Here is a 115,343-nt window from a genome sequence, read left to right on the forward strand (position 1 = left end):
TGGTAACGCCACATCCGCAGGTGTGCGAGCAAGAGTAATAGTATCGCCCACAGGTGCACCGTGAATTTCTTTAATACCCGCGACGATAAAACCTACTTCACCTGCACGTAAAATGCCAGTGTCTGTGGCTTTAGGCGTAAAAATACCGACTTTATCAGCTTGATGTACCACACCCGTCGACATAATTTTAATCTTGTCATTCTTGCGTAACTCGCCCTGTACGATACGTACCAACGACACTACACCTTGGTAGTTATCGAACCACGAATCTACGATAAGGGCTTTTAGTGGGGCGTCAATATCACCTTCTGGTGGCGGAATTTGGCGCACAATCACTTCAAGTACATCTTCAATACCAATGCCGGTTTTAGCCGAGCAACGTACGGCATCGATTGCATCAATACCCACAATGTCTTCAATCTCTTCAGCTACGCGATCAGGTTCCGCTTGAGGTAAATCGATTTTATTTAGAATCGGTACCACTTCCATATTCAAGTCAATCGCCGTGTAACAGTTAGCGAGTGTTTGCGCTTCAACTCCTTGACCTGCATCTACGACCAAAAGCGCGCCTTCACAGGCAGCTAAAGAACGCGATACCTCATAGGAGAAATCCACGTGCCCCGGCGTATCAATGAAGTTAAGTTGGTAAGTTTCACCATCTCTCGCTTTGTAGTTGAGCGTGACACTCTGTGCCTTGATCGTAATACCGCGTTCGCGCTCAATATCCATTGAGTCAAGAACCTGCGCTGACATTTCGCGTTCGGATAGACCACCACAATGCTGGATTAAACGATCCGAAAGTGTGGATTTACCATGGTCAATATGGGCGATGATCGAGAAGTTACGTATGTGCTTGTGTTGCATAGACTTTTGAAATGTACCTAGTACGTTTTGCCTGCCCTAAGCGTAATTTTGCAAGCAGCAGATATGTGCTCAAGGAAATTAGGGGAACAAATTAAATTAAATAGACGCGGATTTTACAATTTTATCAGCCAATTTGCGATAAAGAACTCAACTGATATGCATAATTAATGCTCGAAATAGCGTTTAAGGCTCAATGATGTTTACATCAATACAGTCTACTCGGGTTTTCAAGCTTGGTAACACTGCTAAAAGATGGGGTTCGAACTGCGTTCTAGTGCTGCCTGAGATATAGCGTTTCACGCCTAAGAAACTGACAACGGCAGCGACCATGGAAGACAAAATCACCCAACCTTCACCCTCAATTGAGTAGCTTGATAGCAATAAAGTACTTGTGGTCGCCACGACAATCATGGCCAGAAGCGGCAGCATATAAACAAGCAATGAAGCACTTAGCAGCATAGATTCAGGAATACCTAGTTTAACATCTTGCCCTATCGCGACGGGTTCTTCGCATGGTAACCATAGCGCGTCGCGTTTATTGGCTAGCGCTCGAGCAATCACACCCGTGCCGCAATTGTCTTTTGCATGACAACTGCCACAAGTAGATTTTATCTGAGTAGCGATTTTAATAAATTGATGCTCATGACGCATTTGGACGTCAATGACAGTGCCAACTTCTTCAATCATGTCAATTTGTGGCTAAGTGGATGGAACTGGCAATATGATTAGCCGTTTCAGGGGGAAGCTTACCCACAACAGTCACATTCAGCCTGCCTTGATTTAGGGTGAGTAAGGTATCTGATTCGTGGCGCAGTAATATATCTTGGTTTATTCCATCGTTTTGGCTTTCACGCATGTATATGGATACATCTACTAGGCCATCGCTCAACATAACATATTCGACAGATTGCCCTGTGATTGGCAAACGATGAATATCACGTTTAACCTCAACCATGCCGACAGGCATATAGGCAATATCCCAAATCGCTTTAGTGTGCGTTTGCGGCCTTAACTTTAATACCTCTGGCAACATAGCTGGCTCAATTTTTTCAAAAAAATCATCAGGCTGCTCAGTAACGTGACATGCTGTCACTTGTATTTGCTCAAGTAACTGGCCGTTTAAATCCACTAAATTCATTTTGAGCATCAAGCCGGTTTCTTGGTCAAGCCAGACATTCATACCAAATCTAGATTTATCTTTACTGACAATGCGAATTTGCTGCGCGGCTCGCCCAGATACTCTGCTACGGCCCACCATAACAAAATCATAGCTGTCTTTAATTTCATCGGGCTGTTGAAAAAACTCACTGGGAAATGGCCCATTGATAACCCTTGATTGCAAACTATATGGTGGAACATTTGGCTCAAAGTAACTTACTTTATCGTCGATTCGCACGACTTCTCTACCCGGGCCATTGAGTAAATTCAGTTGCTCCATTTTCACACCGCTAACACTCACACCGTGACGCCATAGGTAAGGTTGAGAGTCAACGCCGGGCTTGAGGAGTACAAATGAAATACTATAATTCAGGTTACTATGGGCGTAAGACATCTTTTCGAGCCAGCCATGGGCGCTATCAGACGGAAAAGCTTTAGCAGGTTCACTGTGGGATGACGCTGGAAGGTCTACAGACACCGTATTTTGGTCGTCTTCAACTGACTGACCAATGCTAGAAAAAGATAAAGACACTAGACAGGCAAGCGTAACCTGCCTAATGCATTGAAAAGATTTATTTTTGTGAGGTGCTTTCAACGTTGTTTGACTGTTCAGTATCATATAGCTCTACTTCAGATTCGCCTTCGGCCGGTGCGGCTTTAAAACGTAATTGCTGCTTATGGTCATTCAAGTAGGCGTTAATGACTCTGCGCTGCTCTGATGCATCAGCCCTAGGTAGAGTACGCGTCTGCTCTAAGCTGACCGGTGATAAACCACCTTGAATACCCAACAATGCAGGAGCAGAATTAAATGGTTGCTCTACATCAGTCTGGTTGTATTGCTGAACACCGATTATCATCGCTACTGCAACTGATGCTGCAATGGCCATTTGCCCACCTTGTTTAGCAAAGGGTACCACAGAACCAACCAAAGGTAGATCACGCCATGTTTTCTTCGGTGCAAGAATGGCAGGCTCTAATGCAAGTGCAGCGGCTACATTTGCGGCAATATCAACATTAATTTGCGATGCCATTTCTTTACGCAAACTATCGCGGATTAAGTGATAGCTTTGCCATTTATCGGCAAGCTCAGCATCATTTTTTATTGCATCTAGTAATTGTTCGTCGTGTAACTCACCATCGACTAGAGCAGACAAATTTTCGATTTTTTGCGTCATATAACAAGCTTCCTGAATATACGCTTAAATAAACTGTCACTTGAAATAAAAATCTATCTCAAATTAACTTGTAACTGCAACATATCAACATGACATTGTTACAACAGTTACCGTTCTTAAACCCTTTACTAACGTTGCAGCAAAGGTTGAATAACCTTGTCCAGTGCTTCACGAGCTCTGAATATACGTGATCGAACAGTCCCAACAGGACAATCCATCACATTAGCAATCTCTTCGTAACTTAGCCCTTCTAATTCCCGCAGGCTAATGGCCATGCGTAAATCTTCGGGTAACTTATCCATCGTATCAAACAACAACTTTTCCATTTGGTCCGACATTAAACTTTTTTCTGGCGAATTATTCTCTTTTAAGGCATCACTGCCATCATAGAAATCCGCGTCTTCTGCATCCACATCGCTCGCAGGGGGCTTTCTACCTTGCGAAACTAAATAATTTTTAGCGCTGTTTACGGCTATACGGTATAACCAAGTGTAAAATGCGCTATCGCCCCTAAAATTAGGTAATGCACGATAAGCTTTAATAAAGGCTTCTTGTGCTACGTCAGCAACGTCACCGGAGTTCTTCACATAACGTGATACCAAGTAAGACACTTTGTGTTGGTACTTAACCACCAACAATCCGAATGCGTCTTTGTCTCCACGTTGCACTTTTTCAACTATTTGTTGATCTGTTAACTGCTCGCTCATTCGAGCCGATACTCCTGCTACAAATATTATTTTGGCTCATGCAAGCACTATAATTGACCGTGCCTTTTGCAATAAGTTCGTTTTGTAAGAATTTTTTTCGAAATAAATTCGAAATGTAGTTTTGTTACTGTGAGCTAATAAGGGTTGATCCAACTTAATATCATTGTATTTTTTACTACATTAATTAGTATTGCCACCCTCTATTGGCATTATTGGTGTAGTTTACCCTATGCACTCCACTGTTGAACATCGTTGTGACGTACTAATTATAGGCAGCGGCGCTGCCGGACTTAGCCTAGCATTGAAATTGGCTGAGCATTGCCAAATTATTGTTTTAAGTAAAAGTAGTTTAGCGGAAGGGTCGACCCGATACGCCCAAGGCGGCATCGCCGCTGTATTCGATGAAGATGATTCAATCGAATCTCACGTAAAAGATACGCTCAATGCAGGAGCAGGTTTATGTGATGAGCAGGCGGTTCATTTTACTGCTTCTCGTGCGAAAACCTGTATGCAGTGGTTAATTGACTTCGGTATGCCGTTCGATCAGATGACCGATAGCAACGATGGTGAACAGCGCTACCATCTTACACGTGAAGGTGGGCACAGCCACAGGCGTATCCTGCACGCAGCAGATGCGACCGGTGAAGCAGTTCAAGTCACTTTAATCGAAGCGGTCAAACAACATCCGAATATCCATATATTTGAGCGTTATAATGCGGTTGATCTAATCAAGAGCAAGGATGAGCAAAATCAGTTGTTAGGTGCCTATGTGTGGAACCGGAAACATGAACATGTTGAAGTGATCCGCAGCAAATTCACCGCACTTGCCACTGGCGGCGCCAGTAAAGTTTATCAGTATACTTCCAACCCAGACGTTTCTAGTGGTGATGGAATAGCCATGGCTTGGCGTGCTGGCTGTAGCGTTGCCAATATGGAGTTTAATCAGTTTCACCCAACTTGTTTATTTCATCCTGAAGCACGCAACTTTTTGATCAGTGAAGCTCTTCGAGGTGAAGGGGCCTTTTTATGTCACGCAGATGGCACGCCTTTTATGCAAAAATTTGATGAGCGTGCTGATTTGGCCCCTCGAGATATAGTCGCACGAGCTATTGATTTCGAAATGAAGCGCCTTGGTGCCGATTGTATGTACTTAGATATCAGCCATAAACCCGCTGATTTTATCAAAAAGCATTTCCCGAACATTTATCGTAAATGCCGCGCTTTGGGCATCGACATCACCAGACAACCTATCCCAGTCGTTCCAGCAGCACATTATAGCTGTGGCGGTGTAGTAACTGATTTTAATGCAAAAACCGACTTAGATAACTTGTACGCTTTAGGTGAAGTAGCTTATACCGGTTTACATGGTGCAAATCGTATGGCTAGTAACTCGTTACTGGAGTGCATAGTGTTTGCTCACTCAGCAGCTGATCACATAATCAAGCGATTAACTGACAGGGACTCAAATGAGGATATTCAGCCTTGGGATGAGTCACAAGTGGGCGACTCGGACGAGGAAGTTATTATTCAGCATAATTGGCATGAGTTACGTCTTTTCATGTGGGATTACGTGGGGATAGTGCGCACTGACAAGCGTTTAGCAAGGGCGCAGCATAGAATTGAGCTGTTAAAACAAGAAGTCGATGAATACTATTCTTACTTCAGAGTGAGCAATAATTTACTAGAACTGCGCAACTTGCTCACCGTTGCTGAGCTTATTGTTAAGTGCGCGCAGCAGCGCAAGGAAAGCCGAGGCTTACACTACAATCTAGACTACCCTGGCTTGCTCGAAAACCCGAGTCCTTCGGTCGTCCCCGGAAAAATCACCAAATAGTGTCAGATAGACTGCACCTCTCCAGTCAGGTGGGGTGCCCCTGTAGTTTGGCTCTTAAGAGAAAACTTCATCGCCCTCTTCAGAGTATTATTTGAAACCCCTTTCTTGTTAACTTCTTCAATAGTCCCAACATCCTTATTAGTCCCAACGTCATCAGCTTTACTGTGATCAGCCTCATATTGTGAAAATACGACACGACTTGGCAACATTGCAGGCTTAATGAATTGAACCTGAGTGTTAAATGGCTGAACGAATAAATCCGGCGTTATCTGCTCTAATGCGGATAAACAACGAGATTTAGACCACATACCATGAGCGATGGCGTGTTTAAAACCAAACAACCTGGCGCTTAGTTTTGATAAGTGAATGGGGTTAAAATCTCCTGACGCTCTCGCATAATCACGCCCTAAGCCGGAATTCAGTTGCCACATCTGCTGACTCTGGACGCCCCATTTAAGCCCAATTGAGGCCTCATTCGCTGGCGTACTTTCTTTATTCAGCGGATTGAATTTAGTACTTCGATACAAATTGCTGCTGACGGATGACCAACACAACTCTCCATTGACGTGCACATCTGTAGCGATTGAAAATACAATCCCTTTAGCATGGGGCTTCATCTCTTTAAAATAACAACGAAACACACAGGCTTCACTCACGCGCACTGGGCGATATTGAGTAATTTCATTATTAATGTGCACCAAACCCAACAAAGCGAAGGGAAAATCCTTTTGCAGCATTAACATCAAATGCATTGGAAAACTCACCACGTGCAAATAACACGGATGGAGATGATCCGATTGCCATCGCGTCACGGCATGAAACTGCTTGATACTTGAATCTAATAAATGTGTCGGAGCAAAAGACAAGGACAGCTTGGGTAAATCGTCGAACGTAGGCGGCAATTGAGTAATATTATCTCGTTTAAGTGCCGCCCTAAACATCAAGCTAGCAAAACGCGGTAACGTCGTTAATGGAGTCTTCATAATTTTGATTTTTGGCTTTTGTTTAGCAGGTTCTTGCACGTTGCTGACTTGCTATAATACAACGACACAATCGACGATAGTCTTTCTCACTAACGCTGTCCTTGAATATCCAACTCCAACGAATAGAAGCCTTCTGGGGTTGATGTCGCTGTAACAGAGGTATGCGTTGCACCCATAGTAGACTGCCGAGCATTTTAGATTGCTCACCAATCCACCAATTTGCATCTTGCCTGGCATTGAGATAATTCCACTCACCTTCGTAGCTCACCTGCACCACGAACTTAGCGTGTTCTCTTTTTCGCCAGATGCTTATGCAGTAGATTGTAAGCAAACTGCCTAATATGAACTGCAGTAATAACTGATAACGCAGGCTATGAGGCTGCCAAGCAAAAACACTTGTTAATAAAACAACATAAGCCAAACAGGCAATATACGCTTGCATTCGCGACGGTTTTACTTCAACTCTATACTTTGACACGACTTAATATGTGATCTATCAGGCGCTTGTAATCAGGATTATTACACGCTTGATGGCCCATAAGCCAAGCGTATAAATCGGGATCATCACATGTTAGCAGGCTCTCAAAAATAACTTTATCCGCTTCAGATAAATCGTTAAATCCCTCTTCGACAAACGGCATAAAGATAACATCTAATTCTAACATTCCGCGCCGGCATGCCCATTTCAGGCGCGCATATCTTTGTTTGGTAAACATGGATCATCCTATTGTGATTATTCGAGCGCAGTTTAGCATAATTTACCGTGTATAATCCTCATCTGAAACGCCATTGCTTTCTCAATATTTCCCCTTGCTAAAAAGCATTTTAACCTCATATTAATTATCCATTACGAATTAAGCTGAGATAACACTTGTGATAAACACCATTGATACCGCGGACACCATCCCTGCAGATTTTATTTGTCGCTTAGATGACTTGCATGTACTTAACATCAGTGGTGAAGAGCGTATCAAATACTTGCAAGGCCAGGTCACCGCTGACATGACAAAACTTAGCGCCCATGATGCTCTGTTTGGCAGCCACTGTGACTTTAAAGGCAAGACTTGGAACATTTTTTACGCCCTAGAGCACAATGAGTCTGTGCTTTTCGTAAGCCATAAAGAGAGTGCCGCGGCGTCATTGCCCGAACTTAAAAAATACGGCGTGTTCGCTAAAGTCGACTTTGTCGATGAGCCAACCCAGTGGTCATGCTTTGGTGGACAAGGGCAGCAGCTAGAGGCTGTTATCAGTAAATTATTTGGTGATATACCGGCTGAACACCTACAATCGCTTAGCAATGCTAACGGTGTGGTGTTAGCTCTAGGCTCAGAAAATAAACGCTTCATGCTTGTACTAACACCTGAAGGCCAAGCTCAATTAGCGCTACATGAAACGCTAACATATGCTGATAAGACGCTATGGGAAGTGCTTGATATAAAAACAGGGATTGCTGAATTGCGTGCTGCCACCAGCAATGAATTTGTACCTCAAATGATGAACTTACAAGCACTAGATGGCATCAGTTTTAACAAGGGTTGTTACATGGGTCAAGAAGTGGTGGCTCGGACTAAGTTTTTGGGGAAAAACAAGCGAGCGGCTTTCATACTTAAGGCTGACGAATCGGTAAATCTACTACCAGGCGATAACCTTGAAATTCCGGTCGGCGAAAACTGGCGAAAGGGGGGCACAGTGCTGCGCAGTGCAACCTTAGGCAAAGAAACTTGGTTATTAGCCGTTGTGGCAAACGATACTGAAGTTAATTCGATAATGCGTTTGAAAGATCGACCTAATGCGGTATTTACCGTGCAATCTCTGCCATATTCATTAGAATAAAAGGCGAATACTTAATTTTTAATCGGTGAATATTTCATGTATTCACCACCAATTTTTATGGGTACCCAATGAATATAACCACCAACACAGTCGTTACCATGCACTTCACTGTAAGTGCGCCCGATGGCACACAAATCGACTCGTCAAAAGAATCAGAACCAATGGTTTTCTTGCAAGGTAGTCATTACCTGATCCAAGGTTTAGAAGATCATTTGGAAGGTAAAGAGGTTGGTGAGAAATTCGTTATCGATATCGAGCCTGAACAAGCCTATGGCGAGCGCCACGACACCCTAGTTCAAGAAGTGCCACGTTCAATGTTCGAAGGTATGGAAATTGAGCCAGGTATGACATTCCGAGCAACCACAGATGAAGGCGAGCAGTCTGTGATGATCCTTGATGTTGATGAAGAAACCGTTGTGGTTGATGGCAATCATCCGTTGTCTGGCCTGACGCTTACATTTGATGTAGAGGTATTAGAAGTACGCGCGGCAACTGAAGAAGAAATAGCCCACGGCCATCCTCATACTGCTGAAGGATGTGGCCACACCCATTAGTAGATAATACTAATCGGGTAAGACTAACCGGTAATAAACACAAACGAGGCCAAATGGCCTCGTTTTTTATAGCATGTGCTCAAGCACTTGAATCAAACGGCGTCTTCGTTTTCCTCCCCTGTACGGATACGAATAACGCGTTCGACTTCGTATACGAAAATTTTACCATCACCGATTTTGCCGGTTTGCGCCGTTTTCATAATCGCTTCGATAGCAAGTTCTACTTGCCCGTCTGGGATAACGACCTCTAGCTTCATTTTAGGTAAAAAGTCTACATTGTATTCGGCACCACGATATAACTCCGTGTGTCCTTTTTGACGTCCAAAGCCTTTAACTTCAGTTACCGTCATGCCACTCACGCCGACTTCAGCAAGTGCTTCTCGCACATCATCCATTTTAAACGGCTTAATAATCGCTTCGACTTTCTTCACTTTTCTTCTCTCCAGATGGTGTGCTTAATCATAAATTGTGGGAATAGGTACACGTTTATGTTGCGTCTTTTTATAAATTTCCAATAGGCGATCTGTTACTTGTTGTGGCACAGGCTTCCCTTCAAGAAAATCGTCAATGTCATCATAACTCATTCCCAATGCTTGCTCGTCAGCTTTTTGCGGGCTTAAGCTCTCAAGATCAGCTGTCGGCGCTTTATGTACAAGGTTATCGGGTGCGCCCAAATAACTTGCGACCTGTCTAACCTGACGTTTATTCAGGCCAAACATTGGCGCCAAATCACAAGCGCCATCACCGTACTTAGTATAGAACCCAGTGATATTCTCAGCAGAATGATCCGTACCTAACACTAAACCGTCAAGCATGCCTGCAATTTCATATTGCACAACCATGCGTGTTCTTGCTTTAACATTGCCTTTAACAAAATCACGTTTGGTATCGCTAGCAGGTAGTAGCCCTGCGTCACTTAATGCTTTGCTCGTTTGCTCATCAATCGCATCTGCACCAGGCTGCACGTTGACCGATATTGATTGGCTCGGTTGGATAAAATCAATCGACAATTGTGCGTCGTCTTCATCGGCTTGCACTTTATAAGGCAACCGCACAGCAACAAATTGGTAATCAGAGCTTGATGGTGAATTCAATTGATTCACCGCAATTTGTGCTAATCGACCTAGAGTGCAAGAGTCTATTCCACCACTGATCCCCAGTACCAGGGTCTTTAACCCCGAAGCAACCAGATGGGATTTAATAAAATTAACACGGGTTTGTACTTCGCTTTCAACATCAATTTGCGGTTTCACACGCATTTCGTCAATCACCGCTTGCTTGTGCATTTTTCTCTCACTCTGCTGGTAAAACTGATTATTAGAATGGCCCACTGATAGCTGACACCTGCGTTATAAATCCAGTCAGGAACCATAAGGCTGAAAAATCAGGGCTGAATAATAACCTTTAGCCCATTTCCTTCTTTTACATTCAATGCTTCATAGGGTGACAAAGGTGCATGTCCCACTAATCCACTATTAGAGCCATTCATCGATGCATATATTTTGCTTTGGCCCAACATTAGATTTTCTATGACACCTCTTTGGTAACTAGCATAATAATCTTGTCCAACATTCTCAACAGTTTGTATCGCTTGTTGCAGTATATTTACGCTTTGGGTATCAGATGAGCGCCAATCTGCGAGTAATGTCACATTAACATCATAAAAAGGTGCTAAGGCAAACCAGCGCTCGTCATTGCTGGTAATAAGTGTGTTCAAGTACGCTAAATCTTCAGCATACAATCGCTCCATGTAGATACCATAGGCAGCTAGTTGAAATTGCCCCAGGGGCAATGTGATATCCCGGCCTATCATTGGTGGCGGTAGCGCCGTATTTTGAATATAAGCAGCCAATACGTGTTTTACATAAGCGGTATAGGCGTCACGGTTATTTTGCTGCGCTAAATGCTGAGCAGCGAATTCGGTGATCGTTAACTGTACAAGATCACTCGCCACATGATAAAAGCCATCGACTCGCTTGAACCGACAGACTTCCTGATATTCATCCCCTTCAGCGAGAGCTTCTTCAAATATATTGTCACCTAAACGGTTGTAGTGTTTATGGGCATCACCTGATTCGAGTCGATAATAGTTTTGAGTATTCACCATCGCACTTGTATCGTGATGATCATTACAGCACTGCTCACAACGGGCATGTTGACCGGCCTTTGCAACCCCTCTAGCTTTGAACATCTCGTGCCCTTGCCGTGTGCTCAATTTACCTCCTTGAATGGCAGCCATTGCAGGCGTTTTCCCCAAACCGCTTTGTGATAATTGGCAATCACACCCGACCACAAGCTGGCTTTCTAACCGTGTTTTCTCATACTCATTGGCGAGTAATTCAACTCGATTCTGCTCAATTTTTATCGCGATATTATCCTCCATAACATCTATGGTCGGCGCCCTACCCTGGATCGCTATATCACTATCAATATGATGCAAGACATCAATATTATCCCCCGAAGGGATATACGTCACTGGTAAAGGCTGGTTATTCCCAATGTTGGCACTGACCACATGCTGACTCCGAGTAAAAGGCACGGGCGTTAGTTGGCTGTGCAAAGAGACACTTAGCGCCTCCCCAAACTGGTCTTGCCAACCTACGGTGATCTGCAACGTCTTTTTAGGTGCAACAACTGGCAAAGTTTGCGGTAAATTAGCATTGCCTTCGGGTAGCCAAGTATCAGGCACTAAGTCGTTATCGGTATCGACGAAATACATGTTTCGCACTTGCCAATGTAATTCAAAGGGGATTGTCTGGGTTTGTGACTGCCAAAGCTTCACTGCAACCTCCCCTGCCGTAAGATCTCCCCCTGTGTCAGTTTGTATATCTTGATAACTTTTTTGCCCGGCACTGCTATGCACAACACTGAAACTGCGCAAGTCATTTAGCTTTTGCTTTGCCAGTGTGACGGCCTGCTGGCGCAAATTTAACGTATAGTCGAGCTTTATATAATGAGATTGTAGTTGCACATAACCAGCGACACCGAACAGCATAATGGCGGTGGCAATCAGCACCTCTAACAAGCTAAAACCAGAATGCATCTTCATCTAAAAATCACGCCAACTTCCGCTGACTTTTCCGATACGTTGCATGTCAGCACCTTGATGCAGTTGCGTTAACACTTCATAGTGGTATCGAACCGCCAATTGACTCAAAGCGGCATCAACCGGGGCGAGCAGCACTAATGCACCATTTAGCTGTGCACTCGCCGCCATGGCTATTCTTTGCTCAGTAGGCGGGCTTTGCGTGCTCAGGTATATAACCAGACCGAAAATCTGACTATCCCCAGGCATCAGCAAAGCTGAGTCCGCCAGAATTAACATAACTGGGGTATCGATACTGCCAATCTGTTGGCCTATTTCTAAACGGCATTCACCTTGTACCCAAATGATACGAGTATCCACAATCGTTAATGGCTCGCAATTCGTGGCAATAAGCGAAACTTCACTCTTTAAAATATGCCAGTCAGGCGCAGGTATATTAAATAGGTACTCCAATGCATCAGTTGGAAATCCCTCGTGCTCTTGCAGCGTATCTATACCCAAGTTGGCATTGTTCGAATACATATCAAAAGCACATCTGTTTTCATCAAATACCTGCAAAGCACAGGTTCGACTGTTTACATCAATGGCGGAAAGGGTCTTGTCCGTCCATATTGAGACAGGCACCCCATTACCACCAGCATTCGGGTTCGCCCCAAGTACAAAATGCAAGTCAGTAGGTATGTCAACGGCGCTGATTAAAGGTACTGGCGGGATAATGTGAAGAAAAGGATAACGAAGTACCTGCTCGCTGACTTGGTGTTGACTTTGCCCATCAGCAGATAAGCCAGCAGATTCGATGCTGGCCCAATGTGTATTCAAGCCGTTACGTTGTAACGGATTAAATTGAGCACTCACAATGGCACGCGCATTGTTGCTAAACGTTATACTGCGCTCATCACCTTGCCAGGTAACATCAGATTGCATAAGACTCATACCATGTGCAAGTCCGCCTTGCGCTGCAGCCGATGACAATGCTTGGTTTTGGCTGTTGAGCAGTATTTTGTGTTCAAGGGACTTCACGCGGCCAGTATGGACTGTGACTAAACTAGCAATCACTAACAACAGGGAAACCGTCACAAGCATCATAGCGCCTTTGCTGACGCGCTTAGGATGATGCCCATAGACATATTTATTGTGCATCGTTGTTCACTAAGAAGCGTATTGTGCTTTGGCGTGACACATCTGGTTGAGCCTTCAAATTAGCCACCAGATTCATCTCTACCTGAGTCAAGACCCTCTGTCTCACGATAAACTCAGTTAACGTAAAATGCAGACGCGTGACCTGCACAACATTGGGGTCTGTGACATCATGCCAGCCATTGCTGTCACATTGCGCTCCAGCTGTGCGCATTTCTATTGCTTTGCCGCGCAGGCGATATCCGTAATTTTCATTGCCATCTTGGGTATCCATAACCCCATTTGCATTGCGATCGTAAGCGAATAAAATACAGCTATCTTCGATTTCATTAGTAAACTGGCTAAGGGTCAACGGATCGGCGAAAGGATTTAACGCATTCATAGGGTCGATGATTTGTGCTGACGCACCTGCATGAAAGCCCGCTCTGGCGATATCTCGGGCTAACATCTGAGAGACTAAGGTAAACTCTTCATTCAGACGGGATGAGGCCAGTAAACTAGCATTGACCCCGACCCCAAAACCGATAAAAGCAGAGAATGCAGACAACGCTGATATGCCCAAAGACATGGCAATCATCAACTCTATCAATGAACTGCCTTTGCTATGAAACGACGAATTCAACATTGCCTGTATGCCACAATGTCACCGTCGTTAACGCACAGACGGACCCGCCCCATATTACTCACAATAAGTTTGAGCTCATCCCTCGCATCACCAAAAATCAACGAACCTGAATCCCCCATGGCCATGCCTCTGGCACCGTCAAATACCGCACTATCATTCTGCCCAAAGCGCAATTGCGTCAGTTGCACAGAGGAAAAATCACGATGTTGAATACGCGACTGCACTCCCAAAACAGAGCAACTGTCTTCGACTCGACAATTACAGGCTTCGGACATGTTCATACCTAGGCACCAAGCTTGGCCGTCTTGAATACTGACGAATACATTTTGCCCAGAGGCGATAGCACTCGCGCGAGCGTGTTGCATAAAAAAATAGCTCTCTTGTGCCGCTTGCTTAATATGTAGCTGCTGTTTTGAATCTAATAGTGAAGGAACGCCTAGCGTCATTAATATCATGGTAATAGATATCACCAACATAAGTTCCAATAGAGACATTCCTTTGCACATGTTCATCAGTATTCGTGATCCAAAAAATTGGGCTACAACATGAAAGTAACGCGCGAACTTAAGCGAGAAGCAGTGTAGTCAATCGAGGTCAAAAAAACCGAATACACAAAGCTTTGACTGCATTTTGCGTGGCGAAAAATAATAATTAAGCATATAAATATAGACTAAATTGAGAAATATTTTAGGCTGAAGATAAAGCCTATGTAGAAGAGAAAAATAACAAGGATGAACTGTGTATCAACACCTCGCCCATAATCGCTATATTGGATTTAGTTTGATTGAACTAATGATTGTGGTGGCCATCATTGGGATACTCGCTCTGGTCGCCCTGCCCAGTTATCAAAATCACATTGTACAGACTCGTCGTGTTGACGCGCAAAACGCTCTATTGAAATGGCATTTACAACAAGAGCGTTACCGGATCTCCCATACCACTTATGCCGACGAAGTCGCCCTGCCAGTACCTATAAACGACTTGTATGAATTTAGTGTTTCGAACATATCTGCAACTCGCTTTACATTGCAGGCCCAAGCACTGTCAACGCAACTGGCAGATACTGGTTGTACCACTCTAATTATCAACCAATCTATGGCACAAACACCAGCGAATTGTTGGCCGCAATAACTTACTCAATATAAGATCTATTTTTGGCTGACATTTTAATACCATAGCCACTTTGCTCATACGTTATCTTGCCTGTAATAACGTTACAATCTGAGCATGAAAAAAGTCTATCCGTACCATTACGAAAATCCCTCAGCCCAACGCGGCGTTACGCTTATCGAATTGATGATAAGCGTCAGTATTGCCATTATTCTCGCTGCGAGCGTTGCACCTAGCTTACAGGCAACCATCTCCCACAACACAATTGCTGCGCAGATGAATAAAATCAGTGCTTTAGCCCAGTTTGCCAGAGGGCACTCAATAGATAATCAAATTGAAACAACATTTTGTGCTACATCAGATTACGCAACTTGTTCTAATAATTGGGCTTTAGCCAAAATGGTCTTTGTTGATACCAACGGGGATGGTGAACGCAACGCAAATGAATCATTGCTTGCATCCTTAAGTATAGAGAAGAACAACATTGCTGTTCAAGGACCTCAAAACCCCGTGCTTTTTACTATTAACGGCGGAGCTAATAATAATGCAGACATCCTATTTTGCGGCGAAGAAACATCATCTCACCGGGGATTGTTCATCAGTTTACAAGGTAGAGTAAAAACTAGCCGAGACAGTGACAACAACGGGGTTTATGAAGACAGAAACGGAGAGGCTTTAAGTTGTTCTTAGGCTGGCATTGAGTGTCAACCGCAATTAGCATCGCCAACAGAACTCAGAGGCAGAAATGGCTCCATCTGCATTTTGATCCCACGCTTTTCGCCCGTCACTATAATAGTAAAGTGCGCCTTGGCTAGCTACCAAAGGCTGCGCCTTAACTCTATAGGCAGTACCACCGCCCGACAGACTATCAATCGTTAAGTTGTACGCTTTATTATCCGCTGATTCACTGGCGGGTGAATGATGGGAAAAAATCGCTGGTTCCCCTGTATCTCCTCCCTCATTCGCCGCACCTGCATAACTAAAATTAGCCAACTTATGACGCTCCATTTGCGCCGCAAACGTCATAAGGTCAGCTTGAGCGACACTGCGTTTGCTGTCTATCATGTAGCTTTGATAACTTGGATAGGCAACAGTGCTAACGATCCCCACAATAGCAACCGCGATCATTAGCTCCATCAATGAGAAGCCGCCATTGGCCGACATTATTGAAGGGATTTTTATACGCCTTTTATTCATCTTCTTGTCTTTCAATTTCCGTTTTCCAACTACTCTTTTGGATCCGCTCGAAGCGGCCATAAATGTTTTGTGCTAAACAGCCGAAGGCCGAAGTACAAGCGACTTCATCACCTTGTTCATCCACTTCAATCACCGCTGATGCACACTCAGTTCCCAAACACACGACAGGCTGCAAAATATCCTCAATGAGGATTTTGGTGTCTGGCGCGATACCGGTTTGCTTGAGATCGGCAAATCGATCTTGATGGGTCGTTTGATTATCATTGTTTAAATCCACCACCGCATTACCGTTAATTAATTCCACTAGATATGCGCGGCTGTTACCACTAGGTGGGGCGCACAGGCTGTCGTTTGCTGTGGCAGGCAAATAGGTGGTGAAGAACACTTGATAATTTAATATTAACGGCGAGGCTAATACTTTCTCGCCGCCAGTGCTAAGGTCCACCAGCCACCCAGCCTTACTGGCGAATAGTGCAGTTTGCTCCTCTACCACGGTTTCATCGGATGAGGTCAATAAATGGGCCGTCGCATCATATAAGTCATCACGGGTGAATGCATTTTCAGGTAAACCATAATGACCCTGTTCATCGATTGAGAAGATACCATAGTCTTTTAACATGTAGAAACTGTCTTGAATCTGCGCATTCAATGGATGTGCTCGATATCCAGAGCCGATTGCCACAGCATAAAAGTTTTCATCAACGGCGCTTATTTGCGCAACATCAGGCGCATAGTAAAAACGTCGATTATCTTCTGCCAAATCCCCCCCTAAATCAGCAAGTAAGCCACCACTTACCAAATTGCTTCGCCCCGAACCATTATGTATATCTAAGCGAAACAGTTGTCCTCCTAAATCGGCCACATACATATGATCTGCTAAGCCATCATTGTCCCGATCAATCACCGATATACGAGCAGGAATACTGTACTGCATGTCGCTTATTAACAAGTCCGCGGCGCTGTTGCTGGCTGACCAAATTAACTCCCCGCTGTCAGCATCTACAATAAATACCGCGTTACCGACATTGTCAGCACTGCGAGCTATTTTGTTGTCTTGCTCTACATCATAACCACCACCAAAAATAAGCACATTGCGTATGGTTTCGTCCACTTTTACCTTGGTGACGGTTGGTCTTGACCATGATTGCCCGAGCTTTTCAAACCCCGAGCTTCCCCCAATAATTTGATGCACTAAGGTAGGATTTGATTTACTGGAAATATCAAAGGTATAGTAATTTCGACCGCCACGGCGCATGCCCACATAAAGATAAATCTTGTCATCAGAATGACGTAATACCAGATCGCCGTCTAAGCCATAGATATGATTCGACGTGGTGTTTTCGCGGTAAAATTCATATAAATTGCCAAGTAATTCTTGAGGAATGACAGCAAAATTTTCACTACCCGTTTGGGCGTCAAATGAATGCAAGAATCCCTGATTAGTAGCAACAAATATAGCGCTGTCGCTCGCTGAGTAATTAACAATGACGGGCTGAGAGTGAATAGGGTCTCCCATTTGAAGGCGCACATCTGATGTATCACCATCACCATCGTCATCTTTTAAGTCAACGCCTCTTACCCACTTCAGTAAGTTGCTGCGTACGGTGCTCGCATCATCAAGCATATCAACGGAGAGGGCTTGCTCGGTTATACTACTGTTACTTTCATGCATACGGTTATTACTGATAGCGAAGGCCCCTGGTGCTGAAAACGTAAATAGATTACGAGCCAAACTCATTTTGCTCGCCGCGCCGCCTTGGCGAACATCATTACCATCAGTTAATACTGACCAATAACTGTGGGCTTGCTCAGAGAAAAAACCGTTGCCGTCATCCACAGCAGGCAAACCATTTTTATCCAATATTGTGTCGCCATCGATTTTGTATTTCTTAAGGTTTCCAGGCCAGTTGCTTCCCTCAGACGGTTTAAATAACGCAAAGTACAACTCGTCTTTATGGGTTAAGCGATTTAATTGATTCACCGCAACCCCTGGGGATACAAACGTCGCATTCACATCTTTAACGGTTTTCAAAATCGATTGAAATGCGCCTAATAATTCTTGGCTGTTATCTGCTTGATAAAAACCACCGCCCCCTTGTAAGGCGATTTGGTTCAAGAAACTATTGGCTTCGGTATTCGCTGCAAAACCTATGGTGTGAGTAATAATGCGACTGTCTATTACGGATTCCTCAGAATCTGCTACATTTCGAACCAAACTTAAGCCGCATTTTTCACCGCCACTGCCTGTACACGACGCGCTAAGTAAACTCTCAATCTCATCAACACTGTGGTTGTTGTTCGCTTCACCATCCGAGAGTAAAACGATATGGTTATTCACTTGACATTGACGATCTGAAATGGGCGAAATATAACGCGCCCCTTGAGGAATTTGTTGGGTGATGCAATTAGACGAACTTAAATTGTCCTCTTCGCAACCAGGGGGAAGCGTGGCATCTTGCCCTGCATATGAAAGTCGGTGGCTGACACGCGTGTTACGCCTAACAGTATTCGATACACTACTATTGCCCCGCGCCAGGCCATAGTTCATATCTAGCCCGCCGTAATAAAGCACACCTTCGTATAAAGTATCCACGATTGGGGTATAACCACTCGCACTGAGCTCATCCACCTTACTGACTAAATGTTCGCGTACAGTTGAGGTTTGCCCCGGTGTCGCTTGACCTTGAAATTCGATGACTAATTTAGCGGCTCCCGACGGGCGCTCGGCGTACGTATAAGCCCCTCGCGTATTGCTAAAGTCAGACAAGATAAACATCATGTCATTGCCCGACTGCCAATCATTGCGCTCTACCAACTGATTAATAATACTCGCAACTGACGGGCTCTGATAATCTCGATTTCGATACCATCGCTCAATGCCACTCCAGCTTACCGATGCGGTTTTGGCTTTATTTCTTAATAAATAACGAGGGTAATTATTAAAACTATTTGGGTCCCCTTCATTCGCCGCCCTAATCGTCATTGAAGCGCTGTTATTGCTGCTGTTTTGATAAGCAGTGAATTCAAGGTAGGCGTTGCTTACCACGGCGCCTTGGGGTAAAGCGATATTACGAAAGCGCAAACCAATGTAATCGTTACTGCTGGCGTTGAAGGTCAGTTCACTACCCGTTGACTGATACCCATTGCCGCGCTCTTCAGCATTGTTAGATTGACTGTCAATTTGATACGTCAAGTCGCCAGTAACACACCCTGTAGCGGTAGTTTCATCATACACCACCACCAGTTGCGGTGAGAGGCCTCCTCCTTGCTCGAAGCTTTCAGCCAGCCGATTACTGGCAGCACTTAGGCCTTGGCTCGTCAGAATAATATTAAGATCATTGCCCCCGCACCACTCGCTTTGGTCAACAACTTCTTGAACGACTTCACTAAAATCAATGCTTGCAACTGTGTCGCCGACTGAGGGCCAGTCGTTGTTTTGCTCCCAAAGCACGTAATTCGATGTTTTTGTACGTTGGCTAATGTCTTGTTGGTTACTGTTGTAAGTCAATGCATCAGGGGTTAATTCCGCATTAATTTGAATTTGGGTTGCTGATGCATCAAAACCACGGGAGGTAAAGCGCAAGTATGCACTTGTGATGGTTGCACCTTGAGGGATGTTTAAGCTCTGGTAGCGAAGCCCCGTAACCACAGTTTCGGTTCCTGCAGATAGGGTTAAACTACTATTGTTAAGATTAACCGCACCGCTGCGCTCGGTGGCATCGTCAGTACCAACGACAATAGGCACAATCAGTTCCGGTGAAACCGTATCATCTATCGGGCGCACCGGGTAAAGTATAGGTCCGCCATAATCCGAAAAACGCATTAAACCGGCGTTTACGTTTGTTACCGAACGTAAGGTCTCTTTGAGGGCATTTTGTACTCTAAGCATACGCGACTCATTGGTGTCATCATCGGCTGTCATACTGCCCGATGTATCCATGATAAAAAGCACGTTGGGGTCGTATTTTACCTGCTCAGTGCTCGCACCAAAGTAGATTTCCAGATCGTCAGCCACCGCCCCTAGCGATAGGCACAAGCCCAATAATAGTATTAGCATGTTGAAACGGGACATCATACCTCCGGTCATTGGGACGCTGGCGCTAGTACAGCAGCCGTTAAGCTATTGGCGACAATCGAACGACTCCCTTGCATTTGGCCGCACCCCTTAATAATAAACACATGACAAGTAATATGACTGCCACTGATAACGTTACTTGAGCCTAAACAAGCCTGCTCTCGCACGTAGGCTGTGCGGGACCAACTATCAATAGCAGGACTAGTGTCATAGTGACCCTGAGCTTGATGCAAAGCCCCCTTAGAAAGCCCCGCACTGGTTACCTGCCTGTTAATCCAAGTGTCAGGATCTTGGCAACGAAGTGTCTCATTCTGTATGTCCAGCGCCGTGTTTTGCCGAGCTTGAGTTAATGGGTCTATCATGTCCACATCACTGATTACCGCGCTGTCTTCGGATTCAAACACCACACCCGCAATCGCTGCCTCTGCGGCATCAAACGCAAGTGTTTGGGTTTGTAGCGATACCGCCATTTTATTTTGCAGTAACCCGCTAGAGACAGACGCAATTCCCAGTACCGTCAGGCTAACCAGTACTAGCAATGCGAAGACCATTACTAAGCCTTTTTGCTTATTTGCTCGCGCTAAATGATCACCGCAATGTGTCTGTTTCATAATTTTCTACTTCGCATGTAATTTTTGACATTACGCAGAGTGACCGTGGTTTCAAAGGGCTTAAATAATCCAGTACCACTTTGTGTAGTGGGCGCTTCATTGAGTAATTTAAACGCTTTTTGAGCGCTGACCTTCACTTCACCCTCCCCCCGTAAAAGCACGCCTAAGCGCAGTGCCACCACCTGACCGCCGCTCGCTAATACTACTGGTAGCTCCCCCGCCGTAACATAACGTATAGGACGCCCCGAGTTATCCCCTGACAAAATAGTATTCGTGATCCCATAGAGCGCTTGAAAGCTGAACACATCATCAAGAATGATTTCTGCGCTATTATCAACCTCATGATTGCTCGCCAGCATCGCCCTTAACACCCGCCCATCAAAGCCTCGGCAACGTAACGTATTGTTCTGCACAAAATAATGATTCACTACGAAGAATTCTTCTCCGTTTGCATAGCCCAAACGATTACCGCGACAGTCAACATTCCCTTGTAAACCAATAACCACCTGATCATTTGCCCCTGCATTTCCGTCGGTTGCGCCAAGCGCAGGCATAGCAACAAAATCACCAGGCAAAATAACGGGATGATTTTGTACAAAGCTAGCTTCTTCTATCACATCTACCGCTGTGTTAAGGCTTGAGGCGAGCAGATCTGAACGCCCAGCCATGAGCATTTCTGTGCGCAGACGACTAATAACAAATCGGCCATTCTCTTGAACTGACGTCACTGCTTGATTCACGCCTTGCGTCACACGCGAACTCACCATGACTTGAATGATGGCCCCAGAGATGATCAAGCCTAATGCTAAGGCAATCATCAGCTCAATAAGACTAAAGCCCGTTTGCATTTGGCCATGAAGAATATTTTTAGTCCTCACAGCGTTAAATCCAGCGTGACACAATCATGAGCATCACTTCGATTGAGGTTGCACTCAGTATTTAAAATACGCTCTTGGTTTTGCCAGCTTTCTACCGGCCAAGCGATCATAATCTGATGACGGGACCCCGCGCTGCAGCTGTGTGCATCTAGAGCATTGTTGTCGTCACAGGTTAATGAAATCGATAAGCTAGGCGCAGCAGCTGTGACCGCACAGGACATTTCGTATGCATCAAATTGGGCCAATTGCGGGCTTGTACATTGGTTTTGCAGGCAATTGGGAATACTCGCGGGCAATGCTAAGCAGAAGCACTCATAAGGCAATGCAGATGAGTCGCAAGACAGGCTGGCAAAATTATAGGCATTATTCACGAAATATTGATTATCTACCGTCAGCCCTTCACCAGAAGGGGCAGCAGCAGCGCGCAAACGCTCGCTGAATTGCTGAGCGACTAATACGGCTTGGCTGCGATGAAGTGCATCTGCGTTAGAAAAAGCACTTACAAACTGTAACGATGCCACACCTAACAACCCTACCGTTAAAATAAATAATGTCACCAAGATTTCGACCATACCGACTCCCTTCATCACGCGGAATGAAGCTGGGTACAGAGTGTGCTTGGCAATGAAACTTGAACCTTTAATAACGGATGACCACAGGCGTAATAGTGATATTGAAGCTTAGCGTACTAATGCGCTACTTTAGTTATCGACTTTAGACCATAGGTATAATTGATGTGTAGGCTTGTGACTAACTTTGGGAAATGTTTTGGCAGATATAAAAAAGCCGCCAGAGAGAATTAAAAACTCTTTTAGCGGCCTATTTCAGTAGCGTGCTGGCATCTTAGATACGAGCAAACCTAGCGCTTTTAGCTTACTTGTTTTACTCGTAACTCTTTAGGGACTGCAAACTCGATGTTTTCGAGACGACCAGGGCGCTCAGTAGCACTGCTTGCCCCCCACTCTTTCAACCTGTCGACCACACCTTGTACTAATACCTCTGGGGCCGATGCACCTGCTGTCACACCAATATGTTTAGCGTTCGCCAACCATTCTTTTTGGATACAATTAGCATCGGCAATCAGATGCGCTTTTGCACCAATCTTTTCAGCCAATTCACGTAAACGATTTGAGTTAGAGCTGTTTTGTGCCCCAACCACTAGCAACACATCGCAATCCGCTGACAATTCACGCACCGAATCTTGGCGATTTTGCGTGGCGTAACAAATATCGTCTTTACGTGGGCCTTCAATTGCCGGGAACTTAGCGCGCAACGCGTCAATCACGTCAGCGGTATCATCAACAGATAAAGTGGTTTGGCTACAGTAATACAAAGTAGATGGGTTTTTCACCACGAGGCGAGCTACATCATCAACCGACTCAACCAAGTAAATACCGCCGTCTTGATTATCGTACTGGCCCATTGTACCTTCCACTTCTGGGTGGCCCTGATGGCCAATAAGCACACATTCTGTACCTTTTGAGCTCGCGCGCATCACTTCCATATGCACTTTAGTAACAAGTGGACAGGTTGCATCAAACACTTTCAGGCCGCGAGAGTTCGCTTCGTTACGCACAGCTTGAGACACACCGTGAGCCGAGAAAATCACTATGCTGTCATCGGGTACTTCCACCAGCTCATCAACAAAGACAGCCCCGCGTTCTTTTAGACCATCCACAACAAATTTGTTATGTACCACTTCGTGGCGCACGTAAATAGGCGGTGAGAAAATTTCTAAAGCGCGCTCAACTATGGTGATGGCTCGGTCAACGCCGGCACAGAAGCCTCGTGGGTTAGCCAAATGAATTTGCATAATGTTTCCTAGTGTTAACTCTTGCTTTGATCTGAGTGACGTAAGTTACGCTACAGAGATAATTTCGACATCAAAGGTAATCGTTTGCCCAGCCAAAGGGTGATTAAAATCAACCGTGACTGACGCCCCCGCAACTGAGCGTACAATGCCAGGTAGCTCACTGCCATCAGGTTGAGAAAAGGTCATGATCATGCCCTCTTCTGCCGGCGTTTCGCCACTGAATTTATTGCGATCAAGATGGTAGATATTGTCTGGGTTTGGAAAACCAAACGCGTCTTGGGGCTCAAGGGTAAATGACTTTTTATCGCCTGCGCTCAATCCCAAAAGACAGGCTTCGAAGCCTGGGGTCAAATTACCATCGCCAATAACAAGTTTAGCAGGCTTATTATTTACTCGGGTGCTGTCCGCTGCTGAGCCATCAGATAATTTCAAGTCAAAGTGCAATACCACTTCACTGTTGTCTGTTATGACTACAGATGAATCACTCATTTACGTTATCCTTATTTTTAAACATATCTATGACCAGTAAAAACGCGCCTAAGCAGATTGCGCTATCAGCCACGTTAAACGCAGGCCAATACCAATCTTGGTAATAAAGCACTAAGAAATCGATAACAAAACCGTGTAATAAACGGTCAAACACATTGCCGAGTGCGCCACCAATAATCAAACAAAACGCCACAGGCAACATTACCTGTTGGCGGGTAGTCTCTTTTAACCACCAGGTGACTAAGCCACATACGGCGATAGCAATACCTGTGAATAACCAACGTTGCCAACCACCTGCATCACTTAAAAAGCTAAAGGCTGCCCCGTAGTTGTACACGTGAGTTAAGTTAAAAAAAGAGGTGTACTGAATCGCTTGGTACGGCTCTAAATTCGCTACGATCCAGTGCTTAGTGACCTGATCGATGACAAACACCACCACGGCTAACCACAGAAAGCGCAGACCGCTTTGTCTAAATAAATTAAGCATACGCGCGTGTTTCACCTTCGCCATCAACGTTAGTGACACAGCGCTGGCACAATTCAGGATGCGCCTCATCAGTGCCCACATCTTCACGGTGATGCCAGCAACGAGCACATTTTTTACCTTCTGATGCGCTGATATGTAACCACAGTCCAGGCACTTCGGTTTCTGTGGCATCAGCAGGCTTGCTCTCAACGGCTTCCACTGTTGCAGACGAGGTAATAAACACAAAGCGCGCTTCATCTTGTAATTTGCTAAGCAATTCAGCAAGCTCTGCGGTAGCGTAAATTTTCACTTCTGCTTCTAACGAGCCGCCAATAGTGCCTTCTTTACGAGCCAGTTCAATTGTACGGTTAACTTCATCTTTAACCGCTAAGACTCGTTGCCAGAAAGCATCGTTAAATTCGGTATTATCCGCTTGAGCAGTCAACCCTGTATACCATGTACCGGTGAAAACGAATTCGTCTTCTTGCCATGGCATTTCTTGCCAGATTTCTTGAGCAGTAAAGCTAGTGATTGGTGCCATCCAGCGCACGAGCGCCTCAACAATATGATACAAAGCTGACTGACATGAGCGACGTGCATGGCTGTCACTCTTGGCGGTGTACTGGCGATCTTTGATGATATCCAGATAGAAACTACCCATTTCAATCGAACAGAACTGCATTAACTTTTGAGTTACCACCAGCATATCGTAAGCTTCATAGGCTTTTACGATCTCGCTTTGTATGGTGTGGGCACGGCTTACGACCCACTTGTCCAACTCAACCATTTCTTCAAATGGAACCAAGTCAGTTTTTGGGTTAAAACCGGTTAAATTGGCAAGCAAGAAGCGCGAGGTATTACGAATACGACGATAAGCATCGGCTGAACGTTTGAGGATTTCATCGGACACCGCTATTTCACTGCGATAATCAGTTGATGCCACCCACAAGCGCAGTATATCTGCACCCAGTTTATTGGTAACTTGTTGAGGAGCAACCGTGTTACCCAAAGACTTTGACATCTTTTTGCCTTTACCATCAACGGTAAAACCGTGAGTAAGCACTTGCTTATAAGGTGCATGCCCTTTGGTAGCTACAGAGGTCATCAGTGATGACATAAACCAACCTCGATGCTGGTCAGAGCCCTCTAAGTACAAGTCAGCTGACGCAGGAATATCATCACGCTTGTCGACTACAAAGTAGTGGCTCACACCTGAATCAAACCAAACGTCTAACGTGTCTAATACCTTAACGAACGTATCTGCATCATCACCTAGCATTTCTTGAGGGTCGATATCCCACCACGCTTGTATACCTTCGCTTTCAACGCGTTTAGCCACTTGTTCAATTAAGGCATCGGTATTTGGATGCAAATCACCTGTGTCTTTGTGCACGAATAACGCGATAGGAACGCCCCACGTACGTTGACGTGATATACACCAATCTGGGCGACCCGCTACCATGCTTTCGATACGGCTTTCGCCCCACTCTGGGATCCATTGAGTTTTATGAATTTCATCAATGGACGCTGCACGTAGGCCGTTCTTGTCCATGCTAATAAACCACTGAGGCGTAGCACGGAAAATCAACGGCGTTTTATGACGCCAGCAATGTGGGTAACTATGGGTGTATTTAACGTGATGCACTAGTGAGCCGCGCTCTGCTAACACTTCAACCACATGCTCATTCGCCTTAAAGACATGCTCTCCGGCAAATATCGGCGTGTTTTCAAGATAAACACCGTTTGCACCCACTGGGTTGGCAACTTCAAGGTTATATTGGCGACCGACATTGAAATCTTCCACACCGTGGCCTGGCGCAGTATGTACGCAACCAGTACCTGAATCTGTCGTTACATGCTCACCTAAAATAAGTGGCACAGTGAAGTCGTAAAACGGATGCTGTACCTGCATGTTTTCAAGGGCTTGGCCTAACGCAGTCCCTAATACGAGAGTATTCTCAAAGCCGAAACGTTTAATGCACTCATCAAGTAGGTCTGTTGCCACTACTAAGCGCTCGTTACCATTCTCTGACTGTACTTGAACCAGGCTATATTCTAATTCTGGGTGCAATGAAACCGCGCGGTTTGCAGGCAACGTCCAAGGCGTGGTGGTCCAAATAACAACTGAAATTGTGCCTTCGCCTAAACCTTCACCTGTTGCGGTAAATTGCTTGGTGAAACTGGCTTCATCGGTAACATTGAAACGCACATCGATAGAAGGCGACACTTTGTCTTGGTATTCCACTTCGGCTTCAGCCAAGGCAGAGCCACAATCTGTACACCAATGAACAGGCTTAAAGCCCTTTTCAAGGTGACCAGAGCGCACAACGTTACCCAACTCGCGGATAATGTTCGCTTCAGAACTGAAGTCCATTGTTTTATAGGGTTTGTCCCACTCGCCAAGCACGCCTAAACGAATAAAGTCAGCTTTTTGCCCATTAATTTGCTTTTCAGCATAGTCTCGGCATTTTTGTCTAAACTCTGCTGCAGTGACTTTCTTACCGGGTTTTCCGACTTTTTTCTCAACCATGAGTTCGATTGGCAAGCCGTGGCAATCCCAACCGGGTACGTAAGGCGAATCAAAATCTGATAAGGTTTTTGATTTAACAATCACATCTTTAAGAATTTTATTCACCGCGTGGCCAATGTGAATATCACCATTGGCGTACGGAGGGCCATCATGCAAGATAAAGGGCGTTTTGCCTTTTTTAGCAGCGCGAATTTTGTGATACAGCGCTTTATTCGTCCAGTCTTGCAGCATTTTAGGCTCGCGCTGAGCAAGATTCCCACGCATTGGGAACTCAGTCTCAGGCAAATTCAAAGTATGTTTGTAGTCACTCATTGATTGCTAAATCCAAAATCGTCGTTGTTCGTCATTAAATTTCAGTTAACCCCAAGCAATTGTTTTGCTTGCTCGGCGTCACGTTGTATTTGTTGGTGCAACTGTTCGAATGAATCGAACTTAATTTCGTTGCGTAATTTTGCTTTTATGGCCACAGAAATAAAGTGACCATAAAGGTTGCCAGTAAAATGAAAAATATGCACTTCTAACTGAGAGCGCTGGCCATTTACCGTTGGGCGCGTGCCAATATTCGCCACGCCACTATATACCTTACCTGCTATGTCAACTTGAACTGCAAACACACCATTAATGGGGGCATTACAACGTTTCAGCAATAGGTTGGCAGTAGGAAAGCCAATCGTGCGGCCTTTTTTATCACCATGCAGTACCTTGCCCGAAATAGTAAACGGTCTGCCAAGCATCTTTTCAGCAAGCGAAAAGTTGTTTTCACTCAGTGCATTGCGCACTTCCGTAGAGCTAATACGGCAATCTTCTAAGCGAAAGCTTTGCGTACTCACCACACTAAAACCGCATTTTCGCCCTTCAACTTGCAGCATAGCGAAATTACCTACTCGCCCTTTGCCAAAGCGAAAGTCGTCGCCCACGACTAAAAATTGCACACCTAAGTCTTTTACTAATAGCTGCTCAACAAACTGCTCTGCGGTAAACGAGGCAAAACGTTTATCAAACTTCAAACACAGTAAACGGTCTACACCTAGTGCTTTAAGTTGCACATATTTATCACGTAATAAACTGAGTCGCGCGGGTGCGTTATCCGGTGTAAATAATTCCTCAGGCTGAGGTTCAAACACCATAACAGTGGCGGGCAAACCAAGTTCCCTTGCCTTCACGACGACTTGACTTAACACGGCTTGATGCCCCAGATGAACGCCGTCAAACTTTCCAATTGTCAGTACGCATCCTCGATGTTTATCTCGAAGATTATGTAAACCGCGGACTAATTCCACTTTGTTCCTCTTATATTAGGTATTTCATCTAACAAGTACGTCATCAAATCAAACCAAGCCACTACATCAGCCTTAAAGCTGCCTCAAGCACATAAGGTGCCCGAGCACGCATCTCGCGTTTGATACTGTTTGGCTAAAATCAAAGCGACGGATTATAGCGAACTACGCGCAGAGATACAGCCCGTTATAGCGCAGTTCGCTTAATTAACGTGAATTGCTTTTGATAGCAACTGTTTTGGGCGTATCCCAAGGGCAAATCCACACAATAAAAACACCGCCCCAGCTCCGGCAATCATGATGGCCAATTGTGTCATTTGCATCATCGGCTCCCACATCAGCCAGTTAGCAATCGTAGGTCGGTAATAGATAAGCCCAGCAGCCATGATTAAGGTCGAAATCACGACTTTTGCTAAGAACAACAAAGTACTCGCAGAGACTTTGTAGACCCCTAAACGATGTAACTTGCTGTACAACAAGCCCGCGTTCATGGTGGCTGACAAACTTGTGGCTATCGCCAACCCGAGGTACCCGAATGGGATCGCGAAAATTAAATTAAAGAGCATATTCGACGCCATACACCAGATACCGTATTTCACCGGTGTTTTAGTATCTTGACGAGAGAAAAACCCAGGAGCGAGAACCTTAATTAACATAAAGCTAAGCAACCCAGTGGCATAGGCGATTAAACTGTACGAGGCGAGTGTGGCATCTAACGCGGTGAATTCACCTCGTTTAAACAATACGATCAACATAGGCTCTGCCAAGATCATTAAACCAGCCGCAGCGGGAATACCTAGTAAACTTACCATCCGCAGCGCCCAGTCAATGTTGGCACTAAACGCCTTGGCATCGTTTGTCACATGATTACGCGATAAGGTCGGCAATATGACAGTGGCGATAGCAATACCGAATAATCCTAAAGGAAACTCTAATAAGCGGTCAGAGTAGTACAGCCAACTAATGGAGCCTGTCACTAAGAAGCTTGCGATAAAGGTATCGAATAACAAATTTAGCTGACCAACCGATACGCCGAATAATGCGGGTATCATCAATTTACGCACTTTGGTCACTTGTGGGTCTGACCATCCCCACTTAGGTTTTACCAGTAATCCAGCTCGATACAAAAAAGGTAACTGAAATGCGAATTGCACTATGCCACCAATAAACACCCCCCACGCTAAGGCAAAACCTGGCTCTTCAAAGGTATCCGCCATAAAAATAGCACAGCTAATAATGGCTACATTTAATAGCACCGGGGTGAATGCAGACACAGCAAATTGGTTTAAGGTATTTAATATGGCGCCGGTTAAGCCTGCTAACGAGATAAACATTAAATAAGGAAACGTGATCTTCAACATCAAGGCTGCAAGTTCGAACTTCGCCCCTTGAGGCTCGTCGTTGAGATATTCCATAAACCAGCCTGCGCCAAATAGCGCAGTAACAACTGGAGAGCCAATCACCCCAAGAAACGTTACTACTGTCACTATTACCCCAAGCGTGCCAGATACTTTGGCAATGAATTGCTTCATGGCATCTTTGTCATTTTCGTTGCTAACTTCTGTTAGCACAGGGATAAACGCTTGGGCGAATGCGCCTTCAGCAAATAAACGACGAAGAAAATTGGGAATTTTATTGGCAAAGAAAAACACATCAGCTGCCGCCCCAGCACCCATTAAATTTGCCACCACAACATCTCTGACTAAACCCAAGACTCGTGATAAAAAGGTCATACAACTGACAATTAATCCGGATTTCAACAAACGATTCGACACACGACTTCCTTTAAAAAATAAATAATCCGAACAACACTGCGCTTAAACACAGCGCCTATTATGCGCCAAGGGTCATTTACTTAGAAGCATTCATCCAAAAAACAATCACCTACAGACATGTACACACTCTCGCTGGCTCTAACCGAGATGGGTCTACCTCTTACGGGGTGAACGGGTATGGTCGAGCAGGTATAGGCTGAGCGGATATGGGATGAATAATGTGGCGTTAATTTAACTTCTTAGTACATTGCCTCTTCGCTCAATCAAGGAACTCAGGTAAACTACTTTCTGGCAGGTGCGAATGCCTATCAACATCGCCTACTTCGCTGCTTGTGAACACGATTCAAATCCAGCATTACGATACCCTGAGAATTAACTGCAGTTTTGCACAATAAATACGCAAAAGCATTTGACAAACACAGGTCTGATAGGCACAATCCGCACCCTTGAATTTTGACTAGAATTTTTTGGGAGTTCCACTTGGCTAACATTAAGTCTGCTAAGAAACGTGCACTACAATCAGAAAGACGCCGCCAGCACAACGCTAGCCGTCGTTCGATGACACGTACATCTTTGAAGAAAGTACTTGCTGCAATCGCTTCTGGCGACAAAGCATCTGCTCAGGCTGCATTTGCAGCTGCTACACCTTTGATTGACCGCATGGCAACTAAAGGTCTTATCCATAAAAACAAAGCTGCTCGTCATAAGAGCCGTTTGTCTGCACAGATTAAAGCTTTAGCTTAATATCAGTTCAGAATTTTTATTGTCAAAAAAGCGCTTAGGCGCTTTTTTTGTGCCTAAAATTTACGTTTATCGCAGCCTCTCTCCTTTTTGAAACAGATTAAAGTAACTTGAATTAATCTAAGCTAATACCATTTCAGTAAATAATTGCTCAGTGGTCAATTATTTTTACTGGAGTTGGTATAAAGAAACAATAATATCCATTTAAGGAAAGCATATGAAAAGCACACATTTATATCGTTCGCTTGCACTAACCGGCACCTTGCTAATCAGTGCTTGTGCATCAACTGAAGCAACGGATACAGCTACAGCTACAGCTACAGCTACTAATCAGCTTGCCGAACTAAGTGCGCAAGCCATGAATAGCGATACCGCTTACGAAATAGTAAAATCACTCACAGTAGAAGTAGGACCGCGAATAGCAGGCAGCGAAGGTGATAAGCGCGCGGTTGAATGGGCAGAAAGTAAATTTAAAGAACTGGGATTTGATAACGTCTACAAAGAGCCTGTGCGAGTTAGGAATTGGTCTCGAGGTATTGCTGATGCAAAAATCATCGCTCCTTATCAACAAAAATTATTTATTACCGCATTAGGCGGTTCAGTGGCCACTCCTGAAGGCGGCCTTACCACTGAAGTGGCTATGTTCAACTCTTTGGCTTCATTAAAACAAGCTGATGCAGCGCAAGTAGATGGAAAAATAGTTTTCATTAATCAACGCATGCAGCGTGATCGCGCTGGCAAAGGCTACGGCCCTGTCGTTATTGGCCGCTCACAAGGTGCTATTGAGGCGGCAAAATTAGGCGCTAAAGCTGTCCTTATTCGCTCCGTCGGTACCGATAATTCACGCTTTGCACATACCGGTGTTATGCAATATTCCGACGATGTACAGAAGATCCCCGCAGGCGCGTTATCAAACGCTGACGCTGACAACCTACAAGCTATGATCGACGCAGGTAATGATGTGACATTGGCAGTAGACATGCGCGCTAAAGAACACGGCTGGCAAACGTCTTACAATGTTGTTGGGGAATTTACCGGTACTGAGTCTCCTGAAGAGGTTGTGCTGATAGGTGCTCACTTAGATTCATGGGATGAAGGCACAGGTGCGCTGGATGATGGCGCAGGTGTAGGGATTGTTACCGGCGCAGCTACCTTAATAAAAAACCTAACTGGCCAACCCAAACGGACGATCCGAGTAGTACTTTATGCGTCTGAAGAATTCGGCTTAACTGGCGCGCAGGAATATACCCGTAAGCACAAAGAGGAATTAGGCAATATTATTGTTGCAGCAGAGTCTGACTTTGGTGCGGGGGAAATTTATCAAATGGATACCCTATTCACGCCGAATGCACTTGAGGTGGCTACCCCCTTGTTTGCCGCCCTTGCCAAAATAGGCATTAAACAAGGCCATAATCAAGCTGGCGGCGGCCCTGATGTGTCAATGCTCCCCAAGCACGGGGTGCCGGTGGTTTCTTTGCTACAAGATGGCACCTATTATTTTGACTACCATCACACGGCGAATGACACCTTAGATAAGGTTGATCCAAAAGCATTAGCACAAAACCAAGCCGCTTATGCGTTGCTTGCGTATTTCATGGCAAATAGCGGTATTGAGACGCGCCCTGCGCCTAAAGAAACGGCACAATCACATTAGCGAAGTCAAAGCGGTATCATGATTCGCACAAAAAAGGCGAGGTGTCGAAATAGAACCTCGCCTTTTGATTAGCTTTAACTGAAGCTGCTAACTATGCGAATTCAGCTGCCAATGGCTCTATAAAAGCCAACGCTTCTTTTTCAGGCTCAAGAGTTTCACAAGCATCAATCTTAAGCATATCTGCAACTGGCTTGCCTTGTAATTCAAGCAATAACGCTTGTATTTGCTCGCCCGCACCGCAGTATGAATCACAGTAACTACTGTCACCTAAGCCAATGACAGCAAACGGCTTCTGATCCATCAAAGGGAACATGTCCTTTAAATCTGCAACAAAAAACTCGAGATTCGGCGGAATATCCCCCTGCCCCGTAGTGGAAGAAACAAAAATGTACCCATCACAGCGTTTAAAATCATCAATGCTTGGGTCGTCATATATTTCGCTGACCACTTGTTTACTGGTGAGCAGCTCTTGTACTTGCTCTGCAACATGTTGGGCGTTACCGTAAACTGAACCAACGAAAATACCTACTTTACTCATTTTTTACTCTTCCTTTGCTAAAACAAAATTAGTTTACCGATTATTTGAAAGCAGATCTAACCTATCTAACGATGGTATTGCCCAGCCCCATTGCGTCATCAATGTAGACATTCTTTGGTCGAAATCATTCACTATCGCCAATTTTTCGTTACTTACCGGGTGTGTCATGCACATTTGTTGACAGGTCAATGCCAGACCATTAAATGAAAACTGGTCCCGCATAAATTTATTGTGTTTGCCATCACCATGAGTGGTATCACCGACAATGGGATGATTAATATGGCACATATGCCTGCGCAATTGGTGCTTGCGGCCTGTTTTAGGGTGCAGCCGCACGAGCGTGTATCGAGCGGAGGGATAACGACTGACAGCAAAGGGCAACTCAAATTGCTGTAGAGGTACGTATTCTGTTTGTGCTTCTTGGGCGTCTTTATCTTGTTTAGCACGTTTATCGGCTATTTTATCGAGCTTTTCTTTAAGGGCATAATCAATCAAACCCGCTTCTTTTACATGGCCGCGCACAATCGCGAAGTAAGTTTTTGCTATTGTATTACCAGCAAATTGCTCCCCCACCAGGCGAGCAATATCGGCAGACAAAGCAAACACTAGCACTCCGGATGTTGGGCGATCTAAACGATGAACCGGAAACACATGTTGACCGATTTGATCTCTGAGCATCTGCATCGCAAACTGGGTTTCGTGACGATCAATCATGCTTCTGTGTACTAATAAACCAGCGGGTTTGTGAATAGCGACTAAGTATTCGTCTTGATACAAAATAGTTAATGTCATTATTCTGCTCCACTAAATTGAAGGTCAATTTGCGCTAACACTTCAAGTACTGGTTCCCGCGTGGGCTGCCCTGTCGTGTATTCTTTAGCCCACTCTAGTGCCATCGGCATCAGTGCCATTCGTGTTGGCAGTGGCTTTTCCTCTTGCAGCAGTTCATTCATCTTGGGAATAAAGATAAATTGCAGCCACTGAGCAAACCCCAAACGATCACAAGCAAAAGGCAATTCACTCTGCATTGCCCAAAGTGAAGGCGGGGAAGAAGACCATTGCTCAGCTGTTTTCAATGCCACGGTCAATTGCGATAACAGCTTCAGTACTTGGACTTCTGAGGCGCTACATGGCATGCTTCTGCTCATATTCAATCATCTCAAAATTAGGTTGTTTCCGCGTAATGCGCGGCAGTTTATAGGTAAACATGAATCAAATCAGCTCCATCAGTGAATTTCTTCTTCACGCTCAAACCGAATACCATGTATTTGATATGGGTCGCACTATTCGCAGCATCGAAAGCCAGACTTTTCTAAATATAGAAAACGCCAGTGAGGCAGCGCCATACCCTCGCCAACAACACGCATGGTTCGGTATTATTTTCTTCAGTCGGCAATTGAGTCGCGAGCATTACATTTGGTTTGTAAAACTTCCTTTAGACGAAAAAGGCTTAGTTATCAGTGCCACGCGCAATCATTTTTTACAAATCATCACTGATGCTTTAGGCGCCCAATTAGAATATAACAAAGCAGCCCAGGGGCGTTTACCTGAAAATCCATATACGTTCGTACCGAACCAACAGCAACTAGCTGATTTTAATAGCATAAGCCGAAATGTATTACAGCTACCGCCCAGTGAGTATTATTCACCTGCAGTGCTTTACTTCGCTCAGCCTCAAGCCCACGATTGGCAGAATGTCGCATTGCAAGGTATTGCCGATATTGCCGCGAGCGTGCGCCGTAGAGAAGGCGCGCAGTTAATTACTGAAAATATCACTAAGGTAGCCCCTCAAGTGCAGCAAGCGTTGATGTCATCCCTTGAGAACTACGCGTTAGATAAAGACACTAGCCAGTGTTTAATTGACCATGCGCAGCAGCGTTTTAATGAGCCTCAGCAGATCCAGTGGACCTTACGTGCTTTGAGCCAAAGTGTAGCTAATACTGTCGTTAACAGCTTTATTCAGCGCGTACTTGATTCACAGCATGGTAAAACGCCGGAGATCATGTTGTTAATTGCAGCAAGACATTGGCCCTGTTTACAAGATGAACAAATTTTGCGCCAATACATTAATCAACTTGCCGACATTGATATCGAACTATGTGCCGATTTGTACAGCGACTTAGTGCAGATCCCAAGTATTCGCCCTACTATGCTCAGTGTCATCAGATGGCAAGACAAGACGCCAGCAGTAACGCAAATGGTCGGCCATTTATTTAGTGGACAGCAAAAATGAATTTGTTTGATTTGACATTATTTCTGGTGATCTTATTGGTGGTATTTCAGTTTTGGCGCATGCGAGCGATTACTGAAAAAGCTAACCAATATCTCGCTCAGTATTGTGATAAGCATGGCTTGCAGCTGATTAGTAACGCGCGGCAAAAAACACGACTAGGCAGTTACCGGGGCAAATTAGATTGGCAAAGTTGTTTCGTATTTGAATTTTCAGGCAATGGTGAAAACAGTTATCAAGGCACGCTCACTATGGCCGGAAAGCATATTTTAAACGTTGATACTCCTGCGTATCGAATAGATTAGCCCTTTTAGGTTTTTGCTTATTGGATAGCTATTGATTGAAGTGGATAATAGACAACCACTTCTTTATAGAAGCCCAGAAACTGCAAAGGCGCGGCCTGAATCATTTCAAGCCACGCCTTTACATCAAAATTGAAGGTCCCTCTGTGCGCTCCTTCGCAACAACTACATCACACCATCCTTGTCTTGTCCTTCTGTCATTCATCCTGAATGCGGCACCTATCCCAAGTGTGTCCTTTTCCTTTAATCACCTTCCAAGGTGAGTGCTGTCTTCCCGGCAGCGATCCTGTTTGCATCCAATGCGCTTACGTCCTTATAAGCAACTCATCCTGAGTTAGTCCATATCCTTTAGCTCTGACGAGCAACTTCATCCTGAAGCGTCCATTTCATCCCTGTTCCATTCATCCTGAATAAACGCTCGTCCTGAGCGGGTCCTTGTCCATTGCGCTATCGCGCGACTTCATCCTGAAATATCCTTGTCATCCTTTCCATTCATCCAGAATGGGCACTCGTCCTGAGTGGGTCCTTTTCCTTGTTACCATTTCCAAATGGGATGCTCATACTGAGCCTTTCCTGATAATCCTTGTAACAGTTTGTCCATAAAACTGTATTGCTCGTCCTGAGCTTGTCCTAGGTCATCCTTGTGTCTTCCTGACTCGTCGTGTTTCCCTGTGACGAAACAAACTATATAACAAACAAAAACATTTTCGACATAGATCCGTGACACTTATGTGACACCTATTAGCCTAAAGTCTAAATTTTTTGTTAAATTTGTTTTAATTCAGTAGGTTAGGAATGTAGCAGAGAGAATTACTGGCGTGTGAAATGACTTTATCCTACACCCTTGTACGAAATCTCTTACAAGGGGTGAAGGTTATGTCCTAACGTTAAACAGTGGTGCAGGTAATTAAATTAGGCTTCGCTTGGAAAAGTTCCATTTTTATTCGGCAATTTTGTAAAAAAAAGTACAAAAATTGACAATTACTGGCGCTCACAAAACATTAAATGCCCGGTGATATGCCCTGTTTCCAGTGCTTCAAGCATTTTATATTGCCCATCTTCAAAAAAAGATAAACATTTAGGTAAGGTGACGTATACGCCTATCCCTTCACTGGCTGCATCTTCTTTCATCACACTATCAATTGCACTCATCAAAATGTGCCCTAAGCCATAATGTTGGTAGTCAGGGTGTACCCCAATAAACGACAACATATGGTAGCGCTGAGCCGGTATATGCTCTCGCACCTTCTGCTCTTTATCTACCATTTGCTTGGTGCCAAAGTAGCCTGCGGTCAGTAACATTTTAAGACGCCAGTGCCAAAATCGGCTTGGCCCAAACTCAGCATCCGGCCCTATTAAGCAAGCCACCGCTAGCAAACGTTTATCGTCAAATAGCCCTATCATAGGTTGTCTAGCTTGCCAGAAAGCATTGAGCTCTTCTCGAATGGCTGAACGCAACCTAGACTCGTATCCTTCTTTGTTGTATTGGAATATGTCCATGAACAAAGGATCATCATGATATGCCTGATATAAAATTGACGCGGCAATCTTTAAATCTTCCGCGGCTAAATATATCGCTTTGATGTTATCCATATCTGGGGCGACAACGGTTTGAGATAATGGCATGCTGCTCTCTCCTAGGAGGTTTTAATTCTCATTACATTTCCATAATACATGTTAATATTTTGTAAAACGACAATTAAGTCAAACATAAACCATTAAAATATCAGGAGTATTCAATGGAAAATTATCACACGACGATGGGTGACCTCTTTGAGCAGTTGGGTTTAGGGGGTCAGGAAGGTGATGTTGAAGCTTTCATTGAGGAACATAAAGGGTTGCGCCAAGGTGTGCACATAGAAGACGCAGAGTTTTGGTCAAAAACGCAAGCGGAGTTTATTCGAAATGCATTGCTAGAAGACGCCGAGTGGGCAGAATTAATTGACCAATTGAACACGCGATTGCGTTAAATTATTCTTATAATAATCGATACCATGCTCGTAAAATAATTTACATCATGCTCATAACGAGCATGATGTGTTTGATTTTTACTAATTCAACATATTCAAAGCAGAGTCACCCCACCCCACAAGCTGGTCATTTTTTATTACCAGAGGCGTGCATTCGTCTTTCGTTGTTACACCATCATCGTCTTTGCGCTGTGTGCGATAGTATAAAACGTGGTATTGGTCATCACCTTTCTTTACGAACTCGCTAAAATCGGCGACGCCCATGCGATCCATCACTTCTCCTGTACTTAAGTTCGGCTGAAGGCGCGCTACTTCTTTGCGGTTGCTTCTTTCTTTTTTCTGCCAATCAGATTGATAACCATCATGGCCGTCACCGTCTACAGATATAACGCAGCCCGACAATAATAAAGATAACCCCAATGTACCTGCCAGAATGAATGGCTTCATAATCAACTCCTGTTTTTAGTTTTATTCAATAACAATATATGTGCGTCGTGATATTCACTTGATAATGAATATACAAAATTAGCGCCAATAGTTATCTATTTGATTCAAAAGACTATTTTAAATTTACAAAGTACCTTAGCTCAGGTTAAATAGTCGTTACCGCTAAAATTTCGCTGAATTGACCAAACTCATGACAAAACCTTTATCCCATATTGTTGCACTGTGCCAAACGCTTGCTAAAGAAGGAAAAAAACCAAGTGTAGGATTAGTGCGCAGCCGCGCAGTGGGAAAATTATCAGTACCTGATGCAATAAAAGGCATTCAAAGCTGGCAAGCGCAGCCCAATCAGGTAGTGGAGCCCAATAAAGAAGCAGACACAACAAGTGTTGAGCCCGCCACATTAGAAGACAGAGTTGCTGAGCTTGAAAAGCAGGTGCTTAATTTGACCCAGCAACTAGAAAGTTTGCTAGCAAATGGGTAAATAATTAGTCAGTCGTCGACGGCTCTATTTCATCTAAAAAAGTCGCTAAGTCGGGGGATATTTGCTCTTTGGGTTGTAAACCAACCTGCTCTAACATCACCGCCCCCGTTTGGTTATCCACACTTAACACAAAATCGTCTTCATCTGTGAGTGCAATAAAAATAGTTTCTGGCTGGCGTAAGCGGCGTTTCATGAGTATGTGTCCCACGATATTTTGCTGAAGTCGTTCAAAATCTTCTTCATTCCACGCCTGCAATATCTGCAACTTACCACTGGGGTGCTGCGCTACTATGTTGTCGCTCCAGTAGCGAGAATAAAATTGCGCCACATCGGGATGCAAAGTTAGTTCTAAAGCCTCTGATAGGTCTTTAAATTCAGATGCTTGCTCACGCAGCTCCGGTTTCCAGGGAATTAATTTACCTGTTTCAGGGGGCACGTCTGTAGCATAACAAGGGGATGGCCAGTCCGCGTCATACTCGATGGCCCCTGCTTCAGCATGATCCTTAACAAAGGCTGCAAAACGTCCCATAAAGTCATCTAATGATTGATTTATTCTTGAAGTCATATTGTGAGTCCGTACTTCGTTTCAAATACGGGTTAATGTAGCATTAAATTGCCTTTATCTTCTGGTAAAATAAGGCCTAACCTAATGTAATATATCGTTAACCTGTCATCACCTAGAGGCTCTCATATGCAAGATAAATCACTTCCTTCGGATATCTTAAGCTCCTTAACATTAGGCAAAGCAACACAATATAAAGAACATTACAGTCCAGATTTACTACAAGGCGTACCTCGCAGCCTAAACCGTGATGAACTCAATTTAGGTGACGCATTGCCATTCAAAGGAGTTGATCGCTGGAACGGTTACGAATTGTCGTGGCTAAACCTAAAAGGTAAGCCAGAAGTGGCTATTTTGCGCTGTGAAATACCTTGCGAGTCAGTTAATTTAATCGAGTCTAAATCGTTTAAACTTTACTTAAATAGCTTCAACCAAAGCAAAATCGAATCTATTCTTCATGTGCAAAAGATGATCAGCAAGGATCTCTCTGCCTGCGCTGGCTTGCCAGTAAACGTAGAGCTTTTTGCGCGAGAAACCTTTCCTGGCTTACAACTTGGAACACTAGAGGCCCAGTGCATCGACGATTTAGATATTAGTATCGACAATTACGACTTAGAGCCATCAACCTTGAAGGTTGAAGAAGAACAAGTGCAAGAAACTCTGTGTAGTCACTTGCTCAAATCTAATTGTTTGATCACTAATCAACCTGATTGGGGCAGTGTGTTGATCCGGTATCACGGCCGTAAAATTGAGCAAGAAAGCGTATTGCGTTATTTAATATCTTTTAGACAGCATAATGAGTTTCATGAACAGTGCGTAGAACGCATTTTCAGCGACATTATGCGATATTGTGAACCGCAGAAATTGACTGTGTATGCACGTTATACCCGTCGCGGCGGATTAGACATTAATCCATTTAGAAGTAATTTCGAGAGTATTTATCCAGAGCTGAGATTAGCTCGCCAATAAAACAGCGTTAGCCACATGTGAGCCACTTATTTTTCTTTCACATGCCCATGCTGTTTTCATTTAAGGAAATCAATGAAAAGTATTCAGTTAAATCCCGTTGGCGCCATGAGTCAATTGTCCAAATTAGAAGTCGACAAGCTAAACCAATCTGCTGACAGTCAGCTTTACCACTTGTTTCGAAGTTGTTGCTTGGCCGTATTAAATAGCGGTGCTGAAACAGATAATTGTGAAGACCTATTTGAAGAGAACGCCAAGTTCGATATCCGTTTGATCAGTCGTGAGCGCGGGGTAAAAATTGAATTAATTAACCCACCTGCTATCGCCTTTGTAGATGACAAATTAATTAAAGGTGTACACGAGCACTTGTTCTCTGTGCTGCGTGATCTGCTCCATATGAGGGATAGCTTTGATGCGTCAGAGTTCCCTGGGGTGGCGGAATCGGCGTATATCACTCATAAAGTATTCGATATGATGCGTAATGCGCAAACCATTAAAAATACCGCTGAGTTGAACTTAGTGGTTTGTTGGGGCGGGCATTCAATTGGCGAAACAGAATACCAATACACCAAAGAGGTAGGGTATCAACTGGGCTTACGCGAGCTGAACATTTGTACCGGTTGTGGCCCAGGCGCAATGAAAGGCCCAATGAAAGGTGCGACGATTGGCCACGCGAAACAACGTTACCAAAATCGCCGCTATTTAGGCATTACCGAACCCAGTATTATTGCTGCTGAGCCACCGAATGCTATTGTGAACGAGCTCGTTATCATGCCGGATATCGAGAAACGTTTAGAAGCATTTGTGCGCATGTCCCATGCGATTATCGTTTTTCCTGGCGGAGCTGGAACCGCAGAAGAGCTTCTTTATTTACTCGGGCTAATGCTAAATGAAGAAAATAAAGAGCAAGTGTTACCCATCATTCTTACCGGCCCCAAAATCTGTGAAGGATACTTTCACGCCATAGATAAATTCATTGGGGCAACCCTAGGTAAAGAAGCGCAATCTCTTTACCAGATCATCGTTGATGATCCCACATTGGTTGCTCAGACCATTAATCAAAAAAGAGCTGATGTACGCGCCTATCGTAAAGCCCGCGGTGACTCCTTTGACTTTAACTGGTCATTGAAAATCGAAGAGGAGTTTCAAGTACCTTTCATTCCCAGCCATGCCAGTATGACCGCATTAAACCTGCATTTTGGTCAACCTAAAGCAGAGCTGGCTGCAAATTTACGTAAGGCATTTTCAGGTATAGTCGCCGGCAACGTAAAAGCAGAAGGCGTCAAACTTATTCGCGAGCAAGGACCATTTAAACTCAACGGCGACCGAGAACTCATGACCTTAATGGACGAACTACTGCAATCCTTTGTTGTTCAGCAGCGAATGAAATTACCGGGTAGCGAATACGTGCCTTGTTACGAAATTATGTAATAAAATTAAACTGAGCGTGGTATTTTTAAACATTGTAAAAGATTACTCGCTCAATTTTTAAATTTTAATCACGACAGAACGACAAAAATGAATAAGAAAATAGTCACTCGTATCGGCATTGGTGTAGCATTATATGGTGTTTTTGTAGCAGCTGTATTGCTGTTTTATCCTGACAATGCTCAGGATATGGACTGGAAAGATCGCGAAGAGTACAACAAGGTCCAGGTTACTAAATTGGAACTAGGACAAACTAAACAACAAATATTAGCCTTGCTCGGCGGCCCTGATATTAGCGAAGCCAAGAAAACCGACGGTGAGATGTACCAAGTCATGTTCTTTCGCACACAACACGTAAAATCAGACGGCATCACAACTCAGGATGAGTGCACAGCACTTCTTTTGCAGAATGATGAGTTAATTGCTTGGGGTGACAGTGCCTACCAAGATTATTTAACCTTATAAGGGTTACCTGCTCTGTGCCTGATAGTTTAATTAAACAGCAGTATCAGAGCTTACATAAGTTGCTGGCGTTCTATCGCCGCCCTGCCCCGGAACCAGACCTGGTCCAAAAAACACTTGATTTCAACAACGCGTTGTTAGGGTTTGCAAAACTCCAACCAGATCTGGCCTTCGCACAAATACATCTTTATAAAGCGTCGCTACCGCGACATTACAATTTAGCCTTCAGCGCTAGTTTGATGACAGCATTGTTATGCGTGCGCAATCGATTTAACGAAACCACCACAATACAACTCATGAGCGCAGCGCTAAGTATTTTTGGGTTAGCTGAAGATGCATCTAATGTTGACCAAAGTGAGCAGTCTAGCTCTGCAAAAGTGACACATCATGAACCGCTGGCCAAAATATCCCCCAACAAAGCATTTAGTCGCATCTTAACTCAGTACCAACAAGGGGTGTGGTTACAAGGGTATCGCCACGGTCTGTGGCTAAATAAGACCTTCAAAGAACATCTTAAGCAGTTACAGTACGAGAGCACTGACACATCTATACTAGCATTAGCAATCCGATTAACCTTGATAATGCATAACACACAAAAAAGGACTAAGCAGAGCTTTCAAAGTGCCCTTGCTTTAGTTGTTCAAAAATCACCAAGCGCGCAGGCACAGTTATTGGAGCCTCTGCTGGCATACCCAAGTGTCACGCCGCCTGGCACTTATATAATGTTAGATGACGACTCACTGGCTCTGGTTACCGGCATAGCAGGTGATAAATTGCTTTGTTACCCGCAAAATACGTCCCGACATTCGTCTACGCACTCATCTCATTTTAGTGTTGCCAGGACTCGCGTCAGACGCGTTTACCCTGCACAATCAATAAAAAAACTCGGGAACCTCACAACTTGGTGGGGAAATGATTGGCAATTGTTTGAGCAAGAATCGGGTACAAAAGCAGAGTCGCCATTTATGCAAAGTTATAAAATGAGTCGCCCTCCTGTCACCTTGACGGCAATACAAAGTCAGCTAAATAAACCGGTTCAAGATATCAATAAATTGAGTTTGGCCATCGCACGAGAGCCTTCATTTGCCCAGCACTTACGTAAGACCGCATCGCAAAGTAGTCGGCAAAAACTGCCTATTAAAGACATTCAGCATGGCTTAATGATGCACGGATTCGAGCGATCTGGCAGCATTATTATGCAACAAGCGCTTCTGAGCAGGTTGAACCAACACCATTTCCCACTGCAAAGAGCGTTTATTAGCTTTGTACAGTTACGCGGCCATATAGCAGCGAGCTTAGCGAAAATAGGGAATATTGGCATTCCCGAACAAGCGTGCACTTTGGCATATTTTGCTTGTGTCGGCCTATTCACTCATGTTCAATTAAAAATTCAAACCCAATGGCAAAAAAGTAACCGTACTAGCTATGATATGACGACATTGGTGCGCTGCGTAAAGCCAGAACAGCTGCGCAGTCATGCGGTGTCGATGGCAGAAGCTTGGCAGCAAAGGCGTCACGAGATTGTCGCATTAAACAACTACCATGATGTGAATTACCTAACCGAGAATAAACGAAGCCCTCAGGTCGAATTGGCTGCTATTTTGGGGATCAGCTTGATGCTAACGAGAGAACTTTATTTTAGCGATGCCAAGCGTTGCGTGCAAAGCCAACAATATTGTAGCAGCGCCTGTGAAGCGTTACGTATAAATGGCCAAGAATTAGAATATATCAAGTCTGAAGCCTATACCATCTGTCATAGTTTTTCACCGTTGTAATTCCGCGTTACAGCGTATCACAACTGGTTTTCATAGCGGTTTTGTGGTATAAATCGCGCCCTAAAAATAACGACTTATGTGCTGGTAAACATAGCGCATATCGCTGTATTCGTAGCAGCACTCGACAGACGACAATTGACGGCCCCCCGTCAGAATTAACATTAAGGATTAGTTTATGACTAAGCAACGCATTACTGTCATTCGTGGAGATGGTATCGGCCCAGATATTATTGACTCTGCACTACAAATTTTAGACAAAGTAGGCTGTGATTTTGATTATGACTTTGCCGATGCTGGCTTAGTTGCCCTAGAAAACCATGGGGAATTGTTACCTCAAGAAACGCTTGATTTGATTGCTAAAAATAAAGTCACCCTAAAAGGGCCCTTAACGACTCCCGTTGGTGAAGGCTTTACATCAATCAACGTTAGTTTACGTAAAAAATTCCAGTTATACGCCAACCTGCGCCCCGTATTGTCGTTTAAAGGTACAAAAGCGCGATACGAAGATATCGACATAGTAACCGTGCGTGAAAACACAGAGGGAATGTACTCAGGTCTTGGTCAAGTCGTGTCTGAAGACGGAAACGAAGCCGAAGCAAAAAGCCTTATTACGCGCACAGGTGCTGAGCGTATTTTGACCTACGCTTATGAAATGGCAATTCGAGATGGTCGCAAAAAAGTAACAGCGGTACACAAAGCGAATATTTTGAAGTCAACGTCTGGTTTATTCTTGAAAGTGGCCCGTGAAGTAGCTCAGCGTTATCCGCAAATTGAGTCTACTGAAATGATTGTAGATAACTGCTGCATGCAATTGGTGATGAACCCTCATCAGTTTGATGTCATTGTTACCACAAACTTATTCGGTGATATTTTATCTGACCTTTGCGCTGGATTAGTCGGTGGTTTAGGTATGGCCCCTGGCGCTAATATCGGCAAAGACTGTGCGATTTTTGAAGCTGTGCATGGCTCAGCCCCTGATATTGCAGGTAAAAATCTTGCTAACCCAACGTCGGTTATTCTTGCTTCTATACAAATGCTTGAATACCTAAACATGGGCGAGCAAGCTGAAAAAATCCGCTATGCACTAAAACAAGTCATTGAAACGGGCGACCGCACCACAAGAGATTTAGGTGGGGAGCACGGAACAAGTGACTTCACTCAAGCGATGTTAGAACGCTTATAAATCCCAAATCTATTTATCATAAAAGGGACTCTACTGAGTCCTTTTTTTTCGCTTATCACTATATCCAGCCCCTTTTCTTTACCTTATTTAAAAGCACGACTAGTCTTACTGCTGTGCAATTGCACCGAAATGGAACAAATAAACAAGGAGATTCACTATGAAGAAGTTTATCGCTACCCTATTTTTTGCAGGTGTTTTATTGGCCGGATATGTTGGCAACGTAGTTGCTGAGGCCAAAGTAGACAAAAGCAGTGTCTCGCAAATGAAGTCGCAGAAAATCAATTTGAATACGGCAACAGCCGAGCAGTTAGTCACTTTGCCAGGTATTGGTAAGAAGAAAGCAGCCGCAATTATCGCCTATCGAGACAAAAGTGGAAAATTCACTAAAGTGAGCGACCTCACTAATGTCAAAGGTATAGGTAAAAAAATGGTGGCTAAACTCACTGATCATGTTCAGGTCAAATAACGTTTAACGTAACAGTAAGGCATAAAAAAGCCCCGTGATGGAAAACATCACGGGGCTTTTCTTCGAATAGCGTATGTAGTTATTTCACTAGTGTTTGTAAAAACTCGTTAAACTCAGTACCTAATTCGGGGTGGCGCATCGCATATTCAACGTTCGCCTTCATATAGCCTAGCTTGCTGCCACAGTCATGGCTCTTACCTTTCATGTAATAGGCATCAACCTGTTCAGTTTGCATCAAAGAATCGATAGCATCTGTCAGCTGAATCTCATCTCCTGCACCAGGTGTGGTTTTAGCAAGAAGGTCCCAGATTTTTTCTGACAAGACATAACGTCCAACAACGGCTAAGTCTGATGGTGCGTCTGATAGGTTAGGCTTTTCAACCATGCCATGCATTTTTGCTGATTCACCAGGTGAAAGCTCCACGCCGTCTAAGTCGACGATACCGTACTTACTTACGTCTTCTTGAGGAACACTTTCCACCATGATTTGGCTGACTTGACTAGTATTAAATTTAGCCGTCATGTCTGCCAGGTTATCCTTCTTAGGATTACATGTACCTTCATCAACAATAACATCAGGTAGAACCACTGCAAATGGCGCATCACCAACCATAGGGCGGGCACACAATACCGCGTGACCTAAGCCTTTAGCGACACCTTGGCGTACGTGCATGATGGTAACGTCTTTAGGGCAAATCGCTTGCACTGCTTCCAATAGTTGACGTTTAACACGCTTTTCAAGGGTAGCTTCTAGCTCGAAGCTCGTATCAAAGTGGTTCTCAATGCTGTTCTTACTCGCATGAGTCACTAAGATAATCTCCTTTATGCCTGCATTCACACATTCGGATACAACGTATTGAATAAGTGGCTTATCAACAACCGGTAGCATTTCCTTTGGGATCGCCTTAGTTGCTGGCAACATACGCGTTCCAAGACCTGCTACTGGAATAACGGCTTTCTTTACTTGACTCATTTTATTGTCCTTTTACTGATAATCCACGACCTATTGCATAGTAATGCAAGCCGTATTCCAACATCATGTTGGGTTCAAATAAATTCCGTCCGTCAAAAATTAGCGGAGAAGAAAGTTTTTCTTTAATTAGTTCAAAATCTGGTGCACGGAATGCTTGCCACTCAGTACAAATAACCAAGAAGTCAGCACCGTTAAGAGCTGATTCTTTGGTGCCAACTAGGTCTAAATCATCACGGCTACCATAAATACGTTGGGTTTCTTCCATCGCTTCAGGATCATACGCTTTAACTTTGGCGCCCGCTTTCCATAAATTTTCCATTAGTACGCGGCTCGACGCTTCACGCATGTCGTCGGTATTTGGTTTGAAAGACAAGCCCCAAATCGCGACTGTTTTACCTTTCACATCACCGCCAAAGTGACGCATGATGTATTCAAACAACTTCTCTTTTTGGGCGTAGTTAACTTCTTCAACTGCTTCTAGCACTTTCGCACTGTAGCCAACACCAGTGGCACTGCGTACAAGCGCTTGAACATCTTTAGGGAAGCATGAACCGCCATAACCACAGCCAGGGTAAATGAATTGATAACCGATACGTGGATCAGAACCGATACCACGACGCACGTTCTCAATGTCAGCGCCCATTAACTCCGCGATATTAGACATTTCATTCATGAAGCTTATTTTTGTCGCTAACATACAGTTAGCTGCATACTTAGTTAGCTCAGCACTGCGAATATCCATCACGATAATTTTGTCATGGTTACGGTTAAACGGTGAGTAAAGCTCGCGTAGTTTCTTCTCTGCAGACTCACTTTCGGTACCAATGATAATACGATCAGGGCGCATACAATCATTTACCGCAGCCCCTTCTTTCAAGAACTCTGGGTTTGATACCACATCAAATGTTACGTTTTTGCCCAGTGATTCAAGCGTCTCTGCAACTTTTGCACTCACTTTATCAGCAGTCCCTACTGGCACTGTAGATTTGTTAATGATGATTTTGTGAGAGTCCATGTGCTCGGCAATTGTTTTTGCCACAGCCAGCACGTATTTCAAATCAGCAGAGCCATCTTCATCCGGCGGTGTGCCTACTGCAATGAAAACAACTTCACCGTGTGCAATACCGCGAGCAGCATCAGTTGTAAAATCAACACGCCCTGCTTCGTAGTTACTTTTTACTAATGGGGTCAAACCAGGCTCATAAATTGGTATATGGCCTTGCTTTAATTTGTCGACTTTATTTTGGTCTACATCAACACAAACCACGTCGTGGCCAACTTCTGCCATGACTGCAGCTTGCACCAAACCGACATACCCAATTCCAAATACTGTAACTTTCATCGAAGTAATATTCCTTAAATGTAAATTCAGGCGAATAATAACGCCTAATTATGACAAACTTTTGATCCTATTAGCCAAAGCAAAAACAATGCCTGAACGCCACGTTAGGCTTTTCAGGGATCTGATAACACCGACTGTCTTTTTTTCGCGACTAACTTTACATTTTACCCCTTATTGCCCCCAATTGGGAACGGCTAACAATAAAGAATTCGAACAAAAACGACTTTAAGCTGAAAAATCTAGTAAACCAGCTGAGTTACGCTGCAAAATCTCCCCCCATACTGATTTTTTAACTGAAAGAAGCTCGTTATTTTTACAACTAAAACACTATTTTAATGATTGTTTTATCTACACCTATTGAGGTCAGTAAATTATTCCATTAGAATCGGGGCAGTCTTGATTTTTACTTAACATGAAGGGAATGTATTATGAAAAAGATTCTTATGGCTGCAACCGCAGCATTAGCACTTGCTGGTAACCCAGTAATCGCTCAAGAAGTTGCTGGTGGAAGTGAGTCTCCTGAAGCGACAGTTGGTGGCGTTGGCGTTGGTACTATCGCTGCCGGTGCTGTTGGCCTTGCTATCGCTGGTGCGATTGTGTCTAACAACCGTGGTAACTCAAACACTGTTGATCCAACTGACCCTACTTGTGGTGAAGGCGAAACATTAGTTGATGGTGAATGTGTACCTTCAACCACTACTACAGTTACTTCAACAGTAACAAGTACAGTAACAACTCCAGTGACTGTTACTGCAACAACAACTTCTTTATAAGTTGTATTTGTTGTTAAAAGCCGCCTTTAGGCGGCTTTTTTATTGTTAAGGCTTTAATTTTAGTTAACATACCTCGCTTAACGATTTAACTCGGACATACGCCCACCCATGACCATCAAAAAATTTGCGTTTGCCATTTTCGTGGCCATAGCTACAACCAGTTGCAGTGGTACGTATCACGCCTATTACGACACCCTTAAAATCGCATTTTCAGAACCTAAAGACGCCGACATGACATTAGCCCAAGTGGCCGAGTCAAAAATAGATGTGATGTTAGTACAGCGAGGCGAAAGACCTAAGGCCATTATGGCGCTCGCCTACCTCGAGAACGGTAGACATAAATGGGTATCAGGTGATAACGCCATGTTTGTCATGGAACAAGGTCGGGTTGTACGCACCTTAGGGCTTAACAAAGACTTACTTTACTTAGGTAACAGTCAAGAGGATCCACTAAAACGTATTGCTAGCAGCACGAAGGTCAATGGCAGTGGAAAACAAAGCAGTAAGTGGCGCTACATTACAGATTGGTCCGGGGATGAATACGCTCATCCAATTGAATCGCATTTCATTGCCCCAGAAAACGAAACACTAACTCTGCTGAGTAAACCTATTAAAACCTTTCATTATGTAGAAACGCTGAGCTATCAGGCCCCATCAGATTACCTTCGTTTTAATCAAAACTGGCAAAATCATTACTGGTTTGATCGACAAAGTGGGGCTTTAGTCAAAAGCATTCAAACGCTGTCTCCTGCTAGTGAGCCAATAGAGTTTGTTTATTTAAGCCGCATCGCCCGTTTAGCTCATTAAGAAGTATTTACCCATGAATAAGCTTATTAAAATAACCCTGCTAAACCTGTGTATTTTTAGCAGTGCTTTGCATGCTCAAGTGACCCTGACTTGGCAGAACCACACCCAGACATACCCGCAAGCGATTCGATTAACTGAAGCACTAATGCCATTAATGCAATCAGCATACGGTAATTCAGACGACACAGCTGCTGGTTTTAGCAGTAACGACATCAGCAGCATTTACTGGCCTGCGGCGGCCCTGTATGAAACACAAGAAACCAAAGTAGCGCCTCTTCAAGCACAGCGCCGAAGCTTGATAGAAAAACTAACCACACTGCACCAACGCTTTGCGAATGATGATCGCGCACTGCTTAGTGCAATCGATCAGCTCACGCAGGTCGTGAATAGCTGGCAGCTAGGTAAGCGTTCACCCATAAAAATTGACCTCGACCTGGCCCGTATACAACCTCCTAATAACCCACTATTAACTGAAGGCGACTACACCTTGAGCGCCAAGCCGCGTGCAAAGCAGGTGTTTATTACCGGAGCCGTGAATCAAACCCGAGTTGTAGCCCATCAGGCCTATCAAGACGTAAGCCATTACGTGCCAGCAAGCGCGCGTATCGATAAAGCCAATCAGGATTATGTGTATGTGATCCAAGCTGACGGGCGCGTCATTTTTGCCCCCACAGCTTACTGGAATAAGCAACACCAGGAGGTTATGCCTGGCAGCCTGCTGTTTGTGCCTTTTAACACCTCTTTATTCCACCCTGAACTAGCAGAAGTTAACGACCTTGTTGTGTCTTTAGCAAAAAATAGGCTGCTGTAATGGCTAAAATGACCGAAACAAAACAGAAAAAATTTATGAAATTTACCTGGCTGACACTCGCCTCTTCGTTAACCTGTTTGAGTAGTTACGCCCAACAAGATTCAGACTACAACGACTGGAATATTTCCCCTGTGGGCAGCTCTCTTATGGTGCATGGTGGTACCGGCCTTATTCAAACGCCAACATCACGCATGTTAGCCGAAGGCGATCTGCGCGTAAGCTACACTGACAACGACGAGTATCGCTTTTGGTCTGCCACGTTGCAGTTGTTCCCTTGGATGCAAGCCACTGTGCGTTACACTGACGTACGCACTCGATTTTACAGCCCCTACCCTGGCTTCAGTGGCGATCAAACCCTAAAAGACAAAGGTATTGATGCGAAATTCCGCTTACTAAAAGAAAGCTACTACCTGCCTGAACTATCGGTTGGTTTTCGGGATTTTGGCGGTACTGGCTTTTTCGAAAGTGAGTTTATCGGTCTAAGTAAAAAAGTGGGTCCAGTAAACGTCCACCTTAACATGGGCTGGGGCTATTTAGGCACAGACGGTAATGTGTCTAATCCATTTTGCGACCTTACCGACAGTTTCTGTGACCGCCCAGGCGGTTTTACCGGCAATGGCGGCAAAATTGACTACCAACGTTTTTTCAAGGGGCCTGCGTCACTGTTTGGTGGTATCGAGTACCAAACACCTTGGGAACCATTACGTCTAAAAGTAGAGTATGAAGGCAATAATTACACTCGCGACCGCGCCGGAGCGCTTGAGCAAGACAGCAACTGGAACTTTGGTGCAAATTATCGTTGGAATAACTTTGACTTTAGCCTGAATTACCAGCGTGGTAACACTATCGGCTTTGGGGTTAGCTACAACTTCAACCTACATCAAATTAGTCAGCTAAAATTTGACGAGCCTCCTCGCGAGCTAAGCGCGAAACGCAAAGCAAGCTCCATTAACGACATTAACTTAGCTCGCATGAATCGCGACTTATTCAGTCAAGCCGGTTTTATTACCACCGACAGCAACATAAGCGATGAGCAGGTGACCGTTTATGGGCAGCAAATTAGCTACCGAGACAGTGACGTTGCCATCGAGCGTATGGGCCGTATTATGGCATCCGAACTGCCTGACAGCGTTAAACAATACAAGGTGGTAAACACCAACGGCTCTGTGCCCTTAGTACAAACTCAAGTAGACGCAGAGGCTTTTAAACGTGAAGCACGCTACGAAACGGTAACGCCTGATATAAAAAGCACCTATCAGCGCCAAGACATACAAAGCGATACGCTTGCCAACTATGACCCAGCGAATAACACAGGCTTTTTTACTGGTATCGAAACTTTTTGGGTACAAACCTTTGGTAACCCGGAAGATTTCTACCTTTACCAAGCAGGAATACTGGCAAATGGCGGTTACAGTTTTAATGGTAAAACCAGTGTTGCAGGTACTATCAAAGTCAATATATTCGAGAACTTCGATAAGTTTAATTTTACCACAGATAGCGCCAATAGCACTCTGCCCCGAGTGCGCACCAATGCGAGGGAATATGTGTCAGACAGAACTGTTACCATGGAAAACCTCTATCTGCATTGGAATGACCGAATCGCCCCCAACTTGTATGCACAGGTGTATGGTGGCTATTTAGAGGCCATGTATGGTGGTGTAGGAGCTGAGTTACTTTATCGACCCGTTGACAGCAACCTAGCTTTCGGCTTTGACATCAACTACGTACAGCAACGCTCTTGGGAAGATGACTTTGCCTTTTTCGATTACAAAGTGCTTACCGGGCATGCCAATATTTACTGGCAGCCTAGCTTTTTACCTGACACACAACTAACTTTTAATATTGGCCAATACTTGGCTAAAGACAAAGGGGTGACCGTTGACTTTGCTAAGCGTTTCGATAGCGGCATAGTAGTAGGGGCATTTGCAGCATTTACCGATGTCAGCGCAGATGAATATGGCGAGGGTAGCTTTACTAAGGGCTTTTACTTATCGATACCCTTTGATCTGTTTTCACTTAAATCGTCTAAAGGCCGCGGGCGCTTACCGTGGATCCCGATCGCCCGCGACGGTGGCCAACCATTAGTACGCCCTGTTACTTTGTACGGCACAACAAGTGAGCGATCGCCATTTGCAAGATAATGCTCAGTCAGACCCAGCTAGGGGAAGATCAAGGTGAAGCCAAATGAACGTAAGGGCATTCGAGTTTATGGGGGGCTTACGTCTTGTTAGCTCTTAGTAATTAGCTCTTAGTAAAAAGAAGCTAACACAAGAACGCTCATAGCATACCGATTAAGCCGCTAGCCAGCGGCTTTTTTTATCGCATGATTTTACTCTGAGAATCACCACTTCTAATCTTAACAACACCCTGTTGTTTTCTCCCAAAACTAATACTGTAATATTAACAAAAATGTGTTACTCAAATACCCTCAACAACTGAACCAACCTTTGAAGCTTGACAGATTACAGAATACATCCAATCACGCCGACAGAAGTGATTTCTAGCGTTTGTGCTGTCGTAAATACAATAAATGAACATCACATGAGGAACTACGGAGAGATAGTGAGTATTTGACCCCTTGATGACACACAATAACAGGTGGTCTCAGAATCGACGCAAATAACCAGTTCTTAAGCCTCTACAAGGTCCGTCAGCTCAAGATCGGCGGACTTAGACATTCATAAATACGTACACAAGTATGTAATACAATTCCAATAAAAAAGCCCTAAGTCAGAAGACAAAGGGCTTAAAAAGTGATTTAGCAAATATGAAAGGTTTGAGTAACTAGCACTAAAACCTGGGTTGCTTAGTTTGTATTGCGCCTAAAAAAGCGAGATATCTTCCATACATGAATAAACGAATAATCGTATAATACGAATATACCGATAAATAACCCCAGCATTATCACTTCTGGTATACCGTAATACTCACCTACAAGACCAAATCCAGCCATCAAGATGGCAATAGAGCCAATAGTAAATAAGGCTTGTACCGAAGAGAAACCGAAGCGCATAAATATATGGTGTAAGTGATCTCGGTCGGCAGATAAGGGTGATTTACCTTTTTTCACGCGGCGGTGCATTACAGCGAACATGTCCATTAAGGGTACAGCGATTATCCATAATGCTGTTACAGGCCTAAAGCTAGCTTCACCGTCTTGCGTGCCAAGCACAAGTAGCCAGATAACACTCAAGCCAATCATCATGCTACCTGCATCGCCCATGAAAATTTTACCGAAGAACTGTCTTAAGCCGCCTAAGTTAAATAGTAAAAAGGCTGATAATGCAGCAACAAAAATGGCTGAAATAGTGAACAAATCAACGTTATTCGCCCAGTAAAATAACACGCATAAGCTACTAAAGGTCACTACGCCAAGTACACCCACTAAGCCATCAATACCATCTGTCATGTTAAATGCATTTATAGCAGTGGCTACAGCAAGCAATGTCACGGGCAAAGCAAAAACGCCTAGATTAACATTACCGAAACCTAGCAAGTCGCCCATATCATAAAGCGCATGCCCTGCCCCAAGCACCAAAATCGACGCTATCAATAACTGAGCAACTAAGCGCACTTTTGCGCTTACATCGTAAAAGTCATCCAAAGCGCCAATTAACACCATGAACGAGCAAGAAATCATATACAGGTTAACCAGTTGAGATTCAGGTAAGAACACCTGTGACACAATCAACACAGTGAAATAGATCGCAATACCACCAATCAAGGGTACTTCACCTAAATGGCGCTTACGTTCGCAAGGCCTATCAACTAACCCGATATTGGCAGCTAACGGTCGCAAACCTACAATAGACAAACAGGCAACAGCAAACGCCCACACAAACACTGAGTTGTAATCCCCAGATATAAAATCCATTGTATATCTCCAAAAATAAACTTCGACTATTGTAGCACGCAATTTATGAAGGAATCACTAACCAGCTAAGGAAATATTTTAGGCAATGAGTTAAAGAGAATTTGTGGATAATTTAAATTAATATCGCAACTACCATTACTCATAACACTAAGCGAATGCGATCATAGTCAAGTAGTAGCTTTACGTTGGAAAAGCTACATCAAGTAAAAACTATTATATCTCAGTCACTTATAGCCTATCTCCAACAAAACATAGTTATGCCATTACACTTTAGAGTTAAATTGCGCAAAGAAAAGATATAAAAGAATTTTCAATCATTCGCTTAGCGTAATTTTTTATACGCAAACTGAGCCAAGGATGTTGGTGCCACCCTGAGCGCCCAAATACCTAAAGCAAATAGTATATTTTTGATCGACATACAGTTAAGTTGTTTCATAGCCTGCCACCTCGCTATAAATTCAGAGTTGGCTTTTTTAAAACCTCTACGACGAAGAAGCACATCATCTTCAAACCTAAATTTGATCAGAGCCTCGTCGATATTGCCGAATTTGTAACCTGCAATAGCGAGAATTACCCAAAAAGCATAATCCTCTGTAGACTTTGTGTCTGTGGGATACCTGAAACCTTTCAAAAACAGGCTCTTTCTAAACATTACAGAAGGATGAATAAATGGGCACCTCCTAATAATATCTCTTTTTAGGATATGGTCTTCCACTGGTAAAACTTTTAAGTAAATATCACTCCGAGTTGAAGAGAATTCGATACAACCAGTACCAAGAACATCAACCGATTTATTACTATCTAAATAATTAACTTGTGATTGAATTCGGTTGGGCAGGCTTATGTCGTCTGCGTCCATTCTTGCAATATATGAGTAATTATTTTGACTTTCAAGTACATGTTCAATCAATTGATTTAGTGAGAAGGCTAATCCCCTATTTTCTTTTCTTGTGTAATAATATACTGAGAACGAATTAATTGTCCGACTACGTTGAGTTAAAGTTTTAAAATAATCATTTATCTCTTTAGTAATAGGCCCATCTGCCATCACATAGAAATCACAAGGTAAACTCTGCATCTCGATACTTAACACGGCCTGTTTGACGTACTCCAACTTATCCATTAAATACACGGACATAATTACAGCCACTCTAACTTCGCAATTCATGGAAAACCTGTTGTTATAATTTGAAAATAAGACACTTAAGAAAAGCGCACTGCTTGACCATTATCCCTAGCTAGGGTAATTATCCGTTAAAAGCATATTTAAAGAGCTTGAAAATAACAGGGTCGGTAGAAGCAACAACACATAGACTAAAGCCCTCACCAATACTCTTTGCTTGTAATTTTTTTCTATGGCAAATACTGTAGGAATCAATGAAATCATCAAAGAAAACATTCCAACTCTTTTTGATTGAGCAGACCCCATAATAGCCGCCGAAACCGAGGTCAGAAATATAGTATACATTAGAAAATAAAAAAATTTCGCAGCAACGCTTCTAAAAGAAAAACGATAAGAAAGTAAATAAAAAAATATAATCGCCCCAATAGAAAACAAGTATATTATAACGCTAGTACTACCCGTCTCTGAATTTGATTTACTATCCAATGCAAAAGGAAGAGCAATAATAACTAAAATGCATAATGATAAGGCTCGAAAGCTTATCCTATCCTTATTGTTTATCATATAGAACAAAGGCGAATAAAGCGCTGAAACGTTATGAGTTAATATAGCGAAAAACATAACAATTCCTCTTTTAAGTCCGGAAGAGGATATTACAAACAAAGAAGATAAATAAACAAAAATTGCATAAGCCAGGTATTGTCGATAAACATTATTCATTCCCATTACAGCAGGAAAAAACAATAAAAAAAGGTAAGGAAAATATTGAGGGAATCTGAAATTATGACGAGCTTTCAAAATTAAGAAAAATGAAATTATATCATAAAAAATAAAAGTGACCTCAGGAGTTCCTACTATATCATATACGTACCTGGACGTTATCCAATACATTGGCTCTTTGACATAGTAGAGCGAAAACAAGTCGCTTCTCAAGGCAGCTTCGTACGTATTCATATCTATATCGAAACCAGAATATCTCGTAACTATAGAGAAAATAAGGAAAACTGAAAAAGTGAAAATATTATAAAAATGAGAGTTTTTTATCTTCACAAAACAGAAAATTAAGCCAGTGAATGAAAGACATAAATAACAAAGCAATTCATAGGTCATCTACCTAACCTCTTAACAATCTAATCTAAACATAAGTCTTATTAGAGTTTATGTTCTTTAAGGAAAAAACTTCATTAACTTTCAACGGCGAAGAAACATTTTAATATACTTTACTAAAGGTGGATAAAAGTAAGTCATTAAATCAGAATAGTTTGGTTTAGAACGCCAGATAAACTTTATAAACCGCATGTCCATATTTTTCAAACAAACGCGAAACAGCTCGAAGTTGTGAGCCTTTAATATCCTTTCTTTTTGCTCCGCATCAAATTTATTAAAGATTTCTTCCAATTTTCTAAAGAAAACTTCTTTTGCTGCAATTAGCTTATCAACATCAGGTCTATTGATAGTAGATTCAACATTAACTTTAAGGAGTACTTGGGGTAAGCAGGCTATCTTGTTATTTTCGAAAAATCTAATTAGAAACTCAAAGTCTTGATGGCGAGCAAAATCAGTATCAAATCCATTCAGTTCTACAAGAACCTTTTTATGAATAAGTAAAGATGATGTATGAATTTCTGTTTTTAAACAAAACACATCCAACTGACAATCACCGTTACTAGTGTATGATGTTGTCTGAATCATATTTCCGTTGTAAAATTTACTGTTAAGACAATATACTGCGCTAACATCTTTGGACTGTTCTAACATTTCAACTTGTAGCGAAATTTTATTTTGGCAAAACTCGTCATCATCATCGAGAAACGCAATATAGCTACCTCTCGCAACAGAGATACCGGTATTCCTAGCTGCTGAACCATTTAGGTTATGCTCGTGCTGTACATATTTAACCCTCGAATCATCAGAAAATGTTGACATCAATTTTGCTGTTTTAGCACCTTGAGCACTCCCTTTCCCATTATCGTCAACTATAACTGCTTCAATATTAGTATACGTTTGCGACAAAACACTTCTAATAGTACGCGCTAGGTATTCGCAACGACCGAATGTCGGAATAACTACGCTAACTAACTCATTTTTTACTTGCATCAATCACCTAAACTTAAAATTTTGAAAATCGCGTTGCAATTACAGCAAGACTATACTCAGCTAAACTCGATGAGGGAACGTGTAATTTTTTGGCCATTAAGCTATCTAGATGCATTTGTGCTTCCTCACAAGTATCATAATAAGAAGTAGCATGAGCTAGATTTTCTATGTTCTTAAAGTCAGAGTTAACAAGAAGTGGAATATTATTTTCTACAGAAAAATAACTTAATCCACTATCTTTTGTTTCTCCGTAGGTTTCGTCGTATTCATCACTTCTATAAGTAACATTTAAATCTCCAAATACAATAGCAGCATTGTCTATATAATAATTAAAATCGACTTTAGGAACGTAATCACTAAAGGTAACTACGTTATTTAAACTGGAAAACCTATCTACTATAACTCGATCTTCAAAACTAGAAGGTTTACCTAATAAAACGAAAACTATAAGAGGGTTTCTTTTACACAATTCATAAAAAACGTCATATTTCTTTCTATTTGACGAAATCATTCCGGGATAAACAACAAGCGATTTGTGTATATCGTTTTTGTGAGGATTTGTCATTTTGAATGGCATAACGCTTATAGGTTTAGACACATGGCCCACATCTTTTAATGCTCTAACTAGATTATCGCTACTTACTAATACCGCACTTGAGGAGAATAGATACAAACGTCTTACTATGTACTTTATGAAATACTTTAATGGAAATTTTTTACATCTTCCAATCCAAGCATTAACATTATGAATTGTAATTAAAAAGTTACACCTCTTTAACTTTGAGAATAAAAAAGCAACATAGTTAGATTGCAGGCTAGTAATTACTATTTTTTCAATATTATTGTTTAAGTAATGTTCATAAATTGAATCTAAAAACTTCTTTGCATTCCCCCCATCAAATCTATAAATTTTAACTTCTGCAACAAGAGCAGGATCTATATTATTTAATACATCATGGGATACGTATAGACTAACTTTCCACTCATTATATTGAGCTACTCTTATCCAGTTTTCGACAAGAGATGAATGATTTTTAGAGGATATATCTACAATTGCTAAATTCAAATTAATTCCCAATAATTTACATGAGTACACGTAATAAAACTTATATATTAAAATTTCTTTTTTTTCTAATCACAACGAACCAAAGAGTTAAAGAGTAAGTAAGCATGGCTGTAATATAGGATAATGCAGCACCTAGTGTCCCATAATTTGGTATAAGAAAGAAATTTAAGAAAATAGCCACCACTGCAGCAACGATCAGCGAATAAAGCCTAAACTTGGTGGTTCTATAGTAACTTAGATAATACGAAGGCAACAACCCTAAAGATTGGAAAAAAGCACCTATTACTAGATAGTTTGCTGTAGTCAAGGAAGATAAGTATGAATCAGGAAGAAAATATCCGCCAAATAAATTCATAGACACCAAAAACGTTAAAACACAAACAATCTGAATCGAAAAAATCAAACTTACAAACTTAAATTTAAATGCCTCTTCAATATTTTCTAAAATTCGCTTTACGAAGGTGTTTGCTAGTACAGTATTAAACTGAAGATATATTGCTGATATTTGAAATGCCAGTGTGAAAAATCCCACTTCAGTCAATGATAAGTAACGGAGTAAGAAAAACCTGCTTGATTCATTAATAAACCATGCAGGGATGACGGATATCATAAGAGGGAAGCCAAATAACATAATCTCTCTTATTTTTACCACATTAAATTGAAAATCAAACTTTATTTTCAGCACAACAACGCAGACGAGAAATTCTGCCAGTAAAAGGCCAAACACTCGAATCGATGCGGAAGAGTTATAGAAATAAAATACACTAAAAGTAATTATAAAAGATAAGACAGCAACTAACAGTGTTGACATTCCATATAAAAACTCTCTTTCAGTTACAGTTAATTCTGCCTGTTTTAATAACCTGAAAGCTCGTGCAAATGCTAGCGCTGGAATTAAACAAAATACAGTAGAAAGATTGAATAGATAAACAATGACGATGGCTAGGAGAAATGCAACAGTAAGCACTAAGAAAGAAAATGAACAGAGTGCACTCCAATAACTATAATATTCGTCAAGAGAAGAATTTGTTCTTAGTTTTTGAACATTGTGTTCATTGGAAAATGTATTCAATGGTAGTAATAGCGCCAAAACCGTTAGTGCTAATCCAAGAACGCCATATTCACTCGGAGTCAAGAATGCAGTTAGAACTGGTAACGAAAATACGCCGAATAATGTAGTGCCAACGCTAAAACCACCATAGTAAAAAAGTTTTTTAAACACAATATATTACCTAGTAAACATTTTAAAAAAACTTTTTCTCAATTACTAACTTCTTAGTTAACTCTTCATCTCTTTTTGCCACCTCTACAGCCGGGTTACCTCCTACAACACTGCCAGCTTCAACGTCCCTCACTACTACTGCACCAGCCGCAACAACAGCAGCATCCCCAATTCGCACTCCAGGTAGAATTGTTACATTTGCCCCGACCCACACAGCATCCCCAATAACGACTTTCTTCAATATATTGGTAGAGTCGTATGGCAATAAAGAGTTAGAACGCCAATTATGATTACTACTAAAAATTGTTAGCCCCCTTCCGGAATGAAAATATTCTCCAATTTCAACTCCGCCTGTACACTCTATATACGTGCCACTTTTTAAATGACTAGTTTCATGTATCTTAAATTTCTTTATATCCCCCATGATTTCAAAGTCAAAACCACCTTGAGCGATAAAATTTATTTTTTGATTGCTTTTCACACCGTATCTTTTCGCTTTAGCTTGAGCTAAAAGGCTCCGAATGTGGTTCCAAATCCAGTCGACCTTCAAGATATAAAGAAAGTTAACTAGCATGTTTTTCATGAACAAGCTCCTCTAATAACATGCCCAAGTTTCGGCCTGTGCATTGAGGTATAAACTTCGTATTACAGTCTAATGAACGAAGTGACGAAGGTGCACTATATCTGAGTTCGGATAAAACACGACTTAACGAAATTAATACTGGATTTTCGTTTAGAGTTGGAAAAAATTGGTACAAAAAAATCACATTTAATCCTGATTCCGATAACTTAAATAACGCATCAGAAAAAAATGAAATTGCATGCAACGGTTTATAAATATTAATAGATTCCGAAATATCAAAATCGTCGGCTATGACATCTATATTTGAATAGGTCTCTATCAAACTCTTTACATAAGTCTTAACTGAGTCGTCTTCACGTGGGTGAAATTTAAAATGTACGGTTTCGAACTGACTTGAAATTTCTTTCAACACTTCATTAACGATAGAATTATATTCATTAACATTTAAATAAGATTGATATAAAGGCTGATTAAGAAAAATACATGAATTTGAATTCAACTCAGTATATTTTTCGCTACAGCTGTTAATACAAACTTTTTTAATATCTCTATAAAACTTAACATCCCTGTAGAACAACACAATATCAATATATTTTTGGTTGAGTTGTAGAAACAGCATTTCACCTTGTTTATTAAACTCAATAAAATCAAAGCCAAGCACATAATTAATATAAAACATTTTCATTCTATCTTTGATTGAAAAAGAGTTTCTGCCTTCAGGCTTATTTTTGTAATAAGCCGCAATACCTTCTTCTAATAATAATGACTTGGCCCCAGATTTTTTAGCAGAGTAAGCTACATATTGATTAATCGGGTCATATTCAGTTAAAAATATGACGATATCATCAGAAGTAAAAGGAATAACATCAACTTTTCGCTTCGCAGTGTAAAATTTATATGGGTTGACAAAATCACGAATATCTCTATAAGGAGTACTAATCGTCAAAATATTGTCAGATAAACAACGACAATTACTATTCAAGCTATAGGGAATTCGAATTACTGTAATTTCAAATTGTTCAAAATTCTTATATTGATTTAGTAGATTTGTGACGTGAAAATCGTTATTTACAACTAAATACAACATTTAATAGTGACCATAAAAGTACTCATTTAAATTTAATGACAAAGCTCATATGAAAGTTTAAACTTCGCCGATTTTTGAACAAAAGTCCTTTAATTAAACTTTTCTAAAAACTCCAAAGCTGACCAAAAACCTTCACCACCATTTTTATGGCCTTGCCATACTTCAGGTATAAATTGAGTTTTGGGATTAACTTCATCCAACAACTTCATCAACGCGGGAAAGTCTACATCTCCCTTACCAATCGCTACCCCTTCACCATCAACTCCTTTAGCATCTACTATATGAAGATGGACGTTATATGGTGCTACTTTAGCTACAAACTCCAACAGGTCCCAACCATAATAATTACATGACATCATAGAGTGAGATATGTCGAGGCAAATTTTGATTTGTGGATTTTTTTTACAAAAAGAGACTATCTCGTCGGCGCATACAAACAAATTATGATAGCTTTGTCCTCCGAAATGCCATGGGAAAGGAGGCATAGTTTGAATTGCAATAGTTACCCCTTTGAGATCAAGATCATTTAAGGCATCAGCAATAAGCTGATATTTTGCAGCTTTAAGCCCTTCATCGATAAAGCCTTTCGAGTCCCAACCACCTGCATTGACTACAATCACTGGATCATTTGTCTTGGGGAAATATTTATTTAGTTGCTTGGTGATATTAATAACGTCCTGTAACAACGCTTTTGATTGATTCAAATATTCTGGGTCATCAGAGCAAAGGTCTAGAATATGGTCATTTGCGAACAGCTCTGGGCTATGGACAGCGAATCCCATACTTTCCTCGCAATTAAAATACTCACTTAGGTCAACTTTCATATCGTTGTATGACAAATGAAATTCTACGAAGTCAAGGTTAGTATCTTTTATAATTTTTCTAAAATCGTGATACCGAACAGGTACGCCGAATGGGCGGTTGAACTTATAATTGCGCTTATTAATTTGGCCTACAATATCACTCATATAAAAGAAACTACCTTTAGCGATATCCCGCTCGGCTTTTTTTCCAACTAAGTCATTCAAGCGATTAGGCTGTAAACCCTGACCTGGGCTTTTAACCTCAACTAAATCTCTTGTGATTATCTCACCACATTGTATATCTTTGATTGCGACTAAACTTTTGGCAAGGTTCTCTCTGTTCATTAATTCACCCTGCGTAACTTCGCGCGGCTTTTTATCACTGCCTAACCCTTCTTCAACTTGCCGAACTTGCACAACCATGTCTTTTAGTTCGTTGGGAAGTAAGCTCACCTTGTGATCTGTCCCTTCTAGGCTTGTATCTACGGTTAGATGTTTCTCAATCACCGTAGCACCTAACGCGATTGACGCTACGGGAATACAAATCCCTCTTTCATGCCCAGAATACCCGACTAATTGCCCTGTAATTTCTTTTAACCGAGTGAGGTATTTTAAGTTAACGTCCTTAAAGGGAGTAGGGTATGTTGAGTTGCAATGAAGGAGTACATAATTAGCGCCAAGACCGTTGAGAAAGGCTACAGATTCTTGTATTTCACTTTCACTAGACATCCCTGTCGAGCAGAAGAATGGTTTACCAGTATTAGATATTGCTTCTAATAACTCAAAGTTAGTAAAATCAGCAGACGCTACTTTATATGCACTCATTCCATATTCTTCTAGCACTTTTAAAGACTCTAAATCCCAAGGAGTACACAATGGTAAGACTCCTTTAGATTTGGCATAGTCAAATACTTCTATAAGCTCTTCAGTTGATAATTGAAACTTGGATAATAAATCTAAGGTATATTGCGCTCCGAGGTCAGCTGAAACATCGTTTTTCCCTGAGTCTTTATATAACTTCTTCATATTGCGCATTTGAAATTTAACGCAGTCCACGTTTGCATCTACTGCGTGATCAACAAGCTCTTTTGCTAACTCTATACTTCCCTGATGATTATTACCTATCTCTGCAATAATGAAGCTCGGTGAGTTATCTGAAATTTCGCGATTTCCGAGGAAAAAACCGCTCCTGGCCTGAAAAGCTAATTGAACAAGGTGCCCGTTATCATCTATCAACGGAATACAATCTACACCTGTGTGAAATATCTTTTCAATTACGCTTCGTTCTGTTCCAACAAGAAACTTTTTAACATTCCGGTTCATGACGGTCTTCGCCAGAGCATTAAGATCTAGATTTTTACCCTCTGTTAACCATCTACGCACGTCACCATCGGAAATACTTCCTTCTAAATGTCCGTGTTCAGTCACAACAAAGATAATTCTCGACTTATTTTCGTTAATTTTTTTTAGAACATCGATCACGTTAGATTCTGTAAAACAGATATGTTTTTGAATATTTTTAGTAAGTAGCATTGCTTTACTCTAAATTAAGTTTAAATTTCATGATCTCTTCACATACTTTGAAATCAATTAGACTATCTATTTCGTAGCTTTCTTCTTCCGACGTTTCAAAGATGCCAATTTTTCCAGCTAACCTATTTTCTTCGGCAACGAGATATCTTGTTTTCGTTATGTAAAAAGAACCAGTTTCTATATATGTTTGTTCCTCTGGAGCAATATCTTGTCGACGAGGGCGTTTTTTGTAGTTATATGAAGCTTTTGGTTGTGAAGGATTACTCCATATAAAACGATGAGACTTAGCAACTGTTAATAAGCTATCGAAATCACCTTCTTTAAAGAATGAAATTGCATCATCGAACTGCCCTTTCTCTCGAATAGGGGAGGTTCCTTGGACTAAAACAAACAATTCTGGTAATTCGTTTCTTTCCTTTAAAAATTCACAGCAGTGTAGCATTGCAGATTCAGTAGTCGAATTATCCTTCGCTAACCGTTCAGGTCTGATAAATGGAACTTCAGCACCATATTTTTTTGCTACGTCTGCAATTTCCCTGCAATCCGTCGAGACAATTACCCGGTCAATCATTTCAGAAGCTAATGCTTGCTCAATACTCCAAGCAATTAACGGCTTCCCAGCCAGCATCTTAATATTTTTTTTAGGTAGCCCTTTCGAGCCTCCTCTAGCTGGTATAAAAGCAACGATTGACATTATTCATCTTCCCCTTTAATGGCTCTCTAGATAGTTTCAAAAAAATCTAGCTATTATCATAAAGTACATAAAATTTGAAAGTTCGATTTATGACGAGCGGTTGATTAAGATGTTCTAAAGTTTTTTTCGTTCTTCAAAAACCACGAATATGCGCTTTCTAGTCCACTTGAAAGTGACACAGAAAATTGCCATCCCAACGATTTAAGTCGTTCTACATTCATCAATTTTCTTGGGGCTCCATCTGGTTTGCCCGTATCAAACGTTATGTTTCCGTTGAAGCCCACTACTTTCGCTACAGTTTCTACGAGCTCTTTTATAGTGCAATCTACGCCACTACCTACATTAATATGACTCAGCATAGGTTCAGTATTCTCATCATATATAACCTTGTCTAGATTCATTACATGAATCGATGCATCAGCCATATCGTCTACATATAAAAACTCGCGCATCGGCTTTCCACTGCCCCAGGCGACAACTTCTTTCTCATCGTTAATTTTAGCTTCATGAAAGCGACGTATCAGCGCTGGGATAACGTGAGAGTTTTCAGGGTGAAAATTATCATGCGGCCCATACAAGTTAGTAGGCATAACACTACGATAGTCGCGCCCATATTGGCGATTGTAGGACTCACATAACTTAATACCAGCTATTTTAGCAACAGCGTAAGGCTCGTTAGTTGGCTCCAATGTGCCTGTCAACAAAGCCTGCTCGCTCATGGGCTGTTCTGCCAACTTCGGATAAATACATGAAGAGCCTAAAAAAAGTAGCTTTTGAATACCCGCAGTATGAGCACTATGAATGATGTTGCATTCAATCATTAGGTTCTCGTAAATAAAGTCAGCGGGATAAGTATTATTCGCAATGATCCCCCCTACTTTGGCTGCAGCCAAATAGACTTCATCAATATTCTCAGAGGCAAAAAAAGTTGACACTGCTTGCTGATTCGTTAAATCGAGCTCTTTGCGAGTACGTAAAACAAGCTCAATACCTTTTAGCGCACTGAGACGGCGCACTAACGCAGAACCGACCATACCGTTGTGCCCAGCGACAAAAATTCGTTTTTTCATGGCGTTCCCCAAAAATAAACAGCCTCACATTAGAGGCTGCTATGAGATATAAGAAAAGAATTTACTCTTTGGCTAGAGCGACATCGAAACCATGCTTTTTCAATAAAGCGTGTTGCTTCGCTTTGTCTAAGTCGTGTTTAACCATTTCGGCGCACATTTCTTCAACTGTTATTTCAGGTACCCAGCCAAGTTTTTCTTTCGCCTTTGTTGGGTCACCTAGCAAAGTTTCTACTTCAGCAGGTCGGAAGTAACGGGGGTCAACCTTAACGATTACATCGCCAACCGTCACTCCCGGCGCATCATCGCCCGTAATTTTAGAGACAGTACCTATTTCATCAACACCTTCGCCGCTGAAAGTAATTTCTATCCCTGCTTCTTGGGCTGACATTTTAACAAACTCACGGACAGAGATTTGTTTACCGGTAGCGATAACAAAATCTTCAGGTTTTTCTTGTTGTAACATCATCCACTGCATACGAACATAATCTTTGGCGTGCCCCCAATCCCGCAGAGCATCCATATTCCCCAAATAAAGGCAGCTTTCTGCGCCCTGAGCTATGTTGGCAATGCCTCGGGTAATTTTACGGGTTACGAAGGTTTCGCCGCGGCGTGGTGATTCATGGTTAAATAAAATACCGTTACATGCATAAATGCCGTAAGACTCTCGATAATTTACCGCTATCCAGTAAGCATACATTTTGGCTACAGCGTAAGGAGAGCGCGGGTGAAACGGAGTGGTTTCTTTTTGCGGAATTTCTTGCACTTCACCGTAAAGCTCAGATGTTGAAGCCTGATAAAATTTCGTTTTCTTTTCTAAGCCCAAGAAGCGAATTGCTTCTAATAGGCGCAATGTACCCATAGCATCTACATCAGCGGTGTATTCTGGTGCTTCAAAAGATACTGCTACATGTGATTGCGCCCCTAGGTTGTACACTTCATCAGGCTCAACTTCTCGCATGATACGAATTAAATTAGAAGAGTCGGTTAAATCACCGTAATGTAATTTAAAGTTGGCATTTTCGACGTGTACATCTTCGTAAATATGATCTACTCGTTGCGTGTTAAATGATGACGCTCGACGTTTGATACCATGTACCTCATAGCCCTTTTCCAATAAAAATTCAGCCAGGTAAGACCCATCCTGACCTGTTACACCCGTAATTAAAGCTATTTTTTTACTCGACATAAATATTTCCGTAACATTAACTTTACTGCTGTAATGATATTTTACAACACTATTAAATCTACTTATAAAAACAAAAGCTTAAGGCATCACTTTTCCCAAGGGGTACGCCCTAACGTGTATGAACTTTTAAGGATTTCGATGCAAAAAGTATCGAATTAAAAGAAAAATAGTACTCAAAACACCACCAACCAAACACCCAAAAATGACTATTAGTAGCCTATTCGGCATAAATTTCAGTTCAGAAACTTGCGCACTGTCAATTGTTTTAAATACATATTCATCTCTTACCTCTGCAAACATTAGTGTCTTTGCTTGCTCTTCAACTAGTTGATAAAGTAGAGTTTTTTGCTCAACTATATTTGTTTGCGCGATTTGAGACTGAAGGTATTGAATGCTATTTTTCGCTTCTGCCTTATCGCGAGCTTTCATTACTGAATTAATATCTTGAACCAACCAATCAACCCACTGTTTAGCGACTTCAGGTGAGTAATGTTCAACACCAATTAGCACCATCCCATTGTCCGGGTTTTGCTCAACTGAAAATAATGCATCAAATTCTTTTTTTGCTTCCTGCATCGACGGTTTAGCTTTTTTTGGAGGTTGAACTTCCCTAATCCACTCTTTGCTTTGTGGCAGATAAACATCCTCGTCGTAAATGACCGTATTCGAAGACATGTCCCAATCTTTAACCGCCACCAAACCAGGCAATATATCGTGTTTTTCAGCGAATTTAGCGAAAAACTCGCGGGATTTAAGTATCTCTATCGCAAGTGCAGTTTTGTCGGTTTTACCACCACCTAGATTCACCCCTGCAAGAGATGCTAGGCCCCCAAGTTGTCCAGAAAGCCCAGATAACCCACCCTGCTGATCGGAGTCCGCGGGGGCAAGTAGGGCTTCGGACTTATATATATTCGGTAGGCTTAAAGCATAAAAGACGGAGGCCACGGCAAATATTGCGGTGATCGCAATAATAATCCACTTACCGCGCCAAATAACATTCCATAGCTCTCGTAAATCTATTTCGTCGTCATTGTTTTGTGCCAGCAGCATATCTGGCGATATGGCAACGTACTGAACTTTTTCTTGTGTGTTACTTTTCGTATCAGTCATTTCTATTACTCAAATTTCGCTTTTAACACGTTACAGATTGCCAATGGCAATTAAGGCAATGGCTGACTGATAAACAATTGAAGTAACAGTTTGCCATAAGCCTAAGCGCTCATAGTTAGTTACGTCACGTGGCACCACTATGGTGTCGCCTGGCTCTAACACGGTGTCATTTGAGCTAAACCAGAATGAGGTTTCAGGTATAGTCACTGAGCCATCAGCTTTAACTATGTACACATCGCCCATATCTGCGCGGTCTGTTTCACCACCCGAATTCGATATATATTGCTTGAGTGTTTTGCCGGATTTAAACATATGGGTTGAAGGTACAAATACTTCACCGACTACCGAAACTGAAGAAGAAATATTAGGCACAAACAGTTTGTCACCGTCTTTAAGTGATAAATCAGCAGTGGGGTTACCCGCTATAATTTGCGGCATATCGATAACTAAACGCCCCACAGGTTCAACATTAAGCAATTCATCGAGTATTAACGTCGCTTCTTGGTAATCTATGGTTTTCACATTTTGACTACCAGAAAGATTGGTTGATGCAATTTGCTGACGTAAGTTCTCTACTGACTTGTCTAGATTTTCACGTTCTCGCTCTTTTAGCTCTTCACGCGTAAACACTACCGCCTTAACGGTTGCTTCTTCGGTGAAGCCACCTGCACGCTCAATTAACTGCGCAAGCGTTTCGCCTTTTTTGATTTGGTAAACCCCAGGGAATACCACCTCGCCAACCAGCTCTACTTTTTTGTTTTCATGCCAATCTGGGGTGCGTAACACATTCAGCGTGTCTTTACTTTGCAGGGCAATTTTACTGTTACCTAGCATTGAGTCTATCAAATCAATTTGAATATGATCTATTTGCAGTGCGTTATCGCTGTCTAAACCTGTTCGCGAAATTTCAGCTTTTTGTAAATAAGCTGATTCTAACAAGCCACCGCCGGCTAAAATTAGGTCGCGCACGGTCGCGTTCTTCTGTACTGGGTACACACCAGGGAACTTAACTTGCCCGGTTATTTCAACCAATTTCATTGGAGAGCTCTGGGTGCTCTCGTTTTGTAAGCGCTCAATGATGGGTGCTAATAATTCTTCACGAGACAAGTACTTTGTTTTCTCTAAAATCAAATACTTTTCCGTGAAGCTAGCTAAATCTAATTCTTGTAAGAAGCTAGCTCTGTTATCTTCTTTGTTCTCGTTATCGTTATCGTTATCGCCAGAACCTTTAATATTTCGTGAATTGTTTCCAGTACTTTGGTCGCGCAATGTGTTTTCAAATTGTGGGTTCTGCGAATTGCTTGTTGTTTGGCTGTTAGCGCCATTCTGCATAGGTATATTGTTTACGTAACCGCCAGTGGTTGAATTTTGCTGGCTTGAACTGAATCGCGTATTTTCTAGACCGCTAAGAAACTCTTTTTGCTTTCTATCTTCTTCAACTGCAGGGTCAATTGGCGTAAAACGATTGAAAAACACGACTTTGTCGAATGCATTCAATTCAACATCAGTTTCACCAGAGAGTACTTTAGCTGGCTCAAATTGAATAATGTCACTCTGGCGCGCAAATTTAGCACCGCGCATGATCAAGGCATAATCAACGTCTGTCGTGCCCATTAAGCTATTGCGATTAACTAGATCAGATAACATCAATCCCGGCCGCCATTGGGTCAAGCCTGGGGTGGCATACGCCCCCATGACGACAACCGCATTATTAAATTCGTTGCCCGCAGCGGAAACGTTAATAAAGTCGCCTGCAGATAGTTTTAGTGAACGCCCAGCTCTGTCTTGCATGTTCACAGTTTTCACTTCAAAACCGTCGCTGGCTGTACTACGTGCTACTTGCAGACTCTTCGCAGCCGCAGTCGGCAATAAGCCCCCAGCGATGTTGAGCATGCTAGCCATGGTGTCATTATCTTTGGCTTCATAAATCGCTGGGCGTCGAACTTCGCCGTCGACGCTCACTAATTTTTTCACAATAGGAATAAAGATGACGTCGCCCTGTTGCAAGCGCATGTCTTTGCTGGTGTCACCAAATACCAGTAAGTCGTACAAGTCGAACTCGGTTACTGTTTTCCCGGCTCGCTTAAGCTCAATATGTCGTAATGAGCCCACATCGTTAATACCGCCACTTGAAAACAACGCGTTGGTAATGGTTGATAACGCGCTAACTGTATACGCGCCTGGCTGATAAGCCTCACCCACCATATAAACCTGGATTGTACGAAGCTCGCCCATACTGATATTTGGCGTTACCCCAATGACTTGTTCGCTGTAACGCTGTGTCAGCTGTTGCTTGAATTCGTTATAACTAAGGCCTGCGGCATTCATTGGGCCTAAGTCTGGCACCTCTATAACGCCTTCATTGTTTACTTGCAGCGAATGTTGCTCACTGACCTTACCGAACAATTGCACGCGAATGGTGTCACCCGGGCCCAATATATAATCTGCTGGTACAGGCAAGTTCGTTGGCGGTGCAAAAGAAGCAGTGGCAGTAGAAGAGTCAAAGAGATCGTAACCAAACGGTTTTAATTCTTTTGTTTTGTTCTTATTAGCACTTTGCGCAGCGAGACGTGCAGCAATTTCGTTATCGTCAACATAGCGGTTTACCTGAGTTTCTGGTTGCACCTGTATATTGTTGCTGCTTCCACCTGAAAGATTTAAGTCAGATAAATCAATTCCCATTTGGCGTGCAAGTGCTTCTTGCTGCGCTTTGGGCATACTTTTAAATTGTTCTATTTGTTGCGCTGATGGCGTAACTGCGTTAACCGGCGCCACAAACATAAACGCAAGTAATGCGAATATCTGAAAATTAAACTTTCTTAACATACTGCTATCCCTGTGGGTCTCAGAAGGTTGAAATCTGTACAATTGTGCCAAATAAATGGGGCAGCATGATATATGATTTGCGAAATGAGTGAAACGGTTAATTTAGGCTACCGCTACTGTGAGGTCTGACCATTAGTGAAGAAATAATTACAACCTCGTGGCGCAGCCTTTCTTGTCTTCATCCCTTGGCTCTAGTATAAACGTGGCTGAAAATCGTTAACTACCGTTAGAGTAGTCGGCAAAAACAATAATCATAACCAGACTTTTAGCATCTTCATTCGTGTTTCTTTTTTAATATAAAGACGCTAACTGGGTTTACGGCAGGCATTATGACAACAAAAACAAAAGACTTTTTAGGCCAACCAGGGGGCCTTTCTACCCTATTCTTCACTGAGATGTGGGAGCGCATGAGCTACTACGGCATGCGCGCATTATTAGTACTTTTCATGACCGCGAGTATTCAAGAAGGCGGCTTAGTAATTACGGTAGCATCCGCTACTGCGATTTACGGCTTATACACTGGCGCAGTTTATTTTATGGGTTTGCCCGGCGGCTGGATAGCCGATCGCTTAATTGGCGGGCAGCGAGCTGTTTGGTTCGGCGGCGTGATCATCATGTGTGGTCACATAGTGTTAGCGATTCCTAACAACTCAACCTTCTTCGTTGGCTTAGTGTTAGTCGTCTTAGGCACAGGCCTACTTAAGCCAAATATCGGCGCTATGGTGGGTCAGTTGTATGCAGATGACGACGATCGTCGTGATAGTGGGTACACACTTTATTATTTAGGTATCAACCTCGGTTCAATCATTGGTTACATCGTATGTGGTTACTTGCAAGTTGAAATGGGCTGGCATTGGGCTTTCGGTGCAGCAGCCATTGGTATGGGCATTGGCTTAATTCAATATCGCATGACCATTCACAAATTAGACGGCGCCGGTGCACAGCCTATGGTGGCAATGTCTGCAACCGCCACTAAGCGTTCTTGGCAAGTCATTGCTGTTGCCATGATCGGATTAGCCGTTGTAACGTATTTGATGATCAGCGGTCAGCTTAGTTTTGACCCTGTTACCATGGCACAGTATGTCGCTATTGCGATCACTGTGGTGTTCTTGGCTTATTATGCCGGAGTATTCTTTTTTGGTAATTTGGACCCAAATGAGAAACGCAGCTTAGGTGCGCTTTTCTTGGTGTGCTTAGCCTCTATCTTTTTCTGGACCGGCTTTGAGCAAGCGGGCTCGTCGCTAAACTTGTTTGGCCGTGATTATACTGAGCGTATGTTAGGCGATTTCGAGATCCCAACAGCTTGGTTCCAATCCGCTAACTCCTTCTTTATCATTATTTTGTCACCCTTTTTTGCAGCGTTATGGATAAACCTAGCCAAGCGCATGCTAACGCCATCATACGGCCTTAAATGTGCGGTCGGCCTAATTATCATGGCAACGGGTTTCTTGGTGATGTTCTTCGCGGCACAAGCTGCTGCTACAGGCTTGCGCGTTGCACCTTACTGGTTAGTGGCTACTTACTTCTTACACACGGTTGGTGAATTATGCTTAAGCCCTGTTGCATTAGCAGCCGTAAGTAAGCTTTCTCCTAAGCGTTTTGCTGGTCAGATGATGGGGGTTTTCGTATTAACTTATTCAATCGGGAACGTTATAGCCGGTCTGTTGGCAGGTAACTTCGATCCGAATAAAGTAGAAGATATGCCTAATCTGTATTTACAAATTAGTTTGTTCACTATTGCTATTGGTATTGTCATTTTCTTGCTGAGCTTTAAAACCAAAGCATGGGAAAAGCTTGCTGAGAACAAACGAGCTTAATGGATGCAGAGCTGGTCAGCGAGCCAGTTAACAAACGTGGTTCGCCAGTGGCGAATTGATTAATAATATAATACTATAAATAGCGCCTACCTGTTTAACTTCAGCTAGGCGTTTCTTTTAGATAAGCAAGAGTGAAATGAAAATCTATTTTTCGTCTAGAGACATTCCGAGTATTGCCCATTTGCCGCTGACTGAGCGGTTAGCCGCCATTCAAATAGCACAAAACAAACTAACAGGACCTGAAAAACTCCTGCTTAACGTTTTAAAGTTAGCGGTGCTCTTGCCTATATTTATCCTAATATTTAGAAGCACTGAAAGCTGGTATTCACTGCTTTGGGCTGCGCTGGTTGCTGCCCTTTACCCCTTAGTGCTTAGGCCGATACAATATAGTCTCTGCGCGAAATACATTCCCCCAATTGACCACCAAGGAGAGTAACCCGATGCAAACAATTTTAGTAACAGGCGGCGCTGGCTACATTGGCAGCCACACGGTTTTACAGTTGTTGGAAAACAACAACAAGGTCGTTGTTCTCGATAATCTATGTAACTCTTCAAAAGAGGCGTTAGCGCGCGTAGAAGAGCTAACCGGCAAGCAAGTGACGTTTGTCGAGGGGGATATTCGTGACGCCAACGTACTCGATACGTTGTTTACCTCTCACAACGTTGATTCGGTTATTCACTTTGCTGGCCTAAAAGCGGTTGGTGAGTCAGTTGAAAAGCCCTTGATGTATTACGATAACAACGTCTACGGTACGCTGGTGTTATGTGAATCTATGGCTAAACACAATGTGAAAACCTTGGTATTTAGCTCTTCTGCTACGGTTTACGGCGATCCCGTTGAATTACCTCTGCATGAAGGCCTTCCTACTGGGCAGCCAACTAACCCTTACGGTCAGTCAAAGTTAATGGTTGAATTGGTGTTAAAGGATTTATATAAATCTGACAACAGCTGGAATATTGCTGTGCTGCGTTACTTCAATCCGGCTGGCGCGCACCCTTCAGGGCGTATCGGGGAAGATCCAAACGGTATTCCTAACAACTTAATGCCGTTTATCACCCAAGTGGCCACAGGGAAACGTGAATTCCTGTCAGTTTTCGGTAATGACTACGACACACCAGACGGCACAGGCGTGCGTGACTACATACACGTTGAAGATCTAGCCGCAGGTCATCTCAAGGCGCTCGACAAGCTACAAAGCGATGTTGGTTTAGTGACCTACAACTTAGGTACAGGCCAAGGCTACAGCGTAGTGGACATGGTGAAAGAGTTTGAAAAACAAAGCGGGCAAACCATTGCTTATAAGTTCGTACCTCGTCGTGAAGGTGACGTAGCAGCTTGCTATGCAGACCCAAAACTTGCCAGCGAAGCTTTAGGCTGGAAGGCAGAAAAAGGGTTGGCCGATATGTGCCGCGATTCTTGGAATTGGCAATCGAATAACCCTAACGGTTATAAATAAGTTTAAGTAGAAACGAATCCAATTCCAGTCAAAAAAGGCCCGATTAACTTAGGTTAATCGGGCCTTTTTCTTTGGCAGATTTATACTTTTATCAGTTATGCTTTAGGTTTAATCAAGGCTATTCAAGTACGCATCAATATCATCTTCTAACGCTTCTTCTTCTTGCGTTTTTTCCACTTGTCCGTCTTTCACTTTAAACTCTAAGTTTTGGAAATAGGCATTTTTAACAAAGCTGTACGGATCGGCAGATTGCTCAAGCTGCTGCTCTTGAGACATCAACGTGGCGCGACTCTCAAGTACCTTAATACCCGTTCTAAAAGCAGAAAAGTAAAAGTTAAGCGCATCTAGCGGGGTATAGGAAGTATCTACAATGTCCCCCACTCCACTTCGAATATCATTAGGGCCTAAAGCCGGTATCATCAAGTACGGACCCGTACCGACGCCCCATTTACCCAATGTTTCACCGAACTCTTCTTCATGACGTACTAAGCCCAATTCAGTTGCGACATCGATCGTGCCTAAAAGCCCCACAGTCGAATTCAGCAAGAAACGACCAATACTGATCAACATGCCATCAGGCTTGCCTTGCAGTAAGTTATTCAAAGAGTTAGAAGGCTCTTCAAGATTCAGCGCCGCATTGAATAATCCAGTACGAGCGAATTGCGGCGTGTAATCAACATAAACCACTGTTACTGGTCGCAATACATAGTTATCAAGAATGTCGTAGTTGAAGTCCCAAAATGTGCGGTTAACCGATTCAAACGGATCTTTCGGGTCGTTATATTCTTGCGCTTGTTCGTTTGCTTTGTTACTTGACGCACAGCCTCCTAAGGCCAATAACACAAAAAATAGTGTGCCTATTTTTAGTTTATTCACGGTAATTCCTCATTGATTAATATCGTGTATTGTTCGTTTTTCGATTTATTAAGTGTTATCTCTAACGTTCCTTGTAAATCACCGCTTGTTTTCATGACATTGCCAGATTCGGATATTTTAGCCACCAAGCGCACTTGTGACAATTGCGACAAGGTTAGCGTGGGCATCACAGCGTTCGCATCTGACAATTCCACCGTAATCGGTAACTCGCTCATGGGCATTTTCACTACTGCAGCTGGCATTCTGCTGCCACCACTTGCATCTTGCGCATAAACAAACAAAAAACCATTTTGCGGTATTTTAGCAGTAAGTGACTTATCCAAGGTAACGTTAACACTCACTATTACACGCGCGCTATCTGGCTCTGCTGCTGAAGGCTGCTGCTCCGCTGACCGCTCTTTACCTGCTGTCGGCGCTCTACCCGCTGATGGCTCTTTACCCGCTAAAGGCTCCTGCTTAGCCAGCGATTCCGGAGTCGCTACTGTATTCCCTTCTAGCTGGGCTATTTGCGCCTCGATTGATTGATATATCGGCGCCTCTTTAGGCACAAACGCTTTTAATCGCTGCCAGGTTTCAATTGCTAATGCTTTGTCACCTTGTTGGGTAGCCGCCATCGCCAACATACCCAATGCTCCGGTGTTCTGCGGATCTAACTCTAATATGCGGTTCAAATACACTTTAGCCTGAGCCAGATAACTTTCTTGATTCACCATTAATAGCATTTGACTGTAACTGGCTAGCGTTTCGATATTGTCAGGTTCAATTGCAAGTGCTCGCTCAAAGGCATCCATCGCGCTTTCAACACGATTAGTAGCCACATATACACGGCCAAGGAGCGTCCAACCTATAGCATCATCTTCACTGCTAGTAAGCTTAGTTCTTAGGCCCAGCGCGAATTGCTGCAGATCTTCTTCGGTGACTGAGGCGTCACCTTGCGTCACAATGCGCTCAGCCAATTCCGGTAGCTGTGCTTTGGCATCTTGCCAGTTATTCAATGCTGATACATTGTTCACCTGAAAGTACAATACAGCGACTCCGACCACACTTAGCAAACCACCAATAAGCAATACTCCGCGAGCGGAGGTAGCATTCTGAGTCTGTGAGTCTTGCTCGTCGAGCAAAGCAATTTTCAGATCTTTCTCTGTTTCTAATCGGTCTTCATGACTTAGCAAGCCTTCATGCTCTTCCCGTTCCAGCTCAAGCAAACGTTGCCGAATTAAACGGGTATTAGTTAATGTATCTTGGCGTTTTCGCCCTTCTACTAACCAAGGAAATACAACGAAACCCGCCGCTACGAGTAACAAAACGATCCCCGTTATCCAAAATACGCTCACTTATCTTCCTCCAGCAACTTTTCCGCGGCTTGCAGCTTAGTCTCATCTTGGCTTACTGGTTTTTGCTGGCGACTGCGCACCACAAAAACAATGCCGAAACAGACAAAAAACGCAGGCAACAACCATAACCAAACCGTAGTTGCGTTCACAGGCGGCTGGTAATAAACAAAGTCACCATAACGCTGCTTCATATAATCAATAATTTGCTCGCGAGACTGCCCTTCGTTGACTAGCTGATACACCTTCCGGCGCAGGTCGGCAGCTATCATGGCGTCTGAATCGGCGATATTTTGGTTTTGACACATAGGGCAGCGCAGCTCTTTGGTTAACTCGAAGAACAACGCACTTTGCGCATCTGTTTCAAACTGGTAAGTTTCTTCACTGGCCAAGATTGAGGTACTTAGCACAGTTAACAGAACCAATATAAGGGTTTTAAAACGTATCATTCTGCAATCAACTCCTGATATACAGACTCAAACTTGTTCTGCCACACTCTAGGGTTAATATCGCCAATGTGGTGTAAACGCACTTTACCTTGTTTGTCGATTAAGAAAGTCTCAGGAGCGCCCGTAACACCTAAATCTAATGATAGGTCACGCTTTACATCAAAAATATTGTAGGCGTAAGGATCACCTAATTGACCAAGTTTCTGCTCAACTTCTTGCTGCACTCTTTCGACGGTTTTAATGCCAAAGTCTGGGTCGATGTCTTGGTCGTAATACAAACCGACTATGTGTTTGCCTTCGTTTTTTAATTGTTCTAAAAACGGAATTTCCACAGCGCAGGTAACGCACCACACGCCCCACACATTGAGTAAGGTCACGTTGCCCACGAACACTTCTGTGGTGTAGGTTAAATCGGTGTTCATCAAATCAGGCAATACAAAACTCGGAACGGGTTTGTTCAACAAAGTTGATTCGTGCTCTCGAGGGTTGCTAAACAACCCTTGAAACAAGAATATCGCTAAGCCCGCAAACAGAATTAAAGGCAATACGAATAACGAAATCTTTCTCATGATTGAGACTCCACTGCATCTTGAGAAGCTAGCGCTTCTGGCGCGTTCACTTTTGCTTTGTGTTTAACGACTTTCTTGCTCGCTAGTTTTTGCATGCGATAACGCTTATCTGAAATAGACAAAATGCCACCAAATCCCATGATGAAAGCGCCAGCCCAAATCCAGTTTACGAACGGTTTTACGTAGATGCGCAAAGCCCAATCGCCATCGTCAAGTTGCTCGCCAAGGGCCACGAACAAGTCCCGGTGAATATTCGAATCAATCCCAGCTTCAGTCATCACATTGCGCTGAACCGTGTAAATACGTTTTTCAGCTTCTAGGTTAGCGACTACTTCACCGTCTTGTTTCGCCACTACATGCGCTTGATAGCCCGTATAATTCGGCCCTTTAACATTACTTACACCATTAAAGGTAAAGTCATAACCCATGAGTTGAACGGTTTCGCCATACGCCATGCGCACGTGTTTTTCTTGGTTGTAGTTACTCACCAAAGTGATACCAATAATACTGACAGCGAAGCCTAAGTGGCCGACCACCATGCCCCAATGGCTAGGCGTCAATTTACCCAAGGCCGAGAAAATCGGTTGTTGTGACAGTTTTTTATCAGCATTAATGCGTTGGTGTATTTCCATGATCGTGGTGACCACAATCCAGAACCCCATAACCATGCCTAACGCCGCCATGTAGGACGTTTGCTCGAAATTCGCAGTTACCAATATCGCAGCAGACAAGCTCAGTGCAAACGCAATCAACAACTGCTTATACAGCGCCGAGGGTGCTTGATTCTTCCAGCGTGACAATGGCCCGATGCCCATCAGTAATACAAATGGCACAATCAAATAGCTAAACATTTGATTAAAGAAAGGGGCGCCTATAGAAATAGACCCCAGGCCTAACTCTTTGTGCACTAGTGGTAAAAGTGTTCCTAATAACACCACCAAACAGGCCGCGGTCAGAAACACGTTGTTCCCAGCGAGCATCACCTCACGAGAGAATAACTGGTAACGCCCAGCGCCTTTTAGCTGTGGTGCACGTAATGCAAACAGCAATAAAGAGCCACCTATTACCACCACCAACAAGCCAAGAATAAACATGCCGCGGCTTGGATCACTGGCAAAGGAATGCACTGATACCAAAATACCTGAGCGCACCAAAAACGTTCCAAGTAGGCTCAGTGAGAATGCTGCGATCGCCAGTAATACTGTCCACGATTTAAATACTTTGCGTTTTTCGGTCACCGCCAAGCTGTGCATTAAAGCTGTGCCAACAAGCCAAGGCATAAACGAGGCATTTTCGACAGGATCCCAGAACCACCATCCGCCCCAACCAAGTTCGTAATACGCCCACCAACTGCCTAGTGCGATCCCTACGGTCAGAAACGACCATGCAGCAATCGTCCATGGGCGAGACCAGCGCGCCCAGGTTGAGTCTAACTGCCCAGAAATTAACGCGGCTAAGGCGAACGCGAAGGCGACAGAAAACCCAACATAGCCCATATACAACATAGGCGGGTGAATGATCATGCCAAAGTCTTGCAACAGCGGGTTTAAGTCACGTCCATCAACAGGGTAGAACGGCAACAACACATCAAACGGATTCGAAGTGAGTAGCATAAATAAGTAAAAGCCGATGGCGACCATACCAAGAATAGACAACACACGGGCGACCATTTTCAGCTCTATCGCTTTACTGAATAAGGCGACGGCCACAGTCCAAATTGAAAAGATCATCACCCACAGCAAAAACGAACCTTCGTGCCCGCCCCACACAGCTGTGTATTTATAAACAAGCGGTAATGTACTGTTAGAAGTACTCGCCACATACGCTAGGCTAAAGTCATCATGCACAAATGCCCAGGTTAAACAGATATAAGCAAACAGCGTAAAGGCGAACATCCCAATGGCGAGAGGTTTAGCCATTTGCATCAGTTTTAAGTGGTCTTTTTGTGCGCCCCACAAAGGATAAATAGCGAGCGATATCGCCATTAGCAATGCTAAAACAAGAGAGATATTTCCTAGCTCAGCAACCATATTAACCGCTCACTTTTGGTGTTGAGTATGCTTGTTCAGGCTTTACGTGCTTGATGCCTTTCATTTTTTCAGCCAACTCTGGGGGCATGTATTCTTCATCGTGTTTTGCCAGCACCTCATGCGCTTCAATATGATTCGAAGCCGTCAATACGCCAGTGGCAACAATACCCTGCCCTTCACGGAATAAGTCAGGTAATAACCCTTGATAACTGACGGTCACCGCTGGCCCTGTGTCTACTAAATCAAAACTTACCGCCAAGCTGTCATTGTCACGCTTTACAGAGCCGGGAACCACCATACCGCCAATACGTAAGCGCTGGCCTACTTGAGGGATTTCCTTTGCCTGGCCAATTTGCTTACCGTCGATGACTTCCGAAGGCGTGTAAAACAAATCAATGTTTTGACTCAGGGCATAAAGCATTAAGCCGATTGCTGCGCCGATTACCAATACGATAGCGGATATCACTATCAGGCGTTTTTGACGTCTAGGGTTCATTTGTTTACTTCCTCGTTTTGTAGCGACGCTTGCGCTGCAGCAGTCGCCTTCGCCGCTTTAATACGCGTTTTTCGGGCCTGCTCTTTTTCAACGGCATTAAATAATACTTTTTTTTGCCGAACTGCATCAAAAGCGAGAACAGCTAGCGCCATCAGACTAACGCCGAAAGACAGCCACACATAGAATCCGTAACCGCCCATATTTAAAAATGCACTAACACTTTCAAACTGCATGCATTATTTCCTCTTCGTTTGAGTAACTAACGATTGAACCCAAGGGCGATGCAGCTCACGACGTAATATTTCGTTCTGTAAGCGCCGAATGAATATAGCGCCCATCACCAACGCCAGTCCCAGAATGCTTATCAACAAAGGCCAGAGCATTTCCGGCGCAACGGATGGCTTATCGAATTTAGTGATACTCGCGCCTTGATGTAAGGTATTCCACCACTCCACAGAAAAATGAATAATAGGCAAATTGATTACGCCTACCAGTGCCATCACACCTGCGGCTTTGCCTGCCTGCTGCTTATCCTCAAATGAGGCATACAAAGAAATAACGCCCAAGTACAAAAATAATAAAATCAACTCAGAAGTTAAGCGCGCATCCCATACCCACCAAGTGCCCCACATGGGTTTACCCCAGGCAGCGCCGGTGAACAACGCGATAAAAGTCACTACTGCCCCAATTGGCGCTAGCGCTATCATGGCCATAAATGCAGTACGCACCTGCCAAACCAACCCTATAAAAGCTGAAATCGCCATCGCACTATATGCACCCATAGATAAAATCGCGCTAGGCACGTGAATATAGATAATCCGGAAGGAATCCCCTTGCTGATAATCAGAGGGAGCAAAAGCAAGGCCCCATATCATCCCAACAGTAAAAGAAATGAAAGCTGAAATGACAAACCAAGGTAGTAAGCGCTCACATAGCTGGTAAGCATTTTGGGTTTTCGCATAGGGATGTAACCATTTCCACATCAGTTTTGACTCACTCGTAATGCGTAGGCAATAGCGAAGGGCGCCAAAGCCAAGGAGATTAAGAACATTGCACCAATAATGGCTAATTGTGCCGTATACGGTAATTGTAATGACGCAGCTTCTACCGCTGCAGTAGCAAAAATAAGTAACGGAATAAACACCGGCAATAGCAGCAGCGCTAATAACACGCCCCCTCGATTAAGCCCTAGGGTTAATCCGACGGCAATTGCCCCCACTAAACTCAACAGTGGCGTACCCAATAAGAGCGTACTTAACAACGCCCAATACATTGGCTCAGTTAGATTTAAAAAAAGCGCTAAAAGAGGTGATAACAACAAAAGTGGAACAATACTGGTGAGCCAATGGGTAAACACTTTAACCAATGCCACAAACGGCAATGGCGTGGCTGACAACATTATTTGCTCAAGTGAGCCATCGTTATAATCATCTTTAAACAAACGCTCCATACCGAGCAACGAGGATAATATCGCTGCAACCCATATCACTCCAGGCCCAACCTTTTGCAACGTAGCTGGGTTTGGCCCGATGCCCAAAGGAAACAAGCTTATTACCAATATGAAAAACATCATTGGCTGCATCAGCTCTGAACGCTGGCGATAGGCCAAAGCCAAATCACGGGCGAATATCGCTTTTAGTGCAATTCTCATATGCGATATTCCAACTGCAACTCTTTTGTTGGGTAATCTACATCTAACGCTTGATGAGATGTCATTACCACACACCCACCTTGCTGCAAATGCTCAATAATTCGAGTGTTTAACAGCGCAATCCCTTGTACGTCTAGCGCAGTGAATGGTTCATCTAAAATCCATACAGTGGCAGCGGTTTTTAACCAAAATCTCGCCAATGCAACACGTCTTTGCTGTCCTGCCGATAAATTACTCACCGGTACATCTTCTAAACCCACTAACCCTAGTACACTCAAAATATCGTAGATTGCGTTTTTAGTTGTCATCACGTTGTGCTGACAACACCAATACATTAAATTCTCAAGTGGGTTTAAACTGCGGTTAATGCCTAAAGCATGGCCAAAATAGAGTAAGTCACTTTGGTAAGTCTCACGATTTTGCATAATGTTTTGCCCACGGTACGCAACCGAGCCGCTGTCAGCGTTTACTAATCCGGTTAATACTCTCAACAGACTTGTTTTGCCCGCACCATTTGGCCCCTTGATATACATCAAATCCCCCGCAGAAACAGAGATATTTATCTCATCAAACAGCAGCCTATCGCGCTTTGAAACAGATAATTGATGGGCAGAAAGTAGCGGCAAAACAGTCCCTAGGTAAACAAATAGTTAGACAAAAAAACGCTGTGATAATACCACAGCCCGACAATCTGGAATACTCAGAAAATAAAAATAAGTCGTATCAATTCATGTACTAAAGTTGCTATTTTAAGGTACTAAAGAATGAATCGAATAAAAACGCCATCACTTTGATAACGATATTAAAGGCAGCAATGTGAATCCCATCGGTGGTATGCACCAGTCATATAGTGCCCATAGTCAAAAAACGCTGTTAATTCCCGTGCTAGTGCAAGACTAAAAGACCCTAAGAGCTACAGGGTTGGAATAATACCATTCCCCGTTAATAACCTGATCAATCAGCTAGAGCTTAAAAGGGCTTAACCAAGGCACATGACTGACAGCTCTTTATTAAAAGACAACTAGCTCTTTTGAAGTCATGCAACGCAGTGTAAGTCCTTTTAAACTCGCCTGACAGGAATTCCCCAGCGGCTTTTGCTCTGCGATATCACTATTTGAAAGGGAATTACCCTTACTATATAGCAACGCATTATCCAAAAACCGCTGGACGCATTCTGAGGGGTACTTATTAATGCGGATTGGTATAAGAGCATGCTACATTTAAATTAATATTATTCGCTAACAGCCGATATACGATATATGTCAGATAGCCCCCCTATTTCCTCAACGCAGACGGCGCAAGCTACTCAAAAAGCGAAGGTCGCCGCAAGCACCAGTGGGCTAAGTTCAGAGGCCGTCGTCAAGCAAGTATCACCAGCCCTTGTTACGGTCAGTTCGACGGCGCAAGGTCAGCCTGTTCCGCTAGCTACAAGCGAGATTAAGGGTCACCTCGACCCAAAGCAGCGCTATAACGTTAGTGTTACTAGTGATGTTGCCAACACAGCCACTTCTAGTAAGGCAACATCGACTAAAGCAATTTCACAAGCCTCCACCGCAGCTTCACTGTTAGCGGCTCAGGTTTCGACAGGCTCTCAACCCGCCGTGGGCACTCAACCCGCGGTGGGCTCTCAACAAGCGGTGGGCACTCAACAAGCGATTAACACTCCGGTCCTAGTATTCACCAGTACCCATACAGCAAATACTAGTCAAATTAATGCTACGATAAACAGCCAGCAATTAGAGCGGATTTTAAGCTTACCACCCAGTCAAATACAGGCTGCTCGCATTCCTCCGACATTATTGACCTCTCAAGCTCAAGTCGTCGCAATCGATGCTAAGTTTACAACATTAAAGTTTATAAGCTCGGCAGCTCAGCAAAGCTCGAGTGTGAGTTTATCTATCTCTGCCCCAGCTCCTAATCCTCTCAGAAACGGGGAAATACTCAATGTGCAGCTTAAACCGGTTGGCAACCAGTGGCAGATAATACTTAATAGCCATAACAGTGGTTCTCAAGGCATTATCGCCAAAGCGACCAATGATCAGATCTCCCCTGTACTCAAACAGATGCTTGTTGACGCAGCCTCAAAGATGCCAGCACAAGGCAATACACTACACCCTCGACAGAATGCTTTAAACCCGAATCAATCATCACCTCATATAGCGATTGATAGCAAGACTTTGAGTCGCGTTCTGACATCGACTCCAGCCGTGATACGCGAAGCGAATATCGGCGCAATTATTTCACAGCCGAATCTCAATGCTGAGCAGAATATTAAAAATAATTTTATATTAATGGCCTCTTTACAAAGTACACCCGCAGCAAAATTACGGCTGGCGATAAGTACAGATGGGGGGGCGGTAATACAAAATACTGACATGCTTCACACTGCGACCACAAAACCGGCTGCCCAAATAAACATAACCGAGAAAAATATCAGCAGCATACTCTCATTGTTAAAAACACTAAATGTACCAGTGGACCCGCAAACACAAAGAGCACTTCTGCATATTGCTAGTAACAGTGCGGATAAGTCAGCCGCTGCCATCATAGATCCTATGAAGAATTTGCCCATAGATAAGAAAGACTCAGAGCTACGCTCAAGTAACCAGCCAATAGATAGATCACAAAGCCATATATCAAAGTTAGCGGTATCCGCTGCCTCATCCTTTCGCCAAGGAATAAATCAATTTCTGAACAACATCACGGGCGAGCAGCAAGTGACTGCAAAGGCTATAAACCCTGCAGCGGCCAATACCATTTTACCAAGTAGCAGTAAGCCTGAGAGCACCTCAAAATTTACAGCAATACACTCTACTGATAGCACGACAGCTAAAACAACAGCAATTGGCAGTCAACATGAAACTTCAGTCAACAATGAACAGGTTGAGAAAGCGAATATTGTCGTCCCGCAAATGACAACGAAGGTTAAAGCACAAGCAATAGAGGTGCTACATTCGTTATTACGCGTTGTACAAGCAAGAGCCGAACAGCCCAGTGAATCATTAACCAGAATAGCCAGCGCGCTAAACGATACGCAGTTTATTGAGGAGCCTGGGGTAAAAGCTCTTAAAGAAAATGTATTGGAACTAATAAAAAAAAATGTACCTCAAGGTAAAGAGCAAGACGCCAATCAGATACGTCAGCTGTTAACAAACCAAGCACTGAGTTTAAGTGCCACACAAATTGTAAGTCCAGTTGCCGGACAGGGCATGTTGAGTGGTTTAGTCACGTTAATACAAATATCTCTGGCATCGCGCTTTGCACGCAACCAACCTCACCAAAGCGAGAAACTATCCCAAGGGATTAATTCGCTTTTTAGTTCTGAAGCTAGTGCAGTTTCTGGTAAAACGAATAACAGCGCCCCGGTCAATCCAAAGGGTTTGAATGAGTTTGCTCAGCTAGAACAGAAGCATCAAATTCTACGCGAAATAAGCCGATTATTTGCCGGTCATCAAAGTAGTAAAATTGGCAATGCCGAGCAACTCCTGCAAGGTCAAGACAGTTTTTACTACACCTTGCCCTCTGCGTTTGGCAACAAACTGCACGATATCGAGCTATTAGTCAGGCGTGAAAGCGAGTCGTCAAAGGACGGGAAAGAGAATGAAAACGACAACAATCGAATTTGGCATTTGACCATGAAGTTAAGTGCCGGTGATTTGGGTGAGTTGTTGACCAAAGCTAAATTGCGCCAAGGTACACTAGAGCTAGACTTTTATACCTCAAATGAGCAAACCAAACACCAAGTGATGAACTACCTACCTTTATTCAATAAACGCCTGACTGCGTTAGGAATAGAAGTCACGAAAACCCAGTGTCAATTAGGGAAAATCCCTGACACGTTACGCCAACGTCCTTACCACCTGCTGCAGACTAAAGTTTAGCCATGCTAATTCGAATTTAAATAGGTATCCCGTGACCGACAATACAGATAAAGACAACTCGAAAGCCAGAAGTGCCGTCGCACTGAAACACCATGAAGGTGATAAAAAGAATGCGCCTCAGGTGGTTGCAAAAGGCTTCGGCGACTTAGCAGATGAAATCATTACACTGGCGAAAGAAAGTGGTGTTTTGATCCACGAAGATCCGTACTTAAGTGAATTTTTAGCGAGTTTGGATTTAGGTCAAGAAATCCCAGAAGAGCTATACCACGTGATTGCCGAACTCATCAGCTTCTCTTACGTCCTGCAGGGCAAATACCCAGAGAGCTGGGCAAAGGATTACAACAAGGTGTCGAAAAAGGTATAAAGACGATGCTACTAATTTACTTTTTCTATCACGCTTTATTTACAGTTATGTAATTCACTAACCTAGTAACTAAACTACTCTATTTAACTTTAAAATTATTTTTAGAAAAGTCGTTTGCTCTACTTTTTATCTGAGTAGCTAGGAACAGTAATCGAGGGTAACCGCACAGCTCTTTTAGTAACCGCCCTAACATTCTAGATGTACCTACATTTTTACTGTATGTATCTATCAGCTCCTTTCCCTGACCGCCGTAACTGGAAAACTCATCAGGGAAAAAGGCTTTATTTATCATAGGCATAGATTTTCTTAATTTAACAATCTCTACCTCTCTACGGCCTAATATACTAGATTCATTAGGTGTCCTTGGGGTCAATACCCAATTCAAATTCAAATTTACAGGAGCAATTGAGTGTACTTCGTGATACCAGTAACGCGGTAAAAAAAGTACATCCCCACTTTCAGTATGAAAATCATAAAAATCATACTTGTCAGGATCATAGGTAAAGTTCTTACCAACAGAACCAGCAAACATGAAAGGAATATTAGGCAAAGGTGTATTCGGCGAGGTTAATACCCAGCGTTTTTTGCCTATAACTTGCTGATTAAGCCCATGCAAACTATTACCGTCGTAGTGAGGTAATGTCACATGTCCCCCTGGTTGCATAAATAAACGCATGGGGGATTTTCGCACGGACATATCCTCTCTAGCTAACAAGGATTTGACTATCTCAGGTATGCGGATTGGACCATCGTCTACTAGATCAGAATCGAACCAGCCTGCTTCTCGTTTATTTTCATCACTGAAATTTTCGACAACGTATTCAGGAGTCAGTATTGCGGAATCAAAAGTTTTCACCCCGCGGATAACAATAGGCTTCTCTGGAAGCAAATATGAGTTTACAAATTCCTCATAGCTTAAATCGTCAATATTTTTCTTTTCGATCTCTAATTTCATCACATAATACCTTCGACAATTGTGTCGTTGAATCGCCCTTTAAGAAAGACTTTACCAGCTTACAGATCAAAGTCTATTCACATAAGGTTGTAGATAAAATATAGCTCAATGGCAGTCGAATAAAAATATCGCTAAAACTCTACCAACTAATAGGTATTTAGTACGAGTTAGAATTGGCTGCTCAAGGGAGCACTCAAGTGCTTATCTTCTTTATAGGCACAAAAAAAGCCGAACATGTCGGCTTTTTTTACAAAGTTGAAAATAACTTATTTTTTGAATTTTCTGCTGAAGCTAAGACCTAGCAAACCTAAACCAAGGAATGCTAAACCTGCAGGAGCAGGAACTGGGCGATTAGCTAAACCAACAACGATGTTATCAAATTCACCGGCAATACCAGTACTTGAAATTACAACACGGTCAAATGCGTCAGCAAAAGAGAAATCGATGTTTACATATAGGTTTGTATCAGGATCAGTTTGGTTACCCGCATTCGCAGCTGTAGTCAAATCATCACCACTAATTGTTTCGATTAATGTGCCACCTGAGTAGAAACTAAAATCGTTATACTCATCAATAGAACCCCAATAGAAGCCGATATAAGTTATGCCTACATCGCCTTGAGAGGCTAAGAATGCAGAGTAATCAATTGTTACCGAAGCAGGTAATTGACCGCCGATAGCCGGAGTATGACCGTAACACGTGTCGTCATTTGCAGGCGAAGCAGCACCATTGACTACGTCATCGTTACGTACACCTAAACCACCTACACTTGAGGTCACCATAATACCGCTACCTGTACCATTTACTGCACAACCAGTCCCTGCGGCGCCAGCAGCATTATACTGTGTATCACCTGCACCTGCACCATCAACACCTGTTGCAGTATCAAAAGTTTCAACGAAGAAACCGTTTGATCCGTCATTAATGACGTGAGATGGGTCTATAACGTTGCTGCTTGTAAGACCTGAACCATCAGTAGCAGCTTGACCACCAAATGAAATAGTTGCAGCGCTTGCTTGTGAGCTGACTACGATTGCAAGTAGCGCAGCTGTAGAAACGAATTTTTTTGAACTGAAGAAGTTTTTCATAATGTTTATCCCTTAAAGACGAATTAATGTACCAGCGAATTTAAAATTGCAAATAATACTGCTCGCGATTTATCACACTACCTGCTTGGCGAATTAAAAGCACTTAGCGTGCCAATTATAAAAAAAACATATAAATCAACAGGTAATAAAATTTAACTTATTCGTTAAAAGCGATCATGTAAATTATATTGACAGCGAATTCGTCATTTTTTAAACACTTTAAACACGCATTCAGTCTGGTTAATAAAAAGGGCATATCAAATGTGCTCTAGATTAGAACAATTCCTAAAGGAATTAGCTGCTAGTTACTACCGAAGAGCCCTTCACTTAATGTCGACCTTGGACCGCCTCTCTTGAGTAGCAGTGCATAAAGACACATTTGTTCAACTATAGCGTGCGAAGCCTAAGCACAGAGTTATGCTGTATGTAGATACTTTTCGCCATATGCCTCTACTTCGGCTAAAACCAACGCTCTCCACTGAATTGATAAAAAACCTAACAATACATTTCTGAGATTAGGTCGAGACTTTCTTTTTGGTGCGCTGTGAGCGATAAATATAAAACGTACCTATAGCATTCCTTGTGCTAGCACCTTAATAATTTACAACAAAAACAAAAAACCGCCTTTCGGCGGTTTTATATATTAATTGATAAATTGGCAGCTAATTATCTAAACTCAGCTTTATTCTTCGTCAGCTTTTACAGGCTCTTCTGCTTTAACAGTTTTCTTTAATAGCAGTTCAGCACGAAGCTTTTGCTCAATGTCGTTAGACATTTCGGTATGTTCTTTAAGGTATTTAACCACATTGGCTTTACCTTGACCGATACGTTCGCCGTTATAGCTGTACCACGCGCCCGCTTTTTCAACCAGCTTCTGCTTAACGCCTAAATCAATCAATTCGGCTTCTTTACAGATCCCTTGACCGTACATGATCTGGAACTCAGCTTGTTTAAATGGCGGAGCCACTTTATTTTTAACCACTTTTACCCGAGTTTCATTACCTACAACTTCATCACCGTCTTTAATCGCACCGATACGGCGAATATCTAAACGTACTGACGCGTAGAACTTAAGAGCGTTACCACCAGTAGTTGTTTCAGGTGAACCAAACATCACACCAATTTTCATACGAATTTGGTTAATGAATATCACTAAGGTGTTCGAACGTTTAATATTACCCGTTAGCTTACGCAAGGCTTGTGACATCAAACGGGCTTGCAAGCCAACGTGTGAATCCCCCATATCACCTTCAATTTCAGCCTTTGGCGTCAATGCCGCTACAGAATCGACTACAACCACATCAACTGCGCCTGAGCGAACTAACATGTCACAAATTTCTAACGCTTGTTCACCGGTGTCTGGCTGTGACACTAATAAATCATCAATATTAACACCCAACTTACCAGCATAAATTGGATCAAGCGCATGCTCAGCATCAACAAACGCACAGGTTTTACCCATTTTTTGCGCTTCAGCAATGGCTTGTAAGGTAAGCGTGGTTTTACCTGAAGACTCTGGGCCGTATATTTCAACCACTCGTCCACACGGTAAACCGCCTATGCCTAAGGCGATATCAATAGTTAAAGAACCTGTAGATACGGCTTCAATATCCATTGCTTGGTTGTCGCCCAAGCGCATGATTGCGCCTTTGCCGAATTGTTTTTCGATTTGACCAAGAGCGGCGGTTAGCGCGCGAGTTTTGTTATCGTCCATCAGTATGTCCTATGGTTCAGCCCGTGCACTTACACTTGGTTAAAGTCTAAATCGACACAGATAATTGAAATTATATGGGCGTAGTATACTGTACAACCATACAGTTACAAGTCACTTTATGAAAATATTAGTAAACGATGAGTTCGACTCTGTATAAAGGCATGGCCTATAGAGAAACAACTTATAAAGGCATAGAAACTGTGAACAATGTGGGACAGGAGCAAGATCGCAATCATAGAATGGCTAGACTTTAATGCTTAACCTCTTTTATTTCAATGCTGGCGAAGGTTTAGCTTGAGTCTATTTATTACGTGTTAATTAGTGCCCCCGTAATTGGCTAATCGGGCATCGAATCAAATTTTTTGCATGCAGTGATTGAGTCGTACCATGAAGCTCGTTCAGCATAAAAAATATGACTTAGTGGTCTAATATTAGGCTCACTGTCTAAGCTACCAGCAGGCACAACCAAGGCTTTACCAGACAAAGACTTATAAGGTACAGCGCTACCACATTCACTACAGAACGCATTGGAAATACTGCGCCCAGGAACATTAAAGCGCTTAATGATAGCTTCTCCAGTGAGCCAGGCAATATTGTCAACATCTGTAAACAAGTTTGCCGCATATGCCGAGCCAGTTGCCTTTTGACATTGTGTACAATGGCATAAGTGGAAGTGACTGAAATCATTTTCGCATGTAAACGTGACCCTATTACACAAACAGCTACCCAATACTTGCTTCATTAGCTTCTCATCAATTATTTTTGAGTAAAGGACACGATCTACAGTTCAAAATCTAGTTCATAACTATGTTTACCGTCTTGCTGGATAATGCGCATTGCGCCCGTTAACCCAGTTAATTCGCCGCTGGCCGAGCCTTCCAGTATTGTGATATCAAGAGATTGAACTTCAGCTGACATTTTACCGTTATGCAACAAAGTAAACGTCCCAGATTTGCCCTGGAGCGTACCTTCGAACTCTTCAATAGCAAAATATACTGCAACGCCATTATCCGTGCGCTTACTGATCATTTGCCCTATCCCTTTTCCTACCAAATCTCCTTGGTAGGTTTTATCGATTAACATACGTCCAACGGGCGCTGCCTCGTCTTTTTGTGGTGACAAGTCCACCTCGAAAGTGCCTGTTGCGGTCATGATTAACTCCTTATGTGAATATTGCTAACGCTTAAATAGCGCTCTCTTTCTCTAATTTAATAGCTAAAGGTTAAATCCTACTGTCCTTTGCCACTGTGGGTCTAATTTACAGTTTCCCGCTTGAAGGTAATGACTCTGTCTTACAACGAGTGACTAACTGATTCAATGCATACTCAATGGCTTGGTCCCTCACTTGGTGCCGATCCCCGGAAAAGCACTGGCAAGACGTTGTTATCTCGCCATTTACAGAAAAACCGAACCAAACGGTGCCAACAGGTTTCTCATCACTTCCGCCATCAGGCCCAGCAATTCCGCTGACCGAAACGGCTACATTTGCTCCAGCCGCTTTAGTCGCTCCCATCGCCATCTGTTCCACCACAGGTTGAGACACAGCGCCATGCTCGTTTAAGGTTTGCTCGCTCACGCCCAACATAACTTGCTTTGCTTCGTTTGAATAAGTGATATAACCACTTTTAAACCAGCTTGAGCTTCCAGATGTACTTGTGATGGCGTATCCTATGCCCCCTCCAGTGCATGACTCAGCACAGGTAACACTCCAGCCTAATTGCTGCAGATGTTCACCAAGTTGTTGTGCCAATTGAATTGAATAGTTTGTCATAATTTACATCCATTCAGGTTTATCAGACGCGCTGAATAATATCTAGCGAGTGCTATAAGCATGCCAAACAATGATCACTAAACAAAGCGTTAAAATTACATCGCGATCCCGATAAGAGTGCCGTAGCGAATGCCAAAAACAAATTCATCAGCAGCGTCAACAAACGCTAATCCCTCATCTTTGCAGCAGCATACTCCCATGATGCAGCAGTATTTGAAAATTAAAGCTGAACATCCCGATATCCTATTGTTTTATCGCATGGGAGACTTTTATGAATTGTTTTTTGACGATGCCAAGAGAGCCGCCGAGTTACTCGATATCTCCCTCACAGCCAGAGGGAAGTCAGGCGGCAATGCGATCCCTATGGCCGGCGTACCGTATCATGCGGTAGAAAATTACTTAGCTCGACTTGTGAAAATGGGCCAGTCAGTGGCTATCGTCGAACAGGTGGGCGACCCAGCGACCAGCAAAGGGCCTGTTGAGCGCAGAGTGCAGCGCATTGTTACTCCAGGTACAGTATCAGACGAAGCGCTCCTCAACGATAAACAAGACAGTATATTAGCCGCGGTGTTTTGCCCTACACAAAAAGCCAACCAAGAGTTGGTGTTTGGTTACGCCACCTTAGATGTGACCAGCGGTCGTTTTACCTTGTGTGAACTGGCAGGCGAAGAGGCACTCGCAGCAGAATTACAGCGTACGAACCCGGTTGAGCTTTTATACCCTGACGATTTTGCGTACAACCATCTCATCAATCAACGAAAGGGTTTACGTCGTCGCCCGCAGTGGGAATTCGATTTACAAACCGCCACTACCCAGCTTACTAGCCAGTTTGGTACCAATGAGCTATCTGGTTTTGGCGTACAAAATCACCACGTGGGTATTTGTGCTGCAGGATGCGTGATGCAATATATCAAAGACACTCAGCGTTCAGCCCTGCCCCACATTGACCGGATTGTACTTGAGTCCCACAACGACACAGTCGTGATGGACGCCGCCACAAGGCGCAACTTAGAGCTAACGTTTAATTTATCAGGTGGTACTGAAAACACGCTCGCGAGTATTCTCGACAAAACCTCAACGCCTATGGGCAGTCGTTTGTTGCAACGATGGATCCACCGCCCTTTAACAGATGTCACCGTGCTTAAAAAACGTCAGCGAAATATTCAAGGGTTGATGGAGTCACCCTATACCCAGTTACAAAGTGCGCTGAAAAAAATAGGTGACATGCAGCGCGTGTTAGCAAGGCTAGCGCTGCGCAGTGCTCGTCCGCGGGATTTTGCCCGCCTGCGCCAAGCCTTCGCGTTATTGCCCGATATTCAACATTATCTTGAGCACGAAATTAGTCACCCTAATGAAAGCGCCCAACCGAGAGACTTAATTCACTTGGCAGAAAAAATCAGCCAATACCCTGACTTCGCAGATTTGTTAGAACGGGCAGTGATTGAAGCCCCACCTGTACTGATCCGCGATGGTGGGGTGATAAAAGAAGGATACAACGAAGAGCTGGATCATCTGCGTGCACTTTCAAAAGGGGCGACCGACTATTTAGAAGAATTAGAGCTACGTGAAAAAGAGCGTACTGGCATCGCGAGCCTTAAAGTGGGCTACAATCGAGTGCATGGTTACTTTATCGAAGTCAGCCGCAGTCAATCTGATCTCGTGCCTGTAGAATATGTTCGTCGCCAAACGCTGAAAAATAACGAGCGTTACATTATTCCTGAACTTAAAGAGCATGAAGACAACGTGCTTAGCAGCCAAAGTCGTTCATTAGCTCTTGAAAAACGCTTATACGATGAGCTGTTCGATTTGCTCTTACCGCAACTAACACAACTGATGCAAAGTGCTGATGCGCTAGCAGAATTAGATGTACTAACTAATTTAGCCGAGCGCGCTGAAAGCCTTGATTATCACTGCCCCGAACTATGCCCTCAAAGCGGTATTCACTTTAGTCAAGGTCGCCACCCTGTTGTAGAGCAGGTTTCAGATGCGCCCTTTATCGCCAACCCGATTAATGTTAACCCAGAGCGCAGAATGTTGGTGATCACTGGCCCGAACATGGGCGGTAAATCAACCTATATGCGTCAAACTGCCCTCATCGTGTTGATGGCTTATATCGGCAGCTATATACCTGCACAAGATGCTCAGATTGGCCCAATTGATCGCATCTTTACCCGTATAGGTGCATCTGACGATCTAGCCTCTGGCCGCTCCACCTTCATGGTTGAAATGACCGAAACCGCCAACATTTTGAACAATGCCACGGCGAATAGCTTGGTGTTAATGGATGAGATAGGCAGAGGTACCAGTACCTATGATGGCCTCTCTTTAGCGTGGGCCTGCGCTGAGTATTTAGCGACCAAGCTGCAGTCTTTCACCTTATTTGCTACCCATTACTTCGAGTTAACGGGGCTAGCGGATGCATTGCCAGAGTTAGCCAATGTGCATTTAGATGCCGTTGAGCACGGTGAAAGCATTCGTTTTATGCACGCAGTGCAAGATGGAGCCGCCAATAAAAGCTATGGTTTGCAAGTAGCCCAACTCGCAGGCGTGCCGAAATTAGTGGTACAAGCTGCCAAACGCAAGTTACATGAACTTGAAACCGGTGCTATTTCCAATCCAAGTCAACAAGAAGCGTCGCCAGTCAATACAGCCCATGCGACAGAAAAAGTAGAAACGCAGCTAGACTTGCTCAATCAGACGAGCGAAGCCGAAGACTTACTGCACAGTATTCAGCCCGATGATTTAACACCTAAACAGGCACTTGATTACTTGTACCAACTAAAAAAATTGGTTCGATAAATAAACATCTTTGCAAGGGGAAATGACTATTCCCCCTCGGGCGTTCTGAACTTTGCTGTTTATTTTTACAGCAAAGTTTACCACGCCCTAGAGTCGCTCCATTAAACTCAACAAACTCATGGGTGTAACAGGCTTTTCCAAAAAACCCACTGCCCCAATTTCGTATGCTAGATTAACGGTTTCTTCTGAGGTATCAGCGGAGCACATGACTATTTTTGCGTCAGGTATTTCATCGTGGAGAATGCTTAATAATTCCAAGCCATCCACTTTAGGTAATTTGATATCCATCAGAATCAATTGGTAGTCTATACGACAAACCCTAGACATGACTTCTGCTGAATCGTGAGCAGTATCAACATGCACATATCCATTCCCTTGTAACACAGTGCATATAAAGGTGCAGATGGCTTCAACGTCATCAACAACCAAAATGGGACGCAATTTATCCATAAAGCTGATCCTTTTACTATTTGCTCAGTAGTGTAAACCAATAAAATTTCATTTTCCGTATATTTTTTGCAAAGCTGAAGCGGTTTTCAATTGTCTGTAGGGCTGCGTTTGAGTATACTATTGCGCCGTCCGGTACTGAATAATGTCACGCCTATTTAAAGGCAGCTAGACTACTCCAGTATTAAAGAATCTCATTCAACTCCAACGCCTTAGGGTACTCATGACAAACTATATTTTCGTCACAGGTGGTGTCGTATCATCACTTGGTAAAGGCATTGCTGCTGCATCGCTCGCTGCTATTCTTGAAGCACGTGGTCTAAATGTGACCATGCTCAAGCTCGACCCATACATTAACGTCGACCCTGGCACTATGAGTCCTATTCAGCACGGTGAAGTGTTTGTCACCGACGACGGCGCTGAAACAGACTTAGACTTAGGCCACTACGAGCGCTTTATTCGTACCCGCATGACCAAGAGAAATAATTTTACCACTGGCCGTGTGTACGAAGAAGTCATCAAACGCGAACGTCGCGGTGACTACTTAGGCGCCACCATTCAGGTGATCCCACATATTACTAACGAAATAAAACGCCGCATTATTGCTGGCGCTGAAGGCGTAGATGTAGCCATCGTTGAAATTGGCGGTACAGTGGGTGATATCGAGTCGCAGCCGTTTCTAGAAGCGATACGCCAGCTGGGTACTGAAGTTGGCCGTGACCACGCTATGTACATGCATTTAACCTTGGTTCCGTATATCGCGGTATCTGGCGAAGTAAAAACCAAACCAACTCAACACTCAGTTAAAGAGTTGCGTTCTATTGGTATTCAGCCTGATATTTTGGTTTGCCGTTCAGAAAACGCGCTACCGTCAAACGAGCGCTCTAAGATTGCCCTATTCACTAACGTCGCAGATAAAGCCGTTATCTCGTTAAAAGATGCTAACAGTATTTATAAAATTCCTGCCGCGTTAAAAGCGCAAGGTATGGATGAACTCGTCGTACAGCGCTTTGGCTTAGAGTGCCCAGAAGCGGATTTAACCGAGTGGGAACAAGTACTCTACGCTGAGTCAAACCCTGTCGGCGAAGTCACTATCGGTATGGTAGGCAAATACGTTGAGTTACCTGATGCGTATAAATCAGTTAACGAAGCCTTAAAACATGCAGGTTTAAAAAATCGCTTAACGGTTAACATTCGCTATGTCGATTCACAAGACATCGAAAGCAAAGGCGAGCAAATCCTTCATGGGCTTGATGCTATCCTAGTGCCTGGTGGTTTCGGAGAGCGCGGCATTGAAGGTAAAATTGCTGCGGCCAAGTACGCCCGTGAACAAAAAGTGCCTTATTTAGGGATCTGTTTGGGTATGCAAGTGGCGATTATTGAATTCGCCCGAAATGTTGCAGGCATGGAAAACGCCAATAGTTCTGAATTCGATCCACAAACACCGTATCCTGTTGTGGGTTTGATAACCGAATGGTTAGACGCAGATGGCAGCACAGCACAGCGCTCTGAGGCGTCAGATTTAGGTGGCACAATGCGTTTAGGTAGCCAACTTTGCCATCTCATTCCTGGCAGCAAAGTGCACGATTTGTATGGTTCAGCAGAAATATACGAACGCCACCGTCACCGCTATGAAGTGAATAACAATTTACGTGATAAATTGGAAGCATCAGGATTAAAAGTAACTGGTCTGTCTACTGATAAACGCCTAGTAGAAGTAATTGAATTAGGCGATCATCCGTGGTTCGTAGCAGGTCAGTTCCACCCTGAATTTAACTCTACACCCCGTGACGGTCACCCTTTGTTTGAAGGGTTTGTTAAAGCTGCGGGCGAATATTATAAAAATAATAATTAGAGCCAGTTAACGTTGGGGCCTCGAGTGCCCCGCGTAAAAACTAGGCAGAGTAACGATTGAAAACTCAGAATGTCTGCTCGCAGATAAACGATAAATTTTTATAAACAAGGCAACAACTATGTCAAATATCAGTAAAATCATTGGTCGTGAAATCATGGACTCTCGTGGTAACCCCACTGTAGAGGCAGATGTATATTTAGAGTCAGGCGTAATGGGCAGAGCTACCGCTCCATCTGGTGCATCTACCGGCTCTCGTGAAGCGTTAGAATTACGCGATGGTGATAAAAGCCGTTATTTAGGCAAAGGCGTACTTAAAGCAGTCGCCGCGATCAACGAAGATATCGCCCCAGCCTTGTTAGGCAACAGTGCATTTGATCAAAAGAAAGTCGACCAAATCATGATCGACTTAGACGGTACTGAAAACAAAGAAAAATTTGGTGCCAACGCTATCCTAGCAGTATCACTTGCTGTCGCTAAAGCAGCAGCCCTTGATAAACAAATTCCTTTGTATCAGCACATATCTGAGCTTAACGGCACACCAGGCAAATATTCAATGCCAGTCCCTATGATGAACATCATCAACGGGGGCGAGCATGCTGATAACAACGTTGATATTCAAGAATTTATGGTTCAGCCAGTAGGCGCGCCTAACTTCCGTGAAGCATTGCGCATGGGTGCTGAAATATTCCATAGCTTGAAAAAAGTATTATCTGCTAAAGGCTTAAGCACCGCAGTAGGCGACGAAGGTGGTTTTGCCCCTAATCTAGCCTCTAACGAAGAAGCCCTAAAAGTCATTATTCAAGCGGTAGAAAATGCCGGCTATGAAATGAATAAGGACGTAACTCTTGCCCTAGATTGTGCATCATCTGAGTTTTATGTAGATGGCAAATATGATCTTAAAGGCGAAGGCAAAGTATTTGACTCAGAAACCTTCGGTGACTACCTAGCTGACCTTGCAGCTAAATACCCTATCATTTCAATCGAAGATGGTCTTGACGAAAGCGATTGGGACGGTTGGGCAAGTTTGACCAAGAAAATCGGCGATAAAGTACAACTTGTTGGCGATGACTTGTTTGTAACTAACACCAAAATTCTTAAACGCGGTATCGATAACGGTGTAGCGAACTCGATTCTAATCAAGTTCAACCAAATCGGTTCATTAACGGAAACGCTTGAAGCGATTCGTATGGCACAGGATGCAGGCTTCACAGCGGTTATTTCTCACCGTAGTGGCGAAACTGAAGATGCCACTATCGCTGATCTAGCGGTGGGTACTGCTGCTGGTCAAATCAAAACAGGTTCATTGTGTCGTTCTGACCGTGTTGCTAAGTACAATCAACTATTGCGTATTGAAGAAGCACTAGGTGACGCAGCAACATACGGTGGACGTAAAGAAATAAAGGGTCAATAAGACCTATATCTGAAGCGCCCTAGCTTTTATTAGGGCTTTTAGATGTAAGTGGGCAGCAGATGCTGCCCCTCATTTATTATGGTCACGCCTCCCGCGCAGCCCCAAGTAAATATATTCACTGACTCACATCAGCAGACTCATTTTGCTGAAATTTGCAACGCGCTTTATGAGCGTGAGCTAATGACCTTAGCGCAACACCCTTTTACTAACATTAGTTTACTACAGCGCAAGCTTGGTGGTTTACGCCATCATATTAAACGCGCCGCCTATCACTTTATTCATCATAACGGCCCGCTATTAGTTGATGTACACAATGCCAGTTGGCAAGCCAAACAAAGCGCAAATTGCATTGCTAAAAAACACGACGCCGGCAAAACTGAATCATGGTTTACTCTATATGCCCGTTCTGGCCTACCTGTCGCTATTTATATAAGCGATTTGAATGGCGAGCACCTAGAGCTTGATTCCATTGACCGAATCGATACTGACAACCAGCGCTTACATAGTAATAAATGCGGATGGTTCAATATGGATGGAACGAGCGTAAACGCAGACCAAGCCGGCTATGCGGCGTCAGGGAGCCCCACAACAAACTCTTCTAACACTGCAAGCTGCCAACAGCTTCTATTGCGGCCTAGCAAAGCCGTATTTATCGCCGCATGTTGTGGCCACACATGGAATCATAAGGGTCGCAGTCAACCTCGCACCTTAACACTGCGCGAGTTACTTTTATCGGGCAGTATCAACTGGAAAAACTTCCGCTGAGAAAAGCTATGAAGCTAAGTCTATTTGATAATCTGGTCGGATTAGCCTGTATTCCTATAGAAATCAAACTTATATGCAATTTTGTTCTATGCCAATTTGTTAACTAAGGTTGACGCATAAGCCGCAAAGAGTTACAAATACCGCACTGACGTTTCGAGCTTATAATAATGACATCATTACTACTATCAACTCTACTTCTGCTGGCAGCAAGACTGCACGGGTAGGTTGTAAGCGAAACGCAAACAATAACTAAAAACCCGTGCTTAGCAGCACGGGTTTTTTCGTTTAAGCGCCTTAACAAGCGCAGATCATTCAAAGAGGAAAACACATGTCCAACCAAGTCAAAATATTCGACACCACATTACGTGATGGCGAACAAGCGCTAGCAGCCAGTTTGAGTATGAAAGAAAAACTACAAATTGCCTTAGCGCTGGAACGACTTGGTGTGGACATCATCGAAGCGGGCTTTCCGGTTTCCTCCCCTGGCGACTTTCGCTCAGTTCGCAGCATCGCACAAGAAGTGAAAAATGCCACGGTCTGCGGCTTATCTCGCGCCTTGGAAAAAGACATAGATGCCTGCGGCGAGGCATTAAGCGTTGCCGACAATTTCAGAATACACACTTTCATTGCCACCTCAGATATCCACGTAGCCAACAAGTTACGTAAATCTCAAGACGAAGTCGTCGAAATGGCCGTTAAAGCGATTAAGCACGCTGGGCGCTACACTGACGATATTGAGTTTTCTTGTGAAGATGCGGGCCGAACGCCAATTGATTACTTGTGCCGCATGGTTGAGTCAGCGATTAACGCTGGCGCGACGACGGTTAATATTCCTGACACCGTTGGCTACACCACCCCAACCGAGTTTGGTGGCATTATTCAAAACTTATTTAATCGCGTACCCAATATCGATAAAGCAACCATTTCTGTGCACTGTCACAACGATTTAGGCCTAGCGGTTGCCAACTCGTTAGTCGCGGTTGAGTATGGCGCTCGTCAAATCGAATGTACTATTAACGGTATTGGTGAACGAGCCGGTAATTGCTCGCTAGAAGAAATCGCTATGATTCTGCAAACCCGCCAAGCCATGTTAGGTATGAATACCAACATTCGTAGCCAAGAAATATCTCGTACCTCAAAGCTAGTCAGCCAATTATGCAATATGCCAGTACAATCAAATAAAGCGATTGTTGGTGCCAATGCTTTTAGTCATTCTTCAGGGATTCACCAAGATGGCGTCTTAAAAGCGCAAAATACTTATGAGATAATGACCCCTGAGAGTGTCGGGATAAATAAAAACAACTTAAACCTAACCTCTCGTTCGGGTCGTCACGTTATCAAGCACCGTCTTGAAGAGCTTGGCTATAAAGCCGAAGATTACGACCTTGATACTTTGTACGCCTCATTTGTAAAATTAGCGGATAAGAAAGGCCAAGTCTTCGATTACGATCTTGAAGCCTTGTTGTTTTTCGATAAGCAAAAACCTGCGGACGAACACTACAAGCTACTTTATCTACAAGCCAGTTCGGGCAAAGAGATCATTCCGAGCGCCACGGTGAAGTTACAAGTGGGTGACGAAGAAATCATTGAGTCTTGTACAGGCAACGGCCCAGTAGATGCCGCTTACAAAGCAATCATTAAAGTACTAGGGCATGAACAACTTGAAATAGTCGACTTCAAGCTTGATTCAAAAGGAGTAGGCGCTGATGCCCTCGCTCAAGTTAGCGTTATTGTGGAATATAATGGTCGTCGCTTTAACGGTATTGGTCTAGCCACAGATATCGTTGAGTCAGGCGTTAAAGCCCTGATCCACGTATTGAATAACACCCATTTAGCCGATCAAATCGATCACCAGAAAAAGCAACAAACACAAACTGCCGGAGTTTAAGTAGCACATGTCGAATTATAACATTGCCGTATTAGCGGGAGATGGCATTGGCCCAGAGGTCATGCAAGAAGCGAAGAAAGTATTATCAGTTGTAGAGCAGAAATTTAATCTTACGTTTACTCTGAATGAATTCGATGTTGGCGGAATCGCCATCGACAATCACGGTAAAGCCCTACCTGAGGCAACGCTAAAAGGCTGTGAAGATGCTCAAGCCATTTTGTTTGGCTCCATTGGCGGCCCAAAATGGGACAGTCTACCGTTAGAGGAGCGCCCTGAACGTGCAGCCCTGTTGGCTTTGCGTGGTCACTTTGATTTGTTCAGTAACTTACGCCCAGCGAAAATCTACCCGGGTCTTGAGTCTTTATCTCCTCTGCGTGCAGATATTGCCGCCAGCGGTTTTGATGTCCTTGTTGTACGCGAATTGACCAGTGGTATTTATTTTGGTCAGCCAAAGGGCATCGAAGGTGAAGGCGAAGAACAATTCGCTTATGACACCATGCGTTACAGCAAAAAAGAAATTCGTCGTATTGCTATCAGTGCATTTGAAGCCGCACAAAAGCGTGGCAAAAAAGTCACATCGGTTGATAAAGCTAACGTATTAGTGTGCAGTCGTTTATGGCGCGAAGTCACCGAAGAAGTCGCTAAAGACTACCCAGACGTGACGCTAGAGCACATCTACATTGACAACGCGACCATGCAATTATTGCGTTACCCGGGCGACTTCGATGTGATGCTATGTTCAAACTTGTTCGGGGATATTATCTCAGATGAGTGCGCCATGATCACAGGCTCAATGGGCTTATTGCCATCAGCTAGCATTAACAGCGAAAACTTTGGTTTGTATGAGCCTGCAGGCGGCTCAGCACCAGACATCGCAGGCAAAGGCATTGCTAACCCCATCGCACAGATTTTATCAGCATCTATGCTATTGCGATTCAGCTTAAATCTAACAGACGCTGCAGATGCAATTGATGCTGCCGTGTTAAAAACGCTGGCAGATGGCATATTAACCGGTGAGCTACTTAGCCCTGAAAACCGCGACCAAGCCAAATCGACCAGTGAAGTAGGTGACTACATAGCTAATATTATCGCCAGCGCAAACGCATAAAGGAAAGACCAGATGAGTACCACCTTATACGACAAAATATTTCAGGCCCATATTGTCGATGAAATCGGCGACGATGCATTATTGTATATCGATCGCCATTTAATCCATGAAGTTACCTCACCTCAAGCGTTCGATGGTTTAACGCAAAAAGGACGTGAAGTTCGTCGCCCTGATCTGACCTTTGCCACCATGGATCACAGCATATCAACGCGCTCTCTCGCCATAGATGCGTGCGGCCCAGCGAATAAACTACAGCTTCAAACCTTGGCTGACAATTGCGAAGCTAACGGTATTCAGTTATTCCCTGTCGGTCATCAAAAGCAAGGTATTGTGCATGTTATGGGCCCTGAGCTTGGCCTAATCAAACCAGGAATGACGGTAGTTTGTGGCGATTCACACACAGCAACCCACGGTGCTTTTGGCGCACTTGCCTTTGGTATTGGAACGTCGCAAGTTGAGCATGTATTTGCTACCCAAACCCTTAAGCAGAGTAAAGGTAAGTGCATGCAAGTGAAGGTCAGTGGCGCTCGCCCACTTGGCGTAACGGCAAAAGACATCATCTTAGCCATCATTGGTAAAATTGGTCATGCCGGTGCCACAGGGTGCGTTATCGAATATTGCGGTGACACCATTGAAGGTTTAAGCATGGAAGAGCGCATGACCGTGTGCAACATGAGCATAGAAGCCGGTGCAAAGGCTGGCTTAATCGCCCCTGACCAAACTACGTTTGACTACCTTGAAGGCCGTGAATACGCGCCCAAAGGCGCAGACTGGGATGCCGCTGTTGCCTACTGGAAAACGCTTAAATCAGATGCAGATGCCAAATTTGATATTGTGGTAGAACTTGCCGCTAAAGACATCGCACCGCAAGTGACTTGGGGCACAAACCCAGGCCAAGTGATTGGGGTCAATCAGCCTATTCCAGCGCCAGAAGATTTTAGCGACCCTATCGATCGTGATTCAGCCGTGAAAGCGTTGAAATACATGGATATACAAGCAGGTCAAAAATTAGCGGATTTAACCGTAAATCACGTTTTCATCGGCTCATGCACCAATGGCCGTATTGAAGATATGCGTGCGGCCGCCGCGATTGCTAAGCAAGGTAAAGTTGCACAGAACGTCACTGCTATTGTCGTGCCAGGTTCTGTGGCAGTTAAAGCACAAGCAGAAGCCGAGCAGCTAGATAAAATCTTTCTCGATGCGGGTTTTGAGTGGCGCTTACCTGGTTGTTCAATGTGCCTAGGCATGAATGATGACATTCTAAGCCAAGGCGATCGCTGTGCCTCTACCAGCAACCGTAACTTTGAGGGTCGCCAAGGCCGAGGTGCGCGTACACACTTGGTTAGCCCTGCAATGGCCGCAGCAGCAGCATTAGCCGGTCGTTTCGCCGATACCCGTGACTTCATTGCCAACGATTAATTATTAGGAATAACCATGAGCAATCAATCTAGCCCAGCCAATGCTGGCATCAGCGTTCATATCGGTCATGTGGCGCCGTTAAATCAAGCCAATGTCGATACTGACCAAATCATTCCTAAGCAGTTTTTAACGTCAGTGACAAAAAGCGGTTACGGAAAGCACTTATTTCATGACTGGCGTTACTTGGATCTTCACGAACAAGAGCCAAACCCTGATTTTGTGTTAAATAAACCAGAGCACGAAGGCGCCAGTATTCTGCTAACCCGTGAAAACTTTGGTTGTGGTTCGAGCCGCGAACATGCGCCTTGGTCCCTTGATGATTACGGCTTTAAAGTTGTTATCGCTACCAGCTTTGCTGATATTTTTTACGGTAACTGCATCAATAACAGTCTGTTACCAGTGCAACTTGAAAGCGCGCAAATTGACGCCCTCTTTGAGGCTGTAGCACAAGATCCAGCATGTCAGGTTGTGGTAGATTTACCCCAACAACAAGTGCGCTTTAATGATCAAGTGATAGGCTTTGACATCGCCCCTCATCATAAAAACAATTTGATTAAGGGGTTAGACGCCATTGGTCAAACCTTAGAGCTTGATGCCAAAATTAAAGCATTTGAAGACCAACAACCAGCTTGGCAGTACTAGGTACCCGTACCTATCAATAATCACAGCGTAGCCATGTATTATGCGTGGCTACGCACCCTGCGCATAATTATCATACAAATGAAAAACCTTTTTTCTTTCATTAATCGCTAACATCATTCATTACAATAAGAATATAACCTACTGATTCGTATTAGTTTTTTAAGTTTACACTTTTGCATTTAGATCAAGACAATTTGAAAACGTTTACAGGGTGGTTTTCTGCGGCTAACCTATGGGTAATCACGGCTATCGAACAAGAGAGAATTTTTTGGCTAAGTTAGGCATTAAGGACATTGCAGCTATTTCTGGGGTATCCCCAGCAACAGTGTCGCGTACACTTCGCAATCCCGATATTGTCAGTGAAGAAACCCGCAAAAAAGTCATGAAGGCCGTGGAAGAAGGTGGGTACACACCAAGTCGATTCGGCGCAAATCTCCGCACACAAAAAAGTGGCAATATTATTGTTGTCATGCCGGACATCACCAATCAAGTTAATGCTGGAATCATTCGTGCGATTGAAAGTGAAGCGCAAAAAGCCGGTTATTCTATCTTGTTGGGCGACACCCAAGGCTTACCTGAGCGTGAAAAGCACTATGCAAATATGGCGCAATCAGGCCAAGCAGACGGTGTACTCTTGTTTACCTTTCACATGCCATTCAATCTCAATGAAAATCAGCCTGTGGCCAAACAACTGCCTCCTATCGTCAACTCCTGTGAGTCAATTCCTATCGAAGGCATTAGCAAAGTCATGATTGATAATATAGCAGGCGCTCGTACAGCAGTTGAACATCTTTTAAGCCTTGGTCACAAGCGTATTGCTGCCGTCATGGGCCCTCGGGACACTCCTAGCACGCTCGAGCGCTTAGAAGGTTATCAAGCAGCACTTAACGACGCTGGCATCAAGATAGATGAGCAATTAGTTATTCGCGGAGATTACGGCTTAGATTCAGGCATTGGCGCTATGGAGCAGTTACTTAAATTACGCTTAAGGCCCACCGCTGTCTTTTGCTTCAGTGATGATATGGCCATCGGCGCCATGAGTGTCTTACAAGAGAATGGTTTTCGCATTCCACAAGACATATCTATCATGGGATTTGATGATATTCGCTACGCTAGATTAATGACCCCGGCCCTAACGACCATTCATCAGCCATTAGAAGAAATAGGCAAGGCATGTATCGAATTGTTACTTGATCAACTTGATGGTAGGTCAGAGCCAGGTCGTTATATTGAACTACCGTTTAAACTAATGGTTCGTCAAAGCACTGGACCCGTCCCTACTGATCGTTAATAGGATTTTTATCATCCTTAAAATCCATTACACTATGGGAAATACCTTTAGTGAGTGAGATATGAATAAAATACTGGTCGTCATCAGCAGTATGTTTTTATTAAGTGCATGTGATTCAAACGAAGTCGGTGATGTGAGCTTAGGCTTATTCACCACCAAAGACATCAAGCTAAATATATTGCAAGACCCCATTGTCAGTGGCGTAACTTGTCATGTGGCAAGCATAGAAGCCGATCTTAGTTTTTCCGATCCATCGGATAGCTCTATTGCTTGTCGTCAAACTGGGGAAATCACCCCAGAAATGATTGCTCAAATCGACAAGTCAGAATCGGGAGATGTCGTTTTTAAAAAATCCAAAAGTGTGTTTTTCAAAAGCATGAAAATCCGCAGAATTTTTGACGCGCGCAGTCAAACCCTCATGTATGTTTCTTACTCCACAAAAGAGACATCAGGCAGCTTTAAACATAGTCTTTCGACCGTTCCCTTGTGGGGAACAAAAGCATTCAATACCTATACTGGCTCTTAAACGGACAAAGGCAATCAAAAGGTCATAAAACGCCCTCGATGCTTATGCAGCGAAGGCGTTTGTTATTATTTTTTTCGGCCTATTCGCCCTGTTTAAGAGACGATAGTCGCGATAACGTGGTGTTCGCCGTTAAATTGACTGTAATCAATGAGATTGCCCTGCACGTTTTTACCATCAATTTCTAGCTGTACCTTACCTGACCCAAGGCCATCGGGATTACGTACCTCAATACTATAATGTGCATCTCTGAAACGGCGCGACACAGCAAAACTAGGCCAGTCGGCAGGAATGCAAGGCACTATCGTTAAGCCCGCATAATCAGGTTTAATGCCTAATATAAACTGGCTCGCCGCGTAATAGCACCAAGCTGCGGTGCCTGTTAACCATGAGTTTTTAGCCTGCCCGGGCGTAGCAGCATCACTACCAGCAATCATCTGGCTATACACATAAGGCTCTGTTTTATGCAGGCTTTTAACGTCTTGCAAGTAAGCGGGCGAAATACTAGCAAAATATTCAAGTGCTTTATCGCCCCGCCCTAGCATGGCTTCTGCCACCATGATCCACGGATTGTTGTGACAAAATATTCCGGCGTTTTCTTTATAACCAGGGGGGTATGAAGATATCTCCCCCAAATACTTGTCGTACTGGCTAAACGCTGGCTGGTTCAGCATAATACCGTGAGGCGTGGCTAATCGTTTTGCAACAGAATCGAGTGCTTGGCGTGCCTTTCCATCTTGCATACCAATCCCTGCCATAACGCAGAACCCTTGAGATTCGATAAATATTTGGCCTTCTTTATTTTCGTGACTACCTATTTTTTCGCCCTTAGCATTGTAGGCTCGTAGAAACCACTCGCCATCCCACCCGTGCTTAAGTACAGCATCGCGCATTGCATCGACTTGCTTTTGTGCATAATGGGCCAACTCAGCCTCTCCTAGCTGTAAGCAGAGTTGTACAAAATCTTGGCCGTAAAGCACAAACTGCCCTGCGATCATCAAAGACTCTGCAATGTCAGACTTGCCGCGCTGAGTGGTTTGATAGGACTCGTTTGGATCTTCAGAAAAACAATTAAGGTTTAAGCAATCATTCCAGTCTGCCCGGCCAATTAACGGTAATCCATGGGGTCCAAGGTTTTTAACCACATGCTCGAACGCTCGCTTCAAATGTTCAAAATGATCTGGCTCTCCTGATTCATCTCCGTCAAACCCCACCTTTTCAGTGAGGATTGAAAAATCCCCCGTCTCTTTAATGTAATTAACCGTTGATAACACCATCCACATAGGATCATCGTTAAAGTTCCCACCTATGTTGGCGTTACCTTTTTTTGTCAGAGGCTGGTACTGGTGATAAGCCGAGCCATCTGACTTTTGCGTCGCGCTGAGATCCAAAATTCGCTCTTTGACCTTATCCGGCACCATGTGAGCAAACCCAATTGTGTCTTGGTTTGAATCACGAAAGCCCATGCCACGCCCGATCCCTGATTCATAAAATGAAGCACTGCGTGACAAATTAAAAGTCACCATATTCTGATATTGATTCCAGATATTAAGTGAGCGGTTGAATTTTCTATCTGGACTATTAATTTGAAACTTACTCAACAATTTATCCCAGTGAGTGGCCAAATCATCTAAGGCCTGTTGCACACTATGATTATCGGCGTAGCGCTTGATCAGTTCTTGCGCCGGGGTTTTATTGATGACTCCTGGGGATTGCCATTTTTGAGATTTTTCCACTTCGCAATAGCCCAAAACAAACACTAGTGTTTGCTCTTCACCGGGTGCTAGTTCAACTTCTACATGATGCGATGCAATAGGCGACCAGCCATGTGCATGAGAATTCGTAGACTGGCCTTGTTCAACACATAAAGGTTTTTCAACACCTCGATATGGCCCTAAAAAACTATCTCTGTCGGTATCAAACCCGCTGATGGGTTGATTAACCGAGTAAAATGCATAGTGATCTCGGCGCTCTCGGTATTCGGTTTTGTGATAAATAACACCATCTTCTACTTCCACCTCACCAGTAGACAAATTCCGTTGAAAATTAGTGCCGTCATCCTCGGCGTTCCACAGGCACCATTCGATATAAGAAAACAAACTGATTTTTCGGTGCCTAGCGCCTGCATTTTTAAGGGTCAATCGATGCACTTCAGCCTTTTCACCTAAGGGTACAAAGCAGGTAAGTTCAGAATTGATCCCTTGGTGATTCACTAGAAAACGGCTGTAGCCCATACCATGTCGGCATTGGTATTTTTCGGGCTGATTAGCCACAGGACGACCCGAGGCAGACCATATCTCATCATCGCATTTTAAGTAAAAATAACGGCCTGACGTATCGACGGGCACGCTGTTATAGCGATAACGCGTTAAACGGCGAAATTTGGGATCTTGATAAAAACTATAGCCACCAGCAGTATTTGAAATTAATCCATAAAACCCATCGTTACCTAAGTAATTTATCCATGGGGTTGGGGTGAACGGCGTAGAAATAACGTATTCTTTTTGCTGATCATCAAAATAGCCAAATTCGGTATTCAGGGTATCAGTGGATGGCTCGATCATGGGAAAACTCTCTCTTGGTAAAAACGCTGCCTAAAGGCCAAAGCGCTATTGATGATTAGTTTGAATGGTATTTCTGCGCTCAATAAGCTGGGTATTCATCAGCTGTTGCTTTTTATCCGTTAATGGATAAAACAGCATCAGCAATGCTCCGGCTAACCCAAAAGCTGCGGGAATAAAGCTCATAAGTTGTTGCATGCCAGGGAGTGAAGCTTCAATCGTGCTCGCATCCATACCGTCATAGCCGTAGCCTGCCAACACAACTAACACCAACGCGCCTGCGAAACCGTTACCGGTTTTTTGTACAAAGGTACCTGCGGAATACACAAGGCCGGTCGCCCGGCGACCATTCCGCCATTCTGAGTAATCAGCGGCATCACCTAACATGCTAAAGAACAGGGTTGGCATCATTGCGGCAAAAAACTCAGCGCTACAGCCAAGAACAAATATGTAGCCAATGTCTTCCCCTGGCAGCCAATAAAACCCACAGGTCAAGGCACTACTAAGAAGCAGGGCAGCAATAAATAAATTGCGACGACCGAGTCTATTTGCCAGATAGCTAGTGCAAAGCGCACCTAAAATTGACACCACCAACAATGCGATAAAGTACTGGCCTGTGAGTAACTCATCCCCCACAAAGTACTTGAAGTAATAAGCAATCACGCTGTACTTAATGCCGTTAAACATCATGGTAAGAAACCCCATCCCAAGCAAGATGAGCCAAGGCCGATTCGTCAACAAATCGAGCATGTCTTGCTGAGTGCCTGACACATCTCCTCGAGGGCGATTTAACATCCGGTGCACTAACCACGTAGCGGTTGCGAAAACCAGAACGAACATAATGCCAGTCGCTAGATTGCGGTAATAGAAGAAGAGGCTCATAGAAAGCAGCGGCACAAGCACAAAAGGAGAGTGTTTGGCCAAATCCCATAACTCACTGCGCAAGCTGCCGCGCACTTGTTCAATTGGCATCACCCGTTCTTTTGTGGTCGCTACGGATATCACCATAAGCGCCATTAACAGGCCAGCGAACACATACATGGTGTACTGATACCCTTGCACGTCGTCACCGCCACCTAATACGGCTACCAAGCTGGGCAGAAAGCCCATCACAAACAAGCCCCCTAGAAAGGCGCCTGCAAAACGAAAACCGGACAAGCTAGTACGCTCTTTATCGTCTTCGGTCATCACGCCCATCAAAGCAGAATACGGGACGTTATTTACGGTGTAAGCCAACGTTAGACCTATGTAAGTTAAATAGGCATATATCAACTTACCTGTGTCACTGAAGTTCGGTGTGGTAAAGCACAGCACCATAAACGCCCCTAGAAAAGGGGTAGACCATAAGATCCATGGCCGAAATTTGCCCCAGGGGGTGTGAGTACGATCGGCAATCATCCCCATGATGATGTCTGTTACCCCATCGGTCAGGCGCACCACTAAAAACAAAATAGCCGCAGCAGACGCTGCCAAACCAAACGTATCGGTATAGAAAACAGCTAAGTAAGCTAATGCGCCGCGCCAAACCAAGTTCGCAGCCGCGTCCCCCATGGCGTAGCCAATTTTCTCGTATAAGGGTAAGGTTTTCATTAATTGTGTGTGCTGTTGAGGGGATACTGGCTGGGTTGAAGCATTATTATTCCTATTACAGTGCTATTGAGACGACTGTCGTTTGCAACAACAGTACAAGACTGACGTGGTGACACACCTAGTCTTAGGTAATTGTTAGCCTAACGTTAAATGCAAATGAAAACGTTTTCAAGAGTTTTATATGTTTTTCTCAAGACGCTCTTGAACATGGCTGTTCATTCGAGCATTTAAGCGAATATTGAAATATTGAAAGGTAATGATTTCTCTCCACTAGGCCAGTGGCGGTTTGCGTTAATGCGTTTAATGCTTGAAAGGATTGACAGGAATGACAGGCCAAGTTAACGAAACCTGTGGCCTGATCTGGATGTCGCAGTGCTAGTTACACTAGAGCCTTATCTACGCTTTAGCTCTTTGTCCACTTGAGTTATTAGCACAGTGCTGCACTTTTTACGCTGGAGGCCCTTTTATGCTGATGGCTCTTGTGCACTGTGGCCTTATTCAAACGCTTATACTTTTTGAAAGCCATAGTGCTTAACATGTTCGAGCAACAGACGATTGCTTTTCAACCCAGCCATTAACTTACGCACATGTTGTTGGTTTTCCTGCAGATGTTTGACGGCGCTTTGTGGTGTGTCAAATTCCCTTGAGGACACATCATTCAAGGTTTCAAAGCCCATACCGTACAAGACATATTGATAACTGGCTGAAGGAAACATGATTTCATTTTGCACAAAGTCACTGCGGTTAGGTGGCTGAAAACGCCACTGCGTGAGTAAGGCTTTCAGCCGTGGTGATATAGATTCAGGTGCACGCATTTGTTGCCAATACGGCTCGTTGCGCTCGCTTAATACATAATGCAACTTTAGAAATTCGACTATGTTTTCCCAGTGCAACAAAAAACGCTGATTAAAATTATCCCGGATGATATGCATATGCTCTGTAGTAACAGGCATGTTTTCGGCAATGGCGGTAGCAGAAAGCTCAACCAATGCCAACGCAGATGCCTCTAGAGGCTCTAAGAATCCCGCTGACAAGCCGACCGCAACACAGTTTTTATGCCAGAAATGACTACGGTGGCCAGGTTCGAAATTGATCTTTCGCGCTTCAAGCGCGTTAGCACGTTCAGGCCCAATAGACTGCGCCACATAGGCTTTAAGTGTGCGCTGAGCCTGCTCATCGTCAGCATGCTTGCTAGAATATGTGTACCCTACCCCGCGGCGGTCCTGCAAGCCTATGTCCCATACCCATCCGGCCTCTTGTGCAGTAGACACTGTCGCCGAGACGATAGGCTCATCATCATTAGTGTATGGCACGTGCAGCGCCATTGCACTGTTGTTAAACAGCACGTCGCTTTTATCGATAAATGGCACATTAAAATGCTGCCCAAGTAATAACGAACGCGCCCCTGTGCAATCTATGAATAAGTCGCCGGCTAGTTCACCATTTTGACGGGTTTGTAATGCTTTAATGTCACCATTATCTTGACTGATAACACCTTCAACGTGATCTTGAATATGGCGAACACCTAGCTTAGCCACACAGTGCTGCTGGATTAATTGCCCAAATTTGCCTGCATCAAGGTGGTAACCATAATTGAGCACCCCTGCATATTCAGGGGTAGCGTTTTGCTTTGGGGCTAACCCCGCCTGACAAATATGACTTTGTGCACACACCACATCAGCAAAAGGATGCTCAGAGGCATAGGTTTTCCATGCGCTGTATTGATTTGCTTTACCATAACCACTTGGGATCACAAAGGGGTGGTAATAGAAGTCATTGTCTGTACCGTTTTTCCAGCCGACAAATTTTGAGCCCTGCTTAAACGCGGCACCGCAGTGGCGAATAAATTCAGTTTCGCTAATCCCCATGCGCTGCAAAGAGTTACGCATGGAAGGCCAAGTTCCCTCCCCCACGCCAATAATATTCACATCGGGTGATTCAATTAGGGTGACGTTAACTTTGCTTTGCTGCAAGCCGCATTGATGCTCTGCGGCAATGATCCCAGCGGTTAACCAACCTGCGCTACCACCACCGACGATAACGATATTTTTGATACTGCGGTTACTCATTTGTGACTACCAATGTTAAACATGACATGCCATTTACCGACGTTTTGGCACAATACTATTTATACTACCCCATCTAAGTGGGTGACACGCAACAACTACCTTATGTTTTCTTTTGTTCGGTTTGCTGTCTATCTATCACTATGCCTTGTTAGCGTTTATGACGCTTTGCAATAGCGCTGAATAAACTGCTGGTGGCTAGGCAGTTGGGCAACTCTTTGCTCTATTGCGCTGCGCATGCCGGCTAAAAAGCGCGTTAACTCATCCTTATTCATTTCATTCACAATACGGTGATACTGCTCTGGCTCAAGGCCTTGACCTAACATGACTTGGGTCCAAGAATCGACGCGGAATATATCGCCATCATCTAAAAATACCCTGCCCGTTTCTTTAAATAGGCGAATTTTGTGTGCCAAAGATGCAGGCACTTCCATGCTTTGGCAATGCTGCCAAAAAGGCGAGTCATCGCGGGTGGTGACCTTATAGTGCAATACAATAAAATCACGAATACTGTGCAGTTCGCTGGTGAGTTTTTCATTATATTCATCAATTGTGGATTGGCGTACACCATCAAAGGGGAACAAGCGCATTAATCTTACGATGCCGGTCATAATCAAATGAATGCTGGTGGACTCAAGCGGCTCTACAAACCCACTGGCTAACCCCAACGCCACACAGTTTTTGTTCCAGCCCTTGCGTCTGCGACCTGTCTTGAACTTAATCACTCTGGGTTCGTTAATGGGGACACCATCCAGGTTAGCTAGCAAAGTCGCTTTTGCTTGATCGTCACTCGTGTATCGGCTACAGAATACCATGCCATTGCCTACGCGACTCTGCAGCGGAATTCGCCACTGCCAACCAAACTCATGGGCGGTAGCCCGGGTATAGGGCAGAGGATCAGAATTAGCCTGAGTTTGCACCGCAACTGCACTGTCGCACGGTAACCAGTGTGACCAATCCTCGTAGCCAGTATGCAAGGCTTCTTCTATCAGCAGACCTTTGAATCCGGTGCAGTCAATAAAAAAGTCACCCTCAACAATTTGACCTGACTCAAGTGTCAAAGATTGAATGAAGCCACTTTCTTGATGTTTGTTAACCTGTTGAATTTTACCTTCGATTCGAGTCACCGAATCAGTGCAAAAAACCCGTAGAAACTTAGCGTATAGCGTGGCATCTAAATGGTAGGCAAAATTCATTGGCGCATTAGCAGAAAAGGCAAACTTCCCTTGCTTTGAAGCCTGAAGCTCATAGCAGTAATCCCCGAAAGGTATGTCTATCCCCAGTTCTTTCCCACGTAACCAAAAATGATGGAACTCCCCTGCCCAACACTCTTTTCCCGTGACACCGAAAGAGTGAATATAACTGTCGCCTTTTTGTCCCCAGTTATTAAATTCAATCCCAAGCTTAAAGGTACTATTGGTGGCTCGCATAAATGCTTGCTCGTCGATATTAAGCAGTTTGTGTAGAGTGCGAATAGGCGGAATAGTGGCCTCGCCTACCCCTACAGTACCAATCTCATCTGACTCAACTAAGGTTACATCTAGTGATTTACCGAGTAATTTAGATAGCGAAGCAGCGGCCATCCAACCTGCCGTTCCACCACCTGCGATAACCACTTTTTGTACTTTCTGTAGTTTCCGTCCGTTCTGGGTGCTCTGCTTTTTTTCGCTATTCAAGACTAACCTCGCCGTTGATATCATTGGGTTGGGTGTGTTTGATTCACCGCTCTTTTTAAAACTCTATTATTAAAGCTCTTTTTAAAAGCTCATCTTTCAATATAACTAAAAAACAAGCCGCGATAAATCGCGGCTTTAAATGCCGATTAACTCGGCAGACCTACAGGTACACACTTGTTACATATTAAAAGGTATATCGAGCACCCAAAGCATAGCGCGCACCAAGTTGTTCCAAGTTCCATAATTGAGCGGACGTACGGCCGTGACGGCGACTGTTCTCATCCGTGATGTTTATCCCTTCAAGGAATACCGATAAATCATCATTCACTTGATATGACACATTAAAATCGATTTGCGAGTAGGACTCGGTAAAGCCCGGCTCATTCACATATTGACTTGTCGTGTCCAGAAACTTATCGCGCCAGTTGTAAGCAATACGTCCCTGCCAGCCATCTTTCTCATACATGGCCACCAAGTTTGCCGTATCACTTAAGCCCACTAACGCGAATTGCGTTACTGAAGGGTTGGCAGTGATATCGTAACTTACATCACCATTAACTGTGGTGTAGTTGGCTTGTAAACCAAAGCCTGTGTCTCCGAAGAAGTGTTGAGCAGCCAGCTCGAAACCATAAATATTCGCACTCTTGTTATTTACTGGTTTTGAATTAATAAAGGTTAAGAACGGGTCATCTTCATTAGGTAACACATCATACTGGGCTTCGAATTGCTCTATGGTTAACGAATCATAAGCGATGTTGTTTTCCATGGCTGCCACCATATTAAACAAGTTAGTATCGGTTAACGGTTGTCCAATACGTTCAAGTTCAGCGGCCGCAGCCTCTGCACGCGGGCCAGCTGTCGCGTCACGTAGACCGAATACGCTTTCTTCCACCTGCTCGTTACCAATAAAGTTCTTCACTCGTTTATCGTAGAAGCCTAACGATACATAACTGGTATCTTCAAAGTAGTATTCAACGGATAAATCGATATTGTCAGACTCAAGTGGCACCAAAGAGGGGTTACCTGAGCTAGCTGTTGCAGTAGCGCCTTGGGTGATTAGCGTTGGACCGCTTGGCGTGCCCACGGAGGCTGCCGCGCTTAAGTTATTATACGTTGGGCGAGCAATGGTCTTACTGTAAGACAAACGCGCCTTGACGCCTTCCATCACTTCAATATCAAAATCAATACTGGGTAAAATGTGGTCGTAATCAGAATCGACAGCCACGTCTTGAGTCTCAGAGCCAAAGCGCACATTAAAATCGTTGTTACCCTCCCACGCTATTGCACTGGGCAAGCTGATGTTAGCGACCGATGTAGAATCAGTGCTTTCGTAACGAACACCCGCAAGAATATTGTACGGACGACCACCTAATTCTCCGTCTAATTCAAACTCTACATAAGCGGCGAATATGTCTTCTTCAATTGTGCGGTTAGTGGCGAACGGGTTGTCGGCTGCAAATGCAAAGCCGTATTCCTGCGCGGCAAATGCGCCAATCTGTGCTACATCACCAGTGAAACCTTGGCTGAAAATGCCGTTGGTGTTGTAGTCATCAAACTCGTCGGCAAAACTAAACGGCGTTAAGTAGTCAGCTGGCAATTCTCCCGGGTTTTCGATGCCCCAGTTACCCATAGTACGTCTGGTTAATGATTGCAATGACGTACTTTCCATTGAGCGCGACTCAACACCAAAATTAATACCGCCATCGTCAAACGAGTACTCACCGTCTAGACGGAATTGGGTAATATCCGTGCGCTGCGAATTAAAATTCATATCAAGAATTGCAGTACCTACATCATCTTGGTCAAGCACGCCATTACCGTTTAAGTTGTCACGTGCAGCGTCATCAAAATCTACCGTCATGATGGGGAAATCACCAGAGAAATCAGCCCCTTGCCCACGGTTGACATTGGCCCCTAACCCTAGGTTAGTCCAAGTACCATAAGGCGCATCTGGGCGCCCTTCGGCTGATGAATCATGTACATCGAAGAACATGACTAAGCTGTCGTTAACGTGATACTCAACATTAAAGCCCACAGATTTGTTTTCATTGACTTGGTTTAGCTCCTGAATGGCTAACCCCAAATCGCGCGGCAGTAAGTCACGGCGTTCTTGTTCAATTAATATTGGGGTTTTAACCACTTCATCATCAAAGGTGAGCTCTGAGAAATAGCCATCATCCATCCAGATTGATTGCTCTGCGCGAGCCTCGTATAAGTCCTGTTTTGAATAGGTGTAATCCAAGGTTGCGGTTAAATCTTCTGATGGGGCATATTGAAACGTAAGCTGCGCATTCGTCCGTTTACGTTCACGATCAGCAATTGAGTAACGTAAATCAGCTGGGATGGCAAACAGTTGACCGTCTGCTGGGCCATTGTTTACCACCACCGCAGGTCCATTAAAGCCAGGTAAATTAGGATCTGTTTGGTTAGGTGTTTGTGGAATGCTTCCCTCGTAAGGGTTAACACGCCATTCATTAACAAATGCACCCACTGCGGAGCTGTCACGCTCTTGTACACTGGCAGATAAAGAC

105 protein-coding genes (2 of these 105 running past the window's edge) are annotated in these 115,343 nt (G+C 43.6%); 36 read left to right on the plus strand and 69 right to left on the minus strand.

Annotated elements, in window-relative coordinates; genetic code table 11:
- The 5 genes from lepA to rpoE form a co-directional block, all read right to left on the minus strand.
- Window positions 1-864, minus strand: partial view of a translation elongation factor 4 gene (lepA, locus tag GMES_RS12835; protein WP_006993134.1) — the 5' portion only. The gene continues 933 nt to the left of window position 1, outside the view; 864 of the gene's 1,797 nt are visible here — the first part of the coding sequence; it begins with the start codon at window positions 862-864; its stop codon lies beyond the left edge, outside the window.
- 183 nt (window positions 865-1,047) lie between these two features.
- Window positions 1,048-1,551 carry a SoxR reducing system RseC family protein gene (locus GMES_RS12840; RefSeq protein ID WP_006993136.1) on the minus strand — a complete coding sequence of 168 codons (504 nt, stop codon included), beginning with the start codon at window positions 1,549-1,551 and terminating at the stop codon, window positions 1,048-1,050.
- A gap of 1 nt (window position 1,552) precedes the next feature.
- Entirely contained in the window at window positions 1,553-2,554 is a 1,002-nt protein-coding gene (locus tag GMES_RS12845; RefSeq protein ID WP_083879611.1) for a MucB/RseB family sigma factor regulatory protein, read from the minus strand.
- 40 nt (window positions 2,555-2,594) lie between these two features.
- Window positions 2,595-3,197: a sigma-E factor negative regulatory protein gene (locus GMES_RS12850; RefSeq protein WP_006993138.1), complete on the minus strand. Its 603-nt coding sequence runs from the start codon at window positions 3,195-3,197 to the stop codon at window positions 2,595-2,597.
- Between the two features lie 128 nt (window positions 3,198-3,325).
- Window positions 3,326-3,904 (minus strand): RNA polymerase sigma factor RpoE, encoded by a 579-nt coding sequence (gene rpoE, locus GMES_RS12855; RefSeq protein WP_006993139.1) that lies wholly within the window; start codon window positions 3,902-3,904, stop codon window positions 3,326-3,328.
- Between the two features lie 229 nt (window positions 3,905-4,133).
- On the opposite strand from rpoE, the gene nadB reads away from it, so the two are divergent.
- Entirely contained in the window at window positions 4,134-5,738 is a 1,605-nt protein-coding gene (gene nadB / locus GMES_RS12860; protein ID WP_006993140.1) for an L-aspartate oxidase, read from the plus strand.
- Window positions 5,739-5,740: 2 nt separating this feature from the next.
- Here nadB and GMES_RS12865 read toward each other — a convergent pair whose 3' ends face one another.
- From GMES_RS12865 to GMES_RS12875, 3 genes are read right to left on the minus strand one after another with little or no spacing between them, the layout of a single operon-like run.
- Entirely contained in the window at window positions 5,741-6,721 is a 981-nt protein-coding gene (locus GMES_RS12865; protein ID WP_006993141.1) for a MaoC family dehydratase, read from the minus strand.
- Between the two features lie 22 nt (window positions 6,722-6,743).
- Window positions 6,744-7,163 (minus strand): protein YgfX, encoded by a 420-nt coding sequence (locus tag GMES_RS22625; protein ID WP_006993142.1) that lies wholly within the window; start codon window positions 7,161-7,163, stop codon window positions 6,744-6,746.
- A 22-nt stretch (window positions 7,164-7,185) separates the two neighbouring features.
- Window positions 7,186-7,437: an FAD assembly factor SdhE gene (locus GMES_RS12875; RefSeq protein WP_011575899.1), complete on the minus strand. Its 252-nt coding sequence runs from the start codon at window positions 7,435-7,437 to the stop codon at window positions 7,186-7,188.
- A gap of 157 nt (window positions 7,438-7,594) precedes the next feature.
- Between GMES_RS12875 and ygfZ the strand changes: the two genes are divergently transcribed.
- A complete protein-coding gene (gene ygfZ / locus GMES_RS12880; RefSeq protein WP_006993144.1) occupies window positions 7,595-8,554 on the plus strand; it encodes a tRNA-modifying protein YgfZ in 960 nt (319 codons plus the stop codon).
- Between the two features lie 68 nt (window positions 8,555-8,622).
- Window positions 8,623-9,108 (plus strand): FKBP-type peptidyl-prolyl cis-trans isomerase, encoded by a 486-nt coding sequence (locus GMES_RS12885; RefSeq protein WP_033185968.1) that lies wholly within the window; start codon window positions 8,623-8,625, stop codon window positions 9,106-9,108.
- A gap of 92 nt (window positions 9,109-9,200) precedes the next feature.
- Here GMES_RS12885 and GMES_RS12890 read toward each other — a convergent pair whose 3' ends face one another.
- The 6 genes from GMES_RS12890 to GMES_RS12915 all read right to left on the minus strand — a co-directional run bounded on the left by GMES_RS12890 (window position 9,201) and on the right by GMES_RS12915 (window position 14,428).
- A complete protein-coding gene (locus GMES_RS12890) occupies window positions 9,201-9,539 on the minus strand; it encodes a P-II family nitrogen regulator (RefSeq protein ID WP_006993147.1) in 339 nt (112 codons plus the stop codon).
- Window positions 9,540-9,563: 24 nt separating this feature from the next.
- On the minus strand, window positions 9,564-10,394 hold the full coding sequence (gene nadE, locus GMES_RS12895; protein ID WP_033186180.1) for an NAD(+) synthase: 831 nt from the start codon (window positions 10,392-10,394) through the stop codon (window positions 9,564-9,566).
- Window positions 10,395-10,492: 98 nt separating this feature from the next.
- Window positions 10,493-12,157, minus strand: coding sequence for a type IV pilus modification PilV family protein (locus tag GMES_RS12900; RefSeq protein WP_006993149.1), 1,665 nt, complete (start codon window positions 12,155-12,157; stop codon window positions 10,493-10,495).
- Window positions 12,158-13,294, minus strand: a complete 1,137-nt coding sequence (locus tag GMES_RS12905) for a hypothetical protein (RefSeq protein ID WP_226990298.1) — start codon at window positions 13,292-13,294, stop codon at window positions 12,158-12,160.
- Window positions 13,284-13,916, minus strand: a complete 633-nt coding sequence (locus tag GMES_RS12910) for a prepilin cleavage protein (RefSeq protein ID WP_039987403.1) — start codon at window positions 13,914-13,916, stop codon at window positions 13,284-13,286. Before GMES_RS12910 ends, GMES_RS12905 begins: the two co-directional genes overlap by 11 nt.
- Window positions 13,910-14,428 carry a GspH/FimT family pseudopilin gene (locus tag GMES_RS12915; RefSeq protein ID WP_153811079.1) on the minus strand — a complete coding sequence of 173 codons (519 nt, stop codon included), beginning with the start codon at window positions 14,426-14,428 and terminating at the stop codon, window positions 13,910-13,912. Before GMES_RS12915 ends, GMES_RS12910 begins: the two co-directional genes overlap by 7 nt.
- A 226-nt stretch (window positions 14,429-14,654) precedes the next feature.
- On the opposite strand from GMES_RS12915, the gene GMES_RS12920 reads away from it, so the two are divergent.
- Window positions 14,655-15,047, plus strand: coding sequence for a type IV pilin protein (locus tag GMES_RS12920; RefSeq protein ID WP_006993153.1), 393 nt, complete (start codon window positions 14,655-14,657; stop codon window positions 15,045-15,047).
- Window positions 15,048-15,143: 96 nt separating this feature from the next.
- Entirely contained in the window at window positions 15,144-15,716 is a 573-nt protein-coding gene (locus GMES_RS12925) for a GspH/FimT family pseudopilin (protein ID WP_006993154.1), read from the plus strand.
- 24 nt (window positions 15,717-15,740) lie between these two features.
- On the opposite strand, the gene GMES_RS12930 is transcribed toward GMES_RS12925, so the two are convergent.
- The 11 genes from GMES_RS12930 to murJ all read right to left on the minus strand — a co-directional run bounded on the left by GMES_RS12930 (window position 15,741) and on the right by murJ (window position 30,137).
- Window positions 15,741-16,190, minus strand: a complete 450-nt coding sequence (locus GMES_RS12930; protein ID WP_039987434.1) for a type IV pilin protein — start codon at window positions 16,188-16,190, stop codon at window positions 15,741-15,743.
- Between the two features lie 25 nt (window positions 16,191-16,215).
- Window positions 16,216-20,295 carry a PilC/PilY family type IV pilus protein gene (locus GMES_RS12935; protein ID WP_039987436.1) on the minus strand — a complete coding sequence of 1,360 codons (4,080 nt, stop codon included), beginning with the start codon at window positions 20,293-20,295 and terminating at the stop codon, window positions 16,216-16,218.
- Window positions 20,296-20,306: 11 nt separating this feature from the next.
- Window positions 20,307-20,909, minus strand: coding sequence for a PilX N-terminal domain-containing pilus assembly protein (locus GMES_RS12940; RefSeq protein WP_006993157.1), 603 nt, complete (start codon window positions 20,907-20,909; stop codon window positions 20,307-20,309).
- Window positions 20,906-21,757, minus strand: coding sequence for a PilW family protein (locus tag GMES_RS12945; protein ID WP_006993158.1), 852 nt, complete (start codon window positions 21,755-21,757; stop codon window positions 20,906-20,908). The genes GMES_RS12940 and GMES_RS12945 overlap by 4 nt, the downstream gene beginning before the upstream one ends.
- A gap of 26 nt (window positions 21,758-21,783) precedes the next feature.
- Complete coding sequence (locus GMES_RS12950) at window positions 21,784-22,359, minus strand: PilV family protein (protein WP_006993159.1); 576 nt, start codon at window positions 22,357-22,359, stop codon at window positions 21,784-21,786.
- Window positions 22,360-22,655: 296 nt separating this feature from the next.
- On the minus strand, window positions 22,656-23,600 hold the full coding sequence (ispH, locus tag GMES_RS12955; protein ID WP_006993160.1) for a 4-hydroxy-3-methylbut-2-enyl diphosphate reductase: 945 nt from the start codon (window positions 23,598-23,600) through the stop codon (window positions 22,656-22,658).
- A gap of 45 nt (window positions 23,601-23,645) precedes the next feature.
- Window positions 23,646-24,089, minus strand: a complete 444-nt coding sequence (fkpB, locus tag GMES_RS12960; protein ID WP_006993161.1) for an FKBP-type peptidyl-prolyl cis-trans isomerase — start codon at window positions 24,087-24,089, stop codon at window positions 23,646-23,648.
- Window positions 24,082-24,576: a signal peptidase II gene (lspA, locus tag GMES_RS12965; RefSeq protein ID WP_006993162.1), complete on the minus strand. Its 495-nt coding sequence runs from the start codon at window positions 24,574-24,576 to the stop codon at window positions 24,082-24,084. The genes fkpB and lspA overlap by 8 nt, the downstream gene beginning before the upstream one ends.
- Window positions 24,569-27,397: an isoleucine--tRNA ligase gene (ileS, locus tag GMES_RS12970; protein WP_006993163.1), complete on the minus strand. Its 2,829-nt coding sequence runs from the start codon at window positions 27,395-27,397 to the stop codon at window positions 24,569-24,571. Before ileS ends, lspA begins: the two co-directional genes overlap by 8 nt.
- 41 nt (window positions 27,398-27,438) lie before the next feature.
- Window positions 27,439-28,365: a bifunctional riboflavin kinase/FAD synthetase gene (ribF, locus tag GMES_RS12975; protein WP_039987407.1), complete on the minus strand. Its 927-nt coding sequence runs from the start codon at window positions 28,363-28,365 to the stop codon at window positions 27,439-27,441.
- Between the two features lie 200 nt (window positions 28,366-28,565).
- Entirely contained in the window at window positions 28,566-30,137 is a 1,572-nt protein-coding gene (gene murJ / locus GMES_RS12980) for a murein biosynthesis integral membrane protein MurJ (protein ID WP_006993165.1), read from the minus strand.
- A 480-nt stretch (window positions 30,138-30,617) separates the two neighbouring features.
- Between murJ and rpsT the strand changes: the two genes are divergently transcribed.
- Both rpsT and GMES_RS12990 read left to right on the plus strand, forming a co-directional pair.
- Window positions 30,618-30,881 carry a 30S ribosomal protein S20 gene (gene rpsT, locus GMES_RS12985; protein ID WP_006993166.1) on the plus strand — a complete coding sequence of 88 codons (264 nt, stop codon included), beginning with the start codon at window positions 30,618-30,620 and terminating at the stop codon, window positions 30,879-30,881.
- A 214-nt stretch (window positions 30,882-31,095) separates the two neighbouring features.
- On the plus strand, window positions 31,096-32,532 hold the full coding sequence (locus GMES_RS12990) for a M28 family peptidase (protein WP_006993167.1): 1,437 nt from the start codon (window positions 31,096-31,098) through the stop codon (window positions 32,530-32,532).
- Between the two features lie 91 nt (window positions 32,533-32,623).
- Here the strand turns inward: GMES_RS12990 and GMES_RS12995 are convergent, their stop codons facing one another.
- From GMES_RS12995 to GMES_RS13005, 3 genes are read right to left on the minus strand one after another with little or no spacing between them, the layout of a single operon-like run.
- The gene (locus GMES_RS12995) at window positions 32,624-33,070 is read right to left on the minus strand and encodes a flavodoxin domain-containing protein (RefSeq protein WP_006993168.1); all 447 of its coding nucleotides are present in this window, start codon (window positions 33,068-33,070) and stop codon (window positions 32,624-32,626) included.
- Window positions 33,071-33,103: 33 nt separating this feature from the next.
- Window positions 33,104-33,862 (minus strand): tRNA pseudouridine(65) synthase TruC, encoded by a 759-nt coding sequence (gene truC / locus GMES_RS13000; protein WP_006993169.1) that lies wholly within the window; start codon window positions 33,860-33,862, stop codon window positions 33,104-33,106.
- Window positions 33,862-34,206, minus strand: a complete 345-nt coding sequence (locus tag GMES_RS13005) for a YqcC family protein (protein ID WP_006993170.1) — start codon at window positions 34,204-34,206, stop codon at window positions 33,862-33,864. Before GMES_RS13005 ends, truC begins: the two co-directional genes overlap by 1 nt.
- A 71-nt stretch (window positions 34,207-34,277) precedes the next feature.
- Here GMES_RS13005 and GMES_RS13010 point away from each other — a divergent pair, with 71 nt between their 5' ends.
- Together GMES_RS13010 and GMES_RS13015 are read left to right on the plus strand one after the other, a co-directional pair.
- Window positions 34,278-35,303, plus strand: coding sequence for a DUF3549 family protein (locus GMES_RS13010; protein WP_006993171.1), 1,026 nt, complete (start codon window positions 34,278-34,280; stop codon window positions 35,301-35,303).
- Window positions 35,300-35,605, plus strand: a complete 306-nt coding sequence (locus tag GMES_RS13015; protein ID WP_006993172.1) for a DUF3301 domain-containing protein — start codon at window positions 35,300-35,302, stop codon at window positions 35,603-35,605. The genes GMES_RS13010 and GMES_RS13015 overlap by 4 nt, the downstream gene beginning before the upstream one ends.
- A 978-nt stretch (window positions 35,606-36,583) precedes the next feature.
- Here GMES_RS13015 and GMES_RS13025 read toward each other — a convergent pair.
- Window positions 36,584-37,228, minus strand: coding sequence for a GNAT family N-acetyltransferase (locus GMES_RS13025; RefSeq protein ID WP_006993173.1), 645 nt, complete (start codon window positions 37,226-37,228; stop codon window positions 36,584-36,586).
- Window positions 37,229-37,341: 113 nt separating this feature from the next.
- Between GMES_RS13025 and GMES_RS13030 the strand changes: the two genes are divergently transcribed.
- The gene (locus GMES_RS13030; protein WP_006993174.1) at window positions 37,342-37,572 is read left to right on the plus strand and encodes a DUF2789 family protein; all 231 of its coding nucleotides are present in this window, start codon (window positions 37,342-37,344) and stop codon (window positions 37,570-37,572) included.
- Between the two features lie 81 nt (window positions 37,573-37,653).
- On the opposite strand, the gene GMES_RS13035 is transcribed toward GMES_RS13030, so the two are convergent.
- A complete protein-coding gene (locus tag GMES_RS13035) occupies window positions 37,654-38,019 on the minus strand; it encodes a DUF3192 domain-containing protein (protein ID WP_006993175.1) in 366 nt (121 codons plus the stop codon).
- Between the two features lie 190 nt (window positions 38,020-38,209).
- Here GMES_RS13035 and GMES_RS13040 point away from each other — a divergent pair, with 190 nt between their 5' ends.
- Window positions 38,210-38,500, plus strand: a complete 291-nt coding sequence (locus tag GMES_RS13040) for a hypothetical protein (protein ID WP_006993176.1) — start codon at window positions 38,210-38,212, stop codon at window positions 38,498-38,500.
- 4 nt (window positions 38,501-38,504) lie between these two features.
- Here GMES_RS13040 and syd read toward each other — a convergent pair whose 3' ends face one another.
- Entirely contained in the window at window positions 38,505-39,065 is a 561-nt protein-coding gene (syd, locus tag GMES_RS13045) for a SecY-interacting protein (protein ID WP_006993177.1), read from the minus strand.
- Between the two features lie 126 nt (window positions 39,066-39,191).
- Here syd and queF point away from each other — a divergent pair, with 126 nt between their 5' ends.
- From queF to GMES_RS13075, 6 genes are all read left to right on the plus strand, one after another.
- On the plus strand, window positions 39,192-40,031 hold the full coding sequence (queF, locus tag GMES_RS13050) for an NADPH-dependent 7-cyano-7-deazaguanine reductase QueF (protein WP_006993178.1): 840 nt from the start codon (window positions 39,192-39,194) through the stop codon (window positions 40,029-40,031).
- A 72-nt stretch (window positions 40,032-40,103) separates the two neighbouring features.
- Window positions 40,104-41,459, plus strand: a complete 1,356-nt coding sequence (gene ppnN, locus GMES_RS13055) for a nucleotide 5'-monophosphate nucleosidase PpnN (RefSeq protein WP_006993179.1) — start codon at window positions 40,104-40,106, stop codon at window positions 41,457-41,459.
- A gap of 87 nt (window positions 41,460-41,546) precedes the next feature.
- Window positions 41,547-41,921 (plus strand): DUF3192 domain-containing protein, encoded by a 375-nt coding sequence (locus GMES_RS13060; protein ID WP_006993180.1) that lies wholly within the window; start codon window positions 41,547-41,549, stop codon window positions 41,919-41,921.
- Window positions 41,922-41,935: 14 nt separating this feature from the next.
- Window positions 41,936-43,693 carry an HDOD domain-containing protein gene (locus GMES_RS13065; protein WP_039987411.1) on the plus strand — a complete coding sequence of 586 codons (1,758 nt, stop codon included), beginning with the start codon at window positions 41,936-41,938 and terminating at the stop codon, window positions 43,691-43,693.
- Between the two features lie 175 nt (window positions 43,694-43,868).
- Window positions 43,869-44,876 carry an isocitrate dehydrogenase gene (locus tag GMES_RS13070; RefSeq protein WP_006993182.1) on the plus strand — a complete coding sequence of 336 codons (1,008 nt, stop codon included), beginning with the start codon at window positions 43,869-43,871 and terminating at the stop codon, window positions 44,874-44,876.
- A gap of 157 nt (window positions 44,877-45,033) precedes the next feature.
- Window positions 45,034-45,342: a ComEA family DNA-binding protein gene (locus GMES_RS13075; protein WP_006993183.1), complete on the plus strand. Its 309-nt coding sequence runs from the start codon at window positions 45,034-45,036 to the stop codon at window positions 45,340-45,342.
- A gap of 79 nt (window positions 45,343-45,421) precedes the next feature.
- On the opposite strand, the gene galU is transcribed toward GMES_RS13075, so the two are convergent.
- Complete coding sequence (galU, locus tag GMES_RS13080) at window positions 45,422-46,315, minus strand: UTP--glucose-1-phosphate uridylyltransferase GalU (protein WP_006993184.1); 894 nt, start codon at window positions 46,313-46,315, stop codon at window positions 45,422-45,424.
- A 1-nt stretch (window position 46,316) separates the two neighbouring features.
- Window positions 46,317-47,657, minus strand: a complete 1,341-nt coding sequence (locus GMES_RS13085) for a UDP-glucose dehydrogenase family protein (protein ID WP_006993185.1) — start codon at window positions 47,655-47,657, stop codon at window positions 46,317-46,319.
- 428 nt (window positions 47,658-48,085) lie between these two features.
- Between GMES_RS13085 and GMES_RS13090 the strand changes: the two genes are divergently transcribed.
- From GMES_RS13090 to GMES_RS13105, 4 genes are all read left to right on the plus strand, one after another.
- Complete coding sequence (locus GMES_RS13090) at window positions 48,086-48,430, plus strand: hypothetical protein (RefSeq protein WP_006993186.1); 345 nt, start codon at window positions 48,086-48,088, stop codon at window positions 48,428-48,430.
- Between the two features lie 108 nt (window positions 48,431-48,538).
- Window positions 48,539-49,237, plus strand: coding sequence for a YjbF family lipoprotein (locus GMES_RS13095; RefSeq protein ID WP_006993187.1), 699 nt, complete (start codon window positions 48,539-48,541; stop codon window positions 49,235-49,237).
- Window positions 49,238-49,250: 13 nt separating this feature from the next.
- Window positions 49,251-50,048 carry a capsule biosynthesis GfcC family protein gene (locus GMES_RS13100; RefSeq protein ID WP_006993188.1) on the plus strand — a complete coding sequence of 266 codons (798 nt, stop codon included), beginning with the start codon at window positions 49,251-49,253 and terminating at the stop codon, window positions 50,046-50,048.
- The gene (locus tag GMES_RS13105) at window positions 50,048-52,189 is read left to right on the plus strand and encodes a YjbH domain-containing protein (RefSeq protein WP_006993189.1); all 2,142 of its coding nucleotides are present in this window, start codon (window positions 50,048-50,050) and stop codon (window positions 52,187-52,189) included. The genes GMES_RS13100 and GMES_RS13105 overlap by 1 nt, the downstream gene beginning before the upstream one ends.
- A gap of 665 nt (window positions 52,190-52,854) precedes the next feature.
- On the opposite strand, the gene wecA is transcribed toward GMES_RS13105, so the two are convergent.
- The 14 genes from wecA to GMES_RS13175 all read right to left on the minus strand — a co-directional run bounded on the left by wecA (window position 52,855) and on the right by GMES_RS13175 (window position 70,322).
- The gene (gene wecA / locus GMES_RS13110; protein ID WP_006993190.1) at window positions 52,855-53,922 is read right to left on the minus strand and encodes a UDP-N-acetylglucosamine--undecaprenyl-phosphate N-acetylglucosaminephosphotransferase; all 1,068 of its coding nucleotides are present in this window, start codon (window positions 53,920-53,922) and stop codon (window positions 52,855-52,857) included.
- Between the two features lie 322 nt (window positions 53,923-54,244).
- Window positions 54,245-55,090 (minus strand): glycosyltransferase, encoded by an 846-nt coding sequence (locus tag GMES_RS13115; protein WP_006993191.1) that lies wholly within the window; start codon window positions 55,088-55,090, stop codon window positions 54,245-54,247.
- 66 nt (window positions 55,091-55,156) lie between these two features.
- Window positions 55,157-56,155, minus strand: a complete 999-nt coding sequence (locus GMES_RS13120; RefSeq protein WP_006993192.1) for an EpsG family protein — start codon at window positions 56,153-56,155, stop codon at window positions 55,157-55,159.
- Between the two features lie 81 nt (window positions 56,156-56,236).
- The gene (locus GMES_RS13125) at window positions 56,237-57,142 is read right to left on the minus strand and encodes a glycosyltransferase (RefSeq protein ID WP_006993193.1); all 906 of its coding nucleotides are present in this window, start codon (window positions 57,140-57,142) and stop codon (window positions 56,237-56,239) included.
- 13 nt (window positions 57,143-57,155) lie between these two features.
- Complete coding sequence (locus GMES_RS13130) at window positions 57,156-58,208, minus strand: glycosyltransferase family protein (RefSeq protein ID WP_006993194.1); 1,053 nt, start codon at window positions 58,206-58,208, stop codon at window positions 57,156-57,158.
- A gap of 40 nt (window positions 58,209-58,248) precedes the next feature.
- A complete protein-coding gene (locus GMES_RS13135; RefSeq protein ID WP_006993195.1) occupies window positions 58,249-59,430 on the minus strand; it encodes a lipopolysaccharide biosynthesis protein in 1,182 nt (393 codons plus the stop codon).
- Window positions 59,431-59,452: 22 nt separating this feature from the next.
- On the minus strand, window positions 59,453-60,013 hold the full coding sequence (locus GMES_RS22945) for an acyltransferase (RefSeq protein ID WP_006993196.1): 561 nt from the start codon (window positions 60,011-60,013) through the stop codon (window positions 59,453-59,455).
- Complete coding sequence (locus GMES_RS13145; RefSeq protein ID WP_006993197.1) at window positions 59,994-61,100, minus strand: polysialyltransferase family glycosyltransferase; 1,107 nt, start codon at window positions 61,098-61,100, stop codon at window positions 59,994-59,996. Before GMES_RS13145 ends, GMES_RS22945 begins: the two co-directional genes overlap by 20 nt.
- Window positions 61,101-61,189: 89 nt before the next feature.
- Window positions 61,190-63,436: an N-acetylneuraminate synthase family protein gene (locus tag GMES_RS13150; protein ID WP_006993198.1), complete on the minus strand. Its 2,247-nt coding sequence runs from the start codon at window positions 63,434-63,436 to the stop codon at window positions 61,190-61,192.
- A 4-nt stretch (window positions 63,437-63,440) separates the two neighbouring features.
- The gene (locus GMES_RS13155) at window positions 63,441-64,130 is read right to left on the minus strand and encodes an acylneuraminate cytidylyltransferase family protein (protein WP_006993199.1); all 690 of its coding nucleotides are present in this window, start codon (window positions 64,128-64,130) and stop codon (window positions 63,441-63,443) included.
- A gap of 104 nt (window positions 64,131-64,234) precedes the next feature.
- Window positions 64,235-65,200, minus strand: coding sequence for a GDP-L-fucose synthase (fcl, locus tag GMES_RS13160; RefSeq protein WP_006993200.1), 966 nt, complete (start codon window positions 65,198-65,200; stop codon window positions 64,235-64,237).
- A gap of 61 nt (window positions 65,201-65,261) precedes the next feature.
- Complete coding sequence (gene gmd / locus GMES_RS13165; RefSeq protein WP_006993201.1) at window positions 65,262-66,386, minus strand: GDP-mannose 4,6-dehydratase; 1,125 nt, start codon at window positions 66,384-66,386, stop codon at window positions 65,262-65,264.
- Window positions 66,387-66,512: 126 nt separating this feature from the next.
- Window positions 66,513-67,496 (minus strand): Wzz/FepE/Etk N-terminal domain-containing protein, encoded by a 984-nt coding sequence (locus GMES_RS13170; RefSeq protein ID WP_006993202.1) that lies wholly within the window; start codon window positions 67,494-67,496, stop codon window positions 66,513-66,515.
- A 30-nt stretch (window positions 67,497-67,526) separates the two neighbouring features.
- Window positions 67,527-70,322, minus strand: coding sequence for an SLBB domain-containing protein (locus tag GMES_RS13175; RefSeq protein WP_006993203.1), 2,796 nt, complete (start codon window positions 70,320-70,322; stop codon window positions 67,527-67,529).
- A 329-nt stretch (window positions 70,323-70,651) separates the two neighbouring features.
- Here GMES_RS13175 and GMES_RS13180 point away from each other — a divergent pair, with 329 nt between their 5' ends.
- From GMES_RS13180 to galE, 3 genes are all read left to right on the plus strand, one after another.
- Window positions 70,652-72,139, plus strand: coding sequence for a peptide MFS transporter (locus tag GMES_RS13180; protein WP_006993204.1), 1,488 nt, complete (start codon window positions 70,652-70,654; stop codon window positions 72,137-72,139).
- Between the two features lie 136 nt (window positions 72,140-72,275).
- Complete coding sequence (locus GMES_RS13185; RefSeq protein ID WP_039987415.1) at window positions 72,276-72,575, plus strand: DUF6170 family protein; 300 nt, start codon at window positions 72,276-72,278, stop codon at window positions 72,573-72,575.
- 4 nt (window positions 72,576-72,579) lie between these two features.
- Window positions 72,580-73,596, plus strand: a complete 1,017-nt coding sequence (gene galE, locus GMES_RS13190) for a UDP-glucose 4-epimerase GalE (protein ID WP_006993205.1) — start codon at window positions 72,580-72,582, stop codon at window positions 73,594-73,596.
- A 108-nt stretch (window positions 73,597-73,704) separates the two neighbouring features.
- Here the strand turns inward: galE and GMES_RS13195 are convergent, their stop codons facing one another.
- The 10 genes from GMES_RS13195 to ccmA are packed head-to-tail and all read right to left on the minus strand — an operon-like array spanning window position 73,705 to window position 81,624.
- Window positions 73,705-74,472 carry an MlaA family lipoprotein gene (locus tag GMES_RS13195; protein ID WP_006993206.1) on the minus strand — a complete coding sequence of 256 codons (768 nt, stop codon included), beginning with the start codon at window positions 74,470-74,472 and terminating at the stop codon, window positions 73,705-73,707.
- The gene (ccmI, locus tag GMES_RS13200) at window positions 74,469-75,806 is read right to left on the minus strand and encodes a c-type cytochrome biogenesis protein CcmI (protein ID WP_006993207.1); all 1,338 of its coding nucleotides are present in this window, start codon (window positions 75,804-75,806) and stop codon (window positions 74,469-74,471) included. Before ccmI ends, GMES_RS13195 begins: the two co-directional genes overlap by 4 nt.
- On the minus strand, window positions 75,803-76,252 hold the full coding sequence (locus tag GMES_RS13205) for a cytochrome c-type biogenesis protein (RefSeq protein WP_006993208.1): 450 nt from the start codon (window positions 76,250-76,252) through the stop codon (window positions 75,803-75,805). Before GMES_RS13205 ends, ccmI begins: the two co-directional genes overlap by 4 nt.
- Window positions 76,249-76,821: a redoxin family protein gene (locus GMES_RS13210; protein WP_006993209.1), complete on the minus strand. Its 573-nt coding sequence runs from the start codon at window positions 76,819-76,821 to the stop codon at window positions 76,249-76,251. The genes GMES_RS13205 and GMES_RS13210 overlap by 4 nt, the downstream gene beginning before the upstream one ends.
- Complete coding sequence (locus tag GMES_RS13215; RefSeq protein ID WP_006993210.1) at window positions 76,818-78,851, minus strand: heme lyase CcmF/NrfE family subunit; 2,034 nt, start codon at window positions 78,849-78,851, stop codon at window positions 76,818-76,820. The genes GMES_RS13210 and GMES_RS13215 overlap by 4 nt, the downstream gene beginning before the upstream one ends.
- Before the next feature lies 1 nt (window position 78,852).
- Window positions 78,853-79,347: a cytochrome c maturation protein CcmE gene (ccmE, locus tag GMES_RS13220; protein ID WP_006993211.1), complete on the minus strand. Its 495-nt coding sequence runs from the start codon at window positions 79,345-79,347 to the stop codon at window positions 78,853-78,855.
- On the minus strand, window positions 79,344-79,580 hold the full coding sequence (gene ccmD, locus GMES_RS13225; RefSeq protein ID WP_006993212.1) for a heme exporter protein CcmD: 237 nt from the start codon (window positions 79,578-79,580) through the stop codon (window positions 79,344-79,346). Before ccmD ends, ccmE begins: the two co-directional genes overlap by 4 nt.
- 3 nt (window positions 79,581-79,583) lie before the next feature.
- Complete coding sequence (locus GMES_RS13230) at window positions 79,584-80,330, minus strand: heme ABC transporter permease (protein WP_006993213.1); 747 nt, start codon at window positions 80,328-80,330, stop codon at window positions 79,584-79,586.
- Window positions 80,330-80,998: a heme exporter protein CcmB gene (ccmB, locus tag GMES_RS13235; protein WP_006993214.1), complete on the minus strand. Its 669-nt coding sequence runs from the start codon at window positions 80,996-80,998 to the stop codon at window positions 80,330-80,332. The genes GMES_RS13230 and ccmB overlap by 1 nt, the downstream gene beginning before the upstream one ends.
- Window positions 80,995-81,624 carry a cytochrome c biogenesis heme-transporting ATPase CcmA gene (gene ccmA, locus GMES_RS13240; RefSeq protein WP_006993215.1) on the minus strand — a complete coding sequence of 210 codons (630 nt, stop codon included), beginning with the start codon at window positions 81,622-81,624 and terminating at the stop codon, window positions 80,995-80,997. The genes ccmB and ccmA overlap by 4 nt, the downstream gene beginning before the upstream one ends.
- 633 nt (window positions 81,625-82,257) lie before the next feature.
- Here ccmA and fliK point away from each other — a divergent pair.
- Both fliK and GMES_RS13250 read left to right on the plus strand, forming a co-directional pair.
- On the plus strand, window positions 82,258-84,879 hold the full coding sequence (fliK, locus tag GMES_RS13245) for a flagellar hook-length control protein FliK (protein WP_006993216.1): 2,622 nt from the start codon (window positions 82,258-82,260) through the stop codon (window positions 84,877-84,879).
- 31 nt (window positions 84,880-84,910) lie between these two features.
- Window positions 84,911-85,243, plus strand: a complete 333-nt coding sequence (locus GMES_RS13250) for an EscU/YscU/HrcU family type III secretion system export apparatus switch protein (protein WP_006993217.1) — start codon at window positions 84,911-84,913, stop codon at window positions 85,241-85,243.
- A gap of 79 nt (window positions 85,244-85,322) precedes the next feature.
- On the opposite strand, the gene GMES_RS13255 is transcribed toward GMES_RS13250, so the two are convergent.
- The 6 genes from GMES_RS13255 to pncC all read right to left on the minus strand — a co-directional run bounded on the left by GMES_RS13255 (window position 85,323) and on the right by pncC (window position 90,771).
- Window positions 85,323-86,198: a cupin-like domain-containing protein gene (locus GMES_RS13255; protein ID WP_006993218.1), complete on the minus strand. Its 876-nt coding sequence runs from the start codon at window positions 86,196-86,198 to the stop codon at window positions 85,323-85,325.
- Window positions 86,199-86,464: 266 nt separating this feature from the next.
- Complete coding sequence (locus GMES_RS13260) at window positions 86,465-87,286, minus strand: Npun_F0296 family exosortase-dependent surface protein (RefSeq protein ID WP_006993220.1); 822 nt, start codon at window positions 87,284-87,286, stop codon at window positions 86,465-86,467.
- A gap of 682 nt (window positions 87,287-87,968) precedes the next feature.
- Window positions 87,969-89,000: a recombinase RecA gene (recA, locus tag GMES_RS13265; RefSeq protein ID WP_006993221.1), complete on the minus strand. Its 1,032-nt coding sequence runs from the start codon at window positions 88,998-89,000 to the stop codon at window positions 87,969-87,971.
- A 337-nt stretch (window positions 89,001-89,337) separates the two neighbouring features.
- Complete coding sequence (locus tag GMES_RS13270; RefSeq protein ID WP_039987418.1) at window positions 89,338-89,742, minus strand: GFA family protein; 405 nt, start codon at window positions 89,740-89,742, stop codon at window positions 89,338-89,340.
- Between the two features lie 38 nt (window positions 89,743-89,780).
- Entirely contained in the window at window positions 89,781-90,152 is a 372-nt protein-coding gene (locus tag GMES_RS13275; protein ID WP_006993223.1) for a DUF3224 domain-containing protein, read from the minus strand.
- Between the two features lie 106 nt (window positions 90,153-90,258).
- Entirely contained in the window at window positions 90,259-90,771 is a 513-nt protein-coding gene (pncC, locus tag GMES_RS13280) for a nicotinamide-nucleotide amidase (protein WP_006993224.1), read from the minus strand.
- 129 nt (window positions 90,772-90,900) lie between these two features.
- Here pncC and mutS point away from each other — a divergent pair, with 129 nt between their 5' ends.
- Complete coding sequence (gene mutS, locus GMES_RS13285) at window positions 90,901-93,570, plus strand: DNA mismatch repair protein MutS (RefSeq protein ID WP_006993225.1); 2,670 nt, start codon at window positions 90,901-90,903, stop codon at window positions 93,568-93,570.
- Between the two features lie 87 nt (window positions 93,571-93,657).
- On the opposite strand, the gene GMES_RS13290 is transcribed toward mutS, so the two are convergent.
- Window positions 93,658-94,020 carry a response regulator gene (locus GMES_RS13290; RefSeq protein WP_006993226.1) on the minus strand — a complete coding sequence of 121 codons (363 nt, stop codon included), beginning with the start codon at window positions 94,018-94,020 and terminating at the stop codon, window positions 93,658-93,660.
- Between the two features lie 220 nt (window positions 94,021-94,240).
- Here GMES_RS13290 and GMES_RS13295 point away from each other — a divergent pair, with 220 nt between their 5' ends.
- The 9 genes from GMES_RS13295 (at window position 94,241) to GMES_RS13335 (ending at window position 104,922) form a co-directional block, all read left to right on the plus strand.
- Window positions 94,241-95,872 carry a CTP synthase gene (locus GMES_RS13295; RefSeq protein ID WP_006993227.1) on the plus strand — a complete coding sequence of 544 codons (1,632 nt, stop codon included), beginning with the start codon at window positions 94,241-94,243 and terminating at the stop codon, window positions 95,870-95,872.
- Between the two features lie 118 nt (window positions 95,873-95,990).
- Window positions 95,991-97,283: a phosphopyruvate hydratase gene (gene eno, locus GMES_RS13300; protein WP_006993228.1), complete on the plus strand. Its 1,293-nt coding sequence runs from the start codon at window positions 95,991-95,993 to the stop codon at window positions 97,281-97,283.
- Window positions 97,284-97,361: 78 nt separating this feature from the next.
- Window positions 97,362-98,048, plus strand: coding sequence for a hypothetical protein (locus tag GMES_RS13305; RefSeq protein ID WP_006993229.1), 687 nt, complete (start codon window positions 97,362-97,364; stop codon window positions 98,046-98,048).
- Window positions 98,049-98,376: 328 nt separating this feature from the next.
- Complete coding sequence (gene leuA, locus GMES_RS13310; RefSeq protein WP_006993230.1) at window positions 98,377-99,936, plus strand: 2-isopropylmalate synthase; 1,560 nt, start codon at window positions 98,377-98,379, stop codon at window positions 99,934-99,936.
- A 7-nt stretch (window positions 99,937-99,943) separates the two neighbouring features.
- Window positions 99,944-101,044, plus strand: a complete 1,101-nt coding sequence (gene leuB / locus GMES_RS13315; protein ID WP_006993231.1) for a 3-isopropylmalate dehydrogenase — start codon at window positions 99,944-99,946, stop codon at window positions 101,042-101,044.
- Between the two features lie 12 nt (window positions 101,045-101,056).
- Entirely contained in the window at window positions 101,057-102,463 is a 1,407-nt protein-coding gene (gene leuC / locus GMES_RS13320; RefSeq protein WP_006993232.1) for a 3-isopropylmalate dehydratase large subunit, read from the plus strand.
- Window positions 102,464-102,478: 15 nt separating this feature from the next.
- Window positions 102,479-103,105, plus strand: a complete 627-nt coding sequence (leuD, locus tag GMES_RS13325) for a 3-isopropylmalate dehydratase small subunit (protein WP_006993233.1) — start codon at window positions 102,479-102,481, stop codon at window positions 103,103-103,105.
- Window positions 103,106-103,373: 268 nt separating this feature from the next.
- Window positions 103,374-104,396: a LacI family DNA-binding transcriptional regulator gene (locus GMES_RS13330; protein WP_039987422.1), complete on the plus strand. Its 1,023-nt coding sequence runs from the start codon at window positions 103,374-103,376 to the stop codon at window positions 104,394-104,396.
- 61 nt (window positions 104,397-104,457) lie between these two features.
- Window positions 104,458-104,922, plus strand: coding sequence for a CreA family protein (locus GMES_RS13335; RefSeq protein ID WP_006993235.1), 465 nt, complete (start codon window positions 104,458-104,460; stop codon window positions 104,920-104,922).
- Between the two features lie 92 nt (window positions 104,923-105,014).
- On the opposite strand, the gene GMES_RS13340 is transcribed toward GMES_RS13335, so the two are convergent.
- The 5 genes from GMES_RS13340 to GMES_RS13360 form a co-directional block, all read right to left on the minus strand.
- Window positions 105,015-107,483, minus strand: a complete 2,469-nt coding sequence (locus tag GMES_RS13340) for a glycoside hydrolase family 94 protein (protein ID WP_006993236.1) — start codon at window positions 107,481-107,483, stop codon at window positions 105,015-105,017.
- A 45-nt stretch (window positions 107,484-107,528) separates the two neighbouring features.
- Entirely contained in the window at window positions 107,529-109,070 is a 1,542-nt protein-coding gene (locus GMES_RS13345; protein WP_006993237.1) for an MFS transporter, read from the minus strand.
- 506 nt (window positions 109,071-109,576) lie between these two features.
- Entirely contained in the window at window positions 109,577-111,139 is a 1,563-nt protein-coding gene (locus GMES_RS13350; protein ID WP_006993238.1) for a tryptophan halogenase family protein, read from the minus strand.
- Between the two features lie 155 nt (window positions 111,140-111,294).
- The gene (locus GMES_RS13355) at window positions 111,295-112,836 is read right to left on the minus strand and encodes a tryptophan halogenase family protein (RefSeq protein ID WP_153811080.1); all 1,542 of its coding nucleotides are present in this window, start codon (window positions 112,834-112,836) and stop codon (window positions 111,295-111,297) included.
- 160 nt (window positions 112,837-112,996) lie between these two features.
- Window positions 112,997-115,343: the 3' portion of a TonB-dependent receptor gene (locus GMES_RS13360; RefSeq protein WP_006993240.1), read on the minus strand. 674 nt of this gene lie beyond the right edge of the window; only the last 2,347 of its 3,021 coding nucleotides appear in the window; its start codon lies off the right edge, out of view; the stop codon is at window positions 112,997-112,999.

The organism is Paraglaciecola mesophila KMM 241 (genome assembly GCF_000315015.1).
Lineage (GTDB): Bacteria > Pseudomonadota > Gammaproteobacteria > Enterobacterales > Alteromonadaceae > Paraglaciecola > Paraglaciecola mesophila.

Excerpts from the sequence above, each read along its gene's own strand:
- queF (WP_006993178.1), top strand. The coding sequence starts at position 39,192 with ATGCAAGATAAATCACTTCCTTCGGATATCTTAAGCTCCTTAACATTA.
- mutS (WP_006993225.1), top strand. The coding sequence starts at position 90,901 with ATGCCAAAAACAAATTCATCAGCAGCGTCAACAAACGCTAATCCCTCA.
- GMES_RS13175 (WP_006993203.1), bottom strand. The coding sequence starts at position 70,322 with ATGTTAAGAAAGTTTAATTTTCAGATATTCGCATTACTTGCGTTTATG.
- GMES_RS13060 (WP_006993180.1), top strand. The coding sequence starts at position 41,547 with ATGAATAAGAAAATAGTCACTCGTATCGGCATTGGTGTAGCATTATAT.
- GMES_RS13015 (WP_006993172.1), top strand. The coding sequence starts at position 35,300 with ATGAATTTGTTTGATTTGACATTATTTCTGGTGATCTTATTGGTGGTA.
- GMES_RS12990 (WP_006993167.1), top strand. The coding sequence starts at position 31,096 with ATGAAAAGCACACATTTATATCGTTCGCTTGCACTAACCGGCACCTTG.
- GMES_RS13215 (WP_006993210.1), bottom strand. The coding sequence starts at position 78,851 with ATGGTTGCTGAGCTAGGAAATATCTCTCTTGTTTTAGCATTGCTAATG.
- GMES_RS13205 (WP_006993208.1), bottom strand. The coding sequence starts at position 76,252 with ATGATACGTTTTAAAACCCTTATATTGGTTCTGTTAACTGTGCTAAGT.
- GMES_RS13070 (WP_006993182.1), top strand. The coding sequence starts at position 43,869 with ATGACTAAGCAACGCATTACTGTCATTCGTGGAGATGGTATCGGCCCA.
- GMES_RS13030 (WP_006993174.1), top strand. The coding sequence starts at position 37,342 with ATGGAAAATTATCACACGACGATGGGTGACCTCTTTGAGCAGTTGGGT.
- galE (WP_006993205.1), top strand. The coding sequence starts at position 72,580 with ATGCAAACAATTTTAGTAACAGGCGGCGCTGGCTACATTGGCAGCCAC.
- GMES_RS13115 (WP_006993191.1), bottom strand. The coding sequence starts at position 55,090 with ATGAATTGCGAAGTTAGAGTGGCTGTAATTATGTCCGTGTATTTAATG.
- GMES_RS13290 (WP_006993226.1), bottom strand. The coding sequence starts at position 94,020 with ATGGATAAATTGCGTCCCATTTTGGTTGTTGATGACGTTGAAGCCATC.
- GMES_RS12945 (WP_006993158.1), bottom strand. The coding sequence starts at position 21,757 with ATGCAAACGGGCTTTAGTCTTATTGAGCTGATGATTGCCTTAGCATTA.
- GMES_RS12940 (WP_006993157.1), bottom strand. The coding sequence starts at position 20,909 with ATGAAACAGACACATTGCGGTGATCATTTAGCGCGAGCAAATAAGCAA.
- gmd (WP_006993201.1), bottom strand. The coding sequence starts at position 66,386 with ATGTCGAGTAAAAAAATAGCTTTAATTACGGGTGTAACAGGTCAGGAT.
- recA (WP_006993221.1), bottom strand. The coding sequence starts at position 89,000 with ATGGACGATAACAAAACTCGCGCGCTAACCGCCGCTCTTGGTCAAATC.
- fliK (WP_006993216.1), top strand. The coding sequence starts at position 82,258 with ATGTCAGATAGCCCCCCTATTTCCTCAACGCAGACGGCGCAAGCTACT.
- GMES_RS13275 (WP_006993223.1), bottom strand. The coding sequence starts at position 90,152 with ATGACCGCAACAGGCACTTTCGAGGTGGACTTGTCACCACAAAAAGAC.
- GMES_RS12875 (WP_011575899.1), bottom strand. The coding sequence starts at position 7,437 with ATGTTTACCAAACAAAGATATGCGCGCCTGAAATGGGCATGCCGGCGC.
- galU (WP_006993184.1), bottom strand. The coding sequence starts at position 46,315 with ATGAGTCAAGTAAAGAAAGCCGTTATTCCAGTAGCAGGTCTTGGAACG.
- leuA (WP_006993230.1), top strand. The coding sequence starts at position 98,377 with ATGTCCAACCAAGTCAAAATATTCGACACCACATTACGTGATGGCGAA.
- GMES_RS13095 (WP_006993187.1), top strand. The coding sequence starts at position 48,539 with ATGACCATCAAAAAATTTGCGTTTGCCATTTTCGTGGCCATAGCTACA.
- GMES_RS12950 (WP_006993159.1), bottom strand. The coding sequence starts at position 22,359 with ATGGTCGAAATCTTGGTGACATTATTTATTTTAACGGTAGGGTTGTTA.
- GMES_RS13100 (WP_006993188.1), top strand. The coding sequence starts at position 49,251 with ATGAATAAGCTTATTAAAATAACCCTGCTAAACCTGTGTATTTTTAGC.
- GMES_RS13180 (WP_006993204.1), top strand. The coding sequence starts at position 70,652 with ATGACAACAAAAACAAAAGACTTTTTAGGCCAACCAGGGGGCCTTTCT.
- GMES_RS13010 (WP_006993171.1), top strand. The coding sequence starts at position 34,278 with ATGAATCAAATCAGCTCCATCAGTGAATTTCTTCTTCACGCTCAAACC.
- ccmE (WP_006993211.1), bottom strand. The coding sequence starts at position 79,347 with ATGAACCCTAGACGTCAAAAACGCCTGATAGTGATATCCGCTATCGTA.
- syd (WP_006993177.1), bottom strand. The coding sequence starts at position 39,065 with ATGACTTCAAGAATAAATCAATCATTAGATGACTTTATGGGACGTTTT.
- lspA (WP_006993162.1), bottom strand. The coding sequence starts at position 24,576 with ATGCTTAATTTATTTAGACAAAGCGGTCTGCGCTTTCTGTGGTTAGCC.
- GMES_RS13090 (WP_006993186.1), top strand. The coding sequence starts at position 48,086 with ATGAAAAAGATTCTTATGGCTGCAACCGCAGCATTAGCACTTGCTGGT.
- GMES_RS12930 (WP_039987434.1), bottom strand. The coding sequence starts at position 16,190 with ATGTCGGCCAATGGCGGCTTCTCATTGATGGAGCTAATGATCGCGGTT.
- GMES_RS12925 (WP_006993154.1), top strand. The coding sequence starts at position 15,144 with ATGAAAAAAGTCTATCCGTACCATTACGAAAATCCCTCAGCCCAACGC.
- GMES_RS12850 (WP_006993138.1), bottom strand. The coding sequence starts at position 3,197 with ATGACGCAAAAAATCGAAAATTTGTCTGCTCTAGTCGATGGTGAGTTA.
- wecA (WP_006993190.1), bottom strand. The coding sequence starts at position 53,922 with ATGGATTTTATATCTGGGGATTACAACTCAGTGTTTGTGTGGGCGTTT.
- ccmD (WP_006993212.1), bottom strand. The coding sequence starts at position 79,580 with ATGCAGTTTGAAAGTGTTAGTGCATTTTTAAATATGGGCGGTTACGGA.
- ileS (WP_006993163.1), bottom strand. The coding sequence starts at position 27,397 with ATGAGTGACTACAAACATACTTTGAATTTGCCTGAGACTGAGTTCCCA.
- GMES_RS12885 (WP_033185968.1), top strand. The coding sequence starts at position 8,623 with ATGAATATAACCACCAACACAGTCGTTACCATGCACTTCACTGTAAGT.
- rpoE (WP_006993139.1), bottom strand. The coding sequence starts at position 3,904 with ATGAGCGAGCAGTTAACAGATCAACAAATAGTTGAAAAAGTGCAACGT.
- GMES_RS13035 (WP_006993175.1), bottom strand. The coding sequence starts at position 38,019 with ATGAAGCCATTCATTCTGGCAGGTACATTGGGGTTATCTTTATTATTG.
- GMES_RS13040 (WP_006993176.1), top strand. The coding sequence starts at position 38,210 with ATGACAAAACCTTTATCCCATATTGTTGCACTGTGCCAAACGCTTGCT.
- GMES_RS12840 (WP_006993136.1), bottom strand. The coding sequence starts at position 1,551 with ATGATTGAAGAAGTTGGCACTGTCATTGACGTCCAAATGCGTCATGAG.
- GMES_RS13355 (WP_153811080.1), bottom strand. The coding sequence starts at position 112,836 with ATGATATCAACGGCGAGGTTAGTCTTGAATAGCGAAAAAAAGCAGAGC.
- leuD (WP_006993233.1), top strand. The coding sequence starts at position 102,479 with ATGAGCAATCAATCTAGCCCAGCCAATGCTGGCATCAGCGTTCATATC.
- GMES_RS13125 (WP_006993193.1), bottom strand. The coding sequence starts at position 57,142 with ATGCAAGTAAAAAATGAGTTAGTTAGCGTAGTTATTCCGACATTCGGT.
- GMES_RS22945 (WP_006993196.1), bottom strand. The coding sequence starts at position 60,013 with ATGAAAAACATGCTAGTTAACTTTCTTTATATCTTGAAGGTCGACTGG.
- GMES_RS13295 (WP_006993227.1), top strand. The coding sequence starts at position 94,241 with ATGACAAACTATATTTTCGTCACAGGTGGTGTCGTATCATCACTTGGT.
- leuC (WP_006993232.1), top strand. The coding sequence starts at position 101,057 with ATGAGTACCACCTTATACGACAAAATATTTCAGGCCCATATTGTCGAT.
- GMES_RS13105 (WP_006993189.1), top strand. The coding sequence starts at position 50,048 with ATGGCTAAAATGACCGAAACAAAACAGAAAAAATTTATGAAATTTACC.
- nadE (WP_033186180.1), bottom strand. The coding sequence starts at position 10,394 with ATGCACAAGCAAGCGGTGATTGACGAAATGCGTGTGAAACCGCAAATT.
- eno (WP_006993228.1), top strand. The coding sequence starts at position 95,991 with ATGTCAAATATCAGTAAAATCATTGGTCGTGAAATCATGGACTCTCGT.
- truC (WP_006993169.1), bottom strand. The coding sequence starts at position 33,862 with ATGACATTAACTATTTTGTATCAAGACGAATACTTAGTCGCTATTCAC.
- GMES_RS13170 (WP_006993202.1), bottom strand. The coding sequence starts at position 67,496 with ATGACTGATACGAAAAGTAACACACAAGAAAAAGTTCAGTACGTTGCC.
- GMES_RS12910 (WP_039987403.1), bottom strand. The coding sequence starts at position 13,916 with ATGTTGAATTCGTCGTTTCATAGCAAAGGCAGTTCATTGATAGAGTTG.
- GMES_RS13025 (WP_006993173.1), bottom strand. The coding sequence starts at position 37,228 with ATGCCATTATCTCAAACCGTTGTCGCCCCAGATATGGATAACATCAAA.
- GMES_RS13145 (WP_006993197.1), bottom strand. The coding sequence starts at position 61,100 with ATGTTGTATTTAGTTGTAAATAACGATTTTCACGTCACAAATCTACTA.
- GMES_RS13120 (WP_006993192.1), bottom strand. The coding sequence starts at position 56,155 with ATGACCTATGAATTGCTTTGTTATTTATGTCTTTCATTCACTGGCTTA.
- GMES_RS12900 (WP_006993149.1), bottom strand. The coding sequence starts at position 12,157 with ATGAAGATGCATTCTGGTTTTAGCTTGTTAGAGGTGCTGATTGCCACC.
- GMES_RS13005 (WP_006993170.1), bottom strand. The coding sequence starts at position 34,206 with ATGCCATGTAGCGCCTCAGAAGTCCAAGTACTGAAGCTGTTATCGCAA.
- GMES_RS13210 (WP_006993209.1), bottom strand. The coding sequence starts at position 76,821 with ATGAGAAAGATTTCGTTATTCGTATTGCCTTTAATTCTGTTTGCGGGC.
- GMES_RS13345 (WP_006993237.1), bottom strand. The coding sequence starts at position 109,070 with ATGAAAACCTTACCCTTATACGAGAAAATTGGCTACGCCATGGGGGAC.
- GMES_RS12995 (WP_006993168.1), bottom strand. The coding sequence starts at position 33,070 with ATGAGTAAAGTAGGTATTTTCGTTGGTTCAGTTTACGGTAACGCCCAA.
- GMES_RS13150 (WP_006993198.1), bottom strand. The coding sequence starts at position 63,436 with ATGCTACTTACTAAAAATATTCAAAAACATATCTGTTTTACAGAATCT.
- GMES_RS12905 (WP_226990298.1), bottom strand. The coding sequence starts at position 13,294 with ATGCACAATAAATATGTCTATGGGCATCATCCTAAGCGCGTCAGCAAA.
- GMES_RS13335 (WP_006993235.1), top strand. The coding sequence starts at position 104,458 with ATGAATAAAATACTGGTCGTCATCAGCAGTATGTTTTTATTAAGTGCA.
- GMES_RS13255 (WP_006993218.1), bottom strand. The coding sequence starts at position 86,198 with ATGAAATTAGAGATCGAAAAGAAAAATATTGACGATTTAAGCTATGAG.
- GMES_RS13270 (WP_039987418.1), bottom strand. The coding sequence starts at position 89,742 with ATGAAGCAAGTATTGGGTAGCTGTTTGTGTAATAGGGTCACGTTTACA.
- GMES_RS12935 (WP_039987436.1), bottom strand. The coding sequence starts at position 20,295 with ATGTCCCGTTTCAACATGCTAATACTATTATTGGGCTTGTGCCTATCG.
- leuB (WP_006993231.1), top strand. The coding sequence starts at position 99,944 with ATGTCGAATTATAACATTGCCGTATTAGCGGGAGATGGCATTGGCCCA.
- ispH (WP_006993160.1), bottom strand. The coding sequence starts at position 23,600 with ATGCAAATTCATTTGGCTAACCCACGAGGCTTCTGTGCCGGCGTTGAC.
- GMES_RS12865 (WP_006993141.1), bottom strand. The coding sequence starts at position 6,721 with ATGAAGACTCCATTAACGACGTTACCGCGTTTTGCTAGCTTGATGTTT.
- GMES_RS13085 (WP_006993185.1), bottom strand. The coding sequence starts at position 47,657 with ATGAAAGTTACAGTATTTGGAATTGGGTATGTCGGTTTGGTGCAAGCT.
- GMES_RS13075 (WP_006993183.1), top strand. The coding sequence starts at position 45,034 with ATGAAGAAGTTTATCGCTACCCTATTTTTTGCAGGTGTTTTATTGGCC.
- ccmB (WP_006993214.1), bottom strand. The coding sequence starts at position 80,998 with ATGAGAATTGCACTAAAAGCGATATTCGCCCGTGATTTGGCTTTGGCC.
- GMES_RS13305 (WP_006993229.1), top strand. The coding sequence starts at position 97,362 with ATGGTCACGCCTCCCGCGCAGCCCCAAGTAAATATATTCACTGACTCA.
- GMES_RS13230 (WP_006993213.1), bottom strand. The coding sequence starts at position 80,330 with ATGTGGAAATGGTTACATCCCTATGCGAAAACCCAAAATGCTTACCAG.
- GMES_RS22625 (WP_006993142.1), bottom strand. The coding sequence starts at position 7,163 with ATGCAAGCGTATATTGCCTGTTTGGCTTATGTTGTTTTATTAACAAGT.
- ppnN (WP_006993179.1), top strand. The coding sequence starts at position 40,104 with ATGAAAAGTATTCAGTTAAATCCCGTTGGCGCCATGAGTCAATTGTCC.
- GMES_RS13155 (WP_006993199.1), bottom strand. The coding sequence starts at position 64,130 with ATGTCAATCGTTGCTTTTATACCAGCTAGAGGAGGCTCGAAAGGGCTA.
- GMES_RS13340 (WP_006993236.1), bottom strand. The coding sequence starts at position 107,483 with ATGATCGAGCCATCCACTGATACCCTGAATACCGAATTTGGCTATTTT.
- GMES_RS13350 (WP_006993238.1), bottom strand. The coding sequence starts at position 111,139 with ATGAGTAACCGCAGTATCAAAAATATCGTTATCGTCGGTGGTGGTAGC.
- GMES_RS13260 (WP_006993220.1), bottom strand. The coding sequence starts at position 87,286 with ATGAAAAACTTCTTCAGTTCAAAAAAATTCGTTTCTACAGCTGCGCTA.
- pncC (WP_006993224.1), bottom strand. The coding sequence starts at position 90,771 with ATGACAAACTATTCAATTCAATTGGCACAACAACTTGGTGAACATCTG.
- nadB (WP_006993140.1), top strand. The coding sequence starts at position 4,134 with ATGCACTCCACTGTTGAACATCGTTGTGACGTACTAATTATAGGCAGC.
- fkpB (WP_006993161.1), bottom strand. The coding sequence starts at position 24,089 with ATGAGTGATTCATCTGTAGTCATAACAGACAACAGTGAAGTGGTATTG.
- fcl (WP_006993200.1), bottom strand. The coding sequence starts at position 65,200 with ATGAAAAAACGAATTTTTGTCGCTGGGCACAACGGTATGGTCGGTTCT.
- GMES_RS12915 (WP_153811079.1), bottom strand. The coding sequence starts at position 14,428 with ATGAACATGTGCAAAGGAATGTCTCTATTGGAACTTATGTTGGTGATA.
- GMES_RS13185 (WP_039987415.1), top strand. The coding sequence starts at position 72,276 with ATGAAAATCTATTTTTCGTCTAGAGACATTCCGAGTATTGCCCATTTG.